General features: G+C 62.4%; 96 protein-coding genes and 4 pseudogenes (1 of these 100 cut by a window edge). 50 read left to right on the top strand and 50 right to left on the bottom strand.

What is annotated here, in order from left to right; all coding sequences use genetic code 11:
• From NIBR502773_RS26760 to NIBR502773_RS26750, 3 genes are all read right to left on the bottom strand, one after another.
• Positions 1 to 453 carry the beginning of a glycoside hydrolase family 68 protein gene (locus NIBR502773_RS26760; RefSeq protein ID WP_141157361.1) on the bottom strand. It extends 798 nt beyond the left edge of the window, so the window shows 453 of its 1,251 coding nt (coding positions 1-453); its start codon is at positions 451 to 453; its stop codon lies off the left edge, out of view.
• 251 nt (positions 454 to 704) lie between these two features.
• Positions 705 to 1,643, bottom strand: a complete 939-nt coding sequence (locus NIBR502773_RS26755) for a pectate lyase (protein ID WP_065926251.1) — start codon at positions 1,641 to 1,643, stop codon at positions 705 to 707.
• A gap of 238 nt (positions 1,644 to 1,881) precedes the next feature.
• Entirely contained in the window at positions 1,882 to 3,381 is a 1,500-nt protein-coding gene (locus NIBR502773_RS26750; RefSeq protein ID WP_027603551.1) for a CoA-acylating methylmalonate-semialdehyde dehydrogenase, read from the bottom strand.
• A gap of 108 nt (positions 3,382 to 3,489) precedes the next feature.
• Between NIBR502773_RS26750 and NIBR502773_RS26745 the strand changes: the two genes are divergently transcribed.
• From NIBR502773_RS26745 to NIBR502773_RS26700, 10 genes are all read left to right on the top strand, one after another.
• Complete coding sequence (locus NIBR502773_RS26745; protein ID WP_027603550.1) at positions 3,490 to 4,428, top strand: LysR family transcriptional regulator; 939 nt, start codon at positions 3,490 to 3,492, stop codon at positions 4,426 to 4,428.
• Between the two features lie 141 nt (positions 4,429 to 4,569).
• Positions 4,570 to 5,562 carry a transporter gene (locus NIBR502773_RS26740; protein WP_141157360.1) on the top strand — a complete coding sequence of 331 codons (993 nt, stop codon included), beginning with the start codon at positions 4,570 to 4,572 and terminating at the stop codon, positions 5,560 to 5,562.
• Between the two features lie 39 nt (positions 5,563 to 5,601).
• Positions 5,602 to 6,798 carry an MFS transporter gene (locus NIBR502773_RS26735; protein WP_027603548.1) on the top strand — a complete coding sequence of 399 codons (1,197 nt, stop codon included), beginning with the start codon at positions 5,602 to 5,604 and terminating at the stop codon, positions 6,796 to 6,798.
• A gap of 25 nt (positions 6,799 to 6,823) precedes the next feature.
• A complete protein-coding gene (locus NIBR502773_RS26730) occupies positions 6,824 to 8,269 on the top strand; it encodes a carotenoid oxygenase family protein (protein ID WP_115489036.1) in 1,446 nt (481 codons plus the stop codon).
• A gap of 191 nt (positions 8,270 to 8,460) precedes the next feature.
• The gene (locus NIBR502773_RS26725; protein WP_027603546.1) at positions 8,461 to 9,312 is read left to right on the top strand and encodes a fumarylacetoacetate hydrolase family protein; all 852 of its coding nucleotides are present in this window, start codon (positions 8,461 to 8,463) and stop codon (positions 9,310 to 9,312) included.
• A 3-nt stretch (positions 9,313 to 9,315) separates the two neighbouring features.
• Entirely contained in the window at positions 9,316 to 10,143 is an 828-nt protein-coding gene (locus NIBR502773_RS26720; RefSeq protein WP_098479825.1) for an IclR family transcriptional regulator, read from the top strand.
• A gap of 21 nt (positions 10,144 to 10,164) precedes the next feature.
• Entirely contained in the window at positions 10,165 to 11,826 is a 1,662-nt protein-coding gene (locus NIBR502773_RS26715; protein ID WP_027603544.1) for a bifunctional 3-(3-hydroxy-phenyl)propionate/3-hydroxycinnamic acid hydroxylase, read from the top strand.
• Positions 11,823 to 12,671, top strand: a complete 849-nt coding sequence (locus NIBR502773_RS26710) for a VOC family protein (protein ID WP_141157359.1) — start codon at positions 11,823 to 11,825, stop codon at positions 12,669 to 12,671. The genes NIBR502773_RS26715 and NIBR502773_RS26710 overlap by 4 nt, the downstream gene beginning before the upstream one ends.
• Before the next feature lie 49 nt (positions 12,672 to 12,720).
• Positions 12,721 to 14,199 (top strand): aldehyde dehydrogenase family protein, encoded by a 1,479-nt coding sequence (locus NIBR502773_RS26705; RefSeq protein WP_027603542.1) that lies wholly within the window; start codon positions 12,721 to 12,723, stop codon positions 14,197 to 14,199.
• A gap of 58 nt (positions 14,200 to 14,257) precedes the next feature.
• On the top strand, positions 14,258 to 15,238 hold the full coding sequence (locus NIBR502773_RS26700) for a helix-turn-helix domain-containing protein (RefSeq protein ID WP_141157358.1): 981 nt from the start codon (positions 14,258 to 14,260) through the stop codon (positions 15,236 to 15,238).
• 16 nt (positions 15,239 to 15,254) lie between these two features.
• Here NIBR502773_RS26700 and NIBR502773_RS26695 read toward each other — a convergent pair whose 3' ends face one another.
• A complete protein-coding gene (locus tag NIBR502773_RS26695) occupies positions 15,255 to 15,878 on the bottom strand; it encodes a TetR/AcrR family transcriptional regulator (RefSeq protein WP_027603540.1) in 624 nt (207 codons plus the stop codon).
• Positions 15,879 to 16,028: 150 nt separating this feature from the next.
• On the opposite strand from NIBR502773_RS26695, the gene NIBR502773_RS26690 reads away from it, so the two are divergent.
• The 6 genes from NIBR502773_RS26690 (at position 16,029) to NIBR502773_RS26665 (ending at position 24,678) form a co-directional block, all read left to right on the top strand.
• Positions 16,029 to 17,240 (top strand): efflux RND transporter periplasmic adaptor subunit, encoded by a 1,212-nt coding sequence (locus tag NIBR502773_RS26690; protein WP_092359146.1) that lies wholly within the window; start codon positions 16,029 to 16,031, stop codon positions 17,238 to 17,240.
• Between the two features lie 18 nt (positions 17,241 to 17,258).
• Positions 17,259 to 20,420: an efflux RND transporter permease subunit gene (locus tag NIBR502773_RS26685; RefSeq protein WP_115489039.1), complete on the top strand. Its 3,162-nt coding sequence runs from the start codon at positions 17,259 to 17,261 to the stop codon at positions 20,418 to 20,420.
• Between the two features lies 1 nt (position 20,421).
• Positions 20,422 to 21,873, top strand: a complete 1,452-nt coding sequence (locus NIBR502773_RS26680) for an efflux transporter outer membrane subunit (protein ID WP_141157357.1) — start codon at positions 20,422 to 20,424, stop codon at positions 21,871 to 21,873.
• 113 nt (positions 21,874 to 21,986) lie between these two features.
• On the top strand, positions 21,987 to 22,922 hold the full coding sequence (locus NIBR502773_RS26675) for an ornithine cyclodeaminase family protein (protein ID WP_141157356.1): 936 nt from the start codon (positions 21,987 to 21,989) through the stop codon (positions 22,920 to 22,922).
• A complete protein-coding gene (locus NIBR502773_RS26670; protein ID WP_141157355.1) occupies positions 22,919 to 24,052 on the top strand; it encodes an FAD-binding oxidoreductase in 1,134 nt (377 codons plus the stop codon). Before NIBR502773_RS26675 ends, NIBR502773_RS26670 begins: the two co-directional genes overlap by 4 nt.
• Positions 24,052 to 24,678, top strand: coding sequence for a transcriptional regulator (locus NIBR502773_RS26665; protein ID WP_027603534.1), 627 nt, complete (start codon positions 24,052 to 24,054; stop codon positions 24,676 to 24,678). The genes NIBR502773_RS26670 and NIBR502773_RS26665 overlap by 1 nt, the downstream gene beginning before the upstream one ends.
• A 184-nt stretch (positions 24,679 to 24,862) precedes the next feature.
• On the opposite strand, the gene NIBR502773_RS26660 is transcribed toward NIBR502773_RS26665, so the two are convergent.
• The 3 genes from NIBR502773_RS26660 to NIBR502773_RS26650 all read right to left on the bottom strand — a co-directional run bounded on the left by NIBR502773_RS26660 (position 24,863) and on the right by NIBR502773_RS26650 (position 30,453).
• Positions 24,863 to 26,962 (bottom strand): Ig-like domain-containing protein, encoded by a 2,100-nt coding sequence (locus NIBR502773_RS26660; protein ID WP_141157354.1) that lies wholly within the window; start codon positions 26,960 to 26,962, stop codon positions 24,863 to 24,865.
• Entirely contained in the window at positions 26,923 to 29,439 is a 2,517-nt protein-coding gene (locus tag NIBR502773_RS26655; protein WP_141157353.1) for a hypothetical protein, read from the bottom strand. The genes NIBR502773_RS26660 and NIBR502773_RS26655 overlap by 40 nt, the downstream gene beginning before the upstream one ends.
• A 237-nt stretch (positions 29,440 to 29,676) precedes the next feature.
• Positions 29,677 to 30,453, bottom strand: a complete 777-nt coding sequence (locus NIBR502773_RS26650) for an ABC transporter substrate-binding protein (RefSeq protein ID WP_141157352.1) — start codon at positions 30,451 to 30,453, stop codon at positions 29,677 to 29,679.
• Positions 30,454 to 30,716: 263 nt separating this feature from the next.
• Here NIBR502773_RS26650 and NIBR502773_RS26645 point away from each other — a divergent pair, with 263 nt between their 5' ends.
• Positions 30,717 to 32,399, top strand: coding sequence for an AMP-binding protein (locus NIBR502773_RS26645; protein WP_141157351.1), 1,683 nt, complete (start codon positions 30,717 to 30,719; stop codon positions 32,397 to 32,399).
• Between the two features lie 54 nt (positions 32,400 to 32,453).
• Here the strand turns inward: NIBR502773_RS26645 and NIBR502773_RS26640 are convergent, their stop codons facing one another.
• On the bottom strand, positions 32,454 to 33,728 hold the full coding sequence (locus NIBR502773_RS26640) for a glucarate dehydratase family protein (RefSeq protein WP_027603531.1): 1,275 nt from the start codon (positions 33,726 to 33,728) through the stop codon (positions 32,454 to 32,456).
• Positions 33,725 to 35,092, bottom strand: coding sequence for an MFS transporter (locus NIBR502773_RS26635; RefSeq protein ID WP_141157350.1), 1,368 nt, complete (start codon positions 35,090 to 35,092; stop codon positions 33,725 to 33,727). Before NIBR502773_RS26635 ends, NIBR502773_RS26640 begins: the two co-directional genes overlap by 4 nt.
• Positions 35,093 to 35,198: 106 nt before the next feature.
• On the opposite strand from NIBR502773_RS26635, the gene NIBR502773_RS26630 reads away from it, so the two are divergent.
• Positions 35,199 to 36,101 (top strand): LysR family transcriptional regulator, encoded by a 903-nt coding sequence (locus NIBR502773_RS26630; RefSeq protein ID WP_027603529.1) that lies wholly within the window; start codon positions 35,199 to 35,201, stop codon positions 36,099 to 36,101.
• 152 nt (positions 36,102 to 36,253) lie between these two features.
• On the opposite strand, the gene NIBR502773_RS26625 is transcribed toward NIBR502773_RS26630, so the two are convergent.
• On the bottom strand, positions 36,254 to 38,161 hold the full coding sequence (locus NIBR502773_RS26625; RefSeq protein WP_373682399.1) for a methyl-accepting chemotaxis protein: 1,908 nt from the start codon (positions 38,159 to 38,161) through the stop codon (positions 36,254 to 36,256).
• 411 nt (positions 38,162 to 38,572) lie between these two features.
• Here NIBR502773_RS26625 and NIBR502773_RS26620 point away from each other — a divergent pair, with 411 nt between their 5' ends.
• The 4 genes from NIBR502773_RS26620 to NIBR502773_RS26605 all read left to right on the top strand — a co-directional run bounded on the left by NIBR502773_RS26620 (position 38,573) and on the right by NIBR502773_RS26605 (position 43,197).
• Entirely contained in the window at positions 38,573 to 39,031 is a 459-nt protein-coding gene (locus NIBR502773_RS26620) for a (2Fe-2S)-binding protein (protein WP_092488307.1), read from the top strand.
• A complete protein-coding gene (locus NIBR502773_RS26615; RefSeq protein WP_141157348.1) occupies positions 39,031 to 41,262 on the top strand; it encodes a molybdopterin cofactor-binding domain-containing protein in 2,232 nt (743 codons plus the stop codon). Before NIBR502773_RS26620 ends, NIBR502773_RS26615 begins: the two co-directional genes overlap by 1 nt.
• Before the next feature lie 16 nt (positions 41,263 to 41,278).
• Positions 41,279 to 42,619, top strand: coding sequence for a cytochrome c (locus NIBR502773_RS26610; RefSeq protein ID WP_141157347.1), 1,341 nt, complete (start codon positions 41,279 to 41,281; stop codon positions 42,617 to 42,619).
• 326 nt (positions 42,620 to 42,945) lie between these two features.
• Positions 42,946 to 43,197, top strand: a complete 252-nt coding sequence (locus NIBR502773_RS26605) for a hypothetical protein (protein ID WP_141157346.1) — start codon at positions 42,946 to 42,948, stop codon at positions 43,195 to 43,197.
• Positions 43,198 to 43,271: 74 nt separating this feature from the next.
• Here the strand turns inward: NIBR502773_RS26605 and NIBR502773_RS26600 are convergent, their stop codons facing one another.
• The 6 genes and pseudogenes from NIBR502773_RS26600 to pstS all read right to left on the bottom strand — a co-directional run bounded on the left by NIBR502773_RS26600 (position 43,272) and on the right by pstS (position 48,450).
• Positions 43,272 to 43,823: a hypothetical protein gene (locus NIBR502773_RS26600; RefSeq protein WP_373682398.1), complete on the bottom strand. Its 552-nt coding sequence runs from the start codon at positions 43,821 to 43,823 to the stop codon at positions 43,272 to 43,274.
• A 56-nt stretch (positions 43,824 to 43,879) separates the two neighbouring features.
• On the bottom strand, positions 43,880 to 44,578 hold the full coding sequence (locus tag NIBR502773_RS26595; protein WP_065947980.1) for a hypothetical protein: 699 nt from the start codon (positions 44,576 to 44,578) through the stop codon (positions 43,880 to 43,882).
• Positions 44,579 to 44,633: 55 nt separating this feature from the next.
• Entirely contained in the window at positions 44,634 to 45,395 is a 762-nt protein-coding gene (pstB, locus tag NIBR502773_RS26590; RefSeq protein WP_010210300.1) for a phosphate ABC transporter ATP-binding protein PstB, read from the bottom strand.
• A gap of 76 nt (positions 45,396 to 45,471) precedes the next feature.
• A pseudogene (gene pstA, locus NIBR502773_RS26585) lies at positions 45,472 to 46,382 on the bottom strand (phosphate ABC transporter permease PstA).
• Positions 46,382 to 47,347 carry a phosphate ABC transporter permease subunit PstC gene (gene pstC / locus NIBR502773_RS26580; RefSeq protein ID WP_027603517.1) on the bottom strand — a complete coding sequence of 322 codons (966 nt, stop codon included), beginning with the start codon at positions 47,345 to 47,347 and terminating at the stop codon, positions 46,382 to 46,384. Before pstC ends, pstA begins: the two are co-directional and overlap by 1 nt.
• Before the next feature lie 74 nt (positions 47,348 to 47,421).
• Entirely contained in the window at positions 47,422 to 48,450 is a 1,029-nt protein-coding gene (gene pstS, locus NIBR502773_RS26575; protein ID WP_027603516.1) for a phosphate ABC transporter substrate-binding protein PstS, read from the bottom strand.
• Positions 48,451 to 48,638: 188 nt separating this feature from the next.
• On the opposite strand from pstS, the gene ppk2 reads away from it, so the two are divergent.
• Complete coding sequence (gene ppk2 / locus NIBR502773_RS26570; protein ID WP_141157343.1) at positions 48,639 to 49,556, top strand: polyphosphate kinase 2; 918 nt, start codon at positions 48,639 to 48,641, stop codon at positions 49,554 to 49,556.
• Positions 49,557 to 50,829: 1,273 nt separating this feature from the next.
• On the opposite strand, the gene NIBR502773_RS26565 is transcribed toward ppk2, so the two are convergent.
• The 10 genes from NIBR502773_RS26565 to NIBR502773_RS26520 form a co-directional block, all read right to left on the bottom strand.
• Entirely contained in the window at positions 50,830 to 52,629 is a 1,800-nt protein-coding gene (locus NIBR502773_RS26565) for a glycosyl hydrolase family 28 protein (protein ID WP_141157342.1), read from the bottom strand.
• A 41-nt stretch (positions 52,630 to 52,670) separates the two neighbouring features.
• Positions 52,671 to 53,039, bottom strand: a complete 369-nt coding sequence (locus tag NIBR502773_RS26560) for a 5-carboxymethyl-2-hydroxymuconate Delta-isomerase (protein ID WP_092488313.1) — start codon at positions 53,037 to 53,039, stop codon at positions 52,671 to 52,673.
• A 61-nt stretch (positions 53,040 to 53,100) separates the two neighbouring features.
• Complete coding sequence (gene kdgD, locus NIBR502773_RS26555) at positions 53,101 to 54,012, bottom strand: 5-dehydro-4-deoxyglucarate dehydratase (RefSeq protein WP_141157341.1); 912 nt, start codon at positions 54,010 to 54,012, stop codon at positions 53,101 to 53,103.
• Positions 54,013 to 54,209: 197 nt separating this feature from the next.
• Complete coding sequence (locus NIBR502773_RS26550) at positions 54,210 to 54,986, bottom strand: ABC transporter ATP-binding protein (RefSeq protein WP_141157340.1); 777 nt, start codon at positions 54,984 to 54,986, stop codon at positions 54,210 to 54,212.
• Between the two features lie 11 nt (positions 54,987 to 54,997).
• Positions 54,998 to 55,837: an ABC transporter ATP-binding protein gene (locus NIBR502773_RS26545; RefSeq protein WP_065923972.1), complete on the bottom strand. Its 840-nt coding sequence runs from the start codon at positions 55,835 to 55,837 to the stop codon at positions 54,998 to 55,000.
• Positions 55,838 to 55,851: 14 nt separating this feature from the next.
• Positions 55,852 to 56,769 (bottom strand): ABC transporter permease, encoded by a 918-nt coding sequence (locus NIBR502773_RS26540; protein WP_027603510.1) that lies wholly within the window; start codon positions 56,767 to 56,769, stop codon positions 55,852 to 55,854.
• Positions 56,770 to 56,811: 42 nt separating this feature from the next.
• Positions 56,812 to 58,422 carry an ABC transporter substrate-binding protein gene (locus NIBR502773_RS26535; RefSeq protein WP_141157339.1) on the bottom strand — a complete coding sequence of 537 codons (1,611 nt, stop codon included), beginning with the start codon at positions 58,420 to 58,422 and terminating at the stop codon, positions 56,812 to 56,814.
• A gap of 45 nt (positions 58,423 to 58,467) precedes the next feature.
• On the bottom strand, positions 58,468 to 59,505 hold the full coding sequence (locus tag NIBR502773_RS26530) for an ABC transporter permease (protein WP_065923970.1): 1,038 nt from the start codon (positions 59,503 to 59,505) through the stop codon (positions 58,468 to 58,470).
• A 20-nt stretch (positions 59,506 to 59,525) separates the two neighbouring features.
• Positions 59,526 to 61,136 carry an ABC transporter substrate-binding protein gene (locus NIBR502773_RS26525; protein ID WP_141157338.1) on the bottom strand — a complete coding sequence of 537 codons (1,611 nt, stop codon included), beginning with the start codon at positions 61,134 to 61,136 and terminating at the stop codon, positions 59,526 to 59,528.
• Positions 61,137 to 61,208: 72 nt separating this feature from the next.
• Entirely contained in the window at positions 61,209 to 62,363 is a 1,155-nt protein-coding gene (locus tag NIBR502773_RS26520) for a mandelate racemase family protein (protein ID WP_065923968.1), read from the bottom strand.
• A 359-nt stretch (positions 62,364 to 62,722) separates the two neighbouring features.
• On the opposite strand from NIBR502773_RS26520, the gene NIBR502773_RS26515 reads away from it, so the two are divergent.
• Positions 62,723 to 63,448: an oligogalacturonate-specific porin KdgM family protein gene (locus tag NIBR502773_RS26515; protein WP_065939666.1), complete on the top strand. Its 726-nt coding sequence runs from the start codon at positions 62,723 to 62,725 to the stop codon at positions 63,446 to 63,448.
• A gap of 81 nt (positions 63,449 to 63,529) precedes the next feature.
• A pseudogene (locus NIBR502773_RS26510) lies at positions 63,530 to 64,362 on the top strand (NAD-dependent epimerase/dehydratase family protein).
• Here NIBR502773_RS26510 and NIBR502773_RS26505 read toward each other — a convergent pair.
• Complete coding sequence (locus NIBR502773_RS26505) at positions 64,302 to 65,081, bottom strand: FadR/GntR family transcriptional regulator (RefSeq protein WP_065939665.1); 780 nt, start codon at positions 65,079 to 65,081, stop codon at positions 64,302 to 64,304. The pseudogene NIBR502773_RS26510 and the gene NIBR502773_RS26505 sit on opposite strands and share 61 nt — an antisense overlap.
• Before the next feature lie 220 nt (positions 65,082 to 65,301).
• Here NIBR502773_RS26505 and NIBR502773_RS26500 point away from each other — a divergent pair, with 220 nt between their 5' ends.
• Positions 65,302 to 66,165: a sensor domain-containing diguanylate cyclase gene (locus NIBR502773_RS26500; protein WP_141157880.1), complete on the top strand. Its 864-nt coding sequence runs from the start codon at positions 65,302 to 65,304 to the stop codon at positions 66,163 to 66,165.
• 62 nt (positions 66,166 to 66,227) lie between these two features.
• Here NIBR502773_RS26500 and NIBR502773_RS26495 read toward each other — a convergent pair whose 3' ends face one another.
• From NIBR502773_RS26495 to hpaA, 6 genes are all read right to left on the bottom strand, one after another.
• Positions 66,228 to 67,676 carry an amidase gene (locus NIBR502773_RS26495; RefSeq protein WP_141157337.1) on the bottom strand — a complete coding sequence of 483 codons (1,449 nt, stop codon included), beginning with the start codon at positions 67,674 to 67,676 and terminating at the stop codon, positions 66,228 to 66,230.
• A gap of 16 nt (positions 67,677 to 67,692) precedes the next feature.
• Positions 67,693 to 68,925 (bottom strand): MFS transporter, encoded by a 1,233-nt coding sequence (locus tag NIBR502773_RS26490; RefSeq protein WP_141157336.1) that lies wholly within the window; start codon positions 68,923 to 68,925, stop codon positions 67,693 to 67,695.
• A 10-nt stretch (positions 68,926 to 68,935) separates the two neighbouring features.
• Positions 68,936 to 69,868: a transporter gene (locus NIBR502773_RS26485; RefSeq protein WP_168209013.1), complete on the bottom strand. Its 933-nt coding sequence runs from the start codon at positions 69,866 to 69,868 to the stop codon at positions 68,936 to 68,938.
• 68 nt (positions 69,869 to 69,936) lie between these two features.
• Positions 69,937 to 70,917, bottom strand: coding sequence for a helix-turn-helix domain-containing protein (locus tag NIBR502773_RS26480; RefSeq protein WP_065939661.1), 981 nt, complete (start codon positions 70,915 to 70,917; stop codon positions 69,937 to 69,939).
• A gap of 167 nt (positions 70,918 to 71,084) precedes the next feature.
• Entirely contained in the window at positions 71,085 to 71,507 is a 423-nt protein-coding gene (gene hpaR, locus NIBR502773_RS26475) for a homoprotocatechuate degradation operon regulator HpaR (RefSeq protein ID WP_027603497.1), read from the bottom strand.
• Between the two features lie 172 nt (positions 71,508 to 71,679).
• Positions 71,680 to 72,585, bottom strand: coding sequence for a 4-hydroxyphenylacetate catabolism regulatory protein HpaA (gene hpaA, locus NIBR502773_RS26470; protein WP_027603496.1), 906 nt, complete (start codon positions 72,583 to 72,585; stop codon positions 71,680 to 71,682).
• 161 nt (positions 72,586 to 72,746) lie between these two features.
• On the opposite strand from hpaA, the gene NIBR502773_RS26465 reads away from it, so the two are divergent.
• Genes NIBR502773_RS26465 through hpaI form a run of 8 tightly spaced genes read left to right on the top strand, consistent with a single transcriptional unit; the run spans position 72,747 to position 79,982 of the window.
• Positions 72,747 to 73,415, top strand: coding sequence for a fumarylacetoacetate hydrolase family protein (locus NIBR502773_RS26465; RefSeq protein WP_141157335.1), 669 nt, complete (start codon positions 72,747 to 72,749; stop codon positions 73,413 to 73,415).
• On the top strand, positions 73,412 to 74,182 hold the full coding sequence (locus NIBR502773_RS26460; RefSeq protein ID WP_065947990.1) for a fumarylacetoacetate hydrolase family protein: 771 nt from the start codon (positions 73,412 to 73,414) through the stop codon (positions 74,180 to 74,182). Before NIBR502773_RS26465 ends, NIBR502773_RS26460 begins: the two co-directional genes overlap by 4 nt.
• Before the next feature lie 5 nt (positions 74,183 to 74,187).
• A complete protein-coding gene (gene hpaE / locus NIBR502773_RS26455; RefSeq protein ID WP_141157334.1) occupies positions 74,188 to 75,648 on the top strand; it encodes a 5-carboxymethyl-2-hydroxymuconate semialdehyde dehydrogenase in 1,461 nt (486 codons plus the stop codon).
• A gap of 49 nt (positions 75,649 to 75,697) precedes the next feature.
• Positions 75,698 to 76,555 carry a 3,4-dihydroxyphenylacetate 2,3-dioxygenase gene (gene hpaD / locus NIBR502773_RS26450; RefSeq protein ID WP_141157333.1) on the top strand — a complete coding sequence of 286 codons (858 nt, stop codon included), beginning with the start codon at positions 75,698 to 75,700 and terminating at the stop codon, positions 76,553 to 76,555.
• A 45-nt stretch (positions 76,556 to 76,600) separates the two neighbouring features.
• The gene (locus NIBR502773_RS26445) at positions 76,601 to 76,993 is read left to right on the top strand and encodes a 5-carboxymethyl-2-hydroxymuconate isomerase (protein ID WP_141157332.1); all 393 of its coding nucleotides are present in this window, start codon (positions 76,601 to 76,603) and stop codon (positions 76,991 to 76,993) included.
• Between the two features lie 51 nt (positions 76,994 to 77,044).
• Positions 77,045 to 78,349: an MFS transporter gene (locus NIBR502773_RS26440; RefSeq protein ID WP_141157331.1), complete on the top strand. Its 1,305-nt coding sequence runs from the start codon at positions 77,045 to 77,047 to the stop codon at positions 78,347 to 78,349.
• A 12-nt stretch (positions 78,350 to 78,361) separates the two neighbouring features.
• The gene (hpaH, locus tag NIBR502773_RS26435) at positions 78,362 to 79,165 is read left to right on the top strand and encodes a 2-oxo-hept-4-ene-1,7-dioate hydratase (protein WP_141157330.1); all 804 of its coding nucleotides are present in this window, start codon (positions 78,362 to 78,364) and stop codon (positions 79,163 to 79,165) included.
• Positions 79,166 to 79,178: 13 nt separating this feature from the next.
• The gene (gene hpaI, locus NIBR502773_RS26430; RefSeq protein ID WP_141157329.1) at positions 79,179 to 79,982 is read left to right on the top strand and encodes a 4-hydroxy-2-oxoheptanedioate aldolase; all 804 of its coding nucleotides are present in this window, start codon (positions 79,179 to 79,181) and stop codon (positions 79,980 to 79,982) included.
• Positions 79,983 to 80,023: 41 nt separating this feature from the next.
• Here the strand turns inward: hpaI and hpaR (NIBR502773_RS26425) are convergent, their stop codons facing one another.
• Positions 80,024 to 80,446, bottom strand: coding sequence for a homoprotocatechuate degradation operon regulator HpaR (hpaR, locus tag NIBR502773_RS26425; RefSeq protein WP_027603487.1), 423 nt, complete (start codon positions 80,444 to 80,446; stop codon positions 80,024 to 80,026).
• A 239-nt stretch (positions 80,447 to 80,685) separates the two neighbouring features.
• Here hpaR (NIBR502773_RS26425) and NIBR502773_RS26420 point away from each other — a divergent pair, with 239 nt between their 5' ends.
• The 6 genes from NIBR502773_RS26420 (at position 80,686) to NIBR502773_RS26395 (ending at position 85,561) form a co-directional block, all read left to right on the top strand.
• Positions 80,686 to 81,984 (top strand): FAD-binding oxidoreductase, encoded by a 1,299-nt coding sequence (locus tag NIBR502773_RS26420; RefSeq protein WP_027603486.1) that lies wholly within the window; start codon positions 80,686 to 80,688, stop codon positions 81,982 to 81,984.
• Positions 81,985 to 82,015: 31 nt separating this feature from the next.
• Positions 82,016 to 82,381 carry a cupin domain-containing protein gene (locus tag NIBR502773_RS26415; protein WP_141157328.1) on the top strand — a complete coding sequence of 122 codons (366 nt, stop codon included), beginning with the start codon at positions 82,016 to 82,018 and terminating at the stop codon, positions 82,379 to 82,381.
• A 57-nt stretch (positions 82,382 to 82,438) separates the two neighbouring features.
• A complete protein-coding gene (locus tag NIBR502773_RS26410; RefSeq protein WP_092488332.1) occupies positions 82,439 to 83,098 on the top strand; it encodes a LuxR C-terminal-related transcriptional regulator in 660 nt (219 codons plus the stop codon).
• An 85-nt stretch (positions 83,099 to 83,183) separates the two neighbouring features.
• The gene (locus NIBR502773_RS26405; protein ID WP_065923951.1) at positions 83,184 to 84,005 is read left to right on the top strand and encodes a molybdenum cofactor biosynthesis F family protein; all 822 of its coding nucleotides are present in this window, start codon (positions 83,184 to 83,186) and stop codon (positions 84,003 to 84,005) included.
• On the top strand, positions 83,998 to 84,798 hold the full coding sequence (locus tag NIBR502773_RS26400) for an SDR family NAD(P)-dependent oxidoreductase (RefSeq protein WP_141157327.1): 801 nt from the start codon (positions 83,998 to 84,000) through the stop codon (positions 84,796 to 84,798). Before NIBR502773_RS26405 ends, NIBR502773_RS26400 begins: the two co-directional genes overlap by 8 nt.
• On the top strand, positions 84,791 to 85,561 hold the full coding sequence (locus tag NIBR502773_RS26395) for an SDR family oxidoreductase (protein WP_141157326.1): 771 nt from the start codon (positions 84,791 to 84,793) through the stop codon (positions 85,559 to 85,561). The genes NIBR502773_RS26400 and NIBR502773_RS26395 overlap by 8 nt, the downstream gene beginning before the upstream one ends.
• A 23-nt stretch (positions 85,562 to 85,584) precedes the next feature.
• On the opposite strand, the gene NIBR502773_RS26390 is transcribed toward NIBR502773_RS26395, so the two are convergent.
• The 4 genes from NIBR502773_RS26390 to NIBR502773_RS26375 all read right to left on the bottom strand — a co-directional run bounded on the left by NIBR502773_RS26390 (position 85,585) and on the right by NIBR502773_RS26375 (position 89,373).
• Positions 85,585 to 86,214 carry a TetR/AcrR family transcriptional regulator gene (locus tag NIBR502773_RS26390; protein WP_141157325.1) on the bottom strand — a complete coding sequence of 210 codons (630 nt, stop codon included), beginning with the start codon at positions 86,212 to 86,214 and terminating at the stop codon, positions 85,585 to 85,587.
• A gap of 15 nt (positions 86,215 to 86,229) precedes the next feature.
• Positions 86,230 to 87,192, bottom strand: coding sequence for a transcriptional regulator FeaR (gene feaR / locus NIBR502773_RS26385; RefSeq protein ID WP_065939648.1), 963 nt, complete (start codon positions 87,190 to 87,192; stop codon positions 86,230 to 86,232).
• A gap of 116 nt (positions 87,193 to 87,308) precedes the next feature.
• On the bottom strand, positions 87,309 to 87,929 hold the full coding sequence (locus NIBR502773_RS26380; RefSeq protein ID WP_141157324.1) for a DUF3156 family protein: 621 nt from the start codon (positions 87,927 to 87,929) through the stop codon (positions 87,309 to 87,311).
• Positions 87,874 to 89,373 (bottom strand): APC family permease, encoded by a 1,500-nt coding sequence (locus NIBR502773_RS26375; RefSeq protein WP_141157323.1) that lies wholly within the window; start codon positions 89,371 to 89,373, stop codon positions 87,874 to 87,876. Before NIBR502773_RS26375 ends, NIBR502773_RS26380 begins: the two co-directional genes overlap by 56 nt.
• A 291-nt stretch (positions 89,374 to 89,664) precedes the next feature.
• Here NIBR502773_RS26375 and NIBR502773_RS26370 point away from each other — a divergent pair, with 291 nt between their 5' ends.
• Positions 89,665 to 90,993: a hypothetical protein gene (locus NIBR502773_RS26370; RefSeq protein ID WP_141157322.1), complete on the top strand. Its 1,329-nt coding sequence runs from the start codon at positions 89,665 to 89,667 to the stop codon at positions 90,991 to 90,993.
• A gap of 46 nt (positions 90,994 to 91,039) precedes the next feature.
• On the opposite strand, the pseudogene NIBR502773_RS31445 reads toward NIBR502773_RS26370, so the two are convergent.
• Positions 91,040 to 91,327 (bottom strand): annotated as a pseudogene (locus tag NIBR502773_RS31445) (methyl-accepting chemotaxis protein); the annotation flags it as partial.
• Between the two features lie 9 nt (positions 91,328 to 91,336).
• Positions 91,337 to 91,579 (bottom strand): annotated as a pseudogene (locus tag NIBR502773_RS31440) (PAS domain-containing protein); the annotation flags it as partial.
• 683 nt (positions 91,580 to 92,262) lie between these two features.
• Between NIBR502773_RS31440 and NIBR502773_RS26360 the strand changes: the two are divergent.
• From NIBR502773_RS26360 to NIBR502773_RS26345, 4 genes are all read left to right on the top strand, one after another.
• Entirely contained in the window at positions 92,263 to 93,240 is a 978-nt protein-coding gene (locus NIBR502773_RS26360; RefSeq protein WP_141157321.1) for a helix-turn-helix transcriptional regulator, read from the top strand.
• Positions 93,241 to 93,372: 132 nt separating this feature from the next.
• Positions 93,373 to 94,254 (top strand): transporter, encoded by an 882-nt coding sequence (locus NIBR502773_RS26355; RefSeq protein ID WP_115488024.1) that lies wholly within the window; start codon positions 93,373 to 93,375, stop codon positions 94,252 to 94,254.
• Positions 94,255 to 94,276: 22 nt separating this feature from the next.
• Entirely contained in the window at positions 94,277 to 95,440 is a 1,164-nt protein-coding gene (locus tag NIBR502773_RS26350; protein WP_115488023.1) for a nitrate/nitrite transporter, read from the top strand.
• 34 nt (positions 95,441 to 95,474) lie between these two features.
• Positions 95,475 to 96,581, top strand: a complete 1,107-nt coding sequence (locus tag NIBR502773_RS26345; RefSeq protein ID WP_141157320.1) for a class II histone deacetylase — start codon at positions 95,475 to 95,477, stop codon at positions 96,579 to 96,581.
• Between the two features lie 50 nt (positions 96,582 to 96,631).
• Here NIBR502773_RS26345 and NIBR502773_RS26340 read toward each other — a convergent pair whose 3' ends face one another.
• Positions 96,632 to 97,564 (bottom strand): p-hydroxyphenylacetate 3-hydroxylase reductase component, encoded by a 933-nt coding sequence (locus tag NIBR502773_RS26340; RefSeq protein WP_141157319.1) that lies wholly within the window; start codon positions 97,562 to 97,564, stop codon positions 96,632 to 96,634.
• Between the two features lie 56 nt (positions 97,565 to 97,620).
• Positions 97,621 to 98,790: a p-hydroxyphenylacetate 3-hydroxylase oxygenase component gene (locus tag NIBR502773_RS26335; protein ID WP_141157318.1), complete on the bottom strand. Its 1,170-nt coding sequence runs from the start codon at positions 98,788 to 98,790 to the stop codon at positions 97,621 to 97,623.
• Between the two features lie 263 nt (positions 98,791 to 99,053).
• Here NIBR502773_RS26335 and NIBR502773_RS26330 point away from each other — a divergent pair, with 263 nt between their 5' ends.
• From NIBR502773_RS26330 to NIBR502773_RS26320, 3 genes are all read left to right on the top strand, one after another.
• Complete coding sequence (locus NIBR502773_RS26330; RefSeq protein WP_141157317.1) at positions 99,054 to 100,541, top strand: aldehyde dehydrogenase family protein; 1,488 nt, start codon at positions 99,054 to 99,056, stop codon at positions 100,539 to 100,541.
• Between the two features lie 137 nt (positions 100,542 to 100,678).
• Complete coding sequence (locus NIBR502773_RS26325; RefSeq protein WP_027603468.1) at positions 100,679 to 101,740, top strand: aromatic ring-hydroxylating dioxygenase subunit alpha; 1,062 nt, start codon at positions 100,679 to 100,681, stop codon at positions 101,738 to 101,740.
• 29 nt (positions 101,741 to 101,769) lie between these two features.
• Positions 101,770 to 102,720: a PDR/VanB family oxidoreductase gene (locus NIBR502773_RS26320; protein WP_141157316.1), complete on the top strand. Its 951-nt coding sequence runs from the start codon at positions 101,770 to 101,772 to the stop codon at positions 102,718 to 102,720.
• A 6-nt stretch (positions 102,721 to 102,726) separates the two neighbouring features.
• Here NIBR502773_RS26320 and NIBR502773_RS26315 read toward each other — a convergent pair whose 3' ends face one another.
• The 6 genes from NIBR502773_RS26315 to NIBR502773_RS26290 form a co-directional block, all read right to left on the bottom strand.
• Positions 102,727 to 103,440 (bottom strand): GntR family transcriptional regulator, encoded by a 714-nt coding sequence (locus NIBR502773_RS26315; protein ID WP_065939635.1) that lies wholly within the window; start codon positions 103,438 to 103,440, stop codon positions 102,727 to 102,729.
• Positions 103,441 to 103,507: 67 nt separating this feature from the next.
• Positions 103,508 to 105,250 carry an acyl-CoA dehydrogenase gene (locus NIBR502773_RS26310; protein ID WP_141157315.1) on the bottom strand — a complete coding sequence of 581 codons (1,743 nt, stop codon included), beginning with the start codon at positions 105,248 to 105,250 and terminating at the stop codon, positions 103,508 to 103,510.
• A 35-nt stretch (positions 105,251 to 105,285) separates the two neighbouring features.
• Positions 105,286 to 106,527, bottom strand: a complete 1,242-nt coding sequence (locus tag NIBR502773_RS26305; RefSeq protein ID WP_141157314.1) for a thiolase family protein — start codon at positions 106,525 to 106,527, stop codon at positions 105,286 to 105,288.
• The gene (locus NIBR502773_RS26300) at positions 106,524 to 108,398 is read right to left on the bottom strand and encodes a feruloyl-CoA synthase (RefSeq protein WP_141157313.1); all 1,875 of its coding nucleotides are present in this window, start codon (positions 108,396 to 108,398) and stop codon (positions 106,524 to 106,526) included. The genes NIBR502773_RS26305 and NIBR502773_RS26300 overlap by 4 nt, the downstream gene beginning before the upstream one ends.
• A gap of 62 nt (positions 108,399 to 108,460) precedes the next feature.
• Positions 108,461 to 109,909, bottom strand: a complete 1,449-nt coding sequence (locus NIBR502773_RS26295) for an aldehyde dehydrogenase (protein ID WP_115488014.1) — start codon at positions 109,907 to 109,909, stop codon at positions 108,461 to 108,463.
• A gap of 76 nt (positions 109,910 to 109,985) precedes the next feature.
• Positions 109,986 to 110,816 carry a p-hydroxycinnamoyl CoA hydratase/lyase gene (locus NIBR502773_RS26290; RefSeq protein WP_010567568.1) on the bottom strand — a complete coding sequence of 277 codons (831 nt, stop codon included), beginning with the start codon at positions 110,814 to 110,816 and terminating at the stop codon, positions 109,986 to 109,988.
• A gap of 213 nt (positions 110,817 to 111,029) precedes the next feature.
• On the opposite strand from NIBR502773_RS26290, the gene NIBR502773_RS26285 reads away from it, so the two are divergent.
• Positions 111,030 to 111,518: a MarR family winged helix-turn-helix transcriptional regulator gene (locus NIBR502773_RS26285; RefSeq protein WP_115488013.1), complete on the top strand. Its 489-nt coding sequence runs from the start codon at positions 111,030 to 111,032 to the stop codon at positions 111,516 to 111,518.
• 5 nt (positions 111,519 to 111,523) lie between these two features.
• Here NIBR502773_RS26285 and NIBR502773_RS26280 read toward each other — a convergent pair whose 3' ends face one another.
• On the bottom strand, positions 111,524 to 112,849 hold the full coding sequence (locus NIBR502773_RS26280; protein ID WP_177414156.1) for an OprD family porin: 1,326 nt from the start codon (positions 112,847 to 112,849) through the stop codon (positions 111,524 to 111,526).
• 308 nt (positions 112,850 to 113,157) lie between these two features.
• Here NIBR502773_RS26280 and mhpT point away from each other — a divergent pair, with 308 nt between their 5' ends.
• Positions 113,158 to 114,366: a 3-(3-hydroxy-phenyl)propionate transporter MhpT gene (gene mhpT / locus NIBR502773_RS26275; protein ID WP_115488011.1), complete on the top strand. Its 1,209-nt coding sequence runs from the start codon at positions 113,158 to 113,160 to the stop codon at positions 114,364 to 114,366.
• On the opposite strand, the gene NIBR502773_RS26270 is transcribed toward mhpT, so the two are convergent.
• Positions 114,344 to 115,291 carry a transporter gene (locus NIBR502773_RS26270; RefSeq protein WP_065939628.1) on the bottom strand — a complete coding sequence of 316 codons (948 nt, stop codon included), beginning with the start codon at positions 115,289 to 115,291 and terminating at the stop codon, positions 114,344 to 114,346. The genes mhpT and NIBR502773_RS26270 overlap by 23 nt on opposite strands.
• Positions 115,292 to 115,343 lie beyond the last annotated feature (52 nt).

Raw genomic sequence — 115,343 nt, 5'->3', positions numbered from 1 at the left:
GACACAGGTGTAGTACAGGTCGATATCGCCGTTGTTGTTCAGCAGGATCGGCGTACCCGCCCATTCACGGGTGGTCGGCGAAACCCCTTCGGCCATGACACGGCCGCCGAAGATCCAGTCCTTGCCGGTACGCGAATACCAGTAGCAGATCCGCGCATGACCATGGCGGTCTTCCCAATCGCGCTTGATGTCGTAACGGCCATCGGTATTGATGAATTGTGGATCATGGGGGCGACGGTCGGCGGTCAGGGTGAAGATCACCGACCAGCCATCCACCGATACCACCGTGCCATCCAGTTCACGCAAGGGCATGGTGTCCCAGATAAAGACCGTGTCACTCATGACAGGAAAGTCAGGACTCACTAACGGCTGTGTCGTCGTCGGGTCATTTTCATTAACTTTCAGCGCATCGGCCCGTGTCCAGCGAGTGGGTGTGTGATTCGCATGTTTCATGATGATGTCCTTTTGCTGACGCTTAAGTGACAAGCGAAGATTAAATAGCACTTGGCAGCCAGCAACTTAATACTGACTGAAAGAGCAAGATATAGTTGACTCTGCAAGTGCGCCCCAAGGTTTAACATGGGCACTTGCTTATCGCAACATGAAGAATTATTTAGATTACAAAGGCCATCACTGTATTTATATCCTTGATATAAATACAGTGGCACTTGCAATAAATGACAGCTCAGTAAAAAGTTAGCTACTCAACTACCGAATACCAGCGCCGCAGCCTGGGCGCCGGCATTCTTCTGGGTGAAGTCCTTGGCTTGCGCCGCCGTCTTCAAGGTATAGGCGTAGTTGGAACTGGCCGTCCATTGTGCTTTGGGCGACTTCTGGTTGGTGATCGGCGGCACACTGTTTATATCAGTGAACGTCCCGGTGCCTTTGTCATCCAACATGCCTTTATTCTGGCTGCCTTCACCAAAGTAGTTGCTTTCAGACAGGATATTGGCGTTCTGCGCCAGGGTAAAACCGAGGTGGAAGTTATTGATGTAGTTGTTGTACACATGGAAGTAACCGTACCGCATCAAGCCGGGTGCGCGCACTTCCATATTGTCGAAGCGGTTATGACACAGCGTCAGGCGCGGATAACCGTTGAACTCTGCCTTATTATCATCCGCCGGGTGACCGAAGATCAGCCCGTACTTGTGGCTGCCAAAGAAGCAGTTGCTGATGGTGGCATAATCGGCTTTTTCACCGATATACAGCAGTTTATCTTCACTGCCGTCAGTGGTGGACCAGCTGTGCCCGACAAACGAGCAATGGTCAATCCAATACTTGCTGCCGTAGTTCAAGTAGACCTGAATATCGTCATTGGCCTTAATGCTCGCCGAATGCTTGAAGATAATATTCTGCAGAATAATGTTCTGCGACTGCGCGGTTGCACGCAGGTGAATATTCTCCAACGTGCGGTTCTGGAACGAACCGATCAGGGTCTTGTTGGCGCCCAAGTTGACTTTGGTCAGGCTCGACGCCGAGATATTACTGTTGATCACCAATACCCGAGGCGTGGTGTCGCCGATATTGGCCTTGAGTTGATCCAGGGTAGTAATGCTGACCACAGGGCCGGACCAGCCACCGGTGACTTTTGCCGCGAGGGCGAAACCGGTCAAGCCGGTGAGTTTGCTTTCTGGATAGGACATGAGTTCCCTCTCTATCAATAAAAACGGCTCGGTATAACGAGCCTGCGCATTAAGTTAATCCATTAACTTGCACACAGTGTTTGGCGTGGCTGATGTTGCCATCCTGGTTGATCAGCGCTTAAACACTGTGTTTATGTACAGTATTCGTCATTCGGCTGGCCGTCAACCCTCAAGTGAAAAACAACCAAAAGTGGGAGGGGGCCTGCCCCCTCCCACCTTTGCCCTGCGGTGCCAAGCGTTATTTGGACACCGGCATCGCAAACTCCGCGCCCTGCTCGATGCTCTCCGACCAGCGCTGCATGATCGATTTCTGCTTGGTGTAGAAGCGCACACCCTCAGTGCCGTAGGCATGCATGTCGCCGAACAGGCTCTTCTTCCAGCCACCAAACCCGTGCCAGGCCATCGGCACCGGGATCGGCACGTTGATGCCGACCATGCCTACTTCGATACGCCGGGCAAATTCGCGGGCAATGTTGCCGTCGCGGGTAAAGCAGCTGACGCCGTTGCCGAATTCGTGGTCGTTGACCAGCTTCACCGCCTCGGCGAAGTCATTCACGCGCACGCAGGCCAGTACCGGGCCGAAAATTTCTTCGCGGTAGATGCTCATCTCCTGGGTCACGTGGTCGAACAGGGTCGCGCCGAGCCAGAAACCGTTTTCCAGGCCAGCCTCGGTGGGTACATAGTCACGCCCGTCGAGCAGCAATTGCGCGCCGGCCTGCACGCCTTGTTCGATGTAGCCGCTGATGCGCTCCAGTGCGGCGCGGGACACAATCGGGCCCATCTCGGCCTTGAGGTCGCGGCCGTCGGTGATGCGCAGGTGCCTGGCGCGTTCGGTCAGGGCGGCGATGACTTTGTCACCGACATCGCCGACCAGCACCGCGACGGAGATGGCCATGCAGCGTTCGCCGGCACTGCCGTAGGCGGCGCCCATCAAGGCATCGACGGTTTTTTCGATATCCGCGTCGGGCATCACCACCATATGGTTCTTCGCGCCGCCCAAGCCTTGCACACGCTTGCCGTTGCGCGCACCAGTTTCGTAGATGTACTGGGCAATCGGCGTGGAGCCTACGAAGCTCACAGCCTTGACGTCCGGATGCGCGATCAGCGCGTCCACCGATTCCTTGTCGCCCTGCACCACGTTGAACACGCCTTTGGGCAGGCCGGCTTCACGCAGCAGTTCGGCCATGAACAGCGAAGCACTTGGATCGGTCGGGCTTGGCTTGAGGATGAAGGTGTTGCCCGCCGCAATGGCGATCGGGTACATCCACATCGGCACCATCACCGGGAAGTTGAACGGCGTGACGCCGGCCACGACCCCCAGCGGCTGGCGCATCGTCCAGTTGTCCATGCCACGGGAAACCTGGTCGGAGTGTTCACCCTTGAGCAGGTTGGGGATGCCGCAGGCGAATTCGAGGATATCGATGCCACGGTCGACTTCGCCCTGGGCGTCGGTGAAGACCTTGCCGTGTTCGGCGACGATGATGCGCGCCAGGTCGTCCTTGCGCTCACGCAGCAGGTGCAGGTATTCGAACAGCACGCGGGCACGGCGGATGGGCGGGGTGTCGGCCCAACCGGCAAAAGCGGCCTGTGCAGCGGCGACGGCTTCGGACACGGTCTGGCTGCTGGCCAGGGCAACGCGGCCGGTGATTTCGCCGGTGGCCGGGTTGTAGACGTCCTGATAGCGATCATCGCGGCTGACGCGCTGGTCGTTGATGTAGTGCTCGATGGTTGTAGTCATGGCAGTCGATCCAGGTGGGTTGCGTTGGGACACACGATAGGCTTTCGGTTTGTTCCAAACCAGAGCAGAATCAAGAACTGATTGTCCTCACAGGCGAACAATAAACCCATGGAAAAATCCGAGATCGAAGGGCTGTGGACCCACATTCACTGGCTCTCAGTGCTGGAGGAACACGGCACCTACACCGCCGCCGCCGCGCGCCTGGGGGTGAGTAAATCCGCAGTCAGCCAGCGCATTTCCGACCTCGAGAAAGCCACCGGCACACGACTGGTGACCCGCACCACGCGCAGCGTGCGCTTGACCGATGCCGGGTTGTCGCTGACCCGTGAAGTGCGCGGTGCCTATGAGCAAATCGCGCGCAGCTTCTCGTCGGTGCGCGATTCCGCCGGGGAGATTCGTGGCCTGGTGCGCTTGACCGCCCCCGTGGCATTTGCCCGGCAACAGCTGGTGCCGCACTTGGCGGAGTTCCTGCAGCAGTACCCGCAGGTGCGTATCCAGCTGGATGTGTCGGATGCCCTGAGTTCGCTGGCGGCCGAAGGCTACGACCTCGCTGTGCGCCACGGCTTCCAGGTGCCGGAAACCCATGTGGCCTGGAAGCTGTGCGACACCGGTTCGGTGCTGGTCGCCAGCCGCGATTACCTGCAACGCCACGGCGAACCCCGCGAACCCGGCGACCTGTCGGCGCACAACTGCCTGTTCTACCCGCGCGGCACCGACCAGCCCGCCTGGACCTTCGAGCGTGGCAGCAAAAAGGTCGAACGCCTCACCGTGCCCATCGCCGGCAGCTTCGCCACCAACAACAGCGAAGCCCTGCGTGATTCGGCGCTCAACCACTTGGGCATCGCCCTGCTCCCGGACTTCAGCGCCCACGCTGCGCTGGCCAGCGGCAAGCTGGTACAGGTGCTCAAGGGCTGGACACTCAAGGGCGCGTTTGCCGATGAGATCTACCTGATTCGGCCATATTCGCCCCATGTGCCGAAGTCGGTGAGTGCGTTGGTGGGGTATTTGAAGGGCAAGTTGTCGGGTGGGTTTCGCTACGAGGGTTGACAGCGCCGGCGTTAAAACGAGCCCCGTGGCGCTATCAGTCAACTCTGGCGGTACCGCGCAAGTACGCCGACGGGGTTTGGCTTAGGGTGATTGTGCGAGGGAGTTCCCTCTGCTCACAATTCCAATAATAGAGCCACGTCAATGAGCCCACTCAAATACTTGCCAGCGTGCCTGGTGCTCAGCTTCGCCTCGTCAATTGTATTCGCCGCCGATGGGCCGCCAGCGCCCTCGGTGACCGAGCCCAGTGGCATCAACCTCGGCGGCACCAGTTTCTACGATGGTTTTGCCGGGCCGCCCGGCCTGTCCCATCTCACCTACTTGAAGTTCAGCACCGCCAGCAGTCTCAGGACCAACAGCGGCAAGGCCAACGGCGTCTTCGACAATCCCAAAATCAACGTGATCACGCTGATCAACCAGCTCAGCTACTACTCGCCCGACACCATTGGCGGCGGCGCGCACCTGGGCTGGAGCTTGCTGGTACCCGTCGTGTCACTGGATGCCACCTTTGGCAGTAATGGACCGGCGCTGCAAGACAACGCCACGGGGCTTGGCGATGTCACCGTCGGGCCGCAGATCCAATTCGATCCTATCGTCGATGCGCACGGGCGCCCGGTGTTCGTGCAGCGGGTGGCCTTTGACACGATCCTGCCGACCGGTAAATACGACAAACACAAAGACCTCAACCCAGGGTCGAACTATTACTCCCTGAACCCCTACTGGGCCGCAACCTGGATGCCGGCACCGCGCTGGGAAGTCAGTTGGCGCCTGCATTACCTGTACAACTTCAAGAACCGCGACCCGGCCAGCAGTTCGCAGGATTCCTTCGAGGGCAAACCGGTGAGCGACAGCCGCGCCGGGCAGTCGGCCTGGGCCAACTTCACGGCGTCCTATGAAGTCATCCCCAACGTGTCGGTGGGGATCAACGGCTATTACTTCCGGCAGATCACCGACGACCAGATCAACGGCGACCGGCTGAGCGACTCGCGGGAAAAAGTGCTGGGCATAGGCCCCGGCATGTTCTGGAAAATCAGTGAAGGCCAAGGCTTCTGGCTCAACACTTACAAGGAAACCGGTGTCGAGAACCGCTCCCGGCAGGACTATGCCGTGCAGGTTCGTTACGCCCACACCTTCTGACCGACAAGCGCTCGCTCACCCTATAGAGGTACTGCATTCATGAATGCATCCGCTGGCATCGACAGCAAAACATCCCTGGCGGCTATTTGCCTGATGATGGTCACGTCCCTTGGCACCTTGCAGATTCAACCAATTCTGGGCGGGGCTTTTATCGATCAGCTCGGTATCCCGCTCAATGCCATCGGTAGGATTTTCGCAGGCGAACTGATTGCCATGGCGCTCACCTGCGGGGTGTTTGCCCTGTTGATGACCCGCGTCAATCGCCGCTGGGTGGCGCAGCTCGCCTTGCTGGTGCTGGTCTGCGCCAATCTGGCGAGTACCCGGTTCCACAGCGAAACATCGCTGCTGCTGTGCCGCATCGTCTCTGGCGCCAGCGGCGGCGCGGTGATGGCGGTAGTGTATGCCTCGGCGGCACTGCGCACAGCCAAGGACGCGACGTTCGCGGTGATCAATATCGGCAATCTGTTCTGGGGCATGTTGCTGGTGACCTCGATGCCAGCGGTGCTCATGGCCTTTGGCGTCAATGGCGCGTTTTACCTGCTGGCCGGCGCCAGTGCCTTGGCCCTGCTCGGCTGCGGGCGCGTGCCTGCGCAGTACACCCCCGCCGACGGTGCGCCGGCGCGGCTGGCCCAGCCGTTCGGCCTGACGTCACTCTTGTTGATCGGGCTGTTTGCGCTGTTGTTTTTTGGCCATTCTGCGCTGTGGGTGTATCAGGAACGCATCGGCAAAAGTATCGGCCTGGAGCCCCAGCAGATCGGCGCCATCCTGGGTGGCAGTATTCTTGCCGGGGCACTCGGTGCTGCGCTGGCGGGCCTTATCGGGCGACGCCTGGGGCTGCTGTTTCCGCAGTTGCTGGGGTTCGGCACGGCGGTGATGGCCACGCTGATCATGGTCTACGGCGACAGCCCCATGGCGTTCGCCACCACGGCATGCCTGATCCATATGGTCTGGTTCTTCAGCCTTCCCTACCTGCTCTCGATGGCGGCCGAGTTGGACGCAAGCGGCCGACTCGCAGGCCTGGGCAATGCTGCGATCTTCGTGGGCCAGGGCCTCGGCCCGTTTGGCGCGGCCCTGGTCGTCGGTGACGGACACTTCCGTGCGGTCGGCTGGCTGGCGGCCTCGGCGTATATCGTCGCCCTGGTCATATCCTGCTGGATGGTTGCCCGTTTTCGCCGCGCGTCCGGCCCTTCAACACCCGACGCGCCTGCGCTGCCCGCCGGCCTGCTCGATAAATAAATACTGCGCACATGAGGTCGTAGCCATGAGTACCCGATTCCCGCAAACCCCTGAATTTTCCGGGGCGCTGTATAGCCCCAGTCGTGTCGAAGCCGAGGTGCTGGACCTTGAGGTCGAAGGCACCCTTCCCGCGTCCATCCTAGGCGTCTTCTATCAGGTGGCCCCCGACCCGCAATACCCGCCCATGCTGGGCAGCGATATGTTTTTCAACGGTGACGGGATAGTCAGCGGTTTCTATTTTGCTGACAGCAAGGTGTCCCTGCGGCGACGCTACGTGCAGACCGATCGCTTGCTCGCGCAGCGCCGTGAAGGCCGCTCCCTCAATGGCGTCTATCGAAACGCGTACACCAATGACCCACTGGCGGCCAAAAACAACACCACCGCCAATACGTCGGTGATCCCTCACAACGGCAGGCTGCTCGCACTCAAGGAGGACGCCCTGCCCTGGGCCATGGACCTGCAAACCCTGGAAACCCTGGGCGAATGGGATTTTGCCGGGCAAATCAAGTCGGCGACCTTTACCGCCCACCCCAAGATCGACCCCGTCACCGGCAACCTGCTGGCCTTCAGTTATGAAGCCAAAGGTGACGGCACGCCGGATATGGCGTATTTCGAACTCTCACCCGACGGCAATCTGCTCAAAGAGATCTGGTTCCAGGCACCTTATGCGGCGATGGTGCATGACTTTGCGGTCACCGAGCACTACGTCGTGTTCCCACTGATTCCGCTGACCGTCGATGTAGAACGCATGAAAAACGGCGGGCCGCATTTTCAGTGGCAACCTGATCTGCCGCAGTTGTTTGCCGTGCTGCCGCGCAATGGCAACGCGCAGGCTATCCGCTGGTTCAAAGGACCCAAGGACAGCTTTCAAGGCCACACCCTCAATGCCTTCGATCAAGACGGCAAAGTGTACGTGGACATGCCGGTTACTGGCGGCAACGTGTTTTATTTCTTCCCCCAGGCGGGCGGTGCAGTGCCCGCCCCCGAGGACCTGCCTTCGAGCCTGATGCGCTGGACGTTTGATCTGAACGACGCGCGGGATGACGTCGAGCCGCAACCGTTGACCGACTACATGTGCGAGTTTCCCCGCTGCGATGAGCGCTATCTGGGTCGCCCGTACGAACACGGCTTTGTGCTCGCTTTTGATCCGACACTGCCCTACAACCCCGCAAACGGACCCATGCCCTTTCAGTTTTTCAACCAGTTGGCCCATCTGAACCTCAAGACGGGCAGCACCGACGCCTGGTTCCCAGGGGACAACAGTTGCTTCCAGGAGCCCATATTCATCCCTCGTTCCGCGGATGCCGAAGAGGCCGACGGTTACGTGGTCGCACTGCTGAATGTGCTGGACCAGGCGCGCAGCGAACTGGTGATCCTGGATTCGCGAGACATGGCCAGCGGGCCCATTGCGCGGATCAAGGTTCCGTTACGGATGCGCATGTCCCTGCACGGCTGCTGGGCACAGGGATAACCCTGGGCTAGACCCGACCGCCAGCACACCGAATGGCCTGCTCCCGAAGGCAGGCACGCGGCTGCGCGAAGGCAAAAAATATACATTTATCCTGCAATTTGGGATTTAAGAAAAATCCCGCTTTACAGGATTTTTAAGCGCGAATAGAGTGAAATTCTGTCCACGCTTCCCTCGCCAACAAGGACTATCGAATGAAACTTGCAAGCTTCACCGTTGAAGGCCGTCCCACCTATGGCATCGTCGAAGGCGACCAGGTGGCTGATCTGGAATCGATGAAAAATACCCTCGGCGCGGATCTCAAGCAGGCGCTTGCCCTCGGCCGCCTGGGGTCGGTGAGCGATGAGCAGGTGTCGAGCCTGCCGCGCCGGGCACTGGCCGGCGTGACGCTGCTGCCGGTCATTCCAAACCCCGGCAAGGTGCTGTGCATCGGCATCAACTACGCGACCCACGTGCGCGAAACCGGGCGTGACATGCCGGTTTACCCAATGATTTTCACGCGATTTGCCGACAGCCAGACCGCTCACCTGCAACCCATCGTGCGGCCGACGGTCTCGCACAAGCTGGATTTCGAGGGCGAACTCGCCATCATCATTGGCAAGACCGCGCGCCACATCCGCAAAGCCGACGCCCTCGATTACGTCGCCGGCTACGCCTGCTACAACGATGGCAGCGTGCGCGATTGGCAAAAGCACACCCTTCAATTCGTCCCCGGCAAGAACTTCCCGAGCACCGGCGGGTTTGGCCCGTGGCTGGTCACCCGTGACGAAATCAGCGACCCGCAGAACCTCGAATTGACCACCCGGCTCAACGGCGAGGTCATGCAGCACACGTCCACGCGCGACATGATCTTCGACGTCGGCGCACTGATCGAATACTGCTCCACCTTTACCGAACTCGCCCCCGGTGACGTGATTGTCAGCGGCACCACCGGCGGGGTTGGAGCCTTCCGCGAGCCGCCGGTGTGGATGCAGCCCGGTGATGTGGTGGAAGTGGAGATCTCACGCATCGGCACCCTGCGTAACACCATCGTCGACGAGCAATAAACCATGACCCTGATCGATGAATCATCCCAATCACCAGAGCGCGACACCAAGGGTTCCAGCCTGGAGCGCATGCTGCGCGTGCTGGATCTGTTTACCGAGGCGCAGCCGATCTGGGCGGTCGACGACATGGTCAGCGCGCTGGGGTTTACCCGCTCCACCGCCTACCGCTACGTGCGTGAACTGGCCGAGACCAATCTGTTGTTCCAGGTCGAGGCCGGGCGCTATGCACTGGGAGCCAGGATCATTACCTGGGACCGTCAACTGCGGCTCAGCGACCCGCTGGTACGCGCCGCTCAGCAGCTGGAGGCCAACCTGCCAGGCTGGAGTGAGCAACAAGTCTGGCTGATCTGCCGGTTGTTCAAGGACCAAGTGGTGTGTGTTCACCAGTGCGGTGAATTGGCCAGCACCGTCAGCTATTCCCGTGGTTCGCCACGGCCGTTGTTCATGGGCGCGACCTCAAAAGCCATCCTTGCGCACATGAACGCCCGCCAGCACAGCCAGCTGTTTCTCGAGCACCCTGACGAGGTGCGCGCCAGCAACCTGGGCACCACCTGGGAAGACTTCCGCCGCTCGCTGCAACGCTTGCGGCGCCAGGGCTATGTGGCCAGTGCAGGCGAAGTCGACCCCGGCGTGTACGGCCTGGCCGCACCGATATTCGACGGCGACGGCAAGGTGGTGGGCAGCCTCAGTTGCGTGCGCCCGGCAGCCGAGCGGCACAAGGCGCTGGAGCAGGAACAAGGTGAGCAGATGGTCGCGCTGGCCCACACGCTCTCGCGGCACATGCTCGCGCTGACCCACAGCGCCAACCCATCCTCCAAGCCATTGGACTGATGCAGTCGTAGGGGAACAACAATGACAACCCTGAACAGTATCAATACCCGTGTCCTGATCGTCGGTGCCGGCCCTACCGGGCTGACCCTGGCCAACCTGCTGGGCCAGGCCGGCGTGGATGCCTGGATTATCGACAGCAAACCGGGCACCGTCACCGAGCCTCGCGCGGTCTCGATCGATGATGAGTCGTTGCGCACCATGCAGGCCATGGGCTTGAGCCAGGCGGTGCTGGCGGACGTGGTGGCCGGCTATGGCGTGCATTACTTTACGCGCCCTGGCGGGCGGTGCTTCGGCAAGGTCGAACCCAGCGGCAAGCTATACGGTTTTCCCAAGCGCAATGCGTTCCGCCAACCGCTGTTCGAAAGCACGTTGAGGGCCGGCCTGCAGCGTTTCGCTTGCCTGACTGCACGCTTCAGCCACGAACTGCTGGAGTTCACCCAGGACGAGCACGGCGTGCGCGCGCTGGTCGTGGACGCCAACAAGGAACTGCTGGAAGTGCAGGCCGACTACCTGATCGCCTGTGATGGTGGGCGCAGCCCGGTGCGTAAACAGCTTGGGATCAATATGGTCGGCTCCAGCTTCGCCTCGCGCTGGCTGGTGGTGGACACCGATCAGGACGATGACCCGTTCTGGCAAACCCGCGTGTACTGCGATGCGCGCCGCCCGATCGTCGAGGTCCCCGGCCCGCATCGCACGCGGCGCTTCGAGTTCATGCTCAAGGACGGCGAAAGCGACGCGCAGATGCTCAGCCAAGCGCGATTGCAAGCTTTGCTACGCCCGTTCAAGGGCGATGCACCGCTCTCCATCGTGCGTAAAACCGTGTACACCTTTCACGCCCGCATCGCCGAACGCTGGCAAGTCAACCGTGTGTTGCTCGCCGGTGACGCGGCACACCTCACGCCGCCCTATGCCGGACAAGGCATGAACAGCGGCGTGCGCGATGCCCATAACCTGGCCTGGAAACTGATCGGCGTACTGACCGGGAAAATGGCCCCGGCCGTTTTACTCACCTACGAAAGCGAGCGCCGCGATCACGCGTGGGCATTGATCAAGCTCGCGCTGAACCTCGGGGTGGTGATGGCGCCCGCTACCGTGCTGCGGGCGCGATTGATCAGTGGTGCATTCTCGCTGATCGGGCGGGTACCGCCGCTGCGTGACTACTTCCTGCAGATGCGCTTCAAGCCAAAACCACGGCTGCGCCAAGGCCTGGTGCTCACCGCCGGTGCCGCGGGCGGCGTGCGCAGCGGGCAGATGTTCCCCCAGCCCAGCCTCACCGACAGCCAGGGCACTGAACGTCTGCTCGACGATTACATCGGTGCAGGTTTCGCCCTGGTCCAATACGGAGACCCTCATCGCGAACGCCTGGATCAATTGCAACACCCGCTCTGGGCGCACTTGGAGGTGAAGCGGATTCTGATCCTGCCAGGTTCCGTCAGCAAGCCGCCTGCCCTGCCGGGCTGCACGGTATTGCACGATCACGCCGGGGCGCTCGAGGCATTGCTCGGCGCCAGCGCCAGCTTCTTCCTGCTGCGGCCTGATCGCTACATCGCCGCGATTTTCCACAGTGCCACCGAGACAATCACTGCCGAGGCCTTGCAGTCCTTGCTGGGTGCCGTGCCCGCGGGCGATCGCACGCCCCGACCGTCCATCACAACGCCCGTTACGCTCGAGAGGTGCGTATGAACACATTGCAAACGTCCACCCCGGCTCGCCTGTGCTACTTGCACCTGGCGAGCAAAGACCCGCAACGGCAGATCGACTTCTATCAACGCATGATGGACATGCAGGGCCAGCCTCAAGCCGACGGCCACTGGCTACTCAGGGGACCTAATCGCGCCATGCTGCTCTCCCCGGCCGAGCACAGCGGCCTGCTGGCGGCGGCGTATGACCTGGCATGCCCAGAGAAACTCGCCATGCTGTACCGCCGCCTGCGCGAGCGCAACTGCACCACCGAAGACATCAGCTCGCCACTGCTCGCCCCGGGCGCCTTTGCAATACGCGATCCTCAAGGTCGCCAGACGATTTTTGGCGTATCCCAGGCACACACCCATGCCACCCCACCCGGCATGCCCGGCCGCCTGCAGCATGTGGTGTTCCAGACCACCGAGCTGGAAGCGATAATTGAGTTCTACGTCAACACCGTTGGCTTCACGGTGTCCGACAGCGTGGTCGACCAACAGAGCGGCCTGTTGATGGTGTGCTTCCTGCGTTCGGACGATGAGCACCATTCGCTGGCGTTCTTCCGCGGCTCGAAAAACGAGTGGGATCATCACTGTTACGAAACCAATGAATGGAATGACATTCGAGACTGGGGTGATCGCTTTGCCAAGGAGCGCATCAGCATTTTCTTTGGCCCCGGTCGTCATGGGCCGGGCGACAACCTGTTCTTCATGGTGGTGGATGCCGATCGCAACCGGCTGGAGTTCTCGGCGGAGCTGCAAATCACCGAAGCGAGCGACCCTCCTGGCACTTGGCCGCAAGAAGAACACACCCTCAATTCCTGGGGCCGCGCGTGGATCAGAACCTGAGCCCGTCTCGCTCTGAAACCACGTGCCCCACTGACCCAAAGGTAAAACCATGACTGCCCAACGCCCAACCCCTTACGCCCTCAATGGCGACCAGTTCATCGACGGCACCTGGCACACCGGTCGTTCCTCAGCACGGCTGGACGATCGCAATCCTTTCAATGGCGAGACATTGCTCGAAATGCCCCTGGCCAGCGTTGCCGACCTCGACGCGGCCTACGCAGCAGCACAACGCGCGCAAACCCCGTGGGCGCAGTTGCATCCAACCACACGGGGCGCCCAGCTGGAAAAGCTCGCTCACGTCATCCAGCAACGCCGCGAAGAGATCATCGACTGGCTGATTCGCGAGTCCGGCAGTACCCGTATCAAGGCGACCATGGAGTGGCAATTCACCCTGAACCTGGTGCGTGAATGCATTGCGCTGCCCATGCAGGTGGAGGGGCGCATCCTGAGCAGCTACAAGCCCGGCGAACAAAGCTTCGTGTTCCGTGAGCCGCTCGGGGTGATTGGGGTCATCAGCCCCTGGAACTTCCCCCTGTACTTGAGCATGCGTTCGGTGGTTCCGGCGTTGGCACTGGGCAATACGGTGGTCCTTAAACCGGCCAGCGACACGGCCGTGACCGGCGGCCTGCTGATTGCGCACCTGTTCGAAGAAGCGGGTTTTCCCGAGGGCACGCTCAATGTAGTGGTCGGCGCCGGCTCGGAAATCGGCGATGCCTTTGTGGGGCACCCCGTTCCCAGCCTGATCTCATTTACCGGGTCTACCGATGTCGGGCGCAATGTCGGGCGCATCGCCACCGGCGGCCAGCACATCAAGCGGGTCGCCCTGGAGCTTGGCGGCAACGCGCCGCTGGTGGTGCTCGATGATGCGGATATCGACCTTGCCGCGCATGCAGCAGTGGTCGGACGCTTCCTGCATCAGGGCCAGATCTGCATGAGCGTCAATCGGGTGATTGTGGACCGTTCGCTCTACGCCGACTTCAGCGCGTTGGTGGTGGAGCGCGTGCGCAACTTGAAAACCGGCAACCCTAACCTCGCCGATACAGTGATTGGCCCGGTGATCAACCGCAGCCAGTTGGACGGCCTGCTGCGCAAGGTCAATGCCGCCGACAGCGCGAGCCTGAAGAAACTGCACGGTGGCCCGGCGTCCGGGCTGGTGCTGCCGCCCCATGTATACGGGGATGTCCCTTTCGACCACGAACTGGCGCACGATGAAACCTTCGGGCCCTTGCTGCCAATATTGATCGCCGACAATGAGGCACATGCCCTGACCCTGGCCAACGCCAGCGAATATGGGCTGTCCAGCGCCGTGTTCAGTAAAGATATGGCCCGCGCGCTGAATTTTTCCCGTGGCATCGTGGCTGGGATGACGCACATTAACGACATCACTGTGGACGACCAGCCCAATGCCCCGTTCGGCGGCGAAAAGAACTCCGGGCTGGGACGCTTCAACGGTCACTATGCCCTGGATGAATTCACCCGTGCGCACTGGGTGACCTGGCAAGCCGGGAGCCACCACTACCCCTTCTAGGAAACAGGGTGGGCCCACCCGGTGTGGCCCACCCCATAACAATAAAAAGAGGCGAACCATGAGCAATCTAGCCTGCGTTTCTACCGATCAAGTGATGCGCTCCGACCGCCTGATGAAGTGGAAGGAGTTTATGAGTGATAACCTCGGCCGCACGCCGGAGTACATCAAGCGCCTCGAGTCCACCTACATCGAACCTTTGCACGATGCCGATTTCCAGGGCCGCCTGGAATACGGCGATCTTGGAAAACTGCGTTTTTGCCGCATGACCGCCAGCGCGCACCGCTATTCCCGTCACCTGAGCAAAGCAGTCGAGGCACCCGATACGTCACGCATGTTGATTCTGCAAACCGCCGGCGTCAGTCATTTCCAGCAAGGCAAGCACAGCAACGCCTTGGCGCCCGACGAGTTGCTGGTGGTTGACTGCGCCCAACCATTCAACGTCAGCAGCCCACAAGGCTGTGAGCACTTCATCCTGTTGTTCAACGAAGGCGCCGGGCAGGCACTGGACGCTGACGACCCGCATATCAGCGCACGCAACGGGCTTGGGCGGATGTTGATGCACCTTATCGTTGACGCCTACAGCCAATATCCGCTGCTGAACAGCCAGTCGGCGGCGCTGATCGGCGACAGTATCGTCGGGCTTTTGAACAATGCGCTGGGCAACAAGCAGGAGGAGAAGAAGCTCGAACACGACTTCCGTCACTACAAGCAGAACCGCCTCAAGCGCTATATCGAACTTCACCTGGCCGACCGCGACCTGAGCATCGAGCGCATCGCGTTTGCCGAACACTGCTCCGTGCGTAGTCTGCATCGGGCATTCCAGGACGAATTCGGTTGCAGTGTCAGCGAGTACATCTGGCAACGCCGCGTGGCGCGCTGCGCGCAAGACCTACGCAACCGTGACCTCAGCCATCGCTCGCTCACCGACATTGCTTACGCCTGGGGCTATGGCAGCAGCGCTCACTTCAGTCGCCATTTCAAGGCAGCATTCGGCATGCCGCCCAGGCTCTACCGTGAAACGGCCAGCGCCGCCCAATGAGCCAGGCCGCGTTTCCCTAGGGGACAACGCTGTGAGGCCCGAGCGCATAGCCCGCCAGAAAGGTATCCAGCGCACGACTTACCGCTGCTCGTATATGGGCGGTCGAAGGCTTGCGGTTGACGCCCAACAGACAAGGAGTGACGGTCTCCGAATCCAACAGTGCCATCAGGTGGCAGGCTGCGACCTCCGGGTCGCACGGCCTGAGCTGGCCCGCCTCGATCCGGCGCGTCAGGAAACTGGCCACTTCGCGCATGCCTTTTTTCGGGCCCCGCTCGTAGAACCGCAAGCCGATGTCACTGCGACCCGACTGCGCGATGATCGCGCGGCGTGCCTGAATGGAAGCTTCCAGGCACAACACGGCCAGGGTGCGCTCGCCGAACTGCTGCAATGCATGCCGCAAGTCATCATGGTCCTTCTGCAACGCTTCGAAGATGGGCTCCAGGAAACGCTTGGCCATGCCATGCATGACCTCGACAAACAACTCCTCCTTACTGCTGAAGTACCCGTACAACGTCCCCTTTGATCCGCCCACTCGCGTGGCGATCTGCGTCATGGACGCACCATCAAAGCCGAACTCCAGAAAAACCTGCGCTGCAGCCTCGACGATGGACTCGCGTTTGGCTTCAGTCTTGACTCGCATAACCCTTGCTCCACTGCTTCCACAAACGCCCGGATGATACCCCAGGGGCGTTCATCCCGGTTGACGGCGCAAATTTACCTCAATACATTACCGTACGGTACGGTATTTAAATAACTAATCCGCTTCCTCCTTCCCGCCCTGGAGAATGCCTTGCGCCCGCCCCTGACTTACTTCTTAAGCTTCTTCGCAGCCTGTACTGCTGCTTGCTTTCTCACCGCCTGCGGCAAGCCGCCGGGTGGTCCTCCACCTGCACAGGGCAAACCGACCGTGGGGGTGATCACCGTGCAACCCCGGCATCTGGCGCTGACGACACAACTCCCCGGCCGCACCTCAGCGTACCTGGTCGCGCAGGTACGCCCGCAAGTTGCCGGGATCATCAAGACTCGCCTGTTCAAGGAAGGCAGCGATGTCACTGCAGGCCAGGCGCTGTATCAAATCGACCCGGCCACCTACAAGGCCACCCACGACAGCAATCTAGCAGCGCTCGCCAAAGCGCAAGCAACCCTCAAGACTGCGCGGCTCAAGGCCGAACGCTATAAGCAATTGCTGGCCATCCAGGCGGTCAGCCAACAGGACTACGATGACGCAAGCGCCTCCCTCGGCGAGGACGAAGCCCAGGTAGCATCAGCCAAGGCTGACGTTGAAAGCAGCCGTATCAATCTGTCTTACGCCCGTGTGGATTCACCGATCTCCGGGCGCATCGGCAAGTCGAGCGTCACCCCCGGCACACTGGTTACCGCCAGCCAGACCACGGAACTGGCGACGGTCCAACAGCTGGATCCCCTGTACGTCGACCTCTCCCAATCCAGCACCGCGCTGCTGCAACTCAAACACGCGATGGCCCGAGGCGAACTGCAAAAGAGCGGCGCCAACTCGGCCAAGGTGCAATTGCTGCTTGAAGATGGCAGCGCTTATCCGCACGAGGGCACCCTGGAATTCTCGGATGTCACCGTGGACCAGAACACCGGCACGATCACCTTGCGGGCGGTATTTCCCAACCCCGACGGCGACCTGCTGCCCGGCATGTATGTGCGCGCGATACTGCAGGAGGCCGTCAAGGAAAACGCCCTGTTGGTGCCCCAGCAAGCGGTCTCCAGGGATGGTGCGGGCAAGCCGTTCGCCTATGTCGTCGACAGCGAAAAAAAACTGCAGCGTCGACCACTACAGACCGAGCGGGCAGTAGGCGATCAGTGGTTGGTGCAGGCCGGACTTGAGCCGGGGGACCAGCTTGTAGTCGACGGCCAGCAAAACGCCGCGCCGGGCCTGGAGGTGAATGTCACACCGTGGGTAACCAAACCGACTGACGACGCCTCCCACGTTGCCCCCCCTGCGCCAGCCATCAAGGCCACCGCGTCAAACTGACCTGCGAGAGAGCTACTCATGGCACGTTTTTTTATTGATCGCCCGGTGTTCGCATGGGTGCTGGCTATTCTCGTGATGCTGGCCGGCATCCTTTCGATCCTCACGCTGCCGATCGCGCAGTACCCGGATATCGCGCCTCCCGCCGTGGCAATTACTGCCACCTATCCCGGCGCGTCGGCCAAGACACTGGAAAACACGGTCACCCAGATCATCGAGCAGAAGATGAAGGGGCTGGACCGGTTGAGCTACATGTCATCCACCAGTGAGTCCTCCGGTTCGGCCACCATCACACTCACGTTCGAGAACGGCACCAACCCCGATACCGCGCAGGTGCAGGTTCAGAACAAGCTCGCGCTGGCAACACCGCTGTTGCCGCAAGAGGTGCAGAACCAGGGCCTGACGGTGACAAAGTCAGCGACGAACTTCCTCAATGTCCTGGCGTTTACTTCCGAGGACGGCAGCATGAGCGGCTCCGACCTCTCGGACTACGTGGCCGCCAACGTGCAGGATGCGATCAGTCGGGTTGAAGGGGTGGGCGACACCACGCTGTTTGGCTCACAGTACGCCATGCGCATCTGGCTCAACCCCGACCAGTTGGCCAACTTCAGCCTTACGCCAACCGATGTGAAAACCGCGATCCAGGCGCAGAACGTCCAGGTCTCCGCCGGGCAGTTGGGCGCCCTCCCCGCTACCAGCAACCAGCAGATCAACGCGACGATCACCTCGCAGACCCGCCTGAGAACGGCGAAAGAATTCGAAGACATCCTGCTGCGCACCCAGACTGATGGCTCTCAGGTGCGCCTGCGTGACGTTGCGCGCATAGAACTGGGCAGTGAAAGCTACACCAGTGCCGGACGTTACAACGCCAAACCCGCTGCGGGCCTGGCTATCAAGCTCGCCGCGGGTGCCAACGCCCTGGACACCGTCAAGGCGATAGACGCCCGGGTGGCAGAGCTTGAGCAATTCTTCCCGCCCGGCATGGCCGTGCAAAAGCCCTATGACACCACGCCCTTCGTGCGTATTTCGATCGAGGAGGTCGTACGCACCCTGGTTGAAGCCGTGGCACTGGTTTTCCTGGTGATGTACCTGTTCCTGCAAAACTTCAGGGCCACGCTGATTCCGACGATAGCTGTACCTGTGGTGCTGCTCGGCACCTTCGGCGTGCTCGCGACGTTCGGTTTCACGATCAATACGCTGACCATGTTTGCCATGGTACTGGCCATCGGTTTGCTGGTGGACGATGCCATTGTCGTGGTGGAAAACGTCGAACGGATCATGGCCCAGGAAGGGCTATCGCCGAAGGAGGCCACTCGCAAGTCAATGGGCCAGATCACCGGAGCCTTGGTGGGCGTCGCCCTGGTGCTGGCCGCCGTATTTGTGCCGATGGCGTTTTTCAGTGGTTCCAGCGGCGTGATCTACCGACAGTTTTCCATCACCATCGTCTCGGCCATGACGCTGTCGGTACTGGTAGCGCTGGTGCTCACACCCGCCCTGTGCGCAACGTTACTCAAACCCATTGAGCAAGGCCATGGCGCTGCTACCACCGGTTTCTTCGGCTGGTTCAACCGTTCGTTTGACCGAGGCAACCTTGGCTACCAAGGCATCGTGCGCCACATCGTGGGCAAGGGTTGGCGGTACATGCTGGTGTACGCCGTGGTGCTGGGCGCGGTGGTCTTCGGCTTCATGAAGTTGCCGGTCGGCTTCCTGCCCGATGAAGACCAGGGCACCCTGTTCGTACTGGTGCAATTGCCACCCGGTGCGACAGGCGCGCGTACCGATGAAGTCATTCACCAGGTCGAGCAACACTTCCTGGTCGATCAGAAAGATGCGGTCTCCGGCGTGTTCACAGTGTCCGGCTTCAGCTTTGCCGGCAGTGGCCAGAACACCGGCCTGGCGTTCGTCAAACTCAGGCCCTGGGATGAGCGCAAGGGTGACGCGCTCAGTGTGTCTGGTGTGTCCAGCAAAGCCATGGCTTACTTTTCGACGCTCAGGGACGCACGGGTATTTGCGTTCGCCCCGCCGGCCGTGGCGGAGTTGGGCAATGCCACCGGCTTCGACCTGATGCTGCAAGACCGCGCCAACCTTGGCCACGCAGCCTTGATGAGTGCGCGTAACCAACTGCTCGCCGAGCTCGCAAAAGACAAGCGCCTGGTGGCGGTGCGGCCCAACGGCCAGGAAGACGCGCCTGAACTGCAGCTCGAGATTGACCCGGACAAGGCCCAGGCACTGGGTGTGTCGATCGCCGATATCAATGACAATTTCTCGGCTGCCTGGGGCAGCAGTTACGTCAATGACTTCATCGACAAGGGCAGGGTCAAAAAGGTCATGCTGCAGGCGGATGCCACCTACCGCATGCTCCCCGATGACATCAATCGCTGGTACATCCGCAACAGTGACAGCGGCATGGTGCCCTTCTCTGCCTTTTCAAAGGCGGTGTGGGCCTCGGGGTCGCCACGGCTTGAACGCTATAACGGCGTCCCGTCCGTAGAGATATTGGGCATGGCCATGCCTGGAGCCGCGTCCAGCGGCGAAGCACTGGCGATCGTGCAAGACGCCGTTGCCAAGTTGCCGACCGGCATCGGCTACGAATGGACTGGCCTGTCGCGCCAGGAAAAAGCCTCGACCGGCCAGACCGGCTTGCTGTACAGCCTGTCGATCCTGTTCGTGTTCCTGTGCCTGGCCGCACTGTATGAGAGCTGGGCGATTCCATTGTCAGTGGTGCTGGTGGTACCGCTGGGGGTGCTGGGGGCCCTGGTCGGCGCAATCCTGACGTGGAAAATGAACGACGTGTACTTCCAGGTCGGGATATTGACCACCATTGGCCTCGCCTCGAAAAACGCCATCCTGATCGTGGAGTTCGCCAAAGACCTCTACGCCGGTGGTCAGAGCCTGGTGGATTCAGCACTCGAAGCCGCGCGCATGCGCTTGCGTCCGGTACTCATGACGTCCCTGGCATTCATTCTTGGCGTGTTACCGATGGTATTGGGCAGCGGCGCGGGGGCCGGTGCACAGCACGCGTTGGGCAGCGCAGTGATCGGCGGCATGCTCTCCGGCACGCTCCTGGCGATTGTCTTTGTTCCACTGTTTTTTGTACTGGTGATGCGCCTGTTCAAACCAAAAACCGTTGCGCCGACATCCACGCAATCCCCTGCCCAACCAGCCCCAGCACAAGGTCTCTGATATGCAACGGTTTACACGTTCTGTACTGGTAGTGGGGGCTCTGTTGAGCGGTTGCAGCCTGATACCGGCCTACCAGCCTCCACCCTCGCCCGTCCCGGCGACGTTCCCCGAAGACCAGGGCGTAGTGCCCACCGTGCCGGTCGCTGACCTGGGCTGGCGCGATGTGTTCACCGACCCGCCCCTGCAAAAAGTCATCGAGCTGGCCCTGGCCAACAACCGCGATCTGAGGGTGGCGGTGCTCAATATCGAAAAGGCCCGCGCCACCTACCGCGTTCAAGACGCGGCGTTATTTTCCAGCGTCGATGCCAGCGGCAGCTCCAGCGCCAGCCGCACACCGGCCGATCAATCCCAGACGGGCCAGGCCATGGTCACGCACAGCTACAGCGCGACGCTGGGCTTCAGTGCCTACGAACTGGACCTGTTTGGTCGCTTGCGCAGCCTCAGCGCGCAGGCACTCGAGCAATACTTCTCCACGGCTGAGAATCGCCGAAGCACTCAAATCAGCCTGATCGCGGAAGTCGCCACGGACTACCTCACACTGGCGTCCGACCAGGACCGACTCAAGCTGGCGCACGATACGCTCACCAGCCAGCAAGACAGCTACGCACTCGACCAGCGCATGTTCGACCTGGGTTCATCTTCCGCCCTCACCCTGAGCCAGGCACAGACCAGCGTCGAAACGGCACGCGTCGATGTGGAAAAATATACCGCTCAAGTCGCCGAGGACCTGAACGCATTGCGCCTGGTAGTCGGTGCCGATCTGCCAGCCGCGCTGCTGCCCAAGACCCTGCCCGAACGCTCGACAGCCGAAGCGAGCCCTTTGGCCAACATCCCGCCCGGCTTGACCTCGGACCTTCTGCAACGCCGCCCCGACATACTCAAGGCCGAGCGCGACCTGAAGGCCGCCAATGCCTACATCGGCGCCGCCCGTGCGGCGTTTTACCCAAGCATTACCCTCACGGCTTCGGCGGGGACTTCAAGCGCGAGTTTGTCGAACATGTTCAAAGGCGGTTCGGGAACCTGGAGTTTCGCGCCGCAACTCTCGCTGCCGATCTTCGATGGCGGTACCAACCAAGCCAACCTGGCCAGCGCCACAGCGGATCGAGACATCTATGTAGCGGACTACGAGAAGGCGATTCAAACGGCGTTTCGCGAAGTCAGCGATGCGCTCGCGCAACGCGGCACACTGGGGCGCCAGCTTGATGCACAGCAAGCGCTGGTAGATGCGACCGCCAGAAGCTATCGGCTGTCACAGGCACGCTTCAGTCAGGGGATCGACAGTTACCTCACGGTATTGGACTCGCAACGTTCGCTCTACACCGCGCAACAGGACCTGATCGGCACGCAGTTGTCGCGCCTGACAAACCTGGTGACCTTCTACAAAGTGCTTGGAGGAGGATGGGTCGAAACTCGCGGGGCCGTGGTCGCCAAGGTGAGCTCAGTGACAAACTGACCACCGTTGCTTCTAACGGAGGGGAGAAGGTCTGCAGATTTTTTGCGCCCAGTGGTTGCCCAATAAAACTAAAAGTCCATAATGGACAAATTAGTTTAATTTGGAAGTTCTCCATGTCCAGCCCCCCTTTTGTCATCAACCAGGCCCAGGCCTGCGAATTGCTCGCCCAAGTCGATGTACCGCAGATCCTGCGCGCGCTGTTCCGCGCCCTGGCCGCCGGGCATGCGGTGCAACCGGCGCAGCAGTTAGTGGAGTTCCCCCACGGCGCGGGCGACTTCATCAATTACATGGGCGTGCTGGCTGCAGAGGGGGTGTACGGGGTCAAGACCTCGCCGTATATCGTGCGCGAGCAAGGGCCGCTGGTAACGGCCTGGACGCTGTTGATGTCGATGCAAACCGGCGAGCCCCTGTTGCTGTGCGATGCCGCCGAGTTGACCACCGCGCGCACCGCAGCGACCACTGCGCTGGCGGTGGAGGCGTTGGCCCCGCAGGCGGCACAGCGCCTGGCGATCATCGGCAGCGGCAAGGTGGCCCAGGCGCATCTGCACTACGTGAAAAACCTGCGGGACTGGCAGAACATCAGTGTGTTTTCGCCCAGCCTGGCCACTGCCAATACCGACGCCATCAAACGCCTGGATCCACGCTTGAGCGTCGCCGACAGCTGCGATGCGGCGGTGGCCGACGCCGATGTGATCCTGCTGTGCACCTCATCGGCCGGCCCGGTGATCGACCCGTCGCGCTTGAGCAAGCCGGCGCTGATCACCTCGATCAGCACCAACGCCCCGCGTGCCCATGAAGTGCCGCCCCAGAGCCTCAACGCCATGCAGGTGTTCTGCGACTATCGCCAGACCACCCCCGGCTCGGCCGGCGAGATGCTGATTGCCGCTGAACAGCACGGCTGGGACAAGAACGCGATCGTCGGCGACCTGCCCGAACTGCTCAGTGAGCAGGTACAGCGCCCGCCCTATGACCGCCACGTATTTTTCCGTTCCATCGGCCTGGGCCTGGAAGACATCGCCCTGGCCAATGCCCTCTGGAGACTGTTATGAGCCATGCCGACTTCATCATCATCGGCGGCGGCATTGCCGGCGCGTCCACGGGTTTCTGGTTGTCGCCCCATGCCAAGGTGCTGGTACTGGAGCGTGAATCCCACCCGGCCTATCACTCCACCGGACGCTCGGCCGCGCTCTACACGGCGGCGTATGGCACCCCGCAGGTGCGCGCGTTGACCCAGGCCAGCCGCGCGTTTTTCGATAACCCGCCGCCAGGTTTCTGCGAGCACCCGCTGCTGACGCCACGCGGCGAAATGACCGTGGACTTCAACGGTGACGCCGCCGAATTGCAGGCCCAGTACCTGAGTGCCAAGGCCACGGTGCCGCAGGTCGAACGGCTTACGGCGGATGAAGCCTGCGCGCGGCTGCCGATCCTGCGCCGGGAAAAAGTCCATGGCGCGCTGTATGACCCGACCGCCAGCGACATCGACACCGACGCCCTGCACCAGGGCTATCTGCGCGGTATCCGGCGCAATCAGGGCGAAGTGCGCACCGACAGCCATGTACTGGGCTTGAGCCGTGACAGCGCGGGACTCTGGCACGTAAACACCCAGGACGGGACCTACAACGCGCCCATCATCATCAACGCCGCCGGCGCCTGGGCCGATCATATCGGCGGGCTGGCGGGCGCCGCGTCCATCGGCCTGCAACCCAAGCGGCGCTCGGCGTTTATCTTCGCCGGCCCCGAAGGCGTGGACAGCCATGCCTGGCCGATGCTGGTGGCCCTCGACGAAGCCTTCTACATGAAGCCCGACGCCGGCATGTTCCTCGGCTCGCCGGCGAATGCCGATCCGGTGGAGCCCCAGGATGTACAGCCCGAAGAGCTGGACATCGCCATGGGCATCTACCAGATCGAAGAAGCCACCACCTTGAACATCCGCCGCCCGACGCGCACCTGGGCCGGCCTGCGCAGCTTTGTGCATGATGGTGATTTGCTCAGCGGCTTCGACCCGCAGGTGCCCGGCCTGTTCTGGGTGGCGGCGCAAGGCGGTTATGGGATCCAGACCTCCCCTGCCATGGGCCAGGCCAGTGCGGCGCTGGTGCGCGGTGAAGCGTTGCCGGAGGCACTGACACGGTTCGGCCTCGACGCTGGTATGCTCTCCCTCGCCCGCCTGGAGCCCCATTGATGAACAGCGCCGAACACGAAAAAGTCCTGCAGAATTTCCGTGCGATTGCCGATGCAATCGCCACGTTGTTCTTCCCCCATGCCGAAGTGGTGCTGCATGACCTGCGCACGCAAAAAGTCGATTACATCGCCAATAACCTGTCCAAACGAGGCATTGGCGACGACTCGGCGCTGGAGGACATGCTCAGCGCCGACGTCAGCGACGTGAATATCGGCCCCTACGAAAAGCTCAATTGGGACGGCCAGAAAATCCGCAGCCTGAGCACCGTGCTGCATGACCACACAGGGCGTCGGCTGGCGGTGCTGTGCATCAACCTGAATATCTCACTGTTCGAAAACGCCAAGGCCGCGCTGGACCTGTTCCTGTCGCCGAGCAAGCTGATCCCGCAACCGGACTCGCTGTTTCGCGATGACTGGCAGGAGCGTATCAACACGTTCCTGCATGCCTGGATGCGCGAGCGCCAGCTGAGCCTGAACCTGCTCACCCGTGACCACAAGCGCGAGCTGGTGCTGGCCCTGCATGCAGAGGGGGCGTTCAAGGGCAAGAGCGCCTCGAACTATGTGGCCAATGTGCTGGGCATGGGGCGGGCTACGGTCTACAAGCATTTGAAGGAGCTCAAGGGCTGATCGAACACCGCTGATCAAATGTGGAAAGGGCGGTGCAGCGATTCGACTTGCCCTGATGCCAGTCAGTTAAGAAGTAGAAAGGGTAAAAAGTAACCTGTGGCGAGGGCGCTTGCTCCCTCGCCACAGATAAAGTGCTCGACTTTAACTGACGGGTATTCCCACGCGGAGCGTGGGAATGATCATATTATGAAGACTGTAAGCACCAAGCCCACCGAACCGTGCCTTGTGTCGCACATCCGACATCGTTCCATGCCCGGCGCCATAGAGCCCTGTTCGGCTCATTGCAGCCTGTCTCCAGGCACAACCAATACTCGCCATCTGTCGGAATGGGCCAAGTCGTTACCGGACCGTAGGCTTTCACCATTTCATCAATCCCACCGTAAAAACTCATTGCCCTGCCCCCTGGCAGCGAGTTACGCCACGCAATAGCTTGGGCGTAATTCACACCGCTCGAGTACTCACGCAAGTAATACACATTGCTGACGGTAACGTTATACGACACGGTGCTGCCTGCCTGATCCCTCACATCAATTGTCGTACTGCCATTGGCAACCCCTCTCACTTTCCCTGCCGCCGTTACCGAGGCGACAGCAGAGTTGCGTGAACTGTAGGTATAAGGTGGACGGCCGCCGGTGGCCGCGCGAGTTTGGTTATTACCTGCATAATCCCCGGCAGGTTGTCCCCAGAACGCAATGATCGCAAATCCGTTCAAGTTCATTGTGGTTGGATCAATTCTCAAGGGCGGATAGTTCACTAACGTGTAAGTCGTCGTCGGGAAAGTAATCACATCGCCAGGGCTCACGCTGCCATTGAGCGTCACCTGGCTCCTCACATGGATCTGCTGGTTATTGGGCACGGACTCCAGCCAACTGCGCACCACCGTTTTATTCGTCAACCCGTACGCCGCTTCGGTATCCGTGATCTCCACGCCATTGAGCACATACAGGTCGGCGACTCCCGCACTACTGCAGATAATCCACACCCGTTGCCTGCCAGCAATAAAAGGCCATCTCCCCAGGGCTGCCCATGCATTGCCGGCAAACGTGTTCAGGTCCAGCGTCCCGCCGTTAGGTATGTTATGAATGACCGCCCGAGGCAGGTTCGCCGCGGGGATCGGCGTCACCGTCACCGTTACCGTTCCGGAAGGCTTGGTCTCACTGCCACGGGTCACTTCATACCTGAGCGTAAATATTCGGTTGCCGTTACCGATATTGGCAGCGATGGCGCTCGCCGGAATCGGGAAATCAACGCTGCCGCTCGTGCTGCCGTCCTTGGCTGGGAGGATGGGAGAACCTGCGGCGCCGTTGCCGAGCATGATGACTCTGATGCTATCGCTGGTGAGCATACCGGTGTAGCTCACCCGGACCGTGCCCCCATTCAAGGCGCTCAATGGGGCCAGGGTTACCGAGGCTCCACTGCCTGAAGCCTGGAGCAGCACGGGCAGGCGCAGGTCTCCGAGTGCCGAGCGCACGATGTAGGTGGACGTGGGGAATTCCTGGGCGGTGGCCTCGACAGCGCTGCCGTCAAAACTCACGTTGCACGTGACAGTGATCTGCCGGTTATCCGGCAATGCCGCCAGCCAACTGCGCAGTACCGCCTTGTTCACCAGGCCGTTCGCCGCTTCCGACGAAGTGATCGCCACCCCGTCAAGCACCGGCAAATCATCTACGCCGACGCTGCTGCACCTCAACCACACCCGTTGTCCCTGAGCACTCAACCGCCACTTGGCCAACGACGCCGTCGCGTTGCCAGTAAAGGTATTGAGGTCGAGTGTGCCGTTATGGGCGATGCCGTTGATCAGCGGTCTGGGCAAGTCCGACTCGCGCAGGGTTTGAACGGTCAGGGTCTGGACAAAGGAATCTACCTCGTCACCGTTAATAACGGCGATATAGCGCAAGGTGATTGTTTTACCCACGCTGTCGGCCAGGATCTTCTGGCTGATGGCGAAGTCGACGCGACCGCCATCCAGGCCATCCTTGGCGGCAATAGTGGCCATGCTGCCGTCGGGGTAGATCCACTGCAAATGAATGCGGTGCGTGCCATTCATCCCGTCGTAAGCCACCGTCACCGAAGCGGTGTTCTCGTAATCCAGCGGGTAAATACTCAGGGTCGGGGCAACCCGGTTGGCGAACGCCGGGGCCGGTAACGTCGAGGGAATGGCCTGCACGATATGCTCGCGTACGCCAAACAGCACCGCCTGATCCAGGCTGAAACTTTCAGACAGGGTGACCCAGAAGCGGATGGTCAGCCGCGAGCCGTCCCTGAGCCGGCGCAGTTTATCCACCGGCGCAGGGGGGAGATGCCGTTGACGACACCGGTCTCGGTCACCAGATTGGCCGTGTAGGTGTTCTCGATAAACGACGTGCCATCGTCAAACGTGCCCTCGTAGGTCATCCACATGCGCTGGTTGGCCGCGATGAAACTCCACACCGAAATACGCGTACGCGTCGCGTCGGTGAGCAGGGACAGTTGCAGTACCATGCTGTCGCCGATCCCGTCGAGGGTCGGTGTGGGCAACCCGGTCAGCGGCAGCAATTCCAGGCTCAGGACATCCGAGTCATAGGGAATGGCACCGCGGAAAAAATGGTACTGCACGCTGATGCGGTTGCCATCTTCACGAATACCTTTGGCGATAACCTCCCTTGGAATGGGCACGCTCACCTCGTGGGTGGTGGGGTTGCCCTGCACTTCCGTGGCGTAGCTGCCATGGCCGTCCGGGCTGAGCCAGTCGATAAAGATCCGATCGGTGGCGTGCATCGGCCGGAATTTCACCACCACGGTGGCCCCCGACAAGGCCGCCAACGGGTCGAGGCGATCCGGAAAGCGTTGGGCTTCGGCGACTTCCGGACGGTCCAGGACCACCCCCACGCCAACGCTGAGGTTCAGCACCTCCGAGCGCAGGATCTGCCGTGGCGGCCCCTTGCGTTCCAGGCTGTAACTGATGCGCAGGCTGCCGTTGAGGTTGAAGTCCAGGATGGTACGGGTCACCGGGAACGTCAGTGGCACGCCTTCGGTCGCCGCATTGACCAGGATGGTGCCATTGGCCGAGCCGCCCAGGGCCGAGCCGATGCAGCTCCAATGGTATACGTCGCCCTCTCGGGCACCGAGATAGGGCAAGGTCAGCAGTACGGTGGGGCCGACGATGTGGGCGGGGTTGATGTTGTTGCCTTCGGTGCCTTGCAGTTGTGGCGGCGGCAGTTCAGCGACACGTTCACCCACCTGGGCCCCCACCTCCACCGATTTGCGTGTGTTTTTACCGTCGGTGACCACGTAGTAAAAATAGATGATGCCCCGGCCGTTGAACCGTTGCAGATCCGCCTTGCTCACATGGCGACTGCCACCCTGGGGCCCCGCCAGTTGGGACTCGACGTAGGTTTCGCCACCGCCGCCGGGGACCCGGTGTTCGATGTACAGGGTCTCGAGCCAGTCCGGGTTATGAGGCTCATAGAACGGCAGGGTGACGTCGATATCGTGGTCGGGGTCAATCAGGCCCAACTCGATCGGGTTGATCGTCACCCCAGGCATCGACACCGGCGTGCCGATCACGGTGACGGTGATGCTGCCGGACTGGCCGACGAAGTCGCCGTCGGCGTCTTTAATCACGAACGAAACCCGGAAGGAACCGCCGACTATTTGCTTGATGATGTCGCCATCAACGGGAACCTCGGTCACGTATACGTTGGTCGCGTTCCTGAAGGGAACGGCAAACTCCCGGGTCGAGCCATCCGCCAGCGTGGCATACAGCGTGACGAACACCTGGTGGGGCGGATTGGGTGCGGGCAACTGGCGGCCCGTGAAACACGAGACTTTAAATACCGCATCGCCCTGGGTATCGATGTCGACCTGCTTGAGGTCGACATCGTCCACCAGGAACACCGGGGCTTCAATCAGGCTGGGGTCCAGCTCGCTGACCAGGAAGTAAGACTTGGAATACTGGTACTTTTCCCCGGAGAAGTTCTCCACCACGTCCTGTACCCGAAAGCGCAGGGTCAGGGTGCCCAACAGCCCGCCCTGGAGGATGATCGCCTCACTGACGAAAATCCGGATCGGCCCGCTGCCCGCCGCCTCGGCCGGGCTGACGATATGCGTGACGATGACGCCATCCCAAGACAACTCGATGCGGTCGTTCTGGCGGATATGTTCATACCGCTCAATCAGGCACCACACGCCAGCACCGGCAATCAATCGGTCGATCGTCGAACCTTCGGGCAGGCCCTCGACCGTCATGACCAGGCCGGTGTGCCAGGCGCTGCCCGGGTCGACGTCGGTGCCGCCGGGGCGAGTGGTCTTGATCAGGAGGGTTTGCAGCGGCGAGGTGCTCTCCTGGAAGGTACCTGCCCGCAATACCCGGCCGTACATCGGCACTTCGCCTTCAGGCACATGCTCCTCTGGCACAAATAGATCGTAACGGGGCAGATCGTCGAGGACGATGTCTGCGGCCACGGCATTGAGCAGGTCATCGAGGTAGAGCGCGTAATAGTCGTACTCCGACCAGAGGCGCCACTTTTCAAAGATGAAATGCGCATAAGGACGCACATGACGAATACCCAGGCCGATGGGGGCGTTTTCAGGGTACAGGGAGGCGTGCAGTGAAATTGACGGGTAGGCGGAATACGGCTCGTCGAGGTTTTCGACCCGCTGGGGGCCTGTCGTCTGCACCGCGGCAGGCGTAAAGGGAACAAGCTCTTGGGAGGGCACCGGGGTTGGGGTGTCATCCATCGAATGACACTCGCAGGCTGGATCAACGGGTCGGTCGGACATGAAAGAGACTCCTTGCTAGAGGGTGTGCGCGAATAAAAGGGCGCGTTCAGGCAAGGAAAATCAGACACCCGGTGGGGAGGGGCGTCTAGCTGTCAGAATTGACAGTGGCGACGAGTGGTTGCCGGGGTTGACCTGCAAGAGCCTGCACACTTGAGCGCGTGCAGGCAGCGTCGGCAGGTGTAACTGACCCACCGCCATCGGGGTGCCCCCCTCCCATATTGTGCCCGCGCAGGATGCTCAATCGCCGTAGATGTCGGCCTTGAAGTACTGCTGTGAAATCTTCTGGTATTCCCCACTGGCACGAATGCCGTCGATGGCGCTGTTCAGTTCGCTGACCAGCGCGGTATTGCCCTTGCGCACCGCGATCCCGGCGCCCTCGCCCACGTATTTCGGGTCCTTGAGTTCCGGTCCGACAAACCCGTAGCCCTTGCCCCGAGGCATCTGCAAAAAGTCATTCAAGGGAATGGTGTCGGCAAAGATTGCATCCAGCCGGCCTGCCGCCAGGTCCATGTAGATCTCTTCGTTATTGCTGTAGCGCTTGACGTTGATGCCCTTGGGTTCGAACACTTCGGTGGCGTAACGGTCGGTGGTGGTGGCGCGCTGCACACCCACGGTCTTGCCCTTGAGGCTGGCGTACTGGTCGTCCACCACGGCACCGTCCTTCATCACCAGGCGCGAAGAGGTGAAGTAGTACTTGTGGGAGAAATCCACCGACTTCCTGCGATCTTCATTGATGGTCATGGACGACAAGGCCATGTCGATTTTCTTCACCTTGAGGGAAGGAATCAGGCCGTCGAATTCACCTTCGACCCACACACACTTGACCTTCATCTGCGCACACAGCGCATTGCCGATGTCGTAGTCGAAGCCGACGATCTTGCCCTCTTCGGTCTTGGACGCAAATGGTGGGTAAGCCGCTTCGATGCCGATGCGCAGGGTTTTCTCGGCGGCCAGCAGCTGGCTGGAGGCGATCAGGCCCAAGGCCAGGGCGGTGATGAGAGGGAGTTTCTTCATGGTCGTGTCTCGCGAGTTGTTATTGGTTTTGGCAAGCGTGAAGAAAAAGCTGGAGCAGGTATTTTGTACTTATAATTCCATACTGGACTTTTACGTACAACCCGTCAATCACTCCTCGCCAGCCCTTATCGCCCATGACTTTTTTGCACAACGCTCCGGTGTTTTTGAGCGTTTTGCTCTTATTTATGCGTGCCTATACTCGGTCCAGCCTCTCGGTGCACCCGAGGGGCCAGTCCCCACAACAATAATTAAGGACACCGACCATGACCCAGTCCTTCCTGGCTGCCCGGGATTTCCTGCTCGCGCACCGCACCGACTACGCCACCGCCGCCCGGGATTTTCGTTGGCCACAGCTGAGCGAATTCAATTGGGCCCTGGACTACTTCGATGCCATGGCCGAGGGCAATGCCGCCGACGCGCTGTGGATCGTCGAAGAGGACGGCAGCGAGCAGCGCTACAGCTTCCAGCAACTGGCCGCGCGTTCCAACCAGGTGGCCAACCACCTGCGCGCCCTCGGCGTGAAGCGTGGCGAACGCGTGCTGCTGATGCTCGGCAACGATGTGGCGCTGTGGGAAACCATGCTGGCGGCCTTCAAGCTCGGCGCCGTGGTGATCCCCGCCACTGCCCTGCTCAACCCGGTTGACCTGCACGACCGCATCGAGCGGGGCCAGGTCCGCCACTTGGTGGTGGGCGCGGCGCATGTCGGCAAGTTCGAGGGCCTGGGCGAGGGTTGCAGCCGCGTCTGTGTGGGGGCGGCGCCTACTGGCTGGGTCGCGCACAGCGCCGCCTTCGAATACCCCGAGCGGTTCGAGATCGAGGGCCGTACCTTGGCCACGGACCCGATGCTGCTGTATTTCACCTCCGGTACCACCTCAAAACCGAAGATGGTGCTGCACAGCCACCAAAGCTACCCGGTCGGCCACCTGTCGACCATGTACTGGATCGGCCTGCAACCCGGCGACCTGCACCTGAACATCTCCTCGCCGGGCTGGGCCAAGCATGCCTGGAGCTGCCTGTTCGCACCGTGGAATGCCGGCGCCTGCATTTTTATCCATAACGTCGCGCGGTTCAGTGCCCAGGCATTGCTCGGCGCGCTGGAGAAGTACAGGGTAACCAGCCTGTGCGCCCCGCCCACGGTGTGGCGCATGCTGATCCAGGAAGACCTGGCCAGCTACAAATCGCGCCTGAACCTGCGCGAACTGGTGGGCGCCGGTGAACCGCTGAACCCGGAGATCATCGAGCAGATCCAACAGGCCTGGGGCCTGCCCCTGCGCGACGGCTTCGGCCAGTCGGAAACCACCGCCCTGGTCGGCAACACGCCGGGCCAGTTGCTCAAGCCAGGCTCCATGGGCCGCCCGTTGCCGGGCTACCAAGTGGCTCTGCTGGACGCCGACGGCGTGCCGGGCAACGAGGGTGAAGTCGCCCTGCCCCTGGATATACGCCCACTGGGCCTGATGCTCGGCTACGAAGACAGCCCGGAGAAAACCGCCGAGGTGATGCGCGACGGTTACTACCGCACCGGCGACACCGCGCAGATCGACGCCGACGGCTACATCACCTTCGTGGGGCGCGCCGACGACGTGTTCAAGGCCTCCGACTACCGGATCAGCCCCTTCGAGCTGGAAAGCGCACTGATCGAACACCCGGCGGTGATGGAAGTGGCCGTGGTGCCCAGCCCCGATCCGTTGCGCCTGGCGGTGCCCAAGGCGTTCCTGATCCTGGCCCATGACGCCCCGGGCAGTGCCGAGCTGGCACGCCACATCCTTGAGTTCGCCCGCGAGCACCTGGCGCCCTACAAGCGGGTGCGGCGGATCGAGTTTGTCAGCGAATTGCCCAAGACCATTTCCGGCAAAATCCGCCGGGTGGAGTTGCGGCAGATGGAGGTGGTGCGACGCCAGAGTGATACACGGGGTGAACAGGAGCACTTCGAAGAAGATTTCAGCTGAAAAAAAGCCCGGCGGCCGCTAAAGGTTCCACCGGGCAAAACGAAGCGACCAGCTTCAGAAACGCGGTTTGACGGTCTTCCAATCCGGTTGATAGCGCTGCATCTGCTTCACGTCGTCGCGCTGGCGAATACCGCAGCTGAGGTATTGGTCATGCAGCTTGCCCAGTTGATCAGGGTCCAGTTCCAGGCCCAGCCCCGGTGCGCGGGTGATCTTCACGCAGCCGTCGACGATCGGCAGTTTGCCGCCCTTGATCACTTCTTCGTCCGGTTCTTGCCAGGGGTAGTGGGTATCGCAGGCGTAGTCGAGATTGGGCACCGACGCGGCCACGTGGGCCATGGCCATCAGGCTGATGCCCAGGTGTGAGTTGGAGTGCATCGATACGCCCAGGCCAAAGGTCTGGCACATCTTCGCCAATACCTGGGTGTCGCGCAGGCCGCCCCAGTAATGATGGTCGGCGAGCACGATCTGCACGCTGTCCAGGGCCACGCTGCGGCGGAACTCGTCAAAATCGGTGACCACCATGTTGGTCGCCAGGGGCAGGCCGGTGCGTGTGTGCAGCTCGGCCATGCCTTCCAGGCCGGGGGTCGGGTCTTCGTAATACTGCAGGTCATCGCCGAGCAGTTCGGCCATGCGAATCGAGGTTTCCAGGGACCAGTTGCCATTCGGGTCAATGCGCAGCGGCACGCCGGGAAAGGCCTTTTTCAAGGCCTTGATGCACGCCACTTCATGCTCAGGGTCCAGCGCACCGGCCTTGAGCTTGATGCTTTTGAAGCCATAGGTGTCGATCATCCGCCGCGCCTGGGCGACGATCTGTACTTCGTTGAGGGCTTCGCCCCAACTGTCGGGTTTATAGGGCGAGTCGATGTGTTCGGCATACTTGAAGAACAGGTAGGCGCTGAACGGGATCCGGTCGCGGATCGCGCCGCCCAGCAGGTCCACCAGCGGCACATTCAATGAGTGCGCCTGCAGGTCGAGAAACGCCACCTCGAACGCCGAATAGGCATTGCTCACTGCCTTGCTCGCATGGGAACCGGGGGCCAGTTCGGCGCCGGCAATGCTCGCGGGTTTATGCGCCGCCACGGTGGCCTGCACGATGGCGCGCAGTTGGTTAAGGTTGAACGGATCGAGGCCGATCAGTTGGTCCTTGACCTGTTGCTGGATCGCCAGCGCCGGGGCATCACCGTAGCTCTCGCCAAGGCCGATGTAGCCGGTGTCGCTCTCGATTTCGATGATCGAGCGCAGCGCGAAGGCTTCGTGGATACCGCTGGCGTTGAGCAGCGGCGGATCGCGAAACGCGATGGGGGTGACGGTGACGCGGACGATTTTCAAGAGGCGGCTCCCTGTGGGCCTGGACGCAAGGCGTGATGATGAGTAGTCGGTTTGGAGGTGGGGGGCACACCGGGCCGTGGTGCGGTGCGCGCAAAGAACACCACCACCGCGGCCACCAGCGAGGTCGCGGCCAGGCCGTACAGCCCGCCTTCAATCGAACCGGTGGTCTGCTCCAGCAGGCCGAAGGTGGTGGGTGCAACAAAACCGCCGAGGTTGCCGACCGAATTGATCAAGGCAATCACCGCCGCGGCGATGCGCGCATCCAGGTAACCCTGGGGGATCGGCCAGAACAGCGCCGAGGCGGCCTTGAAGCCAATCGCGGCAAAACAGATGGCGACAAACGCAAACACCGGCCCGCCGGTGGTGGACATGAACATGCCGACGGCGGCGATCACCAGCATCAGCGCCACCCACGCCTGCTGGTGTTTCCACTTGCTCGCCAGGGCGGCGAAACCGTACATGGCGACGATGGAAATCAACCACGGGATCGAGTTGAACAACCCCACCTGGAAGTCGCCCAGGTTGCCCATTTTCTTGATCATGCTCGGCAGCCAGAACGTGGCGCCGTAGATGGTCAGGGCGATGGAAAAGTAGATAAAGCAGAACAGCGCGATCTGTTTGTCGGCCAGCAGCTTGAACATCGACGGCCGCACGCTCCGGGTGGCTTCGCGGGCCGTTTGCTCAAGCGCGATGGCCGTCACCAGCGCGTGTTTTTCTTCGTCGCTGAGCCACTTGGCCTGATGGGGATGAGATTGCAACCAGAACCATACAAACCCGCACAACAGGATGGAGGCAAAGCCCTCGATCAGGAACATCCACTGCCAGCCATGCAGGCTCAAGCCGCTGACGTTGAGCAACGCCCCCGACACCGGCCCGGAAATCACCGAGGCGATGGCCGAACCGCTGAGGAAAATCGCCATCGCCTTGCCGCGCTCGGCGGCCGGCAACCATTGGGTGAAGTAGTAGATGATGCCGGGGAAAAAACCGGCTTCGGCCGCGCCGAGCACGAAGCGCAGGATATAGAAACTGGTTTCGCCTTTGACAAAGGCCATGGCCATCGCGGCCGCGCCCCAGGTGAACATGATGCGCGTCAACCAGGCCCGTGCGCCGTAGCGCTGCAGCAACAGGTTGGACGGTACTTCGAAGGTGGCGTAACCGATGAAGAACAGCCCGGCGCCCAAACCATAGGCGGCGGCGCCAATGCCCAGGTCGGTCTCCATATGGCTGCGCACAAAGCCGATATTGACCCGGTCGATGTAATTGACGATGAACATCACCACGAACAACGGCAGTACATGGCGCTTGACCTTGGCGGCTGCGCGGGCGAGCACGCTCGGGTCGGGCGGATTCTGGACGGTATCCAAGGGCAACTCCCACTCATTGTTTTTTTAGGGACGCCCCGATGATGGACGCCGGGGATTGTTCCCGTCTAATCTAACTTGGCATTCGATTGATACCTGGATTAGATCAATGTTCGAACTGACGCAACTGCGCTGCTTCACCACCGTGGCCACCGAGCTGAATTTTCGCCGCGCCGCCGAACGCCTGAACATGACCCAGCCGCCCCTCAGCCGGCAGATCCAATTGCTCGAACATCACCTGGGCGTGGAGCTGTTTACCCGCACCACCCGCAGCGTGGCCCTCACCGCCGCCGGGCGCGCATTTTTCATCGAAGCCCAGAACCTGCTGGAGCGCGCCCAGCAGGCGGCCGTGACCGCACGGCGCTTTGCCGAGGGCGATATCGGCACGGTGAATATCAGCTTCGTCGGCAGCGCGGTGTATGAGTTTTTGCCCAGGGTGATTGCCGAGGCACGGCTCAAGCAGCCCCAGGTCAGGATCGACCTCTCGGAGATGAACACCTACCAGCAATACGAAGCCCTGCGTGCGCGGCGCATCGACCTGGGCATCGTCCGCGCGCCCCTGCTGGAACCCGGTTATGCCACCGAATGCCTGGTGCGCGAGCCCTTTGTGCTGGCGGTGCCGAGCAGCCATCGACTGGCCAGCGCCGACAGCGTCAGCGTCCACGACCTCGATGCCCAGCCGTTCCTGATGTACGCCCATGCGGCCTACCCGCCATTCAACGAACTGCTCACCGGCCTGCTGCGCTCGGCCCGTGTCGCCCCCGAATATGTGCAGTGGCTGGGCTCGTCCCTGACCATCCTGGCCTTGGTCAACGCCGGCATGGGCTTGGCGCTGGTACCGCGTTGCGCCAGCAGTGTGGTGTTCAAGAACGTGGTGTTTCGCGATATCGACCTGGGCGAAGGCGCACAGAGTGAACTGCACCTGATCTGGCGCGAGAACAATGACAACCCGGCATTTGCGATGTTGCTGGAGGGGATTCGCAGTGCGGTGCGTGACGGGTGGGCGGACTGACTGCAGGAGCAGGCTTGGACGACATCAAGGCCTTGCTGCAATCCATCCATCGCCACCAAACAACTGTGGCAGGGGGCTTGCTCCCGATAGGAGAGTGTCAGTCACTGTAGAGGTCGACTGACCCACCGCCATCGGAGCAGGCCGCCCTCGCCTCACGCCACCTTGAACCGATTGACCAGCCGCTGCTGGTGCTCGGCCAGGCGCGCCAGTTCCTGGCTGGTGATTGCGGTTTGCTCAGCGCCGGCACTGACCTGGATGACCAGGTCGTTGATCTCGTTGACGTTACGGTTGATGTCTTCTGAAACCGCACTCTGCTCTTCGGCCGCCGAAGCAATCTGCAGGTTGCGATCACTGATACTGGCCACGCCTTCGGCGATCTCCAACAACAATTCACCCGCACGTTCGACCTTGCGCGCGCCGTCCTGGGCCTTGCCCAGAGTCTCCTGCATGGACGAGCTCGCCCGATCCGAACCACTTTGCAGGTTGCTGATCATCTGCTGAATGTTCCCGGTGGACTCCTGGGTCTTCTGCGCAAGTACCCGCACCTCGGACGCCACCACGGCAAATCCGCGCCCATGATCCCCCGCCCGCGCCGCTTCGATGGCCGCGTTCAAGGCCAGCAGGTTGGTTTGCTCGGCAATGCCGCGAATGACGTCGAGCACGGAGGAAATCCCATCGCTTTCCTGCTTGAGTTCGCCAATGATCAGCGCGGTGTCCTCGGCCTGCCCCGAGAGCTGGCGGATCAGGGTGATGGTGCCTTCGATCTCGGCACGTCCTTGGGTGGTGCTGGTATTGACCCGCTGCGACAGTTGCGCCGCATCGTTGGTGCTGTGCGCCACCTCGCGCACGGTGGCGCTCATCTGGTTGATCGCCGTGGCCACCAGTTCAGTGCTTTGGCGCTGTTGCTCGACGCTCTGGCTGGTCTGCATCGTCACCGTGGAAGACTCCTCCGCCGCCGTTGCAACCTGTGCGGTGGCGTTGCCGATTTCCTGCACCACGCCACTGATCTCTTGCGCCATGCGGTTGAGGTTGCGCGAGATCTGACCGAATTCATCCTTGCTCTCATAAGTCGCCCGCGCACTGAGATCGCGCTGTGCCAGGTCATTGAGCACGCGGTTGAGGTCGCGCACCGCCGAATCGATCATGCGGATGATCAGCCAGGACAACACCGCCACCGCCAGCAGGGACACGATCACTGCGCCAACCGTCAGCCACAGGGCGCGGCGGGCGTCATCCCGCTCGTGCATCGCCAGGCTGCTGACACTTTGGCCCAGGGCTTCCTCCACTTGGCTCATCAGGTCAATGCGTTGGGTAGAGGTTTCAAACCAGGCTTCGGGTTTGATCCCCAGCGCCTGCCCCATCGGCACCTCAAACGCCAGGCGCTGCAACTTGGCGACTTCGACGGCGGCCGGTTGCTGCATTTGCGTATCGAACTGCGCCAGCGAGGCCGCGGGTGCTTTGCGTCGGAACGCATCGTAGTAGGCGCCGAACTCGCCCAGGTTGCGGCTGAAGCGCGACAACAGCGCTTCATCGAAATGCCCCTGGGCGAAGACCAGGCCCAGCACCACGCGCTCACGCCCGGCCCGCTCTTTCATTTCGATAAATTGATTCAAGGCCCCCAGGGCGTAGACGATGGTCGCGTTGTTGACGCTCGCTTCCAGGGAATGGGTATAACCGGTCAGCACTTGAATGATCTCGGTATACCGTGCGCCGGATTCGGTGCTGTCGATGCTCAGTTTATCGACCTGCCCACGCATCGCCGGCAACTGGTCCAGGGCCCGCAGAACGTTGTCCAGGTTCGCACCACCGGAAGTGGACAAACCGCGCACCACCTCGACGGCCGCGCTGGAGTCCCTGCGCATCTGCACCATCCGATCGCCCATGGACTTGCCGCCACTGCCGAGGAACACGCCACTGGCACCGCGCTCGCGCTGCAAGGTGGTAATCAATTGGCTCAACTTCTGCGCAGTGGCACTGGCCATCACCGTGGTGTTCATGTCACGCAGCGTTTTGTAGTTGTCCACCACAAACACGCCGGCCAGGGTCAGGAACCCGAGCATGGGCAGCAGCAGAATCAACAACAGTTTCAGACGCAGCGGAGCGTTCTTAAGCATTTCCCTAAAGCCTCATGTCCGTAGATCAGACTGGCGCCTGTCACGCCAAGATAGTGGCGCCATAATATCACCCATGAAAACGGCGCTACCGCTCTCGGACGGCCATCTTGAGCCAATAGGGGGTTGTACTGACCCAGATCAATAAACCCTCACAAACCAATCGGCTGCCGGCCCCTGTGTTGATCGAGCACCTTGCTTGACTGACTCAATCCTCTCGAATACTTGCCTGATCCTCCGAATGTTCGGTTTTTTCATAGATGGCCCTTGTGCCCTGATCTAGAGTTCGACAATGGGCGCCCATCGCCTTTCTTATAAGAAACACGCTATCCCGACCGATGATCAGCAGGTGAGCCAGCCATGGAATTACGCATCAACCAAAAGACCTATCAGGTCGACGCCGACGCCGACACGCCGCTGCTGTGGGTGATCCGCGATGACCTCGGGCTGACCGGCACCAAGTACGGCTGTGGCCTGGCCCAATGCGGCGCCTGCTCGGTGCTGGTGGACGGCAATGTCGTGCGCTCGTGCGTCACGCCGGTGGCCGGGGTGGTCGGGCGTGAGATCACCACCATCGAGGCCATCGAAGCCGATGCAGTCGGCAAGCGGGTGGTCAGTGCCTGGGTCGAACATCAGGTGGCGCAATGCGGTTACTGCCAGTCCGGGCAGGTGGTGGCAGCCACCGCGTTGCTCAAGCACACCCCCGCGCCGACCACTGCGCAAATCGACGCGGCCATGGTCAACCTGTGCCGCTGCGGCACCTACAACGCCATCCATGCCGCCATGCATGACCTGGCCGCCGGGAAGGAGAGCGCCTGATGAACACGCCATCCGTCATCCCCGGCCTCACCCTGGGCGAGCCGATCAACCTGTCGCGTCGACGCTTCCTCGCCAGCACGGCGGTGGGTGCACTGGTCATCGGTTTCGGCCTGCCGCTGGGCTCGGCCCGAGTGCAGGCCGCTGCCGCCGCAGAACGCGGCACTCAGGTACCGGCGTTCCTGGAGATTCGCCCGGACGGTACGGTGCGCCTGCTCAGCCCCTTTATGGAGGGCGGCCAAGGCACCCACACCGCCATGGCGCAGATCGTCGGCGAAGAGCTGGATGCCGACCCCGCCACCTTTATCGTCGAAGCCGCGCCACCCGGTGAGGCCTATGTGGTGATGGAGAACGGCATGCGCATCACCGGCGGCAGCATGTCGGTGCGCATGAGCTACCCGGTCATGCGCCGCCTGGGCGCCCTCGCCCGCGCCATGCTGTTGCAGGCCGGCGCCGAGCAGCTTGGTGTGCCGGTGGCCCAACTGACCACCCAACCCGGCCGCGTGGTGCACGCCGCCTCCGGCCGTTCCCTGGGCTACGGCGAGTTGGCCGGCCGTGCCCTGGACATGCCGGTGCCCGACCCGGCCGGCATCACCCTGCGCGACCCGAGCCAGTTCCGCTGGATCGGCAAACCGGTCAAACGCCTGGATGCCTACGACAAATCCACCGGCAAGGCGCAGTACAGCATCGACATCAAGGTCGACGGTATGCTCCACGCCGCCGTACAACATGCGCCGCGCCTGGGCATGACCGTGGGCAGCCTTCGTAACCAATCCCAGGTCGAAGCCATGAAAGGCGTGCACTCAGTGCATGTGCTGCCCGGTGCGGTAGCCGTGGTGGCCGAACGCTGGTGGCACGCCAAGCGTGCGGTGGAGGCGATCCAGGTCGACTGGCAGGAACCGGCGGCCGACTCAAAGGTGCGCGGCATGCCCGCTGATTTTTCCAGCGACGACTTTCGCGATTTCCTCGCGGCCCAGCAAGGCCCGGCCCGTGACGACGAGAACGAAGGCGATGTGGCCGGCGCGTTGAAAAACGCCAAGACCCAGGTCGAAGCCACCTACCACAACCAGTACCTCAACCATGGGCAACTGGAGCCACCGTCAGCCCTGGCGCGCTTCAACCCCGACGGTTCGTTGGAGATCTGGCTGCCCAACCAGGCGCCCGATCTGTTCCGCGCCGACATCGCCAAGCGCGCCGGGCTCGACCCCGCGCAGGTGACCCTGCACTCGCCGCTGCTGGGCGGTTTTTTCGGCCGGCACTTCCTGTATGACTCGGCCAGCCCCTACCCCCAGGCGATTGCATTGGCCAAGGCGGTGGGCCGTCCGGTCAAGCTGATCTGGAGCCGTGAGGAAGAGTTCTTGCGCGACGTGTTGCGCCCGGTGGCGGTGGTCAAGTTCCGCGCCGCGCTGGACGCCGACGGCCTGCCGGTGGCGATCGAAGCGGTGAGCGCCACCGAAGGCCCTACCGAGGCCATCGCCGGCAAGCAGGGCGAAAAACTCGACCCCACCGCCCTTGAAGGGTTGTCGGGCAAGAGCTACGCCATCCCCAACAAACGCATCGCGCAGATCTACGTCAAGGGCCCGGCCATGCTCGGCTACTGGCGTTCGGTGGGCAATTCGCTGAATGACTTCTTCTACGAAGCGTTCCTTGATGAGCTGGCGGACAAAGGCGGCCGCGATCCCTATGAGCTGCGCCTGCATCTGCTGCGCGACAACCCACGGCTGACCACCTTGCTCAAGGCCGTGGGCGAGTTGTCCGGTGGCTGGAAACGGGGCCCCTACACTGCCGAAGACGGCACTCGGCGCGCCCGTGGCGTGGCCATGGCTTCGCCGTTCGGCTCCCACGCGGCGGTGATCGCCGAAGTGTCGCTTGAAAACGGCCAGGTCAAGGTGCACCACATCTGGGAAGCCATCGACCCCGGCAGCATCGTCAACCCGGCGATTGTGCAAGCCCAGGTCAATGGCGCGGTGGCCTTGGGCTTATCGCAGACATTGCTGGAGGAAGCGGTGTACGTGGACGGTAAGCCACGGGCACGCAACTACGACCTTTACCCGATCCTGCCGCCCTCACGGATGGCGCAGGTGCACGTGAAGATCGTCGAGAGTGGCGAGAAGATGGGCGGCATCGGTGAGCCTCCGCTCCCCGCTGTGGCGCCAGCCGTGGTCAATGCGGTAGCGCAGTTGACCGGCCAGCGTGTTCGCAGCCTGCCATTAAGCCGACACACCTTCAGCTAACCGAGCGAGACCGCCCATGAACAACCGTCGATTCGCAAGAACCGCAGGCTGGCTGGTGCTGCCCTGCCTGGTCGCCGCCGGCCTGCTGGCCTGGTATGTCACCCGCCAGCCCGCCACACCGTTTGAGCAGGAACAGGCCGCCAGCGTCGACCCGGCACAGGTCAGTCGCGGCGAGTATGTCGCCCGCCTCAGTGACTGCGTCGCCTGCCACAGCCTGCCGGGCAAGGCGCCCTTCGCCGGGGGCCTGGAAATGGCCACGCCGCTGGGCGCCATTCACGCCACCAACATCACCCCGGACCGCACCCACGGCATCGGCACCTACAGCCTCGCCGACTTCGACCGTGCAGTGCGCCACGGCGTGGCACCGGGCGGCCGCCGGCTCTACCCGGCGATGCCCTACCCGTCTTACGCCAAGCTCAGCGACGACGATATCCGCGCGATGTATGCGTTCTTCATGCAAAGCGTACAACCGGCCAACGAGCCCAACATCCCCAGCGATATTCCCTGGCCGCTCAATCTGCGCTGGCCCATCGCCTTGTGGAACGGCCTCTTCGCGCCGACCGCCACTTACGCGGCCAAACCCAACCAGGACGCGCTATGGAACCGTGGCGCCTACATCGTCCAAGGCCCTGGCCACTGCGGCAGCTGCCACACGCCGCGCGGCCTGGCATTCAACGAAAAAGCCCTGGACGAATCCGGCAAGCCGTTCCTCGCCGGCGCCCTGCTCGACGGCTGGTACGCTCCGAGCCTGCGCCAGGACCCCAACACCGGCCTGGGGCGCTGGAGCGAGCCGCAGATCGTGCAATTCCTCAAGACCGGGCGCAACGCCCATGCGGTGGTCTACGGTTCGATGACCGAAGCCTTCAACAACTCCACGCAATTCATGGCCGACGACGACCTGGCCGCCATCGCCCGTTACCTCAAGTCACTGCCCGGCGACCCACAGCGTGACGGCACGCCCTGGCAGTACGTAGCCGCCGATACACGCCAGGACGTCCCCGGCGCCCACACCTACGCAACCCGCTGCGCCTCCTGCCATGGCCTTGACGGCAAGGGCCAGCCCGAATGGATGCCACCCCTGGCCGGCGCCACCTCGGCATTGGCCAGGGAAAGCGCCTCGGCGATCAACATCACCCTCAACGGCTCACAGCGGGTAGTCGCCGCCGGCGTACCGGACGCCTACCGCATGCCGGCGTTTCGTGAGCAACTGTCCGATGAGGAAATCGCCCAGGTGCTGACCTACGTGCGCAGCACCTGGGGCAACCACGGGGAGGCGGTCGACGCCAAGGCAGTCGGCAAGCTGCGCGGGCATACCGACCCGGCCAGCAGCAGTCCGATTATTTTGCATATGCGTTAAAAGGGTGCACTGAGGCCTACCCCAACTCCCGCTTGAGTTGTTCAAGGTCCAATGCCCTATCCCTTCGGCAAGAGTGGTTGAAGATGCATTTTCCGTTGCCAACCCCTAACGGACTCAGCGCTCGGCAACTGTTACGGGGGCGCGGAAATAGTGAGGCAGTGCCCCCCGAACTAATTTGAACGAACCCCCACGTTTATCCATCAACATTGAAGGACCTATCAGACACGAGAACGGCTCGTGTCGCTCCTACGCGAGCTACGAACCCGGCGGCCTCGACCAGGCCCCTGCTCTCTTCGCTCGCACATGACGACCTTGGGGTGAAGGCCATGGCAGCGAATATGCGTGACGCGTCGAAACAAGCCGGCTGGGAAATTGAGCTGGCCACAAACACCGAACTCTTCTACGAGGCCGACCGCCTGGAAACACAGGCCTACGCCATCATAGGCAGCAGCCTGGCCGACGCCGGTGACTGGCTGCGCTTTACCGAAGCAAAACAGATAGCCGATGCAAAGCGCACCGAGGCGTATCAGGACCTGATGCGGATTCGGCGCGGCATGGAGGCTGCGCGCTCCGACTGAGGCCGCTCGGGGCGCTGCGGCAAGACAAAAAAAAACCACTCGTTCGAGTGGCTTTTCTGGACTTTCACAGCGCCTCAGGAAGAAAAAACCTCCGCGCGCTGCCGTGTTGTCTTTTTGTACCGGAGCGGCTGCTGCCAGGCCAACTGCGCCTGAACCTGCGCGACCGCATCCAACACCCGCTGCGCCCAGTTTTCGTCTTGAGGGTCCACCACTACCACGCGAAAACCGTGGTCATGGCCTTCACTGCGCACGCCTTCGGAGTCATCCACATGCAGGTCGATGTCGAAGGCCGGGGGGAATTTCGAGGGTGCGTTCAACAGCCCGCGTGCCGTCAGGGCATGGTTGTGCAGCACGCTGTTGACCACGCCGTCGACGCGGATGCCGTAGAGCATCAGCCAGCGGCGGATATACGACGGCGTGCGACCGGACGAGGTGTAGACCCAGATGCTGCAGCCCTGGCGACGTAGCTCGCGGGTCAGGGAGCGCGTGCCGATCCGCAAGGGCTCACCCAGCCAACGGTGCACGCAGGCCGGCAGCCGGCTCGGCTCGACGTCGCAGTGGTGCAGCTGACAGGCCAGGGTGTCGTCGATATCGAAGGAAATACGGACGCGCGGGCGCTGCTGCATCGGCAGGAGGCGCTGGAGGACCCGCCCTGCCCTGGCGAATAGGGGAGAACCACTCATCAATGGCCTCCTTGAAAAACGGGCTGGCGCGGGTCCTTGAGAAAAAACTTGTGCGGATCCGGCGCCTGTTCTTCCAGGAAGGCGGCGTATTTTTTCTTGATCTTGGGCAATTCGTACAACGCCTTGACTCCATGTTTGGCTGAGTTGCGGATCACCGACGAAGGGTTGAAGTAGCCCTCGGCGTTCTCCAGCGTCAGCACGAACGGCGGCAGGCCTGCACGCATCAGCAAATAGCTGACGATCAGCGAACCGCTGCGGTTGTTGCCTTCAATGAACAGCTGCGGCTTGCTGAGGATGCGTACATACACCCCGGCGGCGCGCTTCCAGACTGATTCACTGCGATACGCGCAGTACCAGTTGTACAAGTCCTTGATGCCACCTTCGACATTGTTGAAGAAGTGTTCTTCGGTCGCCGCCAGGTGGTGGGCGTATTCCAGGCGCCGTGCCGGGTCGCTGCCACAGAGCACGGTGGCGTTGATCTCCAGCATCAGGTCCAGCTGCTGCAGGTCGAACAGGTCGACGCCCCGCGCGACATAGTCGTCAATCAGCGCGTAGCCTTCAAGCACGTTGTGCAGCACTTCGTCGGTCAACGGGTCGCGCGGCTCGGTAAAGTCCCGGCTGAGCTCGGCAAAGCGCTGTTGCACCTCACGCAGTGCGCGTTCAATCGCGGGCAAATCAAGGCGTCGTGTTGCAGGCATCGGCATTCCCATAAGCAGTTGAAAATACGGGAGCATCCCAGCTCCCGCAGGGGCATCAGCTGAACTTGCCGCTGATGTAGTCCCCGGTCATTTGTTCACGCGGGTTCTCGAAGATCTGCGCCGTCGGGCCCATCTCCACCAGGTAGCCGGTGCGCGTGCCCTGGGAAATATCCACCGAGAAAAACGCCGTGGTGTCGGCCACACGGATCGCCTGCTGCATGTTGTGGGTCACCAGGGCGATGGTGTAGTCCTTCTTCAACTCGACCATCAATTCCTCGACGCGACGGGTGGCGATCGGGTCCAGCGCCGAGCACGGCTCGTCGAGCAACAGCACTTCCGGCTCGGTGGCGATGGCGCGGGCGATGCACAGGCGTTGCTGCTGGCCACCGGACAGCGACAGGCCGCTGACCTTGAGCTTGTCCTTGACCTCATCCCACAGCGCGGCGCCTTGCAGGGCGTGCTTGACGCGGTCGCCCAGGTCGCCTTTGTAGCGGTTCAGGCGCAGGCCGAAGGCGACGTTGTCGAAGATGCTCATCGAGAACGGGTTCGGCTGCTGGAACACCATGCCGATGTAGCGGCGCACGACCACCGGGTCCACGCCCTTGCCGTAGACGTCCTGGCCGAGGAAGTGCACATGGCCCTCGAAACGGAAGCCCTTGACCAGGTCGTTCATGCGGTTGAGGCTACGCAGCACGGTACTTTTACCGCAGCCGGAAGGGCCGATGAAGCCGGTGATCTTGTTCTTTTCGATCGGCACATGGCTGTCACGCACGGCCATGAAGTTGCCGTAGAAGATCTTGTCCAGCTTGCAGTCCATGACCACAGGCGCCTGGGTGACAAACGGAGCGGCTATTTGCGCAGTTGATACGTTCAAGATTCAGATGCTCCCGTTTTCAATACTTTGGCTTGCCGAAGATACGGCTCACGATATTCACGACCAGCACGATCATTACCAGTACCAGCGACGCCGCCCATGCGAGTTCAAGCTGGTTGTCGAAGGGCATGCCGGAGAAGTTGTAGATCAGCACGGCCAGGGAAGCCGTCGGGTTCATTACCGCCAGGCTGCCGTCGTGGTAGATCCAGTAGTTGCTGAACAGCGCGGTAAACAACAGCGGCGCGGTTTCGCCGGCGGCGCGGGCCACGGCGAGCATCACGCCGGTGAGGATTGCCGGCAGGCCGGTGGGCAGGACGATTTTCCAGATCACCTGGGAGCGGGTGCAACCCATGCCGTAGGCGGCGTCCTTCATGATCTTGGGCACCATGCGCATCGACTCTTCAGCCGTCAGCACCACGATCGGCAGCATCAGCACCGCCAGTGCCACGCCACCAGCCGGGGCCGAGTAGGTGCCGGTGGTCATCACCACCAGGGCGTAGGCAAACACACCGGCCAGAATCGACGGCAGGCCGGTGAGCATCTTCGCGGCAAAACGTGCGGCGTTCGCCAGCTTGCTGTCCGGGCCCAGTTCGGCGAGGAAGATTGCCGCCATGATGCCGACCGGCACGGCGATGGCGGCGGCAATGCCGACCATCACGAAGGTACCGGCCATCGCGTTGCCGAAACCGCCGCCGGTCTCGAAACCGGTGGGTGGCAGCTCGGTGAACACTTCAAGGCTCAGGCGCGCGCCGCCGCGGGTGATGAGCATGTAGAGCACGGAAATCAGCGGTACGCTGGCCAGCAGCGCGCCCGCCCAGACCAGGGTGGTCAACACCAGGCTGCGCAAGGCACGGCCTTCGAACCGGCGCTGGAGGCTGGGCATTGCGCCTGCGGGGACGTCAGGTCGGTTGCAGCAGTGAGGTCAGTCATCACTTATTACCCCGTTGGGCGTACATCATGATCATGGAGCCGAAGATGTTGACGATCAGCGTGATCAACATCAGCACCAGTGCGGCGTACATCAATACTTCGATCTCGTTCGGCCCGGCTTCGGGGAAGTTCAGCGCCAGCAAGGCTGCCAGGGTGTTGGCCGGGGCGAACAGCGACAGCGAGATGTTGTTGGCGTTGCCCACCAGCATGGCCAGGGCCATGGTTTCACCGAGTGCGCGGCCCAGGCCCAAGACCAGGGAACCGAAGATGCCGGTGGCGGCGGACGGTACCATCACCTTGAGAATCGCTTCCCAGTGGGTGGTCCCCATGCCGTAGGCGGCTTGCTTGGTTTTCATCGGCACGGCGGTGAGCGCATCCTGCGACACGGCGGCGATGGTCGGCAAAATCATGATGGCCAGTACCAGCGCCGCCGGGAGCAACCCCGGCCCGCTCAGGGACGTGCCGAAAAAGGGGATCCAGCCAAGTTCAGTGTTCAACCATGCGGTCAACGGCCGGATCGCCGGGATGACCACGTAAATGCCCCAGAGGCCGTAAACGACGCTGGGGATGGCCGCGAGCAGTTCGACGATGGTACGAAACACCGCCGCCAGCTTCGCCGGCAAAAAATCCTGGGTGAGGAAAATCGCCATGCTGACGCCGAAAACACCTGCGATCAGCAACGCGATAAAGGCACTGTAGAGCGTGCCCCAGATGGCCGGCAGAATGCCGTACTTGCCTTGGTTGACATCCCAGACGCTGCCCAGCAGCACGTCAAACCCGTGCTTTTCCATGCCTGGAAGGGCCTTGCGCCCGACTTCGAACACCAGGGCAAACACCAACGCCAGCACCAGAACCACGCCTATTCGTGCAAGCGCACGGAAGGTGCGATCAACCAGGAAATCCTTCGCAGAAGGTGGCTGGCAGGCAGAATCCGGGTTACCCGGTACGACAAACGGTGTGTTCATTGGCTGATTCCGGAACAGGGGGGTAACCCTCCCGGCCGGGCTGACAGCGCCCGCCGAGAGAGGCCTCACAAGCGTTACTGAATGTTGGCGGACGCTTTACGAACCTGATCGACCACCGACTTCGGCAGCGGGATATAGCCCATCGAATCGGCGATTTTCTGCCCTTCGGTCAGGCTGTACTCGACCATTTCACGCATGGCCTTGGCCTTGGCCGGGTTGCCGTTGTCCTTGCGGAAGATCATCCAGGTGTAAGACGTGATCGGGTAGGACTTGGCGCCGTCCGGGTCCGGCAGCCAGGCCACCAGGCTTTCCGGCATTTTCACCGCGGCCAGGGCTTCGGCACCGCTTTCGGCGTTAGGTACGACGTACTTGCCGGCCTTGTTCTGCAGCTGGGCAAAGTCAACCTTGGCCAGCTTGGCGAAGCCGTATTCGATGTAGCCAATCGCGCCTGGGGTCTGGCGTACGGTGGCGGTCACACCATCGTTCTTAGGCGACTTGATGAATTTGTCGCTGGCTGGCCAGTTGACGGTGTTGCCTTCACCCAAGTCCTTCTGGAACTGCGGGTTGATGGCCGCCAAGTGCTTGGTGAATACGGCCGTGGTGCCGCTGGAGTCTGCACGCACGACTACGGTGATCGGCATGTCCGGCAGTTTCAGGCCAGGGTTGGCGGCGACGATCTGCGGATCGTTCCACTTGGTGATCTTGCCCAGGAAGATGTTGGAGTACACATCCCGTGGCAACTTCAGCTCTTTAGGATTGCCCGGCAGGTTGAACGCCAGCACGATTTCGCCTGCGGTCATCGGCAGCAACTGCACGCCTTCGGCGACCTTGGCGATGTCTTCGTCCTTCATGGCCGAGTCACTGGCGGCGAAGTCCACGGTTTTGTTCAGGAAGTCCTGTACACCCGCGCCACTGCCTTTGGACTGGTAGTCAACCGTGACGCCTTCGGTCTTCTTGCTGAAATCCTTGAACCAGGTGAGGTAGATCGGCGCTGGAAAACTGGCGCCAGAACCTGTCAGACGGACGTTCTCGGCAGCAAATACCGAGGTGGCACTTAGAGAAACCGCAACGGCGAGTGCAGCTGACTTCATCAGACGTTTCATTCAGGGAAATCCTTGTGATTACGGGCTCCCGGAACTTTGCAGCAGCTTTGTTACGCTTTTATGAAAATTGGGTGGCAAACCGCTATTTCGTCCCGTCTTTCCGCCACAGCCACGTTTTTCGATGTAATTGGTTGGTAACAAAATGCGACTAAGACTTTGCCATCTCCCCCACGACGAGAGTGCCTCCCATGTCTGCAGTAGACGACGCCTTGATCCAGCGCATCCACCGAGAGCTGCTGGATCACAGTGACGAAGAGCTGGAACTGGAATTGTCCGAAGACGGGCACGACCTCAACGCGCTGTTCGACGAGCACGTCGAGGAAAGCCCCGAGAAGGCCGCGCGCAGGATTTACTTCAGCGAACTGTTCCGCCTGCAAGGTGAACTGGTGAAGCTGCAAAGCTGGGTGGTCAAGACCGGCGCGAAGGTGGTGATCCTGTTCGAGGGGCGCGATGCCGCCGGCAAAGGCGGTGTGATCAAGCGCATTACCCAGCGCCTCAACCCGCGGGTCTGCCGCGTCGCCGCCCTGCCCGCCCCCAACGACCGCGAACAGACGCAGTGGTACTTCCAGCGTTATGTCTCGCACCTGCCGGCCGCGGGTGAAATCGTGCTGTTCGACCGCAGCTGGTACAACCGCGCCGGCGTCGAACAAGTCATGGGCTTTTGCAACGAAGACCAGTACGAAGAGTTCTTCCGCACCGTGCCGGAGTTCGAACGCATGCTCGTGCGCTCCGGCATCCAGTTGATCAAATACTGGTTCTCCATTTCCGACCAGGAACAGCACCTGCGCTTTCTCAGCCGCATTCACGATCCGCTCAAACAGTGGAAACTCAGCCCCATGGACCTGGAGTCGCGCCGGCGCTGGGAGGCGTACACCAAGGCCAAGGAAGTCATGCTCGAGCGCACCCACATCGCCGAAGCGCCATGGTGGGTGGTGCAGGCCGACGACAAAAAGAAAGCCCGCCTCAATTGCATCCACCACCTGCTCGGGCAGATGCCTTATGAGGAAGTGGAACTGCCGGTGATCGAGCTGCCGCAGCGGGTCCGCCAGGAGGACTACTCGCGCAGCCCGACGCCAGCGGAAATCATCGTGCCGCAGGTCTATTAACGCAGGACGCAATAGATTCCCCAGGGGTAGTTAAGAGCGAACACCGTACCTGTGGTGAGCGGGCTTGCCCCGCGCTGGGCTGCACAGCAGCCCCAATAAGAACGCCGCAGTGTGCCAGACAGTTCCGGGGCTGTGTTTTGGGGCTGCTGCGCAGCCCAGCGCGGGGCAAGCCCGCTCACTACGAGGGTCCATTCGCCATAACGTTTGCGCTTACGGTGCCGACTCCACATCCTTGAACACCAGCCCTTGGCTATCATCGTGCCGCAGGTCTATTAACGCAGGACGCAATAGATTCCCCAAGGGTAGTTAAGAGCGAACACCGTACTTGTGGTGAGCGGGCTTGCCCCGCGCTGGGCTGCGTAGCAGCCCCAATAAGAACGCCGCAGTGTGCCAGACAGTTCCGGGGCTGTGTTTTGGGGCTGCTGCGCAGCCCAGCGCGGGGCAAGCCCGCTCACTACAAGGGTCCATTCGCCATAACGTTTGCGCTTACGGTGCCGGCTCCACATCCTTGAACACCAGCCCTTGGCTATCATCGTGCCGCAGGTCTATTAACGCAGGACGCAATAGATTCCCCAGGGGTAGTTAAGAGCGAACACCGTACCTGTGGTGAGCGGGCTTGCCCCGCGCTGGGCTGCGTAGCAGCCCCAATAAGAACGCCGCAGTGTGCCAGACAGTTCCGGGCTGTGTTTTGGGGCTGCTGCGCAGCCCAGCGCGGGGCAAGCCCGCTCACTACAAGGGTCCATTCGCCATAACGTTTGCGCTTACGGTGCCGGCTCCACATCCTTGAACACCAGCCCTTGGCTATCATCGTGCCGCAGGTCTATTAACGCAGGACGCAATAGATTCCCCAGGGGTAGTTAAGAGCGAACACCGTACCTGTGGTGAGCGGGCTTGCCCCGCGCTGGGCTGCGTAGCAGCCCCAATAAGAACGCCGCAGTGTGCCAGACAGTTCCGGGCTGTGTTTTGGGGCTGCTGCGCAGCCCAGCGCGGGGCAAGCCCGCTCACTACAAGGGTCCATTCGCCATAACGTTTGCGCTTACGGTGCCGGCTCCACATCCTGGAACACCAGCCCTTGGCTATCACCCAGGGGTAGTTAAGAGCGAACACCGTAACTGTGGTGAGCGGGCTTGCCCCGCGCTGGGCTGCGTAGCAGCCCCAATAAGAACGCTGCAGTGTGCCAGACAGTTCCGGGGCTGTGTTTTGGGGCTGCTGCGCAGCCCAGCGCGGGGCAAGCCCGCTCACTACAAGGGTCCATTCGCCATAACGTTTGCGCTTACGGTGCCGGCTCCACATCCTTGAACACCAGCCCTTGGCTATCGCTGACTTGCCATGGGTTGGCAGCGCCGGTCTGGCTGAAGACCACGTGGTCGAAGCGTGAGTCTTTCAGTCCATCGATACGCGCCTTGGCCGCGCCGCGAAAGCGCACGCGCTCGAACACCAGGCCCTGATGGTAGGCGTTGTGCGCTGCATCACCCTTGACCTCGATCGCCGCCCCCTGGGCATTCTCGACGCTCACGTCGCTCACCCGGATGTCCTTGAACTGCCCCGCGATGGTTGAGCGCTGATAGTCGAGCTTGGCGTTGGGGTCGTTGTAGTCGAGGGTAAAAATGAACGCTTGCTTGACGGTGTTGCGGATCGCCGAGTCGCGGAATGTGACGTTGCGCGCGCCGCCGCCCATGAAGTTGGTGCTTTTCATACGCAGCCCGGCATCGGTGCCGTCCGACACGTTGTCTTCGGCCAGGATGTTCTGGATCCAGGCGCCGGTGTGGCTGCCGGCGACCACCATGCCATGGCCCTTGCGGAAGTAGTTGTTGAAGATCCACGCGTCTTCCTGCGGCGGCTGGTGCACGGCGTCGGCACCGGTGCCGGCCGCAAAATTCACGCAGTCATCGCCGGTGTCGAAGAAGTTGTTGAACACCATCGCGCCCTTGCTGTTGGCGAACTCGATGCCGTCGCCGTTGTTGGCGTCGTAGGTCGTGTGGGTGGTGTTGGCCAGCACCACGTTTTCGGTCTCCAGGTTCATGATGCCGTGGAACGCCGGGTTCACCACGGTGAAGCCGCCGTAGAAGACGTTCTTCACATTGCGCATGGTAATCAGCGAGGAGCGCATCTGCCCGTAGGCGTCCTTGACGTTCATGCCGCGCGCCACGGCCTGTTCCACCTGCGCCTTGGCGAGGATGCCGTCCCGGGCATAGCGGGTATTGTCGCTGGGCAGGTAGAACGGCAGTGCCTGGCCACGCTCGTCGACGACATCGGCGTTGCGCTTCCAGCCATTGCCGTCGAGGGTGCCCTTGCCGACGATGCGGATGTTTTCGAATGACTGATGCTGGCGTGGATCACGGGGCAACGCGTTGATCAGCGAGGCCGGGCGCACGGTGGTGGAATACGGGTACTGGATGTAGCCGGCCAGCGGGTAATCTTCGGCGCGCTCGGAGCCGAGCAGGGTCGCGCCTTCGGCGATCTCCAGGGTCATGTTGCTCTTGAGGTAGAGCGCGCCGCTTTTGTAGGTGCCTTCAGGCAGCAAGACTTTGCAACCGACGGTGCAGGCATCGATGGCGTTCTGGATCGCCTGGGTATCGAGGTGACTGCCGTCGCCTTTGGCGCCGTATTTTTTCACGTCAAATACCGCCGCAACCGGGGTGGTGCGTTGCAGCACCGGGGCGCTGTCGGCGGACTCCTTGCCGTTGCCGTCCACCGAACGCACGGTGAAACGGTACGCCGTGTCGGGCTTCAGGTCTTGGGCGGTGAAGCTGTGAATGCCGATGCGATGGTGGAAGTTGGCGGTGTCTTGCCGATAAAACTGGTCGATATAGGGTTTGGCCGGTGACACCTGGTCATTATTGGCATTGGCGCTGCCCAGCAGCGTGCCGTTGGCGTAGACCCGGTAATCCTTGATGCCGGCATGCTCGGCAGGTTTTTCCCATACCAGGATGATTTGCCGGTCATCGAAGGCCAGCGTCGGTACCTGCAGGTTTGACGGGGCTTGCAGCGCCCATGACAGCGGGCTGCATCCAACGGCCATCAGGGCCAGTGCGCAACTCACCGAGATGTTTTTCGAGGGTTGATACGGCATGTTGTTCTCCTTGTTTTTGCCGGTGTTCACACCGAGGGGCGCTACCTCTGCCGCCCGGATTCTTCGAGGTATTGGCTGCGATTGACGAAGGTCTCGCGGGGCATTTCGCGTACGTCCATGGACAGCGCATCGACCTGCGGCAGCAGTTCAATCAGGGCACCCAGCGTCGCCGAAGCCAGGCTGCGTTGCTGTTCGGCAGTGCGCCCGGCGAACAGGTACAGGGCGACGTGCACGAAGTCATCTTGAGTACTGCCACAACGGTAATGGGTGAAGCCGTTGAGCCGCACCTTGATGTCGCCGGGCTTGAATACGCCGAAGCTGTCGAGGGCATCGTGTACGGTGGCCAGCAGGGTGTGTTCGCCGATGCGCTGGGCCAAGGCCGCCGGGCAATCGATGATGCAGTGGGGCATGGTCAAACCTCAGGTTGATGAAAGGACAGCGGCGCCACACAGGGCGCCGCAGACTGACAGCTTACTGGGCGCCCAACGCCCTGATCAGCACGTCCAACTGCTCCACTTCTTCAGGCAGCAAGTCGGTCAACGGCGCGCGCACCGGGCCGGCGTCGTGGCCGACCAGGCGTGCACCGGCCTTGACGATACTCACGCCATAGCCTTCGCAGCGGTTGCGGATCGCCAGGTACGGCAGGAAGAAATCATCGATCAAGCGGCCCACGGTGGCGTGGTCGTCGGCGGCCACGGCACGGTAGAAATCCATCGCGGTTTTCGGGATGAAGTTGAACACCGCCGAGGAATACACCGGCACGCCCAGGGCCTTGTAGGCCGCGGCATAGACTTCGGCGGTCGGCAGCCCGCCGAGGTAGGTCAGGCGATCGCCGAGGCGACGACGGATCGACACCATGGATTCGACTTCACCGATGCCGTCCTTGAAACCGATCAGGTTCGGGCAGCGCTCGGCCAGTTGCTCGAGGCTGTCGGCATTGAGACGGCACAGGTTGCGGTTGTACACCACCACGCCGAAATCCACCGAATTGCACACCTGCTCAACGTGGGCCACCAGGCCTTTCTGGCTGGCTTCGGTGAGGTAGTGAGGCATCAGCAGAATACCGGCGGCACCGAGGCGCTCGGCCTCCTGGGCGTAAGCGATGGCCTGACGAGTCGGGCCCCCTGCCCCGGCGAGGATAGGCACCTGGCCTTTGCAGGTGTCCACGGCAGTCTTGATGATCTGCGTGTATTCCTTGGCTTCCAGGGAGAAGAATTCCCCGGTGCCCCCGGCTGCGAACAACGCGCTGGCGCCGTAGGGGGCCAGCCATTCCAGGCGGCGGGCATAGGTGTCGGCACGGAAGTCACCGGCCTCGTCAAAGTCGGTAACCGGGAACGAGAGCAAGCCGGAAGACAGGACTGTTTTTAGTTCTTGTGGCGTCATGTTCGCAAACCTCAAATCAAAAAATAAAGGGATACCTTAAGAGGTACGTCATCGTACAACTACAAATGATTGTTAGCTAGTCCTAAGTGCCTTTGTTCGCACCTTTAGATTTAATTCAATAAAAACAGCACATTAATCGCATTTCATAGTAATTAGCGTATTACCAATCAAGCATAGTCATACGACGACTAAAGAAATCAACCGACCCGCCGTCGTTCAGACTCCTGGCTGAAGTCACGGCTGGCCTGCACCAGCATGCGCGTGTAGTCGTGCACGGCCTGGTCCTGGCTCAAGGCCTGGCAGTCGAGCAATTCGACGATCCGGCCGTGCTGCATCACCGCCACCCGGTCGCACAAGTGAGTGACCACCCCCAGGTCATGGGTGACCAGCAGATAGGTGAGTTTCTCGCGCTGGCGCAGGTCCGCCAGCAAGTTGAGGATCTCGGCCTGGACCGACACATCCAGGGCCGAGGTCGGTTCATCCAGCAACAGCACGCGGGGCTCAAGGATCAACGCGCGCGCAATCGCCACCCGTTGGCGCTGCCCACCGGACAACTGATGGGGATAGCGAAAGCGGAAGCTGTCGTTGAGGCCGACCTTGAGCAGGATCTCCTTGATCCGGTCGTCCTTGTCCCCTACCCCGTGAATAATCAGCGGTTCGCGCAGGGCGGTGTCGATGGTGTGCCTGGGGTGCAGGGAGCCGTAGGGGTCCTGGAAGACCATCTGCACTTTGCGAAAGTGCTCCTTGGGAATCTTGTGCTGCAACGGCGCGCCGGCGATGCTCAGCTCGCCATTCCAATGCCGGTATTGCCCGGCCAGGCAGCGCAGCACGGTGGTCTTGCCCGAGCCGGACTCCCCCACCAGGCCGAACGATTCGCCGTCGGCGACACTCAGGCTCACATCGTGCAGCACCTGGTTGATGGCAGCGCCGGTGCCGAAACTCAGGTTCAAGGCGTGCGCTTGGATCATGGGCATGGTCAGGTTCCTTATTGAGTCAGCCAGAGTGGATCGCGCTTGAGCACCGGCAGGTGCACGCGACGGTTATCCATGCTCGGCAGCGCGGCCAGCAGGCCACGGGTGTAGGGATGCTCGGCGTATTGCAGGTCGCAGGCAGCCAGGGATTCGACCACGCGCCCGGCGTACATCACCAGCACGCGGTCACAGTAGTTGCGCACCAGGTTGAGGTCGTGACTGACAAAAATCAGCCCCATCTGCTGCTGGTCGACCAGTTCTTCCAGCACGTTGAGCACTTGCTGGCGCACCGAGACATCCAGCGCCGACGTAGGCTCATCGGCAATGATCACTTCCGGGCGGGTGATCACCATCATCGCGATCATGATGCGCTGGCCCATACCGCCGGACACCTCGTGGGGGTACAGGTTGTAGACCCGCTTCGGATCGCGGATATGCACCTGCTCGAGCATCTGCATGACTCGCTCGCGCGCATCACTGCGACTGGCCTTGTGGTGGGCCAGGTAGGCTTCGGCAATCTGGTCGCCCACCTTGACCACCGGGTTCAGCGAGTACTTGGGGTCTTGCATGATCATCGAGATGCGCTGGCCGCGAATCTTCTGCATCGCCTTTTCACTGGCCGAGAGCAGGTCGACCTCGCCAAACGCCATGGCCTTGGCGGTGATTCTGGCGCTGGGCGGATGCAGCTTGAGCAGGCTGCGCCCGACGGTGGACTTGCCTGAGCCGGACTCACCGACAATCGCCAGTTTCTCCCGACCCAAGGTAAAGGACACATCGCGCACGGCGTGGGTTTCTTTCTGGCCACTGACGAAGCGCACATTCAGCCCTTCGACATTCAGCTTGATGGCAGACATAAGGTGTTCTCCGATTATTCGCTGCGCGGATCAAGGATGTCCCGCAGGCCATCGCCCAACAGGTTGAAGGCCAGGCTGACCAACATGATCGCCGCCCCGGGAACCGCCACCAGCCACCAGCACTCGAGCATGTAGCGGCGCCCGGTGGAAATCATCGCACCCCACTCCGGCAACGGCGCCTGGGCACCCAGGCCGAGGAAGCCCAACGCGGCGGCGGTGAGGATGATCCCGGCCATGTTCATGGTCAGGCGGATGATCACCGAGGACAGGCACATCGGCACGATATGGCGCAGGATAATCCGCGCCGGCGACGCGCCTTGCAGTTCCACGGCGACGACAAAGTCGGCGTTGCGCAGGGACAGGGTTTCAGCCCGCGCGAGCCGCGCAATCGGTGGCCATGAGGTCAGGGCAATCGCCACCACCGCATGCTCCAGGCCAGGGCCCAGGGCGGCGATAAAGGCCAGCGCCAGGACCAGGCTGGGAAAGGAAATAAAGATATCGGTCAGGCGCATGAACACGGTGTCGACCGCCCCGCCGAAGTAGCCCGAGACGGTGCCGATAAACAGCCCGATGGGACCGACGATCACGGTTACCAGGGCAATGATGTACAGCGTGATCCGCGAGCCATAGACCAGCCGACTGAAAATATCCCGACCGTATTCGTCGGTGCCGAACCAGTGCGCCGAACCCGGCGCCTGCAAGGCTGTGGCAAGGTTTTGCGCGACCGGGTCATGGGTGGCGATCCATGGCGCAAAGGCCGCGACCACCACCAATAGCAACGCAACCAGCAGGCCCGCCAGGGTCATGGGGTTGCGCAACAGGTGACGCAGCACCCGCAGGCCGCTCTTGCAGAAGGCATCGAAGCTGGAGCCCGGCGAGCGATCCACCGGCCGCTTCGCCGCCGTGTCGATGGAAGACAGATTGGCATTCATAAGCATCTTCTCTGTGTGAATTCTGAAGGGCCGCAGCCCCACTCAACGCTGCTTGTAGACACCCAGGTAGCGGGTGGCCTCGGCATCGTCACCACTGAAACCCTTGACGTCGGCCGCGCTGACCACGGTGTCGGTCATCTGCGAGATCATCAGGATCGGCCCCACCTGCTGGTCATAGAGCGTCTGCGCCTGGTGATACAGGCTGACCCGCTGTGCCGAATCGCGCGTCACGCCCGCCTGGTCGATCAGGCTGTTGAGCTGCGGATTGAAGAATGAAGCGCGCCAGCCCTGGAAGTTCGGCAAGCCGGCGTCATCGCTGTTGTCGGGGTTGTAGGCGAAGGTGCGCAGGCTGAAATACGGATGGGGATAGCGCTCGGCGCCACGAGCCACGATGATCTCGAAATTGCGCGCGCGCATGGCGCCGTAGACCTGGTTGCCGGTGCCGGTGACGATGCTGGCCTTGATCCCGCCTTCGGCCAGGGTCGCTTGCAGGCGCGCGGCGATGTCAATGAACGGCGGCTCCGACAATGTACGAATGGTGGTGTTGAAACCGTCGGGGTAACCCGCCTCGGCCAGCAGCTTTTTCGCCTTGGCCACGTCCATGTGATAACCCGGATCCGGCAAGCGCGCTTCCAGCCCCAACTGCATCGGCTGCTGATTGAGCTTGCCGTAATACGGCATCACCTGTTCATCCAGACCCTTGTAGTCGATCAGGTTGCGCACGGCTTCACGCACCTGAGTCTTGGCAAACTCGGGTTGCTTCATGCTCATCGCCACGTAGTACATGGTGCCGCGCGGCAATGACTGCACCTGGATCTTGTCCGAGCCGTCGATGGCGCGAATGTCCGGTGCCGCCATGCCGTAGGCCAGGTCGAGGTCGCCGCGTTCGAGCATCAGGCGCAAGGATTGGGATTCGGTCATATGCCGCACCACCACGCGCTTGAGCTTGGCCGCGCCGCCCCAGTAGCCGTCGAAACGGGTCAGCAGCAGCGAATCGTTGGCGCTCCACTTGGTCAGCACGAAGGGGCCACTGCCGGCCTCGTTGGTCACCAGCCAGCCGGCGCCGAGGTCGCCGTTTTTCTCATGGGCCAGGGCCGTCTTGCGGTCCACTACCACAGCGCTCGGCGAGATCGCCAGGGAGTCCACCAGCAGCAGCGGGTCCATGGTCTGCGGCAGGTCGATGACCAGGGTGTGGGCGTCCGTGGCGCGGATCAGCGATTGGATATTCTCGACGCTGTAGCCGTAGGCCTTCCAGGTGGTGGCCAGGCCGAAATTGAGCTTCATCACCCGGTACAGCGACCACGCCACGTCCTCGGCGGTCAGCGGGTTGCCCGAATGGAATTTCACATCCTGGCGCAGGTGAAAGGTCACCTGCTTGCCGTCTTCGCTGATGTCCCAGCGTTCGGCCAATTGCGGCAGGTGTTTTTCCGGGTTGCCCCGGTCGCGCTTGATCAGCGTGTCGTAGAGGTTGGCGTTGACGCCGGAGGCATCCAGGCCAGGCGCATTGGCCGGGTCGATGGAGAACAGGTTGACCATGCTCATGCCGACGATCAATTGATCGGCGGGGGTCTTGGCGCTGGCCGTTGTCATCGGCCCAAGGGCGAGCATCGCCGTTAACAGGCCAAGGTGCAGTGTTGAAAATACCGTCTTCATGCAAAATTCCTTCTTTTTATAGTTTTATCGGTACGGCGCAGTGCGTTAACGGGTACGGGGGTCGAACACCTTGTACAAGGCGTCGCTGATCAGGTTGAGCGCAACGAAAATCAAGCCGATCACCAACACGCAGCCCATCACCGCGTTCATGTCGCCGAGCATCAGGCTGCTGGTCAGGTACTGGCCGAACCCCGGCCAGGCAAACACGGTTTCGATCAGCACCGCGCCCTCCAGCAACGAGCCGTAGGCCAGCGCAACCACCGTCAGCAACTGCACGAGGATGTTGCGAAACGCATGCCCCCACACCACCTGGCGACGGGAAAGACCCTTGACCCGCGCGGTGATGATGTACTCCTGGGACAGCTGCTCGAGCATGAAGCTGCGGGTCATGCGGCTGATATACGCCACCGAGTTCAGACCCAGGATCAGCGCCGGCAACACGATGTGGCGCAGGGCGCTGGCAAAGGCCTCCCAGTCACGTGCCAGGGTCGAGTCGATCAGCAGCAGGCCGGTGACCTCGGGCACCATGCCGTCATAGGCCAGGTCGATGCGCCCCGCTCCACCGGCCCAGCCGAGCCAGGCGTAGAACACCAGCAACCCCATCATGCCCAGCCAGAAAATCGGCGTGGAGTAGCCGAACAAGGTGATCACCCGCGCCACGTGATCGCCGAGCCGCCCCTGGTTGCTGGCGGCACAGACGCCCAGGGGCAAACCGATCAGCACGCCGAACAGGATCGCCAGGGTGGCCAGTTCGATCGTCGCGGGGAATACCCGCAGGATGTCGTCCAGTACCGGGTGGCCGGTCAACAGCGCATTGCCGAAGTCACCGTGGAGCAGGTCATTGAGGTAAAGACCGAATTGGGTCCAGATCGGCTTGTCCAGGCCCATCGACCGGTACACCTGATCGTAGGTGGAACTGTCGGCATCCGGCCCGACGACCGCCAGCACGGGGTCGAGCGGCATGACCCGGCCGATGATGAACGTCAGGGCCAGCAGGCCGAGCAAGGTCACCAGCACCGTACCCGCACGCCGGGCCGTGTTGGACGCGCGAGCGCCCATGACAGAGGCAGTCATAACAAACATAGTGAGCTCCTGATAATCGGTCAGCGCTTCTTGTAGACGTCTTTGTAGCGCGTGGTCGCGGCGGTATGGCCCTGGAAGTCGGCCACGTCTTCGTACACCACCACGGTGTCGGTCATTTGCGAGACCGGCAAAATGGCCCCGACCTGCCGGTCGACCTGCTCCTGAATGTCGCGGTACTGGGCCAGTTGCTTGCCTGTGTCAGGCTCGACTTCCGCGCGCTCGATCAGCTGGTTCAGCTCAGGGCTGTAGAAGGATGTGCGCCAGCCCTGGAAATTGGTGAGCTTGGCCTCATCGCGGTTATCCGGGTTGTACACCAGCGTACGCAGGCTGGAGTGCGGATGCCGTTCCGCCCCGCCACCGCCGCGGCCGACGATGATGTCGAAGCTGCGCTCACGCATTGCGCCGTAGATCTGGTTGCCCGTGCCGGTGATGATGCTGGCGTCGATACCGGCCTGGGCCAGGGTCGACTGCAGGTTGGAGGCAATGTTGATAAACGGCGGTTCGGCGAGCACGCGAATGGTGGTCTTGAAACCGTTCGGGTAACCGGCCTCGGCCAGCCAGGCCTTGGCCTGCTCGACGTTGAGCGTGTAGCCGGGATCCGGCAGGCGCGCGGCCAGGCCCAGGGGCAGCGGCCGTTGGTTGATCACGCCGTAATGGGGCATGACGGTCTGGTTGATGCCCTGGTAATCGATCAGCGCACGCACGGCCTTGCGCACGCGCGCGTCGGCGAACATCGGCTGCTTCACACTCAGGGCGACGTAGTACAGGGTGCCGCGCTGCAAGGTCTGGGTGCGGACCTTGGCGCTTTTCTGCAGGGCTTCGATGTCCGGCGCAGACATGCCTTTGGCGATGTCCAGGTCGCCGCGCTCGATCATCAGGCGCAACGACTGCGACTCGGTCATGTTGCGCATGACGATGCGCTTGAGCTTGGCCGGGCCGCCCCAGTACCCGTCGAAACGGCTCATCAGGATCACGTCGTTGGCGCGCCAGTCATTGAGCACGAACGCACCGCTGCCGGCGGCGTGAGTCACCAGCCAGGCGGCGCCCATGTCGTTGTTCTTCTGGTGTTCGAGGACTTTCTTGCGATCGAGGACAAAGGCGCTCGGCGAGGTCGCCAGGGTGTTGAGCACCAGCAGCGGGTCGGTGGGCCGGGGCAGCTCGATCACAAAGGTCGAGGCATCCGTGGCACGCATGTAGCGCTCGACGTTCTCGGCGGTAAAGCCGTAGGCCTTCCAGGTGGAGGCCAGTGCGAGGTTGAGCTTGAGCACGCGCTGCAACGACCAGGCAACGTCTTCGGCACTCAGGTCATTGCCGGACTGGAACTTCACGCCGGTGCGCAGCTTGAAGGTCAGGGTCTTGCGGTCATCACTGACCTGCCAGCGCTCGGCCAGCGCCGGCACCAGGCGATCCGGCTGGGCAACGTCCTGCACCAGCAACATGTCATAGAGATTGGCGTTGATCTCCGACACGTCCAGGCCGGTGGCCGCCGCCGGGTCAAGGGACAGCAGGTTGATCATGCTCATGCCGACAATCAACTGATCAGCCGGCGTTTTGGCAAAGCTTGCAGGTACAGCGGTAACGGCCAGGGCGGCGACGAATACCCGCGCCCACAGCGAAGGGAAAATGCTCATAACAAGAGTGCCTTTTTTATATTTATAGGGCTCTTGATCAGCCCGACGGATGCCGGGCTGACCCTGTACACGTCAGAAGCTTTTAAGCGTATTGGTCTCGATGAAGTTGAAATCGATGTCTTCACCCAGGCCCGGCAAGTCGGACAGGTGCACAAAACCGTCGCTGTCCATCGGGTCTACCAGACGCTTGAGGTAGGCCGGTACTTCGTCGTAATCCAGGTACGGGTGCAACAGGCCACGCTCATACCAGGTGCAGTTCTTGATCGCGCCGACCACGGCAAGGTTGGCCGCACCGTTGCCATGAATCTCGCAATCCATGCCGAAGGATTCAGCCAGGTGCGCAACCTTCAGGCACGGCGCAATGCCGCCGACGCCCGCCACACCGGCGCGCAAGATATCGCACACATCGTGCTTGACCCAACTGGCGCGGCTCAGGTGTTTGCCGGACAGGGTTTCCGGGCCCAGCACCGGAATGTCCAATTGCCCCGCCAGCCAGGCATAGGACTCGGCGGACTCTTCCATCATCGGCTCTTCGAACCAGGCGAAGTCGAGCTTCTCCAGCTCACGCCCGATGTACAGCGCTTCGGTGCGGCTGTACCAGTGATAACCGTCGAGCATCAGGGCGATGTCCGGGCCAACCGCTTCGCGTACCGCCGCACAAGCCTGGACGTCGATGCGCGGGCTCGGGGCGAAGGACACCGGCGGCATCCAGGTGTGCAGCTTGATAGCCTTGTAGCCGCGCTGCACCAGGGTCTCGGCAAAACGCCCGTAGTCTTCCGGGGTCGCCAGGCCTCCGGGCAGTTCGTCGCCACACATGGTGGAGCCGTAGGCCGGCACCTTGTCGCGGAAACCGCCAATCAACTTGTGCACCGGCACACCCAGTTTGCGCCCGGCCCAATCCCACAGGGCCTGCTCCACCAGCGCCAGGGCGCGGTCGGTCAACTGGCTGGCACTGCCGCGCTGCCAGTGCGCGAGGTCGTGCCAGATCTTTTCGCGATCGAAAGCGTTCTGCCCCACCAGCACTTTGCGCACGAAACCATCCAGTACATACGGGCGGATCAGTTCAGGGGCGCCGAAGGCATAACCCTCCTGGCCGTCTTCGGTCTGGATGCGCAGCAAAGCCATCTGCGCCTGGGTGACATCACCGGGGTGCGCATGGCCGGCACTGTCCACTGCGCGGCGGGTCGGGTAGGAAAACACCTGGACGTTGACTGCTGTGATTCTCATGGACGTCGTAAGCCTTCTTATTGGATTTGTGACGGGAGTGTCGTCTGTTGCGACCGATCATAGGTCATCGTACAACACTTGAAAAGACCCAATAACCCGCCCCTCTCCTGCATGTATTTTCAGTAAATCCCGACAAAACCCTTATTTTTAAAGACAACCAAGGAATAACCTGGATTGCTTTAAAGCCCTATTCACTGGGCACATATATTTCAAGATGTTTCAAAACCACCGATAACCCGTAGACGAGTCATCTTGTCGTACGATAACGTATATCTGCACCTTAGATGAGAGCCATACGCAACAACCCACTGCCGTAGCAACCGTCAAACGACCCTAACAAAAACAAAAAAGAAGACCGTATGAACACCACCCTACGCACGCTCGTTACTGCCCTGACCCTCGGCCTGCCGCTGTATGTCAGCGCTGACTCTGCCAGCATCAACTACCGCCACCAGTTCACCGAGGAGGACAGCGCCCACGCTGACCGAATCAAGCTCAACTACCGCCTGGACAGTGGCCTGGGATTTGAAGCGGAAATGAAATACCGCACCGCCGGCGACCGTGAAGACGTCGCCTACGACAACATGGTCAACAACGGGCACGAGTTCACCGTGAGCTACAACTACAAACTCAGCGCGCAATCGACGTTGACCCCGGCGTTCCAGATGGACAGCTCGAAAGACTCGACCACCTACAAGTTCGGCCTCAAGTACAACTACAAGATCAACGACGCCTTCTACGCCGCCACGCGCTATCGCCTGGACGCCAAGAAGCTGGACCGCGACCAGGTCGACGAGGACTTGCCCGACCACATCAAGGATGACCAGACCACCCATCGTTTCGAGGGCTGGCTCGGCTACACGCCGGCCAGTAAGTGGGCGTACGAATATCAGTTCATCTACTTCAAGACTGACTACATCCGCTACGACAACAAGAAAAGCGATTACGAACAGAACCTGATCGTCAAATACAAGCTCACCAAGGAATGGGCCCCGTTCATGGAGATTGGTGATGTGAAGGTCAACGCCACGTCCGAAGACCGCCAGGCGCGGTGGCGCCTGGGCATCCAGTACAACTTCATGTAAAGCCCCCACGACTTGCCTGGCGAGTGCGCATCGCTCGACAGGCAAGCCACCTGCATCCAGCGTTCAATGGAAGACCTGACCATGACCACACCCCCCAAACCCTTCACGCGCATCTTGCTCACCGGCGCCGCCGGCGGCCTGGGGCAAATCCTGCGGAACACCTTGCAGGCCCATGCCGACATCGTCCGCGCTTCGGACATCAGCCCCATGGCCCCAGCCGTGGTGAGCGTGACGAAGTGATCACCTGCAACCTGGCCGACAAGGCTGCCGTTGCGGCGTTGGTCACCGGCGTCGACGCCATCGTTCACCTGGGCGGGATTTCCGTGGAGCGGCCATTCGAGGAGATTCTCGACGCCAATATTCGCGGCACATTCCACATTTATGAGGCGGCGCGACAGCAGGGGGTCAAGCGGATTGTGTTTGCCAGCTCCAACCACGTCACCGGCTTCTATCCCCAGGACGTTGAACTGGACGTGCACTCACCACGCCGTCCGGATGGCTACTACGCGCTCTCCAAGGCCTACGGCGAAGACCTGGCGGCGTTCTACTTTCACCGCTATGGGATTGAAACCGTGAGCTTGCGCATCGGCTCGTCGTTCCCCGAGCCGCGCAACCGGCGGATGCTGTCGACCTGGCTGAGTTACGCCGACCTGGACCATCTGGTGGCGCGCGCCCTGCTGGCCAAGGATGTGGGACACAGTGTGGTGTATGGCGTCTCGGCCAATCGGGATCGCTGGTGGAGCACCCGGCACACCGAGCACCTGGGCTTTGCGCCCAAGGACAGTTCGGAAGCGTTTCGCGCCAAGGTCGAGCAGCAATCGCCAGCGCCGGCCGATGAACCGGGCAGCCGGCTTCAGGGCGGCGCGTTCACCGCGGCCGGGCCGTTCGACAACTCGGCGGCGGCAGCTTCATAGGCCCGGCGCATGCGCTCGCGGCTGTTGGACAGGTGCAGGCGCATCGCCGCCCGAGCCGCATCGGCGTCACGGCGCAGGATGGCTTTGTAGATGTCCTCATGCTCACGACTCAAGCGCTCCAGGAAGGGCTCCTTGTTATCGTTGGCCAGGCGTTTGGAGTGCAGGCGTGTACGCGGCAGGATGTTGAGCCCCAGGTGCAACATGATGTCGGTGAAATAGCGATTGCCCGTGGCCAGCGCGATCTGCTGATGGAACTGAAAGTCTGCCGACACCGCGTAGTCGGCACTCACCGCCCGTGAGTTGAGCGCATCCAGCGAGTCGCGCATCACCTGCAATTGCTCGTCGGTCCGCCCCACGCACGCCAGGCCGGCAGCCTCCACCTCCAGGCTGATGCGCAATTCCAGCACGGCCAGCACATCCTGCAAGGTCACGATGCTGTCCGGGTCGATGCGAAACCCGCTGGGGCTCGGGATATCCTTCACAAAGGTGCCGACGCCGTGCCGGGTTTCCACCAGGCCCGAGGCCTGCAGGCGCGAAATGGCCTCGCGCACCACCGTGCGGCTCACCCCATGTTCGGCCATCACTTCGGATTCGGTGGGCAGCTTGGTGGCACGCGGCAGCTCACCGGAACAGATGCGCCGGGAAAGCTCGGTGACCAGTTCTTCGGCCAGGCTGCGGTGCCGGCGGCGAACGGTGGGCTGGACGTTCGGGTTGTCCATCAAGAACGGGTATCTCGGTTGGCGGAGGAACGCGCATCATAGCGCATTCGGTTGTACGACAACCCTCCCTGTGGCTCCCAGCGCCACCCCCTAAGCGAAAAGCCTCTGCCAAGCCGCTCTCAGCGGCTGCCGAGCGGACTAAAAATGTGCAGGATTGCTCGACGCCCCTGCTCATGATCGGGCTATGATCGACCGATATGAACCGGACGCCCGATACCCCATGCCCGTTGACCTGCAAGCGCTGTACCCGAAACTGATCCACCTGATGCTGGATACGGTATTTGTCGTCGACGGCGACAGCCAGATTGTCTTCGTCAGCGATGGCTGCGAGGCCCTGCTCGGCTACCGGGCCGACGAACTGGTCGGCACCCTGATCACCCACTACATGCACCCGGAAGACCTGGCGCGCACCCGAGCCTCGATTGTGCGGGTCATGAATGGCCACTCCCATGTCGACTTTCGCAACCGCTATCTACGCAAGGATGGCAGTGTGGTGCACATCCTGTGGGCGGCCTTCTGGTCCAAAGAGGTGGGCGCGCGCATCGGCGTCGCACGGGACGTGACGGCGCTCACCCAGGCCGAAGAAGAACTGCGCTTCCTTGCCCACCATGATCCGCTGACGGGCCTGACCAACCGCTCACTGTTCAATGATCGGCTGGACCAGGCCCTGCACAGTGCCCAGTCCCACAACCGCGGCCTGGCATTGCTGTTCCTGGACATCAATGACTTCAAGGGCATCAACGATGTGCATGGCCATGCCATGGGCGATCGCGTGCTGTGTGCGATTGCCCGACGCCTGGAACGCTGCGTACTCGACAGCGACCTGGTGGCGCGGATGGGCGGTGATGAGTTCACGGTGCTGTTGACCGACATCCCGTCGCGGGAGGCTATTTCTGTCAGGGTGGTGCAGATACTCGCGGCCATGGCCGAGCCGCTGGGGCCCGAGTTTGGTGGGATGAAGATGCCGTCCTGCAGCATCGGCGTGGCGGTTTATCCCCAGGACGGAGAGGATGCCGACACCCTGCTCAGCCATGCGGACGGTGATATGTACCGGATAAAAAGGCAGCGATTCGCGGCTGAGTGACCAGAAGGCGTTTTGCATCAGGCAGGTCGTTCCACCCGCCCGATGCAGAAGCGCTCAGAGGCTCACAACCGACAGGCATTGACCGGCGGAACCCGGCCGCGCCAGGGCTGGGCCCGCTCCAGTTGCCCCGCAAGGGCCAGCAGGGTACTTTCTTCGCCAAAGCGAGCGGCGAAGTGGGCGCCCATCGGCAGGCCGGCAGCGCTCCAGTGCAACGGCACCGACATTGCCGGTTGCCCGCTGGCATTGAACAGCGCCGTGAATGGCGAGTAGCTGTGGAAGCGTTCGATCAGTTCCTCCAGGCTCAAGCGGTCGTCTTGCAGGTCCAGCTCCCCGATCGGCACCGGCTCGCGGGCCAGGGTCGGCGTGAGGATCAGGTCGTAATCCTGCATGAACACCGCCAACTGCCGGCCCAAGGCATGAATCCATTCCACGGCACCGGCGTACTGCGCACCGCTGACAGCCCCTTTGCAGCGCAAGATAATGCGGGTGCGGGCTTCCAGCTCCTCGGGCTGCACGGCGGAACCGCGCATCTGCCCCAACACATCGACATAGTGACGCGTGCTTGCACCGATGATGGTGAAGACCTGATCGAGAAACGCCGGCAGCGCCACCGGCAAGCTGACCGGTTCAACGCGGTGGCCCAGGGATTCGCACAACCTGGCGGCCTGGCGTACGGCTTGCACACTTTCGCCGGAGGTCGGCCAAGGCCCGAGCTGCTCGACCAGGGCGATCCGCAGCGGCCGAGGGTCCTGCTGCAGCGCGGTGACATAGGGCTGCGCCTGCAGCGGCGCTGCATAAGGTGCGCCCAGGTCGATCCCGGCCGTGGCATCCAGCAGCGCAGCGCTGTCACGTACCGACAAGGTAATCGCATGGGGGCTGCCCATGCCGGCCCAGCCCTCGCCGATCATCGGCCCGGAAGGCAACAGCCCACGGCTGGGCTTGAGGCCGAACACCCCACAGCAGGACGCCGGCACACGCAAGGAACCGCCGCCATCGTTGCCATGGGCAAACGGTACGACGCGCGCCGCCACCAAGGCTGCCGCGCCGCCGCTGGAACCGCCGGCACTGTGGCCGATATTCCAGGGGTTACGCGTGGCGCCAAAGCGGTTGGACTCGGTGGAATACGAGGTGCCGAATTCGGGTGAGGTGCTGGTACCGACAATCACGCACCCGGCACGGCGGATACGGCTTACGTGTTCGGCTTCAACGTCAGCGCGAGCGCCTCCCAACGCCTGCGAGCCATTGGTCATCGCCGCGCCGTTGACCGGCGAAAACAGGTCCTTGATCAAGGTCGGTACCCCGGCAAACACACCGTGACCGGGGCGCGACGCGCGTACCGACTGGCGGGCCGAATCGTAAAGCCGCTCGGCCACCGCATTCAGCTGCGGTTCGACCCGTTCGATACGCTCGATCACCGCTTCCAGCAGCTCGCCGGGCTGCACCTCACCGCGCCTGACCCATTCGGCCAAACCGGTGGCGTCTTCGCTGTCCAGCAGGTTGTGGATGTCCATGCTTATCTCCTCTTGATTACGAATGACTTGATCCGAATGCCTGGGTCAACGCTTTGCGCCGTGCTTGCAGGCCTGCCAGTGCCCAGGCCAGGGCCGAGGCAAAACTGGCGCAGGCCAGCCACAGGATTGAACGACGCACGTCACCCGAGTAAACGCTGAGCACGGCCACCACCAGCGGGCTGACAAATTGACCGAAATACAGAAACGCCGTGAACCCACCCAAGCCGCGCCCGCGGGTTTTCGCGCTCAGGGCATTCATCACCGGCGCCATCGCGTTGGGCACCAGCAGCCCGGCGCCCAGGCCATGGATCAGCACGGCCACCAGCACCATGCTGTAGCTCGGTGCGCGCATCAGCAGCCACAACCCCAAGCCCAGCAGGCTCAGCAACAGCGCATTGCAACCGGGGATACCGATGCGCCGGCGCAGCAGCGGCCAGGCTAACGAACCGCCCAGGGTCGCCAGCAGACTGCCTCCCGCCGAGAGCCCGATCATCGTGCTTGAAGTAACGCCGAGGCTGACGAGTAAAACCGGCGCCTGGATCGGCACGATAAAACTCAGCACCATCCCACTGAGGATCAGCAGATAACCGAGCACCAACGGCAGCACGGCCACCCTGCCCTGTTCAGCCACCTCGACGGGCTGGCGGGCGGCTGCGGGTTCCCACAGCACCTTGATCATCATCGGCACCAACAGCAGTGGCAGCAGGTACAGCAGGAATGGCAGGCGCCAGGAGTGTTCGCCCAACGCGCCGCCCACGACATAGAACAGCGAGCCGACCAAACCGATGGTGACCACTTGCCGATTGATGTAGCGCAGCCGTTCCTCGCCGTGCCAATAGTCGGCAATCAGCGTCGCGCAACAGGTCATCACCGCCGCCTCCGCCGCGCCGAACAGCAGGCGTACACCGACGATGGCGGGCAAGTTATCCAGCAGCGCCGGGATGGCCCCGAGCACGGCATACAACAGCGTGGCGATCACCAGCAACGCCTTGCGCCCGACCCGGTCGGCCAACCAGCCGGCCAGGGGCGCGCACAGCGCAATCGCAAGTGCCGGCCCGGTGACCGCCAAGGGCACCAGCAGGTCGGCGCGCGGTTCCAGCGCACCGAACTCGGCGCCCAGCTTGGGCAGGATCGGCGCGACCATGGCCGCGCCCATGATGGTCAGGCTGCTGCCCAGCATCAGCACCAGCCCTTCACGGCGCCCGGTGGCTTGCCGCGGCGAGGGGGAATCGGAATGTGATGAGTTCATGGCCAGCCCCTTAGAAACTTTGAGAAATGCGCAGTGCCACGGTGTAACCCTCGGCACGGTTGCGGGCATCGGTTTCCTTGTAGGCGTGCAGCCAAATGGGCGGCAGACCGGGCTTGAAGTAACTCACGGCCGGCCCGACAGCCAGCACCCGCGCCCGGTTGCCCGATTGCAGCCCCGGCGCGTCGTCATCGCTGAACTGACGGTAGTAGTAACCGCCCAGGCCCAGGGTCCACGGCCCTACATGCTGGCCCACGGCAAATTCGTGGCGGTATTCGACACCGTTCTTGTAGTCGGTCGCGGGGTTGCGAGTATTGACGTCCACCTCAAAGCTTGAGGAAACCTCGAAGCCACTGTCGGTGATGTAGGTGGCGTTGACGATCGGCGAGAACGTCCAGTGATTGAGCCCTGGGGAAATCAAACGATTCTTGTCGTAGTCACCGGTGGGCGCCTGGATCTGCAGTTGCGTGTTGATAAACAGGTTCGGCGACAGATTCCATTGCAGGATCACCGGCAGAAACTGCATGTCGGCCATTCGAAACGGATCGGCCTCCAGGCTCAGCGGGCCGGCCGGGGTCGGTACCTTGACGGAAGCGTCCATCTTGAAGAACGGTACCACCACGCCGAAACCATAGTTGGCGCCCAGCACCGTGTGATCGGTCATGCGCATGTAGGCGACGCCGATGGACAACACATCCAGTGAGAAGTGGTTGTCGACGGAGCGACCGTTACGGTCCTTCTGCACATTGGCCGAGTAAAACGCCGTGCGCAGCCCTACGGTCCCGAACGGCGTGGCCGGCGGCATCATCCCCGCGCCGAAATCGTAAACGCCGACAGCGGTGGTCGGCGCACCGTTCTCGGTGGCCTGGACACTGGCGCAGCAACCCAGCAGCCCCAGGGTGAACAGCGTCATGCGTGTGGCGCTTGCATTATTGTGGTGAATCATCGAATGCCCCTCCCATCAAGTGGTGTGGGCCATCCTAGTAACGCGCAGAGTGCGGCGGTTATCCGTTTTCAGCAGAGTTGCGTGCGACGCAGGGTCTGGGAAGGGCTTTCGCCGAACATGGTGCGGTAATCGCTTGCGAACCGGCTCAAATGCCAGAAGCCCCAGCGCGCTGCGACTTCCTGTACGCCGTGGGCTTGGGTGCTGGTTCGCAGTTCGCGGCGCACCGCATTGAGGCGCAGTGCCCGCAGATAGGCCACCGGGTTGATGCCCAGGGTCTCCTGAAAACAGTACTGGAGTTTGCGCCGGCTGGCGCCGATGTGGTTGCACAGGTCGAGGATCGACAGCGGCTCGTCGAGGTGACTCAACGCATATTCGCGGGCGCGATCGACCATCCTTTTGCGCGCCGTGGGGTTGAGGGGTGGCGCCTGGTCCGGGGCGATCAACTCCAGCATATGCAGCATCACCGCATCGCGGATGCCGCGGCGGATCGAGTCATGCCCGAGCACGGCATCACAGCCCGCCAGCTCGTCGAACAACGCCGCGAGGTCACGTTGCACGGATGAATCACCCAAACGGTAACACCTGGGAAGATCGGTAATTCGAAACTGAATGCCCTGGCACTCCAGCACATGTTCCAGGGCGTGCTCTTCGATGGCCACGCCGAGCAGGTCCAGGTGCTGTGGAGTGTGCAGCTCGGGCAGGTTTTCACCGTGGGCCACCAACAGGCTGGGCTCGTGGATCGGATGCCCCGAGCAATACACCGGGCCGTCGGCACTCAAGGGAATGCTGAAGGTGATCGCACCTTTCCAGGCCACACCACTCTTGACCATGGCCTGATTAGAGCGGTCGCGCACCAGTTGCATCCAGTCCGAGCGGAACTCCAGCAACTCACCGGCAAAGGAGCCGGGTGACAACTGATCGTAGCGAACCTGCCAGCCGCCCATGTTACGAGCGTGCTCGTCGATGTCGCTGGTCAGGAAACGCTGGAGGGGTAAAGCCGGTGGAAGCACCACCGAGGCCGCAGGCATCTGCACATTATTATTGTTCATTGACCTAACCTTTTTCAGTTGCAAGGCTTACAGGTCGTATCGCACGCAAGTTCCATTCCGAACCCGGGGCAGCGCGTGCATGTGTGCCGAAAATGGATAGTGAGGATGTGCGCACGCGATGCCAGCCTCGGGCAAACACGTTCACCTGTTAATGATTTTTTTCACCTTCAAGGCTTGATGTTTTTCAGCTCATTGAGCAAGTCCAGCAGCTGCTGCATTTTCTCCGCGCCAAACTGCGCTTCGATTTTCTGGTAGTTGCTTTCCATGCCCTCGCTCATGGAGACGAAACACTGCTGGCCGCGCTCGGTGAGGCCCACGAACACCCGGCGCTGATCCTGGCTGGACTTCTGCCGGCGCACCAGGCCGTCGCGCTCCAGGCGCGTCAACACTCCGGTCATGCTCGGTTTCAGGATGCAGGCCTGCTGGGCGAGTTGATGGCTTTCGAGTTCGCCCTGCTGGCGCAGGATCCGAATGACCCGCCACTGTTGCTCGGTCAGTGCATGCTTGTTCAGCGCCGGGCGGAAGAACGCCATTGCGGCTTCACGGGCTTGCAGCAGGGTCAGGGTCAGCGAAGGTCTGGGGTTGGCCATATCGGCACCAATTGGATGGGCGAGTCGGCAGCTTAGTGTCGCCGGCCAACCGCTGCAAGCGGCCTGGGGCTGTGAAAAGTACAATCGGTTCGGCGTAAAAGCCATTCTGTTGCACCGCGGCGATGCTCATGATGATCCGCACAAGATCAACAAGACCTCCCTTATGCCTGGCTCAACGCAATCCCGATTGGCGCTGGCGGTACTCCCCCGGAGTGAGCTGGGCGTAACGCTGGAAAAAACGACTGAAATAGGCCGGGTCCTTGAACCCCAGCTGATAGCAGATCTCGTTGGCCGAGCTGCCGGTAAACAGCAGCAGGCGCTTGGCTTCCTGCATCAGGCGCTCCAGGATCAGGCGCTTGGACGGCAGGTCAGCAATACGCCGGCACACGTCATTGAGCCGCGCCTCTGTCACGCCGATGCCCTGGGCATAGCGCGACAACGGCCAGTGTTGCTGGTAGTGCGCTTCGATCAGCTCGTTGAAGCGGTGGAAGATTTTCAAGTCTTCGTGACGGGCGGGCGTGGCTTTCAACGAGTTCGAACACAGCCGCAACAGGCTGATCATGATCAACCGCGTCAGGCTGTCCAGGGCTGCGCTGCGCCCGGAACGCTGGGCTTTTACCTCTTCGCGCAGTTCCTCGAACAGATAATCCAGGCGGCGGATATCGCCCGCGTATTGCGGCGCCAACTGCGTCAGTGCGACACACGCGGCCGGCAATTGCACACCGGCCGGCGCCAGGCTGGCGTCGGCTTCGATCAGTTGCCACACCAGTTGCTGACGCACCGTCAGCACATGCCCGTCACTGTCGGCCTCGGTCACAAACGAGTGCGGCACCGTGGGTGGCGTGAGGAAGAACATCGGCCCGGACTCGACGTATTGCTGGTCGTCCAGGTACACGCGCACGGTGCCGCTTTTTACGTAGTGAACCTGGAAGAACCGGTCATGCCGGTGAACGGGCATGTTGCGCCCGAAGAAATCCGCCAGGTTGGCCAGCTTGTCGTAATGGACTTCGGCGTCGCTGTAGCGCTGGTCGTACACCTGGCCAATGTTGATGTTCGGGATGGGTTGACGGTCGCTCATCGCACGCTACTCGTTTTTATTGTGATTGCCCTGATGCTGCGGTGCTCACCCTGCAAGCACCCCGTGGACAGTCTACACCCTTGACGATAGTTAACATCTTAATTATAACTGTTAACACATTAACTAAATGCAAGGCCGCCATGGCCCTGCCAGGAGAACCCATGAGCCGTGCCTTGCATGACATCGCGACCGGCACCCTTTTCGGTGTCGCGCTGAACTACCAGGGGTTGCTCAAGCAGCGCCTCGCCGAATTCGAACAGCCGCCGTACCAGAAACCGCCGGTCAAGCCGGTGCTGTTCATCAAGACGCCCAACACCCGCAACCAGCACGGCGCCGAGGTGGTGCATCCCGGCCAGGGCGAACGCCTGCAACCTGGGCCGGCATTAGGGGTGGTGATGGGCAAGAGCGCCAGTCGCGTCAGCGCGGCCGAAGCCCTCGACTACGTGGCCGGCTACACCCTGGTCAATGAGTTCAGCCTGCCGGAAGACAGCTACTACCGCCCCGCCGTCAAAGCCAAATGCCGCGATGGGTTCTGCGCCATCGGGCCCGAGCTGATCCCCACCGCACAGGTCTCGAACCCGCACAATCTCGCGATCACGCTGTACGTCAACGGCGAGGTTCGCCAGCACAACACCACGGCCAACTTCGTGCGCAATATTCAATTGCTGATCGCCGAGATCAGCGAATTCATGACCCTGCACGCAGGCGATGTGCTGATCACCGGCACGCCCGAAGGCCGGGTGGATGTACAGCCCGGCGACACCGTGGAGGTCGAGATCAGCGGCCTCGGCCGCCTGGTCAACCACATCAAGGCAGAGGAGCTCCCATGAAACACGCCCGTATTCGCTTTGAAGGTGAAGTCCATTCGGTACAGGTCGAAGCTGAAAACGCCGTGCGCCTGGCTGACGGCCGCCTGCTGGCCGAAGACCAGGTGCAATGGCTGCCACCGGCCACCGGCAGCATGTTCGCCCTGGGCCTGAACTACGCCGACCACGCCGCCGAACTGGCGTTCAAGCCGCCGACCGAACCCCTGGCGTTTATCAAATCCGTGGGCACCTACACCGGCCACAACCAGGTGACCTGGCGCCCGGATAACGTCGCCTATATGCACTACGAGTGCGAGCTGGTGGCCGTCATCGGCAAGCCGGCGCGCAACGTCAAGCGCGAAGACGCCCTGGATTACCTGGCGGGCTACACGGTGTGCAACGACTACGCGATTCGCGACTACCTGGAAAACTACTACCGGCCCAACCTGCGCGTGAAGAACCGCGACGCCACCACCCCCGTCGGCCCATGGATCGTCGATGTGGCCGATGTGCCGGACCCGAGCAACCTGAAACTGCGCACCTGGATCAACGGCGAGTTGCGCCAGGAAGGCAGCACCCAGGACATGATTTTCGACATTCCCTACCTGATCGAATACCTGTCCAGCTTCATGACCCTGCAACCCGGCGACATGATCGCCACCGGCACTCCCGAAGGCCTGGCCGACGTCGTGCCGGGCGATGAAGTGATTGTGGAAGTCGAAGGCGTAGGCCGCCTGGTTAACCGAATTGTCAGCGAAGCGGCGTTCTTCAGCGCCCGTAAAGAGGCTTGAGCAGCATGATCAAACATTGGATCAACGGCCGTGAGGTCGAAAGCAAAGACGTGTTCGTCAACTACAACCCGGCCACCGGCGAAGCCATCGGTGAAGTCGCCAGCGGCGGCGCCGAGGAAGTCGCGCAAGCCGTGGCGGCGGCCAAGGAAGCCTTCCCGAAATGGGCCGGCACCCCGGCCAAGGAACGGGCGCGCTTGATGCGCAAGCTGGGTGAACTGATCGAACAGAACGTGCCGCACCTGGCCGAACTGGAAACCCTCGACACCGGCCTGCCGATTCACCAGACCAAAAACGTATTGATTCCTCGCGCCTCGCACAACTTCGATTTTTTCGCCGAAGTCTGCACGCGTATGGACGGCCACAGCTACCCGGTCGATGACCAGATGCTCAACTACACCCTGTATCAGCCGGTGGGTGTCTGCGCGCTGGTGTCGCCGTGGAACGTGCCGTTCATGACCGCCACCTGGAAAACCGCGCCGTGCCTGGCCCTGGGCAATACCGCGGTGCTGAAAATGTCCGAGCTGTCGCCGCTGACCGCCAACGAACTGGGGCGCCTGGCGGTGGAAGCCGGAATTCCAAAAGGCGTGCTCAATGTCATCCAGGGTTACGGCGCCACCGCCGGCGATGCCCTGGTGCGTCACCCCGATGTCCGCGCGATTTCCTTCACTGGCGGCACTGCCACCGGCAAGAAAATCATGCAGACCGCCGGGCTGAAAAAGTACTCCATGGAACTGGGCGGCAAGTCGCCGGTGCTGATCTTCGAAGATGCCGACCTGGAACGCGCCCTCGACGCTGCGTTGTTCACCATCTTCTCGTTGAACGGTGAGCGCTGCACCGCCGGCAGCCGGATCTTTATCCAGGAAAGCGTGTACCCGCAGTTCGTCGCCGAGTTCGCCGCGCGCGCCAAGCGCTTGATCGTCGGCGACCCGCAGGACCCGAAAACCCAGGTCGGCTCGATGATCACCCAGGCCCACTACGACAAGGTCACCGGCTACATCAAGATCGGTATGGAAGAAGGCGCCACCCTCCTCGCCGGTGGCCTGGAGCGCCCGGCCAACCTGGCGGCGCATCTGAGCAAAGGCCAGTTCATCCAGCCCACGGTGTTCGCTGACGTGAACAACTCCATGCGTATCGCCCAGGAAGAGATCTTCGGTCCGGTGGTGTGCCTGATTCCGTTCAAGGACGAAGCCGAAGCCTTGCAACTGGCTAACGATACCGAATACGGCCTGGCGTCTTACATCTGGACCCAGGACATCGGCAAGGCGCATCGTCTGGCCTATGGCATCGAAGCGGGCATGGTGTTCATCAACAGCCAGAACGTGCGCGACCTGCGCCAACCGTTCGGCGGCGTGAAGGGCTCCGGCACCGGCCGTGAAGGCGGCCAGTACAGCTTCGAAGTGTTCGCCGAGATCAAGAACGTGTGTATCTCGATGGGCAGCCATCACATTCCACGCTGGGGCGTCTGAGCAACACCAGTCCCCCGACGACAACAACAACAATTTCAGGAGCATCATCATGGGCGAAGTCGTCCTGGCGGCGAAAATCTGCCACGTACCCTCGATGTATTTGTCGGAGCTGCCTGGCAAGCACCACGGCTGCCGCGAAGCGGCGATTGCCGGGCACAAGGAAATCGGTCGGCGCGCCCGCGAGCTGGGCGCCGATACCGCCGTGGTGTTCGACGTGCACTGGCTGGTCAACAGCGCCTATCACGTCAACGGCGGCGAGCACTTCAAGGGCATCTACACCAGTAACGAACTGCCGCACTTCATCAAGAACATGGCCTACGAATACCCCGGCTGCCCGGAGCTGGGCGAGCTGATCGCCGCCGAGGCCAACGCCGCCGACGTGCGCACCCTGGCCCACAACATCCCGAGCCTGGAGCTGGAGTACGGCACCCTGGTGCCGATGCGCTACATGCACATGGGCGTACCGGACGAGCAGACCTTCAACGTCGTTTCGATTGCCGCCTGGTGTGCCTGGCATCGCCTGCAAGACAGCTTCACCTTCGGCGCCGCCGTGCGCCGGGCCATCGAGAAGAGCGACCGTAAAGTCGTGGTGCTGGCCTCGGGGTCGCTGTCGCACCGTTTCTCCGACGACCGCAATGCCGAAGCCAATATCCATAACTGGACCCGTGAATTCGACAAACAGGTCGACCTGCATGTGGTGGAACTGTGGCGCCAGGGCCGCTGGAAAGAGTTCTGCGCCATGCTCCCGGACTACGCCGAGCATTGCTTTGGCGAAGGCAAGATGCACGACACCGCCATGCTTCTCGGTTTGCTCGGCGGGCCGGACTACGACAAGCCGGCCGAGATCATCACCGAACCCTTCGGCAGCTCGGGCACCGGGCAGATCAACGCCATTTTCCCTGTTTGACCGCATGGCCGCGCGGCATCCCCGCGCAGCCTGAAGGAGCCGTTCATGCCCCACTTCATCGCTGAATACACCGACAACATCGAACAGCAAGCCGACCTGCCGGGCCTGTTTGAAAAAGTCCACGCCAGCCTGGGCGCCAGCGGCGTGTTTCCCCTGGGCGGCATCCGCAGTCGTGGCGTGCGCCTGGACACCTGGCGCATGGCCGACGGCAAGCATGACTACGCCTTCGTGCACATGACGTTGAAGGTCGGCCATGGCCGCGACCTGGCGACACGGCAGCACGTCGCCGAGCGCCTGTTCGAGGTCATCACCGAGCACTTCGCCGCGCTTCAGGCCCAGCGCCTGCTGGCCTTGTCGTTTGAAATGCTCGAACTGCACGAGCAGCTCAACTTCAAGCAGAACAACGTGCATGCGTTCCTCAAGGCGCAGGTCGGCTAAAGCACCCTGCCCGTTCACACCCTCGGCCTCTCAGACAAAAAGTATAAGACCATGAGCACAGCCCATACCGCCGCCCCCCTCGGCCAGGTCGCACGCGACCGTACCCACAGCACCATTACCTGGCGGCTGATGCCGCTGTTGCTGGTCTGCTACCTCTTCGCCCACCTCGACCGCATCAACATCGGCTTCGCCAAGATGCAGATGAGCGCAGATTTGAACTTCAGCGACACGGTCTATGGCTTCGGCGCCGGCCTGTTCTTCGTGGCCTACGCGCTCTTCGGCGTCCCCAGCAACATGGCCCTGGACCGTGTCGGCCCAAGGCGGTGGATTGCCACGCTGATGGTGGTGTGGGGCGTGCTGTCGACCTGCATGTTCCTGATCGACAGCGCCATGGGCTTCTATGTGCTGCGCTTTTTGCTGGGGGTGGCCGAGGCCGGTTTCTTCCCGGGCATCCTGGTGTTTCTGAACCGCTGGTACCCGGCCGGGCGTCGCGCGCAAGTCACCGCCTTGTTTGCCATCGCGGTGCCGATGGCCGGGGTGATCGGCGGCCCGCTGTCCGGCGGCATCCTTGAACACTTCCACGACCTGGGCGGCCTGCGCGGCTGGCAATGGATGTTCGTCATCGAAGGCGCCCCCGTGATTCTGCTCGGGCTGGTGGTGCTCAAGTGCCTGCCGGACAGCTTCGAGACGGTCAAGTGGCTGGCGCCGGAGCAGAAGCAACACCTGCGCGAGCAACTGCACCGGGAAGAACACCGCAAATCCATCACCTCGTTTTCCGCCATTCTCAGCAACCCACAGGTGTGGCTGCTGGTGGCGGTGTACTTCGCGGTGATGCTGGCGGTCAACACCCTGGCGTTCTGGATGCCGACGCTGATCCACGGCGCCGGCATCGGCAGCGACGGCAAGGTCGGCCTGCTGAGTGCGGTGCCGTACCTCGCCGGGTGTTTTTTCATGATCGGCTGCGGGCGTTCGTCCGACCGCCAGCGTGAACGCCGCTGGCACCTGTGCGTGCCCTTGCTGATGTCGGCCGTGGGCATTGCCATCGCCGGGCTCGCCCCCGCCAACCCGGCCGTGGTGCTGGGCGGCCTGATCGTCGCCGGCATGGGCGCCAGCGCGGCGTTGCCGATGTTCTGGCAACTGCCTCCCGCGTTCCTCTCCAATAACACCCAGGCCGCGGGGATCGCCCTGATCAGCTCGTTCGGCAGCATCGCGTCATTCTTCGCGCCCTACCTGATCGGCTGGATGCGCGACACCACCCAGAGCGCCAGCCTGGCCCTGTACGTCCTGGCGCTGCTGATTGCTCTTGGCGGCCTCCTGGTGCTGCGCACCCGGGCGGCCATCGTCAACTTTCAATAAGAGACTCTTGCCATGCTTGATCAATCGCTCATTTTGCAAGCCGCCGCGCGCCTCGACCAGGCAGAACGTTCACGCGAACAGGTGCGTCAGTTTTCCCTCGATCACCCGGCGATCACCCTCGAAGACGCCTACGCCATCCAGCGCGCCTGGGTGGAACAGAAAATCAGGGACGGGCGCAAGCTGGTCGGCCACAAGATCGGCCTGACCTCCCGGGCCATGCAGGTCTCGTCCAACATCACCGAGCCGGATTTCGGTGCGCTGCTGGACGACATGTTCTTCGATGAAGGTACCGACATCCCCTTCGAGCGCTTTATCGTGCCGCGCGTTGAGGTGGAGCTGGCATTTATCCTGGGCAAACCGCTGAAAGGCCCGAACGTGACGGTGTTCGACGTACTCGACGCCACCGAATGGGTGATCCCTGCACTGGAGATCATCGATGCACGCATCCAGCAGGTCGACCCGCACACCAAGGCGACCCGCAAGGTGTTCGACACCATCTCCGACAACGCAGCCAACGCCGGCGTGGTCATGGGCGGGCGGGCCGTGTGGCCCACCGAGATCGACTTGCGCAAGGTGCCGGCGGTGCTTTACCGCAATGGTGTGATCGAAGAGTCCGGCGTCTCCGCCGCCGTACTCAATCACCCGGCCAAGGGCGTGGCCTGGCTCGCGAATAAACTGGCCGCCTATGACGTCACCCTGCAACCCGGGCAAATCATCCTCGGTGGCTCCTTCACCCGCCCGGTGGCGGCCAACCCTGGCGATACCTTCCATGTCGACTACGACATGCTGGGGTCGATTGCCTGCCGATTCGTTTAACGGGAGAGTGCTCATGGACATGCCTGTCAACACCTTCAAACATCGCCTGCGCAGCGGTGAAACCCAGATCGGCCTGTGGCTGGGCCTGGCCGATGCCTATTGCGCGGAACTGGCCGCCAACGCCGGTTTCGATTGGCTGCTGATCGACGGCGAACATGCGCCCAACGACCTGCGCGGCCTGCTCGGCCAGCTCCAGGCCGTGGCGCCCTACCCCAGCCAGCCGGTGATTCGCCCGGTGATCGGCGACACCGCGTTGATCAAGCAAGTGCTCGACATTGGCGTACAGACCTTGCTGGTGCCCATGGTGGAGAGCGCAGAACAGGCGCGTACGCTGGTAAACGCCATCCACTATCCGCCCAAGGGCGTGCGCGGCGTCGGCAGTGCGCTGGCCAGGGCTTCACGCTGGAACAGCATTGCCGGTTACCTCGACCACGCCGATGAGCAGATGTGCCTGCTGGTGCAGATCGAAAACCGCGAGGGCCTGGCCAACCTGGAGGCGATTGCGGCGGTGGAAGGCGTCGACGGGGTGTTTATCGGGCCGGCGGACCTGAGCGCGTCGATGGGCCATCGCGGCAACCCCGGCCACCCCGAGGTGCAGGCCGCCATCGAAGACGCCATCGCGCGCATCCGCAACGCCGGCAAAGCCGCCGGCATTCTCAGCGCCGACCAGGCACTGGCGCGGCGCTACATCGAACTGGGCGCGGCGTTCGTGGCGGTGGGCGTCGACACCACGGTGCTGATGCGCGGGCTGCAAAGCCTGGCGGCGGCCTTCAAGGATTCACCGGCGCCTGCCAGCGCGGCCGGCGGCGTCTACTGACGCAGCCTCGCTTGCGCTCGGCAGCTGTGGGGCTAGCTTAACTAGCGCTTGAGGGTTTTCAGTTCGTTGAGCAAGGTCAGCAAGGTCTGCAACTTCTCTTCGCCAAACCCCGCCTGCAAGCGCTGGTAATTGGCTTCCATGCTCTGGCTCATGGAGTCGAAACAGGCTTGGCCCTTCTCGGCCAGCCGCACCAGCACGCGGCGTTGGTCCTGTTGCGCCTTGCGCCGCTCAACCATGCCTGCCGCTTCCATGCGCACCAGCACTCCGGTCATGCTCGGCTTGAGGATGCACGCCAGCTCGGCCAGGCGATTGATCTCAAGCTCCTCATGCTGGCTGAGGATCCGAATGACCCGCCATTGCTGCTCGGTCAGTCCGTGTTGATTGAGCGAAGGGCGAAAAAACCCCATGGCGGCTTCACGCGCATGGAGCAAAGTGAGGGTCAGGGATTGGCGCGGTTTGGACATGGATGGCGGCGTCGCAATTGGTTAACAGATTAACAACATTCTAGCATTGGCGATTGTTACCCGTGTGCGGCTTTACCGCGCGGCCGGATTCAAGGTTGATGATTGGCAGCCACGGTCAAGAGCGGCGGCACACAGAATCAAGACACCTACCGCGCGGAAGGCACCTAATACACCCCAACAGGCACAGAGCTTCGTGTCGGCTCTGCAGTGAGTTTCCCTTCACTTTTCCAGGCTGCGCCATGATCAATATCGAAACGCCGACCTACTACTCGGCAACCAAGAAATACAACCTCAGCTTCCCCACCCTCGAACAGGACGTGGAAGCCGATGTGGTGGTGATTGGCGGCGGTTTCTCCGGCATCAACACCGCACTGGAACTGGCCGAAAAAGGCATCACCAACATTGTGGTGCTCGAAGCGCGCTACCTGGGTTTCGGCGGCACGGGTCGCAATGGTGGGCAGATCATGGCGGGGATCGGCCATGACCTGGAGAAAATCAAGAACCAGGTCGGCGACGAAGGCCTGCGCCAGATCTTTGAAATCAGCGAGCTGGGCGCCGGCATCATCAAGGATCGCATCGCCAAGTACGCGATCGACGCCGACTTCTGCCACGGCTACGGCTACATGGGCTTCAACGCCCGCCAGGAAAAAACCCTGCGCGCCTGGGAGAAGGACTTCAAGTCGATCAACACCAAGGACGAAATCCGCTTTATGGCCGGCTCCGAGGTCAAGCAGATCATCGGTTCCGACGCCTATACCAGCGCGCTGCTGCACATGGGCGGCGGGCACGTGCACTCGCTGAACCTGCTGCTGGGCGAAGCCAAGGCCCTGGCCGGCCACGGTGTGCGCATCTTTGAGCACAGCCCGGCCCTGGAAGTCAGTTATGGCGAACGCATTACCGTGCGCACCGGCCGAGGCTCGGTCAAGGCCTCCAAGTTGCTGTGGGCCTGCGACAGCTTTCTCAACAAGCTGGAACCGGAACTGCACAAGACCACGGTCAATACCTACGCCTTCCAGTTGATGACCGAACCCCTATCCGACGAGCTGATCAACCGCATCAGCCCGATACGCGGCGCCTACAGCGATATCCGCCCGGTGATCGACTACTACCGGGTCACCAACGAAAACCGCTTGCTGTTCGGTGCCGCCACGCCTTTTGTCGAACACATCCCGCTGGACCTCAAGGCCTGGAACCGCAACCTGATGCTGAAGATTTTCCCCTACCTCAAGGACGTGAAGATCGACCTGGCGTGGGGCGGGCCGATGGCGACCGGGGCTAACCTGTTCCCGCAGATCGGCACGCTCAGCGGGCGTCCGAATGCCTTTTATGTGCAGGGCTACGCCGGCTTCGGGGTCACGCCCAGCCACATCATCTGCAAGGTCCTGGCCGAAGGCATGAGCGAAGGCTCGTCGCGCTACGACCTGATCAGCGCGGTCAAGCATGCGCAGATCCTGGGCAAGGACCATATCCGCCCGCTGCTGCTCACGGCCGGCAAAAGCCTTCACCAACTTTCGGGCTACTTCAACGGTCGCCGTTGAGCCCCACTGTTTCATTCACAGGAGAACTGCCATGCCCGTTACCACCCTGAAGAAAGACATCCAATTATCCGACCTCGATGCCTGGGGCACCGTTGCCGACCTCGGCTCCGAGATCCTCGAAGGTGAAGTCAAAGCCTTTGGCAAAATGACCTTCGGCGCCCCGACCGACGCCGTCAGCAGCGCCTATTTCGGCACCACCCAAGGCAAGTTCCGCATGGTCTACCCGTTCGCCGAACAAGCCACGGTGGTCACCGGCGAAGTGGTGCTGACCGACGAAAGTACTGGCCAGAGTACCCGCTACAAAGCCGGCGACAGCTGGTTCGTGACCCAGGGCACACCGGTGCTGTGGGAAGTGGTGAGCGAGAGTTTTGTGAAGCACTATTTCGCGGTAGTCTGATCGCTCCCCTCTGCCGGCTTCGGCCGGCAGCGTTTGTTCCGGCGCAGGTGACTGACCATGCACGCCATCCCCGCTCAGGAAGTCGCCGGCCATTGCCTGCAGGCTTTCACTCAACTGGTGCCCGCCAGCCAGGCAGCGTTCTATTGTGTCGACCGCCAGTTGCAGGCCCGTGATTTCAGGCTGCAAGGCATGAGCGGTGAGATGCACCGCGACTACCTCGACAACTACCGCCAATTCGACCCGTTGCAACCGCGCAATTGCCTGTCCAGCGGGCTGGCGGTGGTGCCGCTGGGGTTCGCCATGGCCCGCCAGCCCCTGCGTGACAGCCGCCGCTATCAAGACTTCCTGCAACGCTATGGTGTGGTCGATGTGGTGGAGATCGTCGCCCATCGCGCCGACCAGCCCCAGGCGGCCATCTCCTTGCTGCGCACGGCGGAGCAAGGGGTGTTTACCCCCGACCAACTGGCTCAGCTCAATGCCTTGCAGGCGTTGCTGCAAATGGCCGTGGCCAATATGCAGCCCTGCGACGATGCATTGGCCGGGCTCACGCCCAAAGAGCGCGAGATTGCCTGGTTATTACGCCAGGGCGCGAGCAACAAGCAACTGGCCCTGGAGCTGGATGTCGGCCTGCCGACCATCAAGACCCACCTGATCCACCTGTTCCGCAAGATGGGTGTCAGCAGCCGTACCGAACTGGTCGCCGCGCTGTTTCTGTAAGCCGCCTCAACCCTTTGGTTGATAGGCGCGCCAGGTTGCCAACCGCATGATCCGGGGTGTCCATTCCCTCAACCGGAGCCATGCAATGACCACTTCATCCGACTGGATCACCGTAGGCGCCCTCGCCGACGGGTTTGCCCCCGACGCGTTTATCCTGCCCAACCTTGCCGACCTCAACGGCAAGGCCTTCACCCTGCACTTCGCCAACGGCTGGCAGATCGAGCATCGCTTCGACACCGAGCAGTTGCACTGGCACGCCGCCGATGGTCACTCCAGCGGTTCGGCCGCCTACCGCGCCACCTCGGTCCGCCCGGGCCTGTACCTGGTCGACTTCATCAAGCATGAAGCCGGCCAGGCTTGGTCCATCAGCCTGGTGCTGGACACCACCACGTCGTCGTTCACCGCCGTGATCGGGCGCATGCCGGACCGCGAACAAACCGAGCAAGGCCTCTACAGCCGCGCCCTGGCCGGCAAGGCCCTGACCTCGGTGGACGTGGACTTCCTGCACGGCAGCCTGGATCAACCCTGGCAGCCGGGCCAATGCCCCCACGCGCCCACCCAGGAACTGACCGGCCTGCGCAACCTGTATCGCTACAGCCCCAGCGAAGTCTACGAGCACATCTACCTGAACGATCAGTTCTATGCCTGGCAATGCCTCAAGGGCGTGGAGCAAGGCCTGTGCGATACCGACCGCTGCCACTACTACAAGATCGCCGATCAGCTGTACCTGTTCGTCTGGCGCGAAAAAATCATCCCGACCCTCGGCCTGGTGCTGATCGACCTGCAACAGCACCGCAGCGACGGCAAGATCTTCGGCTATGCCGGCGCGTCGTTCGATGAGCTGTCGAACTTTCCGGTCAGCTCCTACTGCCAAGTGCTCAACCGCACGGAGTATCCCGATGCCTGATCCACGCACCGTTGTCATCACCGGTGCCGGCACGGGCATCGGGGCCGCCTGCGCGCGCTTATACGCCGCCGAAGGCGCCAACCTGGTGCTCATCGGCCGTCGCCGCGAGCCGCTGGAACAAGTTGCACAGGACACCGGCGGCCTGGTGCTGGTCGGCGATGCGGCCTGCCCGGCCACCTGGGAGGGTTTCGTTGCGCAGATCGGTGAGCGCTACGGCCGCCTCGATGTGCTGCTGGCCTGCGCCGGCGGGCATGGCGTGGGCAGCGCCACCCAGACCAGCCCACACACCTGGGAGGCGGCCTTGCGCAGCAACCTGGACAGCGCGTTCTACAGCGCTCGCGCCTGCCTGCCGCTGCTGATCGAAAGCGCCGGCAATATCGTGCTGCTCGGTTCCATCGCCTCGCTGGCCGCCGGACCCGAAGTATGCGGCTACACCACCGCCAAGCATGCGCTGCTCGGGCTCAATCGCTCCCTGGCGCGGGATTACGGCCCACGCGGTGTGCGGGTGAACGCGGTGTGTCCCGGCTGGGTTACCACGCCCATGGCCGACGAGGAAATGCAGCCGCTGATGAGCTTCCACGGCGACACCCTGCCGCAAGCCTATGCCCGCGTATGCGCCGACGTGCCGTTGCGGCGCCCCGCCAGCGCCGAGGAAATCGCCAAGGTATGCCGCTTCCTGGCCAGCCCGGATGCCGCGATCATCACCGGCGCCAGCGTGGTCGCCGATGGCGGTTCGAGCATTGTCGATGTGCCCACGCTGGCTTACGTCCATATGGAGCGTGCACATGCCTGAAGACTTGGATTTCAGCGGCAAGACCGTGCTGGTCACCGGCGGCGCCCAGGGTATCGGCCAGGCCATCGTCGAGGCGTTCGCCTGGCGTGGCGCCCGCGTCATGATCGCCGACCTGCGCCTGGCACAAGCCCAGGCATTGGCCGAGGGCTTGAGTGCGCGCGGCTGCCAGGTCGAGGCCATCGCGCTGGACCTGGCCGAGGCGACGGCGGTGTTCGAAGGGATCAAGGGCATAGAGCTGGCCTGGGGTCGCCTGGATATCCTGGTGCACAACGCCGGCTACTTTCCGTTGACAGCGTTCGCGCAGATCACTCCGGCCATGCTTGAACGCACGCTGGCGGTGAATCTCTCAGCCCTGTTCTGGCTGACCCAGGCCGCCCTGCCGATGTTTCAACGCCAGGGCGGTGGCTGCGTGCTGGTCACCTCATCGGTCACCGGGCCACGGGTCGCCTATGCGGGGCTCAGCCACTACGCGGCGTCCAAGGCCGGGGTCAACGGTTTTATCCGCAATGCCGCGCTGGAGCTGGCGACTTACCAGGTGCGCGTCAACGGCGTCGAGCCAGGGATGATTGCCACGCCGGCCATGGATAACCTGGGCGACAGCCAGGTCAATGCCGACATCGCCAGCCGCGTGCCCCTGGGACGCCTCGGTGCCGCTCAGGATATTGCCGGGGCCATGCTGTTCCTGGCCTCCGACCTGGCGACCTACATCACCGGGCAGACCATCGTGGTGGACGGCGGCTCGACGTTGCCTGAGGTGAAATGACCTCTGTCGGGATGTAAACCGGATCAAATCTGGGAGGGGCGGTGTATCCGTTGAATAGCGCTCGCCCCTTCAAGCAGCGACAGTGAATCACTGAACACCCGCGACAACGCCGCAAGCCGTTTGACATAACCCTGGGGCGTCGAATAGATCAGCTCCACATGCAGGCTGTCGACGATACCCAGGTAAGCGTCACAAAACACCTCGAGCGCCTCGGGTCGTACCATCCGGTACCGCCCTTGCGCGGCACGCTGGAAATCCTCGCGAATGCTCGCCAGGTAGCCCTCAAATCCTGTCGTAATCACGCTGCGAATATCCGCCGGCGGAAAGTAGGCCGTGCGCAACAGGAAGCGCAGGTGCGCCGACCCTGCATAGCGCCCGCGCAACCGCTCAAGGTGCAATTGCCCAGGCACGCCGGGGTGCCCGGCCTCTTCCTTGAAGCACTGCGCGATGTACTGGTGTTCATGGGCCAGGGCAATCTCGAAGACCGTCTGAAACAGCGCGTCCTTGCTGACAAAGTGCGCGTACAGCGAGGCCTTGCGCATGCCCGCCCCGACCGCGATTTCGTTCAGCGATGAAGCGTCGTAGCCATAAGCGGCAAAGTGTTCAACCGCGACTGCGCAAATGTTATGGGCCGACAGGGTGAGCGGTTTCATTGATCCATCGATACCCTACGCCGCACCGACCGCTTGCTGCAGATGAGTGGAACGAAAATCCTTGGGCGACAGTTCGAATTGCTTCTTGAACGAGCGGCTGAAGTGCGCGGAATCGGTGAAGCCCCACTTGTAGGCAATCGAGGTGATCGACTCGCTCTTGAGAAACGGGTTGGTCAGATCGTCCGCGCTGCGTTTGAGCCGCGCACGCTGGATGTAGCGGCAGACGCTGTCGTCCTGCTCTTCAAACAAGCGGTACAAATGCCGCACCGAGATGTTCAGGCGGCTGGCCAGGCCCACCGGGCTCAGGCCGGGTTGGGTCAGGGACTCGTCGATGACTTTCTGCACATAACTGCGCAGGTTACTGCCGTGCAAGGATGTGGCGCTGTCGCCTGGAGCGTCATGCAGTTCAAAGGCTGAACCGAGCAGGGAAACAAACGCCGCTTGCAGCGCCTCGGCCTCTTCAATCGAATCCTGACCCTCCAGGCCCTCGCGGCACAGCTGGTCCATCAACACGTGGAGCATGCGCCCGCAGGCCTTGCTCGAAGAGATCTTGCCGAAGGTCTTAGAGGCGCTGCCCAGCTGCTTGCACACTTCATTGCGCGAGAGTGACAGCGAGGCATGTTCGATAAGACCAAAGGGGCTGATCTCGATCGAACCCGTGGAGTCCATCAGCAGCATATCGCCGGGGGCCAATTGAATGACCTGGCCGTTCTGGGTGATCTGGCAATAGCCACTGCGCTGGCTGACCAGGAAGCAATGCTGGTCCATATCGTGATCGGCATTGGGCCGCTCGCGTTTGATCAGGCCGGCGTTGGTGCGCAGGTTGGCCAGTGACAGGCCGCCCCGGGAGTGCTTGGACACCTCACCGATGAACAGTGAGCGGTTGAAGGCCAGTTCCGTGTCGAAATGGCCGCAGGCCGCTCGCAGATCCCGAGTCCAGGTTTCCAACCCATAGTGCGCAGACTGATAGGTGCTCATGGCATCTCCACAATGGTTTCTTGTTTTTGTCGGCCAATAGTTAACATGTTATCTATATAGGCGCAACAAGTCCGTGATACCGACTGTAGAAGCACTAATGATGCCAATTCCTCGACTCAGCGCGCGCCCAATACCCGCTGCAAACCCGCCAGCACCGTCAACAGCCCAGCACGTTGCGCGCCGCTCAAGGGGATGTAGCGCCGGAGCGCCGGCATGCGGTTGACCACCTCGCTGCCGCCCATGTGTTCAAGCCGTACGTGCCATTGCTGCCCGCTCAAATCGAGGTGCAGGCGCTTGAAGTCCAGCCCCATCAACGCTTGATGCAGGTCGGGGTCATCGTTCAAGGCCGCCTGGAGCCTGGCCAGCAAATCCGGCGCTCCCGCCCGTTGCCGACAGGCCAGCCCCGTGCGCCGGATCGACCCGCTGTGGTGCAGTTCAAAACGCGCGCTGCCCTGCTCTGAGGCAGGCACCGTGAACCTGAATTCGGTCATCACCAGGTGCATCAGCAATTGCGCTTCGGTGCGCTCGGCCACATCCACCTGAAGGCCGATGTCGTCCAGGCAAAACCTTGCCTGAGCAGGCCCCGTCGAGGTGAAACTCGCCAGCCCGAGGTTGCGCCGCACGTACTCAAGCGTGACCCCAGGCCGGTAACCGGACGGGGCCCGTTGGGCGCTGAACAGCTCAGACAGCTTTTGCAGCCTGCTCGAGATAAGGGTTGTGAGGGTTGCCAGGCTCATGGGAAAACTCCTTGGCCAGCACTTCTTCTACCGAAGCCGGCTTGAATGGATTGACCTTCTGTACCACCAGTGTCCAGAACAGCGCGTATGAAGCTGTGATCCCGAGCATCACCCCGAACGGCACATAAATGTCCGCAGGGTTCATGCCCGGCGGGGTAATGAACCACATGCCCAGCAAGATGCCGACGCTGGAAAGGATCTGTGGCAACGGGAAGAACGGCGAACGATAGGCCCGTGGCAGGTCCGGACGACGAATGCGCAGGATGACCACCGACAGCGTCACCAGCAGGTAAGAGAAACTCCACGCACACACCGCCGCCAGCACCAAGTGCATGATGTTGTCAGTGTTGCCGCCCAACCACAGGGCATACAGGCACGGAATCAGCATCGCCACCAGGATGCACAGCAGCGGCGTCTTGAAGCGCGGGTGCAAATAAGTGAAGACCTTGGGCAACGCGCCGTCCACCGCCATGCCGTAGAGAATCCTCGGCACGCCCGCCATCAACGTGTTGATGGTGGCGGCACCGGCGAACAGGAAACCGATCCCCAGCCACAACGGGCCAATATCGCCCATGACCTGCTGGGCAAAGCGTGGGATCGCCATGGGCGTGTCGAGCAGGTGCACGCCGGTGGCGGCATCCAGCACCACGTTTTCCACCTGGCGCTTCATCGCCGCGCCATAGATGAACATGCAGGTCGCCACGCTCAACAAGCCGAAAATCATGGCCTTGGGCATGACCTTGGCCGAATTGCGCAGGTCCGGGGCCAGCGGCGTGACGAACTCGCAACCGACGAACATGAACATGGCCATGCCCACCAGCGACAGAATGGTGACCAGGTCGGTACCCACCAGCGATACGCCGAACCAGCCCTCCAGCTGCACCGCCGGTGCGGCGATCAGGCCGAGCACGCCGAACACCATCAGGGTGGTCCACATGCCGAAAGTCAGGATGATCTCGGCCCTGCCGAAGGCGCTGACGCCAAAGGCATTGAGAATGCCGAACACCACGACAAACCCCACCCCCAGCAACCAGGAGCCACCGGCGGACTCCGCCAGGGTGTTGAGGTGCTCGAAGTTCACCAGGGCCATGACCCCGGACAGAATCGTCTCGGCCGTGCCGGCGAACACGTGCACGATCAGGTACGCCGACAGGGTGCCGGTGATCGCAAAGAAACGGCCCATGCCGCAATTGATGTAGTCGTAGACCGAGCCGGTGGTCGGCAGGATCGAGGCGGCCTCGGCGAAGGTGGTCGCCTGGGCGAGCATCATTACCACCGCAATCAGCATGGCCACCGCGAAGGCGCTGCCGCCGATACCGAAGCCCATGGTCGCGGTGAGAATCACCGGGCTGGCCATGATCAGGCCAATGGTGCTGGCCAGCGCGGTCGGAAACCCGACGCTGCCGCGTTTCAAATGCTGTGTGAGCCGGTCATTGATCGACATGGTGCGGATCCTCGAAAGCGGATTTCTGAGTGGATGCATCGAGCCGTTCAAGGAGCCGGCGATAAAGCCCTCCCCAGCCAGTCCCTGATCGAAACGGCATCGTGCGCAAAATCACTGTGCACTTCCCGAGCACCGAGCGTCTTGCCCATGTCTGCCGTGGCTTTTGTTGCTGCCTGCCAAGGCATACGGCTTGGCGGGCAGGATCAATTGCGTGGCACGCAGGTGAAAGACTTCCTCCGCCTGGGGTCATCTTAATGCGCCCTCGACTTAACCAAGCTGGGGACTATAACAATGGAGCACACCTTGAAAATACGCACGCAATCCTTGGCCGTCGGCCTGGGTATCGCGCTGTTGATCGGCCATTCACCGGCCCAGGCCTATGAGCTGTACGCCGACGAGGACACCCACCTGAATGCGGACTTCCTGGCGGTCTACGGCCTGTTCAACAGCCGTCACAACTACGACGGTACAGCGGGCGGCTCGACCTGGCGCGAGGGTTTCATCAAGTACGGGGTGAGCGGCGACCAGGGCCTGGCCGGGCACGGCACCGCGTATGGCGCGCTCAATTGGGTCAGCTCCGGCACCTGGGGCGACGGCGATGCGGCGGGCAACACCGATGGCAGCGAACGCACCACCAAAATCGAAGACGCCTACCTGGGATGGCGCTCGGCCGACCTGTTCCCGGCGCTGGGCAAGGACGGTGTGGATTTTTCCGTCGGGCGCCAGGTGGTGAAGATCGGCCGGGGTTTCCTGATCAACGACGACGGCCCCAACCTGGGCAAGGGCCCGGCTGACGGCGCGCTGAACCGTGGCGGCGCCTATTACCTGGCGGCACGCCACGCGTTCGACCGCACGGCGGTGCTGCGCCTGGGCGGGCAAGAGGGCCTGCACGGCTCGGTACTGTGGCTCAAGTCGGACAACCGCGCCCAGGCCGAAACCGAACTGGCGGCGGGCACCCTCGACTACACGGCCGCCGCCGGCACGCTGGGGCTTACCTGGGTCCACGGCATGAACGTCACCGACCAGTGGGCCAGCGACTTCCAGAAACAGCGCGAGGGCCTGGACACTTACAGCGTGCGCGGCGAAGGCAGCGCCGGTATCGACAACGCCAGCTTCGCCTTCGAATACGCCTGGCAAGACAAGGACGCGGGGCCGGAAAAAGCCTGGTACGCCGAGGCCGGCTACACCTTTGCCGATGTCGGTTGGTCGCCAAAAGTGACCTACCGCTACACCCGCTACTCGCAAAAATGGGACCCGCTGTTCACCGGGCTCAGCACCGGCTACGGCACCTGGTTCCAGGGTGAAGTCGCCTCCAACTATGCCGGCCCGTTCAACAGCAATACCGGCATCCATCACGTCGGTCTCAAGGCGACGCCCCTGGAGAACCTGACGGTCGGCGCGCTGTACTTCGACTTCAATACCCTGCGCAAACACGACGCGCTGAACCTCGATGCTCGGGAGCTGGACCTGTACGCCGAATGGGCGGTCAACAGCCACCTGATCATCAGCCCGCTGGTGGGCATCTACCAACCCAAGAAGGATGCCGACACCGGTGGTAACCAGGTGGGTGGCAACGGCACCAACCTCTACAGCCAGCTGACCGTGGCCGTGCCCTTCTGACCCCGTTTCAGGAGCTGCGCGACGCAGCTCCGTCCTAACGTTCGTGCTGGTGCAGCATCGTCTGGATCTGATGGGTCGCCTGACGGGTGTTTTCCGCCAGCTTGCGCACCTCATCGGCCACCACCGAGAACCCGCGCCCGACCTCGCCGGCCCTGGCCGCCTCAATGGCGGCGTTCAAGGCCAGCAGGTTGGTCTGGTCGGCAATGCCCTTGATCACACTCACCACCGTGGCGATCTGGCCGTAGGTGGCCTGATTGTGTGCGAGCAGCTGTTGATGGGTGGTCTTCGCCGACTGCTCATCGCTGATGTCACGCACCGCGCCGACCACCCGCATCAAACGCCCCTGCGCATCACGCAGCGCCCGCCCGCGCTCCCTGCACCAGATGTAGTCACGGGTCTTGTGGCGCATCCGGTATTCAAACACGTACTCACCGCTGCCCTGGGGCGCAAGGATTTCCCGGTCGAAGATCGCCATGATCTTCGGCAGGTCATCGGGGTGGGTGATGCTGACCTGCGCGTCCCAGCCGTCGGGCAGCTCATGGGGCGCGTAGCCCAGGAGCAGGCGGAACTGATTGAAAATCCGCATGCGGCTGGCGGGATCCTGCACGTCACCGTTGACCACGGTGATGTCCCAGCAGCCTTCGGTCATGGTGCAGAGCAGCAGCTCCCAGATCTGCGTCTCGTGCTGATGCGCAAGGGCGCGCTGCGCATGCTCGCGCAACTCGGCTTCCAGCGCCTGTTCACGCTGCCCGGCCTGCTCCAGTTGCCGGCGAAGCACGGCAAGTGCCTGTTCGCTGCGCGCCCCTTCGGCAGCCTGATCGCGGGCTGATTCCTCGAGCAACAGCAACTGCCGCGCAGCCTGCGCACGTTGTGTGGCGAGTTGCTCCAGGTCGGCCTGCACCGACGGATAAGCGTGCAGTGCCTGGGTTCCCAACACCTCCCCCGCCAGCAGTTGCTTGAGGACGGCGGCAAGGTCCTGCATCGGCTGTTTTTTCTTGAAGAACATCGGCCTGGCCCTTTCTGATCGAGTCGAAACCCCGGATCTGATCGCAAACCGAGCGTGATTGCTTGTACGAGCCTGCAAGGCCTTTGCGCGTGGCTGCCATCCAAAAAGCCCTGCGTCGAGCGCTATCGTGCATCTGTAGGATGGTGATCGGCTTTCAACCCGTCGATACTTGTCCCCAGGCCCTGCCCACGTCCAAACGACGTTCCGGCCCTTAATGACTTCGTGACGAAAACAATAAGAATGTCGCACAGAGGTACATACGAATGAGCCGTCATGATCATGGTCACGCCAGCCTGCTGGAGGCATTCAGCGCGATGACACTGGAGCTCCAACGCCTGGCGCAGGACAAAGACATAGAACACTTCCACGAAGCGGCGCTGAGCTGCATCCGCCAGTTGCTGCCCTTCGACAGCGCCTGGTGGGGCCGGGCTGCGCTGATTGACGGCCTGCCGGAAGAACACAGCTCGTACCTCTACAACCTGCCCCGCAGCTACCTGGCCGATTGGCAATCGATTCGCCATATCGATGTGACCATCGCCAGGGTCCACGACGTGCCGGGGCAGGCGGTCATCGTCGACATGCGCAATCCCGCCAACGGGCCCGGGCTCAACTGGCTCGGCACGTGCTACGCGATTGGTGAATTGCTGTGCGTGGTGTACATCGACCCGCAAACCCACCTCAGCGATCACCTCGCGCTCTACCGTGCGCCCGACGCCCCACGCTTTACCGAGCAGGACTGCCTGCTGCTGAACAACCTCATGCGGCATCTGGTGGCGGCGGTCTCGGCCAATCAGATTCGTACCCTGGTGGCCATGCGCGAAGCGCTGACCCACCCGCGCAATCTCGCGCTTGCCGTGTGCGACCAGCGCGGCACCCTGCACTGTGCGGAACGTGGCTTCGTCGACTTGCTGCTGAGCGAATGGCCGGACTGGACCGGCCCTTGCCTGCCGGTCGCGATGGACGCCGGGGGCTATGACGGCAAGCACCTGCAGGTCGAGGCCTCGACGGTCGGCGACCTGCTCCTGCTGGCTGCCCGCAGCCGTACGGTGCTGATGCAACTGAGCCCTCGGGAGAATGCGGTGGCCCAGGGTTTCGGCGAAGGCAAGACCTACAAGGAAGTCGCCCGCGACCTGGGCATGTCGCCCAATACAGTGCGCCATCACATCCGCGCCATCTACAGCAAACTCGGGGTCAAGGACAAAGCCCGAATCGCCCACCTGCTGCACGCCCCGCCTGATTGATCGGCACCACTGACCCGCGCTGACTTTTTCGCTGTCGTTTTGACGGCTACGGGACACCTTTGCGCTTTTTTTGTCCCCCCTGCCACCCACGGGCGAGCCGTTCGCCACACAACACCTCAAAGAAGAGATGCCATGCCCATGATCCACACCTTCACCCGCACCACCACACTGGCCCTGCTCGGCGGCCTGTCGAGCCTGCACGCCAGTGCGGCCGACCTCAACGCCCGGGACTTTTTCGGCGCCCCCTCGGGCACCAGCCTGGGCGTGCTGTACCTGCCGGCAAGCCGCGCCAGTGACTTCCACGGCCCGGCCGACAGCACCGGCAAGGCGGACCTGAAGGTCAACGCCGTGGCGTACCGCCAAGTGTTCTTCACCGACCTCTGCGGCACCCTCTGTACCCCACAGTTCATCGTGCCTTTCGCCGACATCAACGCCCGCCTGCCGGGTGCCGGCCAGCACAGCGCAGAAAGCGGTTTCGGTGATCCCCAGGTCGGCGGCACGGTGTTTTTCATCAACGACCCGGCCTCGCGCACCTACAGCGGCCTACTGACCCTGATCACCCTGCCTGTGGGCGAATACCACGGTAACAATCCCGATGTATCGCCCGGTGCCAATCGCTGGGGCACCACCTTTGTCTACAACTACACCCAGGGCATCGGCGAAAAATGGGTGCTGGAAGCCAACCTCGAAGCCCAACTCTATGGCAAGAACGACGACTACTTCGGCAGCGACCTGAAACAGGATCCGCTGTACCGCCTGCAAGCCTTTGCCTCCTACGACTTCACACCCAGCACCTACGGCGCACTGCGACTGATCCACGCCGATGGCGGCGAATTGCGGATCAATGACCAGCGCATCGACAACACCCACAAGCGCTACACCCAAGTGGGCTTCGAGGTTGGTCACTGGCTGGATAAACAGAACCAGTTGATGTTCGGCCTCTCGCAGAACGTCGCCACCGACAACGGCTATCACGGTACCGACGCGCTGCTGCGCCTGGTCCATGTGTTCTGAATCCCCTCATCGGAGCTTGCCCATGAACACCCAGACCCAACCGCTGACCGATGAACGCGCCCACGCCTCATCCCCATTGGCATTGCTGGCCGCCATTGTGCTGTTCGCTGCCATCACCCCGACCATTCTCATGACCGCACCGGCCGTGGCTGCGCAACTGGCGACGCAATGGCAATTGAGCCCGTCACAGATCGGGGACCTGTTCTCCACCGAACTCGGCGCCATGAGCCTGGCCACCCTGCCCGCACTGTGGTGGCTCAAGCGTGTCGACTGGCGCCGCGCCGCCTTGCTGGCCGGGTTGCTGTTCATCGTCGCCAACCTGCTTTCAATGCTGGCCCACGACTACCCGATACTCCTGGCACTGCGCTTTTGCAGCGCCCTGGCCGGTGGCTCGTTGATGATCATCTGCCTGTCCAGTGCGGCCTCCACGGCCAATCCCGGGCGTGTCTACGGGTTATGGGTGATGGGGCAACTGGTGGTCGGGGCGATCGGTCTGAGCATCCTGCCCCGGCTGTTCGAGCACTACGGGCTGTCAGCCTGCTACCTGATTCTCGCCGCCTTGATGACGCTCTTTCTGCCCCTGGCACGGCACTTTCCCCAGGGCAGCCCGGCGCCTGAAAAAGCCGCCGAGCGCATCGCCCTCGCCTCCTGGTGGAAAGCCGCACTGGGCATTCTGGGCCTGCTGAGTTTCTACGTCAGCCTGAGCGGTGTCTGGACCTTTATCGGTTCCATCAGCAGCCACGCCGGCCTCTCTGCCGAGGCCAGTGGCGAGATTCTGGCGCTCGCCACGGTGATGGGCATCGTCGGGGCCGGTTGTACCTCGCTGATCGGCGACCGTCTGCCACGCCTGTTGCTGTTACTGCTGGGGTACGCGTTGATGGCAGGCGCCGTGCTGTTGCTGCTGGGCCAGCCCGACATGCTGCGTTTTGCCTTGGCGGCGCTGCTTTTCAAGTTCACCTGGACCTTCATCCTGCCGCTGGTCCTGGCCTGCCTGGCCGACCTCGACCGCTCCGGAAAATTGATGAACACCTCCAACCTGGTGATCGGTGGCGGCCTGGCCATCGGCCCGACCGTGGCTGGCCGGATGATCGAAGCCAGCGGCGGCTTCCAATCACTGCTGATCGCAGGGGCGTGCGTCACCGTGCTGTCCCTGGTGTTGATGCTGAGCAGCCGCCCGAATGCCTGACGGGCCCTTTTACCCCAACGAAAATGGAAAGACGATGAGCCGAAAAAGTGCATTTTTCTTCGACGAACTCAGCCTCTGGCACAGCGCCGGGTTGCACGCCTTGACCTTACCGGTGGGCGGGTGGGTGCAGCCGCCTGCCGCCGCCGGCCACGCCGAGTCACCGGAAACCAAGCGTCGCTTGAAGAGCCTGCTGGACGTTTCCGGCCTGACCCGCCACTTACAGGTGCGCAGTGCCAACGCGGCCACCGATGAAGACCTGCTGCGGGTGCACACGCCCAACTACCTGCAACGCTTCAAGGCGATGAGCGATGCCGGGGGCGGCGAATTGGGGCCCCACGCGCCCATCGGGCCAGGCAGTTATGAAATAGCCAGGCTCTCCGTCGGGCTGGCCATGGCGGCAGTGGATGCGGTGCTGTGCGGCGAAGTCGACAATGCCTATTCTCTGTCACGCCCACCCGGCCACCACTGCCTCGCCGACAACGCCATGGGCTTCTGCTTCCTGGCCAACATCGCCATCGCCATCGAAGCCGCAAAAGCACGGCGTGGCCTGGGCAACGTCGCGGTGATCGACTGGGACGTGCACCATGGCAACGGCACCCAATCGATCTTCGAAGAGCGCGGCGACGTGCTGACGATTTCCCTGCATCAGGACGGCTGTTTCCCGGCAGGTTACAGCGGTGAAGCCGATCGCGGGCGCGGCCCGGGGCTGGGCGCGAATATCAATATCCCGCTGCCCCCCGGCAGCGGTCATGAGGCGTATCTGCACGCGATGGAGCGTATCGTGATTCCGGCGCTGGAGCGCTTCGAGCCGGAATTGATCATTGTTGCCTGCGGCTACGACGCCAACGCGGTCGACCCACTGGCGCGAATGCTGTTGCACAGTGACTCGTTCCGGCACATGACCCGTCTTGTACGCCAAGCAGCCGAACGCCTGTGCCAGGGCCGCCTGGTGCTGGTGCACGAAGGCGGCTACTCCGAAGCCTATGTACCGTTTTGCGGGCTGGCGACCATTGAGGAATTGGTGGGTGTGAGGACACAAGTCGGCGACCCGATGCTTGAGTTTGTGCAGTTGCAGCAACCGAACACGGCGCTGGCGGCGTTTCAGTTGCGCTTGATTGATGAGTTGGCCGAAGCCCGCTGAGCGTGACGCAAAAAAATCCGATGCCGTTGCCGGCATCGGATTTTGGCCAGTCAGCAGTGGCTGATCAGTCCCTTCAACACCGTCTTGAAGGTGTCGATCTGGTCCTGGCTGAACTCGGCGAACACCTTGTCCTGCTGTTCCCGTGCAATGGCCCAGAGGTCTTCGGTGTGTTCGATACCCGCCGCGGTCAGGCGCACGCCGTGTTCATCATCGTCGACCAGCCCCTTGCGCTTGAGGTTGGCCACGGCGTCGTCGATTTCCCGCACCGGCATCGCCACTTCACGCAGCAGGTCGCTGGTACTGAGGCGGGCATCATTCTCCAGCACCATCAGCATCCGCGCCTCGTTGGTGCGCAGGCCGGTGGACAGTTGTCGGGGCTGGTAGCTGGACTGGTAGGCGCGAACCGCCTGGGTCATCAGGTAATACAGGTTATGGTTCAGGCGCCCCTGGAAGTGGCTGCTCGGCGGTTGGCTTTCGTCGCGCCTGGTCATGCGCGTGTGGGGCAGGACCATGGAGTAGGCGCCCTGGTGGTAGAGCAGCGGCGAGCGCCCGAAATCGTCGAAGGCCACAACCTTGCCGATCATGATCCAGTGATCGCCGCCGTCCACCTGCTGGTATTTTTCACAGTGAAAACGTGCCGCACAATCGGCGAACACCGGCGCCCCGCCCTCCCCCGGTGCATAGGCGATCTCGGCGAAGCGGTCGTCCTTGGGCCGGGCAAAATTGTTCGAGAGGTCGATCTGGTCCGCCGCCAGCACGTTGACCGCGAAGTGGCTGGCCTCCTCGAACACCCCGTGGCTGCTGGAGCGTTTGTCGATGCTCCACAGCACCAGCGGTGGCTCCAGGGACACCGAGTTGAAGCTATTGGCGGTAACGCCCACCTTGCGGCCGGAGGCGTCGGCGGCGGTGACCACGGTCACGCCCGTGGCAAAGTTGCCCAGGGCCCGGCGAAAGGCGCGTGGGTCGAAGGTCGATTCAGACATGCAAGACTCCCGGGCTGCGTCAGGCGCAGCCCTGATTGTTGTTTTCAAAAGCAGCTTCAGATCATGCTCGGATCGGGCTCCAGGCCCATCAACTCGCGGCCAAGGATCTGTGCACAGACGTCGTAGTCGGTGTAGGCATGGGCGCCGGTCATGTGCGAGTCGCGGAACAGGCGCTGCATCTCGTTGTGCTCGAACCAGGCGTTGCCGCCGGCGGCTTCGAACAGACGGTCCACCGCCTGGATGCACATCTTGGTCGCGTAGGCCTGGTTGGTGCGCCAGAACGCCAGGGTCTGGCGGCTGGGGTAGCGCTGCTGCTCACTGTGTTCGGCGTGTTCGTCCCAGGTTTTCTCGAGGAAGGCGCGCGCGGCGGCCACCTGGTGCGTCGACTCGGCCAGGCGCATCAACGCCGGGGTCGCGGCACCGACTGCCGCGCCGGTGTAGGCGCGCACGCGGGTCCTGGTCTTTTCGCGGAACACCTCGAGCATCCGCTCGGCGACGCCCAGGCTGACGGTGGAAAAACCGCTGGCAAAATACGGCCGGTACGGTGAGTAGAAAATCCTGCTGTCGGGGTACAGCCCGAAGCCGGCGGACTTGCCTTCCATCATGTCCTTGGCTTTCTGGATGCGGTGTTCCGGCACCCAGGCCTTGTCGATGATCAAGGTCTTGGTGCCGCTGCCCTTCATGCCGGCGGCAAACCAGTCATCGCGGATCTGGTAGTCACTGCGCGGCAGCACCGCGAAGCAGTAATCCTGGGTGCCCTGGGGGTTGTTGCGGCGGAACCCCACGATCGCCCACTCGGCGTGATCACAGCCGCTGCTCCAGCCCATTTCCCCGCTGAACAGCACGCCGCCCTCGACTTCCTCGGTGCGCCCGAACGGCGCGATGCTGCTGCTGGCCGTGGCATCCGGGTCAGTGCCCCAGACCTCCTGCTGCAGTTGGGCCGAGAACAGTGCCAATTGATGGCTGTGGGTACACAACAGGCTCATGGCCCAGGCCGTGCTGGCGCAGGCCCCGGCGAGCAAGGCGATGCAGTCGGCAAACTGCGGCAGCGACAACTCCATGCCGCCGAACACTTTCGGCTGAAACACACGGTGCATGCCGATGCTCTTGAGCAGCGCAATATTCTCGGCGGGCACCTGGCGGTCCTGCTCGGCCACGAAGGCATTGGCGGCGATGGTCGGCAGGATGGACTTGAGGTCTTCAAGGAGCGGGTTTGGCTTTTTCATGGATGGCCCTGCTTATTATTGGATGTCCGGGCAGCGCCAGAAATCAAGGCGCGGCGCCGGATGCAGGGCCAGTATGGAGCGTGCCTTCCTGGCAGGACATGCACCTTCCAGAGTCAAGATTGTACTTTTCAAAGGCCCAGGCTGATCCGCCGTGTACAGGCGCTGGCAGCCACAGACATGCCACTGGGCAGCCACAGTCAAGCCCGTTCCGGCCACTGGGATTAACCTCGGGCTTTTCAATCTCTGCCACCAGGAAAAACCCCATGAGCGATATTCCACTGCTGCCCCAGGTTGAAGCCTTCCTCCGTCGAACCCATACGTTGTTCATTGACGGTGGCTACGTCGAGAGCCATTCCAGCCAGCGGTTGGAGGTGATCAACCCGGCCACCGGCCAGGTCATCGCCGATGTCGCCGACGCCGACCCGGCCGACATTGACGCGGCCGTGGCGTCGGCGAGCCGCGGCTTCAAGCAGTGGTCACAGGTCGCACCAGCGGTGCGCGGCAACGTGCTGTTCAAACTGGCCGACCTGCTGGAGCAACACCGCGAAGAACTGGCACAGATCGAAACCTGCCAGTCAGGCAAGATCATCCAGATTTCCCGCGCCTTCGAAGTCGACCAGGCCGCGCACTTCCTGCGTTACTACGCCGGCTGGGCCACCAAGATCAGCGGCCAGACCATCACCCCATCGTTGCCCTCCTTCGCCGGCGAGCGCTACACCGCGTTCACCCTGCGCGAGCCGGTCGGTGTGGTGGTCGGCATCGTGCCGTGGAATTTCTCGACCATGATCGCCATCTGGAAACTCGCCTCGGCGCTGGTGACCGGTTGCAGCATCATCATCAAGCCCAGCGAGTTCACGCCGCTGACCATCCTGCGCATCGCCGAACTGGCGATTGCCGCCGGCCTTCCCGCCGGTGCGCTGAACGTCTTGACCGGCGGCGGCAGCGTCGGCAAAGGCCTGATCGAACACCCCGGCACCGACAAGGTGTCGTTCACCGGCTCCGTGCCGACCGGGATTGCGGTGGGCCAGAGTGCCATGGGCGCCGGGCTGACCCGCGCCACCCTTGAACTGGGCGGCAAGAACTCGGCCGGGTTCCTGCCCGATGTGGACCTGGACAAGGCCGTCAACGGCATCATCGAAGCAGGCTTTTTGCACTCCGGGCAAATCTGCGCCGCCGCCGAACGCTTCTTTGTGCATCGTTCGCAGATCGAAACGGTGATGGGCAAACTGGCCCAGCGCCTGAGCACGCTGAACATCGGCTCGCCTATGGACGAGCGCACCGAATTCGGCCCGGTCACCAACCGCCAGCACCAGCTCAAACTCGGCGAGTTCTTCGCCAAGGCCCGCGCCGAAAACAACCGCATCATTCACGGTGGCAACCTGATCGACCGTCCGGGCTGTTACGTCGAACCGACGATCATCCTCGCCAACGGCCTCAATGACACCCTGCTCAACGAAGAGACCTTCGGCCCCATTGCCACGTTCTTGCCGTACGACAGCGAAGAAGAACTGCTGGCCTTGATGAACAACACCCCCTACGGCTTGAGCGCCAGCCTGTGGACCAACGACCTCAGCAAAGCCCTGCGCATGGTGCCCGCCATCGAGGCCGGCACGGTGTGGGTGAACATGCACACGATGCTGGACCCGGCGGTGCCGTTTGGCGGCAACAAGTCCTCGGGGATAGGCCGGGAGTTCGGCAGCGCCTTCATCGAGGACTACACCGAGTTGAAGTCGGTGATGATTCGCTACTGAATCCAATCATTGGATCCATTGATATGTAATCGTTCGATAATCGCCCAATAAAACAGCCGAACCAGATTGACTCTCCATCAGGCCAGCCATTTAATGGATCCATTAAATAAAAACAATCCGCCGCCTGGAGAGTCATCATGTACCCCAAGAACACCTGGTATGTCGCCTGTACCCCCGATGAAATCGCACACAAGCCCCTGGGTCGACAGATCTGCGGCGAAAAGATGGTGTTTTATCGTGGCCAGGAAGGCGCCGTGGTGGCGGTCGAGGACTTCTGCCCCCATCGCGGCGCGCCGCTTTCACTAGGGTATGTCGAGAACGGCAACCTGGTCTGCGGCTACCACGGCCTGGTCATGGGCGGCGACGGCAAGACCGTGGAAATGCCCGGCCAGCGGGTACGTGGTTTTCCCTGCAACAAGACCTTTGCCGCCGTTGAACGCTACGGCTTCATCTGGGTATGGCCCGGCGATCAGGCCCAGGCCGACCCGGCGCTGATCCACCACCTGGAATGGGCCGTGAGTGACCAGTGGGCCTATGGCGGCGGGCTGTTCGATATCCAGTGCGACTACCGCCTGATGATCGACAACCTGATGGACCTGACCCACGAAACCTACGTGCACGCCTCCAGCATCGGCCAGAAGGAAATCGACGAAGCGCCGCCCGTGACCACGGTAGACGGCGATGAAGTCGTCACCGCCCGGCACATGGAAAACATCATGGCCCCGCCATTCTGGCGCATGGCCCTGCGCGGCAATAACCTCGCCGATGACGTGCCGGTGGACCGCTGGCAGATCTGCCGCTTCACCCCGCCCAGCCATGTGCTGATCGAGGTCGGCGTGGCCCACGCCGGCAAAGGTGGCTATAACGCCGCCCCCGAACACAAGGCTGCGAGCATCGTGGTCGACTTCATCACCCCGCAAACCGAGACCTCGATCTGGTACTTCTGGGGCATGGCGCGCAACTTCAACCCCCACGACGAGGCACTGACCGCAAGCATTCGCGAGGGCCAGGGCAAGATTTTCAGCGAAGACCTGGAAATGCTCGAACGCCAGCAACAGAACCTGCTGGCCCATCCGCAGCGCAACCTGCTCAAGTTGAATATCGACGCGGGTGGCGTGCAATCGCGCAAGATCCTGGAGCGACTGATTGCCAAGGAACGCGCCCTCGAACCGCAACTGATCGCCACCACCACCGCCTGAACAGCGCGACAACTTTGCGAGGACTGAACATGATCGATGTGGTGGTGGTATCCCGTAACAACGAAGCCCAGGACATTTGCAGCTATGAACTGGCCAGTGTCGATGGCCAGCCGCTGCCGGCCTTCAGTGCCGGCGCGCATATTGACGTGCACTTGCCCGATGGGGTGATCCGGCAATATTCCCTGTGCAATCACCCCGAAGAACGTCATCGCTACCTGATCGGCGTGCTCAAGGACCCGGCCTCCCGGGGCGGCTCGCGCAGCCTGCATGAGCAGGTTCACGAGGGCGCCCGCCTGACCATCAGCGCACCGCGCAACCTGTTTCCCCTGGCCGACAACGCGCGTCGCAGCCTGCTGTTTGCCGGCGGCATCGGCATCACCCCGATCCTGTGCATGGCCGAGCGCCTGGCCCATGCGGGTGCCGACTTCGAGCTGCATTACTGCGCCCGCGCCCGTGAGCGTGCGGCGTTTGTGCAGCGGCTCGAGGCGTCGCCGTTTGCCGCGCGGGTGTTCCTGCATTTCGACGAGCAGCCCCACACCGCGCTGAACATCGCCGAAGTGCTGGCAGCGCCCGCCGATGACGTGCACCTGTATGTCTGCGGCCCCGGCGGGTTCATGCAGCATGTGCTCGACAGCGCACGCGCACAGGGCTGGCAGGAAGACTGCCTGCACCGCGAATACTTCAGCGCGGCACCGGTGGACAGCAGCCTCGACGGCGGCTTTTCGGTGAAGCTCGGCAGCAGCGGCCAGGTCTTCGAAATCCCCGCCGACAAGACCGTGGTCCAGGTCCTGGAAAGCCATGGCATCGAGATTGCCGTGTCCTGCGAACAAGGGATTTGCGGCACCTGCCTGACCCGTGTGCTGGAGGGCATACCGGAGCACCGCGACCTGTTCCTCACCGAACAGGAACAGGCCCTGAATGACCAGTTCACCCCCTGCTGCTCGCGCTCGAAAACCCCGCTGCTGGTACTCGATATCTGACAGGGTTCACGACGCCGGCAAAATCACCTTCATGCGCGCGGCGGCGGTGGCTGAGCTGAAGATCTCGGCATAGCGCAACGTCGCATTGGCGTGTTCGCGCATGATGGCTTCGGCCCGCGCGCCCTGGCGATTGACCAGGGCATCGAAAACCGAATGATGCTGCATGTGGGCGTAGTTGAAGCGTCGGTACTCGCGGGCCATGTCCTCGCGATCCACCGCCAGCGCGGTCACCGAGGCGAACGGCAGGTGATCATTGCGGGCCAGCGCGTCGGCGATCGCCGGGTTGTGGCTGCCTTCGACGATGACCTGGTGAAAGCGCATGTTCAGGTCGTGATAGACCTCAAGGTCATCCTCGGTCACGTAGCCCTTTTCGAACAGTTGATCGCCTTCCACCAGGCAGCGCTCCAGCGCCGCACGTGCCGCATCGGATAAACCAAGCTCGGCGGTCTGACGCGCTGCCAGGCCCTCAAGCACGCCGCGCACTTCGACGGCGCCGGCAATGTCGCTGGGGCTGACCGAACGCACCTGATAGCCGCGCCCGCCAAACGGCACCAGCAGTCCTTCCTGCTCAAGGGTACGAAAGGCCATGCGCACCGGCATGCGCGACACGCCGAACAGCTGCGCCGTGGGAATCTCCATCAGCCGCTCGCCCGCCGCCAACTCCCCGCTGGCAATCATCTTGCGCAGTGCAACCAGCACCAATTGACCGGGTTTACTCATCCAGGCAACTTCCAGAAAACGTGAGCCGCCATGGTACCGCAAGTAGTACCGCAAGCACCTGGCCGCGTCAGATGAACGCCAGCGCGGCCCGTGCCCCGTCTATGGCGCCCAGGTGCTGCGCCAGTCGCGAGGGCAGGTAATCGAAAAAGAACCCGGCGCTTTGCAGCTTGGCGGCGCGCAGCGGATCGTCTTCGCGCAGTGCCCTGGAGACCCGCGCGGCCCGCGCCCAGGCAAAGGCCAGCAACGCCACGCCACAGAGCTGGAGGAAATCCGGCGCCGCCCGATAGGGGTATTCACTGTCTTCGTGCGCGCGTTCACGAATGGCGCTCACCACACTGGCCAACGCGTCGCACAGGCTGGCCAACGCAGCGGAAAAGCCTGCGCACTCCTCATACTGTCTGCCCTGCCCGGCCTCGGCGCGCAATTCGGCCAGCAGCAGGCCAAAGGCTCGGCCGTCATCCCCCAGCACCTTGCGCAGCAACAGGTCATTGGCCTGGATCTCGTTACTGCCCTCGTAGATCATCGCGATGCGACTGTCCCGCAGGGTTTGCTCGATGGCGAACTCGGTGACGTAGCCGTAACCGCCGAACACCTGCAGCCCATGGCTGGCCTGGCGAAAGCCCTGTTCGGTGAAAAACGCCTTGATGATGGGCGTCAGCAACGGCGCCAACTGCGCCGCCGACGAGTCCTGGTCATGCTCGGCCTGATCAAGCAGGTGCGCCGCCCAATAGCCGATGGCGCGCATGCCCTCGCTGGTGGTGCGCAACTCCAGCAACACGCGGCGCATGGCCGGGTGATAACGGATCGGGTCTGCCGCCTGGGCCACCACCTCTTCCGGCCTTGACGGCGCACGCATCTGCAAGCGTTCGGCGGCGTACTGGCGAGCGTTCTGCCAGGCCGCCTCGACATGCCCCAGGCCTTGCAAGCCTACATGCAGGCGCGCCGAATTCATCATCACAAACATCGCCGCCAGGCCGCGATTGGGCTCGCCGACCAGCCAGCCCTGGGCGGCGTCGAATACCAGGGAGCAGGTGGCGCTGCCCTTGATGCCCATCTTGTGTTCGATGCCGTCGCAGTGCACGCCATTGGCCTGGCCATCGTCCAGCTGCTTGGGCACCAGGAACAGTGAAATGCCACGGCTGCCCGGCGGCGCATCGGGCAGGCGCGCCAGCACCAGGTGCAGGATATTCGCCGTGAGGTCATGCTCGCCGCCGGAGATAAACAGCTTGCTGCCGCTGAGGCGATAACTGCCATCCGCCTGGGGCTGCGCGCGACAACGCAGCAAGCCGACATCGCTGCCGGCCTGGGACTCGGTGAGGCACATGGTGGGCAAGGCCCGGCCACTGACGATGTCGGGCAGGTAGCGTGCCTGCAACCATGGAGCGGCGTGGGTCTTGAGGCACAGGTAGGCGCCGTGGGCGATCCCGGTGTACATGGCCCAGGCGTGGTTGCTGGCGTAAAGCATCTCTTGCAGCGCCGCATCGAGCAGTTGCGGCAAGCCCTGCCCGCCCTGCTCCTCGGCACACGCCAGCGCCGGCCAGCCCCCTTCGACATAAGCGCGATAGGCCTCGACAAAGCCGTCCGGGGTGCTGACCCGGCCCGCCTGCCAGCGGCAGCCCTGGCGATCACCGCTGCTATTCAACGGCGCCAGCACGCCCTGACTGAAGCGTGCCGCCTCCTCCAGCACCTGTAGCGCCAGCGGCAGGTCCAGGGCCGCGAATGCCGGGTGGCGCTGCCAGGTATCGGGCGCCTGCAACCAGTGTTCCAGGACAAATTGCATATCGCCCAGGGGCGCCTCATAGCTCCACATCGGAACACCTCATCGACAAAAAAGAATCGTGCGCTTCAAGCCCGGTAGGCAGGGTTCTCGATCAGCAACGCCATGCCCTGCCCGCCACCCACACACGCCGCGGCAATCCCGTAGCGCAGGTTGTGCTGGCGCAGTTGCCGGGCCAGGGTCATCACCAGGCGCAGGCCGGTGGCGGCCAACGGATGCCCCAGGGCAAGGGAGCCGCCCTCGACGTTGAGGCGGCTGCTGTCCAGCTCCAGTTCATGGGCCACGGCGAGTACCTGGGCGGCCTGGGCTTCGTTGATCTCGAAGCGGCCGATGTCGCCCAGGTTCAAGCCGCTGCGTTGCAGCAGCAGGCGGATCGCCGGTGCCGGGCCGATGCCCATGAACTCGGGGGCCACGCCGACCACCGCGCTGGCCAGCAGCCGCGCCAGGGCCGGACGCGTGCAGGCCGAGGCACGCCCCACCAAAGCCGCCGCCGCACCATCGACCACCGCGCAACTGTTGCCGGCGGTTTGCACGCCGCCTGGATGCACGGCGCGCAAGCGCGTCAGGGCCTCAAGGTCGGTAGGACGTGGGTGGCTGTCGGCGCTGACGGCACTCGCCCGACGCGCGAGGCTGATGCCCCTGGGCTGGTACCCCTCAAGCTCGAACACCTGGTTATCGACCGTGACGATTTCTTCCGCCCACGCGCCCTCACGTTGCGCCTGCAAGGCACGCTGGTGGCTGTCGCAGGCGTAGCGGTCCACGGCCTTGCGGCTCAGGCCATAGCGGCGCGCCAGGTTGTCGGCGGTGGCGATCATGTCCAGGCCGGGGGCCGGGTCGTACAGGGCCTCCCAGAGAAAATCCTTGAATTGCACCTCGCCGCCGAGGCGAAACCCATCCCGATGGGTGTAGGCGGCAATCGGGTTGCGCGACATGGATTCACTGGCCACGCACAGCGCCAGTTGCACCTCGTCGCGCAGTTGTTCAGCGGCCTGGCGCAGCAGCTCGAAACCGGTGGCGCAGATGCGCTGCACCCCCAGTGCCGGGACCGCTTGCGCCACCCCGCTGTACAAGCCGATATGCCGGGGCAGCAAGTAGGCATCGAAACTGGCCTGAGCCATGGAGCCGGCCAGCACGCTGTCCACCGCCAGGGGGTCGATGCCGGCCCGGGCCAGCACTTCGCGACCCACCTTGATTCCCAAATCGATAGGCGACACCTGGGACAGTGCGCCGCCAAGGTCGACCCACGGCGTGCGCACCGCCGCGAAAATCGCCGCATCGGCAAACGCCGAGTACTGCCCGGCGCTGTTCAAGGCTTGGGCCCGGCGCGCAGGATCGCAGGGTCTTCACCGCGATACAGCGCCTCGACCCTGGCCGCGCGCCATTGCAGCACGGCGCGCTGGTTGATCGAGCCTTTGTCGGTGATTTCCCCACGATCGATGGACGCAGGCTCGTCGAGCAGGGCAATCCATTCCAGGCGACTGGCATTGCCGGTGGCCTCGCGGTTGAGGCGCTGCAACCAGTCGGCGAACCACTGGCGTACCGGCGCGCTGGCCAGCACCTCGGCGTCGCTGGCGTCAGCGCTCAAACCGGCCAGCCGACGGCACTCGTGGAGCCGGGGGAATACCAGGGCGCCCAGGCATTCGCGGTCCGGCGCGGCAATCACCAGGTCCTGCACATAGGGCGCGCCGTCGAGCACCGCGCGATTGCGCAACGGGCCGACACTGACAAACACCCCGGAAGACAACTTGAAATCCTCGGCAATCCGCCCGTCGAACATCAGCCCCAATTGCGGCTGGTGCGGGTCGGCGAGCTTGATCGCGTCACCTGAACAGTAGAAACCCTGTTCGTCGAACACCTCGGCGGTTTGCTCCGGCGCCCGCCAGTACCCCGGCATGATGTGCGGCCCGCGAAAGCGCCCTTCGAACTTGCCGTCCAACGGCACCAGGCGCACCTCGCAGCCCGGCGCAGGCAAGCCGATATAGCCGGCCATGGACAACGGCCCGGTGGTGAAGGTGCAGGACGGCGCGGCTTCGGTCATGCCCAGCCCGGCCATCATGCGGATACGTTCACCGCAGTGCTGTTCGGCCACGCGGTCGAGGCGATCCCAGATACTTTGCGACAGGCCGGCGGCGGCGAAGAAGAACAGTTTCATGCGCGCAAAAAACCGTTCGCGCAACTCGGCGTCCTGTTCCAGGGCGTTGACCAGCTCTTCCCAGCCCTTGGGCACCGTCAGGTAGGCCGTGGGCGAGATGTCCTTGAGGTTGCGCAGGGTCTCGGCAAAGCCCTGGGCCGTGGGCTTGCCGTCGTCGAGGTAAAAGGTGCCGCCGTTGTAGAGCACGATGCCGACGTTATGGCTGCCGCCGAAGGTGTGGTTCCACGGCAGCCAGTCCACCAGCACCGGCGGTTCCTCACCGAACACCGGGAACGTCTGCAACAGCATTTGCTGGTTGGCACAGAGCATGCGCTGCGTAGTGATCACCGCCTTGGGCAACTTGGTCGAGCCCGAGGTGAACAGGAACTTGGCGATGCTGTCGGGGCCGGTGGCCTGGAACGCCGCGTCGGCCTCGGCGCCGCCCGGCGTTTGCAGCAGGCTGGCGAAGCTGGCCTGAGTGCGCCCAGGCACATGGCCGCGTACGCTGAGCAGCGGAGTTTCGGCCGGCAGGACGGCGTCGATGGCACGCTGGTAAGCGGCCCCATCGCTGACGAACACCAGGCCCGGTTGCAGCAGGTCGCACACATGCCGCAGCTTGGCGAAATCCTGGGACAACAACGAATACGCCGGCGACACCGGGCAATAGGGAATGCCGGCGTACATCGCGCCGAGGGCAATCTGCAAATGCTCGATGTCGTTGCCCGACAGCAAGGCCAGCGGCTTATCCGCCGACAACCCGTAACGCAACAGGCCCTGGGCAATCGCACGCACGCTGTCGAGCATCTCGCGGTAGCTGACCCGGCGCCAATCACCGCCGGCCTGGCGTGCGGCGATAAACGTCTGCTCGGGCCGCACCCGGGCCCAATGCACCAGACGATCGAGCAGGCGCGTCGGCAACTCGGCCAGGGGCTCCAGGGAGCGCATATGCAGCACGCCGTGTTCTTCAGTGACCGCCACCGCTGCGTGGCCGATGGAGACCTCGCGGTATCGCGGTGCGGGCTGGGGTTGCGGTCTGAATTCGGAACTCACAAGGGTGTCCTCCAGCAAGGCGGATCAACGCCGCCTTGTTATTGTTGTGTCGCGACGCCTGCTCAGATCGGGTAGTGCCGTGGCCCGTTCTGCAAGGTCACCCAGCGCAATTGCGTGAAGTGCTCGATCGAGGCCTTGCCGCCGAAGCTGCCGTAGCCGCTGGACTTGACCCCGCCAAACGGCATCTGCGCCTCGTCATGCACGGTCGGGCCGTTGATATGGCAAATGCCCGACTCGACCCGCTGCGCCAGGGCCAGTGCACGCCCGGTGTCACGGCTGAAGATCGCCGCCGAGAGGCCGAACTCGGAGTCGTTGGCCAGGCGCAACAAGGCTTCATCCCCGTCACCGCGCAGCAGCACCGCCACCGGGCCGAAAGATTCTTCGCGGTACAGGCGCATATGCTCGGTAACGCCATCGATCAGGGTCGGCTGCAGGATGCTGCCGTCCAGTTGGCCACCCACTACCAGCCGCGCGCCCTTGGCGAGGGCATCGTCGATCAGGGCCTTGATGCGCGTGCCGGCGCCGGCGTCCACCAGGGAACCCAGGACCGAATCCGCCGCCATGGGATCGCCCGCGCGCAGGGTCGCGACCTTGGCCGCGAGCTTGGCGGTGAAGGCATCGGCGACCTTGGCATCGACAATCAGGCGCTCGGTGGACATGCAAATCTGGCCCTGGTTGAAATAGGCGCCAAAGGCCGCCGCTGCCACCGCCGCGTCGAGGTCGGCGTCGTCGAGCACCAGCAACGGCGCCTTGCCGCCCAGTTCCAGCAAGGCCGGCTTGAGGTGACGCGCCGAGAGCTCGCCGACAATCCGCCCCACATGGGTCGAGCCGGTGAAGTTGACCCGGCGCACGGCCGGGTTGGCGATCAGCCGCTCGACAATCGCAGCGGCATCCGCCGGGGCATTGCTGATGACATTGACCACGCCATCGCCCAGGCCGGCATCCTGCAACACCTGGCCAATCAGGCGGTGCACCGCCGGGCTCAGCTCCGAGGCCTTGAGCACCACGGTATTGCCGCAGGCCAGCGGCATGGCGATGGCGCGGGTGGCGAGGATCACCGGGGCATTCCACGGCGCGATGCCCAGCACCACGCCGCAGGGCTGACGCAAGGCCATGGCGAAACTGCCGGGAACATCGGAGGGGATCACTTCACCGGTGATCTGGGTGGTCATCGACGCCGCTTCGCGCAGCATATTGGCCGCCAGGCGCACGTTGAAGCCATACCAGTTGGCCATGGCGCCGGTTTCGCCGGCGGCGGCGATAAATTCGGCGCTGCGCGCCTGCAATTGCTCGGCAGCCTTGAGCAAGCGGGTGCGGCGTTCGTTGGGCGCCAGCGCCGCCCACGCGGGGAACGCGGCGTGGGCCGCGGCGACGGCGGCGTCGGCATCTTCCAGGGTGGCGGCGGCCACCCGCGAGACCACTTCACCGGTCACCGGGTTGCGGCGCTCGAAGGTTCGACCGTCACGGGCGGGGCACGACTGGCCGCCGATCAACAGGGGCACGTCCAGCATGGTGATTCCTCTTTATTGTCTTTATCGGGAATACGTTCAAGCAGGGTACAACGGCGCGGCCAGGCGGCCGCGCCCTTCAGCGTTTATACGCCTGCAGGCCAGGCTTGATGCTCTTGTCGTCGAGGAACTGCTTCATGCCCTGCTCGCGACCGCCTTCGGTGTCGAGCAGGCGCGACTGATCGAGCTTGGCGTAGAGGTAATCCTCGTTCTGCTCCCAGGTCAATTCGCGGCAGCGCTTGAAGCCATGCTTGGCGGCACGCAGCACCACCGGGTTTTTCTCCAGCAGGTTGCGCGCCAGTTCAATGGTCACTTCGCGCAGTTGAGCCAGCGGCACGCTTTCGTTGACCAGGCCCATTTCGGCGGCTTTCTGCCCGCCAAAGGTCTTGCCGGTCATGATGTAGTACAGCGATTGGCGATGGCCCACGGTGTCGGCCATGGCCTTGCTCACCAGGTTGCCCGGCGGGATGCCCCAGTTGATTTCCGAAAGGCCGAAGGTCGCTTCGTCCGCACAGATCGCCAGGTCGCAGGCCACCAATGGGCTGAAACCACCGCCGAAGCACCAGCCATTGACCATGGCGATGGTCGGCTTGGCGTACATGCGCAGCAGTTTCCATTGCCATTGCGAGGCTTCGCGGCGGATTTTTTCCTGGAGGATTTCCGGGCCGGCGTCCACCTCGCGAAAGTATTCCTTGAGGTCCATGCCGGCGGTCCAGGCTTCGCCGGCACCGGTCAGCACCAGCACGCCGGCGGCAGGGTCCTGCTCGAGGGTTTCGAGGACGTCGATCATTTCCCGGTTCAGGGTCGGGCTCATGGCGTTGCGTTTTTCCGGACGATTGAGAATGACCCAGGCGATGCCTTCTTCGATCTCAACCTTGACGGTGGTCCAACGGCCTTCGTAATTGCTCATGGCGGTACGCTCTTGTTCTGGGTTTGAAGATGAGTCGAAATTAAACCGCAAATATAGTTATGTCAATTAACTATTAATCCGGATAACCAATATTTTTACGCGATGAAACCTGTGTTTTCCAGGCGTTGTGAAAAGCCGGCATAGCCATGGCGCGCCAACCCCGGCAAACTAGATAGCCTTCTTAACCTCCACCTTCTGAGGATTGCACTGCCAATGGCCAAGCCTTCCACCATCGCCGCCGCCAGCCAGGCCCTGTCCGACAACGACGAGGTACGGCCGCCGCTGGATTCAGCCCTGGACGATCTGATCGGCTACGCCATGCGCCGCGCCCAGCTCAAGCTGTTCCAGAACCTGATCGGCCGGCTGTCGGACCACGACCTGCGCCCCGCACAGTTCTCGGCCCTGGCAATCATCGAGCAGAACCCCGGGCTGATGCAGGCCGACCTGGCCCGCGCACTGGCCATCGAGCCGCCCCAGGTAGTGCCGTTGCTGAACAAGCTGGAAAGCCGCGCCCTCGCCGTGCGGGTGCGCTGCAAGCCGGACAAGCGCTCCTACGGGATCTTCCTCAGCAAGAGCGGCGAAACCCTGCTCAAGGAGCTCAAGGCGATCGCCGCCCAGAGTGACCTGGACGCCACGGCCGCCCTTGACGCCCAGGAACGCGAAGAGCTGCTGCGCCTGCTGAAGAAGGTCTACCAGGACTGAGCGGCCTACCAGAGCGCCACGGTGTAGAGCACCAGGAAACGGGTCTGGTTTTCATCGCGAAACGCCGCGCCGCTCGGGAAGTCATTGCGGTAGATCGACTTGCGCGCCATGAACCCGACGTTCTTCAGCGGGCCGTCCTGGATCACATAGCCCAACTCCATCTGGAACTCGCGCTCCTTGCGATCCTCGGCGTTGAAAGCCGCCAGTTCGATATTGTCGCCGCGCACATAGCGCAGCCGACTCTTGAGCCCCGGCACGCCCGCTGCGGCGAAGTCATAGTCATAGATGGCCTGCCAGGTGCGCTCCTTGGCGTTAAGAAAGTCCGAGCTCATGGTCAGCTCGCTCATGCCCATCAACTCGGTGCCGGAGATATAGGGTGTGGCCGTCTCCCCGCTTGAGTGCATATAGCCAAGGCTGACGCGATGGCCGCCCAGGCGGTAGCCGAACAGCGCCGAAAGGTTGCGGTTATCCACTTTGCCCGCCTTGGCACTGCCATCCTCGCGACTGAAAAAGCTGCGCAGGTCGCTGGTGAACACGCCATCACCCAACGGCAGGTTGTGCAGCAGCGCCAGGGTGTCCTGCTGGTAGAGGTCGGCGACCTGGGAGTGATAGACGCGCAGGCTGAGGTCTTTGTTGAGCTGATAGTCACCGCCCACATACGCCAGGTGCGACGTGGTGGCGGTGGCGTTGAACCGCCGGTTGGGCGAGGCGATGGTCATGGCCTGGTAGTCGGTGGAGTCGCGTTTGTTGATGCGGTCGATGTAGCCGGTGTTGAAGGTTAGGCCCTCGATGTCCTTGGAGCTCAAGGTAGTGCCGCGAAAGGTTTGCGGCAGCAGGCGCGACGGGCTGGCAAAGGCGAACGGCAGGAAGATCGACACATCGCCGGCCTTCACTGTCGTTTGCGCAAACCGCAGCTTGGCAGTCGGGGCCAGGCGCGAGTACTCATCGGCGGCGCGCTTGTCGCTGGCCGACACCGGCAGCAACTCGGTGCCGCTGCGGTCCGGCGACGAGTCGAGCTTGACCCCTATCAGCCCGCGCACATCCAGGCCGAAGCCCACGGGACCTGGGGTGTAGCCCGATTCCAGGTTGAGGATGAACGCCTGGGCCCATTCCCGCGCGGCGGTCTTCGCTCCGTCGTCCTTGTAGTCGCGGTCCAGGTAGTAATTGCGCAAGGTCAAGGTGCCGTGGCTGTCGTCGATAAAGCCCGCGGCCCATAGCGAAGTGGGCAACACGCTCAAGGCCAGGCATGCCATGAGCAGGCGTGGGGTATTGTTCGACACACAGGCGACGGGCGCCGCTGCAACGGCGTGCTCCATAGGGAGTTCTGGCATGTTCGATGTCCATTTTTTGTTGTTGTTTTTGGGGTGGCACACGCTCGGCCCGGTCGGCTTCGCGAGCCAAGAATGGAAACAGCCGGCGGTGCCCGTCAACCGCAACTGAGCGATAATCGAACATTAATAAAGCTATCTATTTTTTAGTTGCATATGGATCAACATCACAAGCCTATGAATTACATGAATTTATCCATGTTTTATGGGCGGATTAATCCAAGATTCATTTTTTAGTTATCTTTGTTATCTTAATCATCAGCAGCCACTCGCGCTCGTCACCACAACAAAAACAACAATGAGGTTTGCCCATGGACAGTCCATCGCGTCGTTCGACGCTGACTATTGCGTTGTGCTTTATCGTTGCGCTGATCGAAGGGTTCGATCTGCAGGCCGCCGGCACTGCCGCCGCCGGGTTACGTCAAACGTTCGCCCTGGATCCGAAGATGCTCGGCTGGGTGTTCAGCGTCGGCATCATCGGCCTGCTGCCGGGGGCATTCTTCGGCGGCTGGGTCGCCGACCGCATCGGGCGCAAGAAAATCCTGGTGGGTGCCGTGCTGCTATTCGGGCTGTTTTCCCTGAGCACCGCGTTTGTCGACAGCTACGCCAGCCTGTTGCTGGTGCGCTTTCTCACCGGCCTGGGCCTGGGCGCCGCGTTGCCCAACCTGATCGCGCTGTGCGCCGAAGCGGTGAGCGAACGCAACCGGGGCACGGCCATCAGCGTGATGTACTGCGGGGTGCCGCTGGGTGGCGCATTGGCCGCGGTGGTGGCGATGTTTTCCAGTGAGCACTGGCAGACCACCTTTATCATCGGTGGCCTGGCGCCGTTGCTCGCCGTACCGTTGATGATCCTGCTGCTGCCGGAGTCCAGCGCCTTTCGCCAACAGCGCGACACCACCCCTGGCGCCCGCCCCTCCACCGGCCAGGCGCTGTTCGGCGAAGGTCGCGCCCGCACCACGTTGGCGTTGTGGCTCAGCTATTTCTTCACCCTGACCGTGATGTACATGCTGCTTAACTGGCTGCCGTCGCTGTTGCTGGAGCAAGGTTTCAGCAAACCCCAGGCGGGCATGGTACAGATGCTCTTCAATATCGGCGGCGCCCTCGGCTCGCTGCTCGGCGGCGTGCTGCTGGACCGCTGCAATGCGGTCAAAGTGGTGCTGGGTGTGTATGCCGGGTTGCTGGCGGCGTTGGCCGGGGTCGGGTTGTCGGTGGGCATCGTGCCCATGGCCATTGCCGGTTTTGCCGCCGGCCTGTTCGTGATGGCCGCGCAGTTGGTGCTGTACGCATCGGCACCGCCCTCCTACCCGACCTCGGTACGCGCCACCGGTGTCGGTGCCGCGGTGGCCGTCGGCCGCCTGGGTTCGGTGGCCGGGCCGCTGGCGGCCGGGCAACTGCTCGCCGCGGGCGCCGGCACCGCCGGGGTACTGCTGGCGACCTCCCCCGGGGTGGTGATTGCCGCACTGACCATCATCAGCGTGATGGTGCGTACGGCGCCCACTAGAACTTATGCAGCCAATTGAGCACCAGTTTGTTGCCCTGCGTGCGGTTCTCCGCCTGCTGCTCGAAGTAGGCATTTACCGATAGCACGTCTTCCTTGCTGAACCCGTAGACCAGGCCTGGGCCGATGGCCCAGACCTTCTCCCGACGCCCGCTCACGGCGTGCCCATCGACCTGGGTGTCGGTGATTTGCTTCAACCAGTAGCCGTTAACCCCCACGCTCAGTTGCTGGCTCACGGCATATTGCAGGGTCAGGTTGGCATGCAACGCCTGCCCGGCCTGGGTATCGGAAACATCCCCGAAGCCTGCCTGCGGATCATCGTTCTTGCCATTCCACAGGTACATGAACCGCCCGCTCGTCGACCACGTCGGGCTGAACCAGTACGTCGCCGCGTAATACGGGTTGAATGACCAGAAGTTGCTGCCTGGGTTGATCGAGCGCTTGCGGTCATAGGCGCCCACCGGCACCGAGATATCGGCTTCAATACGTTGGGTCAACAGCGGGCTGCCATCGGCGCGGCTCAGGGTCGGCAGTTGCAGGAAGGGCCCCACAATCACATCACCAAAGCCGGCGCGAGAACTCAGGGCCGCATTGTTCAACCCGTCGTCGACATCCACATGGGCCAGGGAGGTGTTGATCAGGGTGAATCCGGGCATCGCGCCATTCGCCAAGGGTTGGCCGAGGTAGATGATCTGTGTGGTAGGCGCCACCACTTCCACGTCCTGGTTGGGCAGTGCCAGCTTGTGGCCGTTGGCATCATTGAAACGGCTGGCCCGGGAGTACGTCAGGTATTCCTCCAGGTACCAGCCCGGGCCGGCGGGTGCCGGTGAGCCGTCGTAGAAACTGGTGCTGCCCAGGTTGAGGCCGGGCAAGTCGTAAGCATGTGCAGTCGATGACAGTGCGATAAAGGTCCCGGCCGCAGCCGCCCGCAAGATAGGCTTGAGCATCTTGTATGTCCTGTATTTTTGTTGTTGTTCAAGACCCCCGGCACGGCGGATC

The sequence above is a fragment of the Pseudomonas sp. NIBRBAC000502773 genome, from assembly GCF_006517195.1.
GTDB classification, from domain to species: Bacteria; Pseudomonadota; Gammaproteobacteria; order Pseudomonadales; family Pseudomonadaceae; genus Aquipseudomonas; species Aquipseudomonas marginalis.
The sequence above is the reverse complement of the archived record's forward strand: the minus strand, read 5'-3'. Positions and strand labels throughout refer to the sequence as shown.

Bases quoted from the DNA above. Each gene is read 5' to 3' on its own strand.
- NIBR502773_RS26755 (WP_065926251.1), bottom strand. From the start codon at position 1,643: ATGTCCTATCCAGAAAGCAAACTCACCGGCTTGACCGGTTTCGCCCTC.
- NIBR502773_RS26750 (WP_027603551.1), bottom strand. From the start codon at position 3,381: ATGACTACAACCATCGAGCACTACATCAACGACCAGCGCGTCAGCCGC.
- NIBR502773_RS26745 (WP_027603550.1), top strand. From the start codon at position 3,490: ATGGAAAAATCCGAGATCGAAGGGCTGTGGACCCACATTCACTGGCTC.
- NIBR502773_RS26740 (WP_141157360.1), top strand. From the start codon at position 4,570: ATGAGCCCACTCAAATACTTGCCAGCGTGCCTGGTGCTCAGCTTCGCC.
- NIBR502773_RS26735 (WP_027603548.1), top strand. From the start codon at position 5,602: ATGAATGCATCCGCTGGCATCGACAGCAAAACATCCCTGGCGGCTATT.
- NIBR502773_RS26730 (WP_115489036.1), top strand. From the start codon at position 6,824: ATGAGTACCCGATTCCCGCAAACCCCTGAATTTTCCGGGGCGCTGTAT.
- NIBR502773_RS26725 (WP_027603546.1), top strand. From the start codon at position 8,461: ATGAAACTTGCAAGCTTCACCGTTGAAGGCCGTCCCACCTATGGCATC.
- NIBR502773_RS26720 (WP_098479825.1), top strand. From the start codon at position 9,316: ATGACCCTGATCGATGAATCATCCCAATCACCAGAGCGCGACACCAAG.
- NIBR502773_RS26715 (WP_027603544.1), top strand. From the start codon at position 10,165: ATGACAACCCTGAACAGTATCAATACCCGTGTCCTGATCGTCGGTGCC.
- NIBR502773_RS26710 (WP_141157359.1), top strand. From the start codon at position 11,823: ATGAACACATTGCAAACGTCCACCCCGGCTCGCCTGTGCTACTTGCAC.
- NIBR502773_RS26705 (WP_027603542.1), top strand. From the start codon at position 12,721: ATGACTGCCCAACGCCCAACCCCTTACGCCCTCAATGGCGACCAGTTC.
- NIBR502773_RS26700 (WP_141157358.1), top strand. From the start codon at position 14,258: ATGAGCAATCTAGCCTGCGTTTCTACCGATCAAGTGATGCGCTCCGAC.
- NIBR502773_RS26695 (WP_027603540.1), bottom strand. From the start codon at position 15,878: ATGCGAGTCAAGACTGAAGCCAAACGCGAGTCCATCGTCGAGGCTGCA.
- NIBR502773_RS26685 (WP_115489039.1), top strand. From the start codon at position 17,259: ATGGCACGTTTTTTTATTGATCGCCCGGTGTTCGCATGGGTGCTGGCT.
- NIBR502773_RS26680 (WP_141157357.1), top strand. From the start codon at position 20,422: ATGCAACGGTTTACACGTTCTGTACTGGTAGTGGGGGCTCTGTTGAGC.
- NIBR502773_RS26675 (WP_141157356.1), top strand. From the start codon at position 21,987: ATGTCCAGCCCCCCTTTTGTCATCAACCAGGCCCAGGCCTGCGAATTG.
- NIBR502773_RS26670 (WP_141157355.1), top strand. From the start codon at position 22,919: ATGAGCCATGCCGACTTCATCATCATCGGCGGCGGCATTGCCGGCGCG.
- NIBR502773_RS26665 (WP_027603534.1), top strand. From the start codon at position 24,052: ATGAACAGCGCCGAACACGAAAAAGTCCTGCAGAATTTCCGTGCGATT.
- NIBR502773_RS26655 (WP_141157353.1), bottom strand. From the start codon at position 29,439: ATGTCCGACCGACCCGTTGATCCAGCCTGCGAGTGTCATTCGATGGAT.
- NIBR502773_RS26650 (WP_141157352.1), bottom strand. From the start codon at position 30,453: ATGAAGAAACTCCCTCTCATCACCGCCCTGGCCTTGGGCCTGATCGCC.
- NIBR502773_RS26645 (WP_141157351.1), top strand. From the start codon at position 30,717: ATGACCCAGTCCTTCCTGGCTGCCCGGGATTTCCTGCTCGCGCACCGC.
- NIBR502773_RS26630 (WP_027603529.1), top strand. From the start codon at position 35,199: ATGTTCGAACTGACGCAACTGCGCTGCTTCACCACCGTGGCCACCGAG.
- NIBR502773_RS26625 (WP_373682399.1), bottom strand. From the start codon at position 38,161: ATGCTCGGGTTCCTGACCCTGGCCGGCGTGTTTGTGGTGGACAACTAC.
- NIBR502773_RS26620 (WP_092488307.1), top strand. From the start codon at position 38,573: ATGGAATTACGCATCAACCAAAAGACCTATCAGGTCGACGCCGACGCC.
- NIBR502773_RS26615 (WP_141157348.1), top strand. From the start codon at position 39,031: ATGAACACGCCATCCGTCATCCCCGGCCTCACCCTGGGCGAGCCGATC.
- NIBR502773_RS26610 (WP_141157347.1), top strand. From the start codon at position 41,279: ATGAACAACCGTCGATTCGCAAGAACCGCAGGCTGGCTGGTGCTGCCC.
- NIBR502773_RS26605 (WP_141157346.1), top strand. From the start codon at position 42,946: ATGGCAGCGAATATGCGTGACGCGTCGAAACAAGCCGGCTGGGAAATT.
- NIBR502773_RS26600 (WP_373682398.1), bottom strand. From the start codon at position 43,823: ATGCAGCAGCGCCCGCGCGTCCGTATTTCCTTCGATATCGACGACACC.
- NIBR502773_RS26595 (WP_065947980.1), bottom strand. From the start codon at position 44,578: ATGCCTGCAACACGACGCCTTGATTTGCCCGCGATTGAACGCGCACTG.
- pstB (WP_010210300.1), bottom strand. From the start codon at position 45,395: ATGGACTGCAAGCTGGACAAGATCTTCTACGGCAACTTCATGGCCGTG.
- pstC (WP_027603517.1), bottom strand. From the start codon at position 47,347: ATGAACACACCGTTTGTCGTACCGGGTAACCCGGATTCTGCCTGCCAG.
- pstS (WP_027603516.1), bottom strand. From the start codon at position 48,450: ATGAAACGTCTGATGAAGTCAGCTGCACTCGCCGTTGCGGTTTCTCTA.
- ppk2 (WP_141157343.1), top strand. From the start codon at position 48,639: ATGTCTGCAGTAGACGACGCCTTGATCCAGCGCATCCACCGAGAGCTG.
- NIBR502773_RS26565 (WP_141157342.1), bottom strand. From the start codon at position 52,629: ATGCCGTATCAACCCTCGAAAAACATCTCGGTGAGTTGCGCACTGGCC.
- NIBR502773_RS26560 (WP_092488313.1), bottom strand. From the start codon at position 53,039: ATGCCCCACTGCATCATCGATTGCCCGGCGGCCTTGGCCCAGCGCATC.
- kdgD (WP_141157341.1), bottom strand. From the start codon at position 54,012: ATGACGCCACAAGAACTAAAAACAGTCCTGTCTTCCGGCTTGCTCTCG.
- NIBR502773_RS26550 (WP_141157340.1), bottom strand. From the start codon at position 54,986: ATGCCCATGATCCAAGCGCACGCCTTGAACCTGAGTTTCGGCACCGGC.
- NIBR502773_RS26545 (WP_065923972.1), bottom strand. From the start codon at position 55,837: ATGTCTGCCATCAAGCTGAATGTCGAAGGGCTGAATGTGCGCTTCGTC.
- NIBR502773_RS26540 (WP_027603510.1), bottom strand. From the start codon at position 56,769: ATGAATGCCAATCTGTCTTCCATCGACACGGCGGCGAAGCGGCCGGTG.
- NIBR502773_RS26535 (WP_141157339.1), bottom strand. From the start codon at position 58,422: ATGAAGACGGTATTTTCAACACTGCACCTTGGCCTGTTAACGGCGATG.
- NIBR502773_RS26530 (WP_065923970.1), bottom strand. From the start codon at position 59,505: ATGTTTGTTATGACTGCCTCTGTCATGGGCGCTCGCGCGTCCAACACG.
- NIBR502773_RS26525 (WP_141157338.1), bottom strand. From the start codon at position 61,136: ATGAGCATTTTCCCTTCGCTGTGGGCGCGGGTATTCGTCGCCGCCCTG.
- NIBR502773_RS26520 (WP_065923968.1), bottom strand. From the start codon at position 62,363: ATGAGAATCACAGCAGTCAACGTCCAGGTGTTTTCCTACCCGACCCGC.
- NIBR502773_RS26515 (WP_065939666.1), top strand. From the start codon at position 62,723: ATGAACACCACCCTACGCACGCTCGTTACTGCCCTGACCCTCGGCCTG.
- NIBR502773_RS26505 (WP_065939665.1), bottom strand. From the start codon at position 65,081: ATGGACAACCCGAACGTCCAGCCCACCGTTCGCCGCCGGCACCGCAGC.
- NIBR502773_RS26500 (WP_141157880.1), top strand. From the start codon at position 65,302: ATGCCCGTTGACCTGCAAGCGCTGTACCCGAAACTGATCCACCTGATG.
- NIBR502773_RS26495 (WP_141157337.1), bottom strand. From the start codon at position 67,676: ATGGACATCCACAACCTGCTGGACAGCGAAGACGCCACCGGTTTGGCC.
- NIBR502773_RS26490 (WP_141157336.1), bottom strand. From the start codon at position 68,925: ATGAACTCATCACATTCCGATTCCCCCTCGCCGCGGCAAGCCACCGGG.
- NIBR502773_RS26485 (WP_168209013.1), bottom strand. From the start codon at position 69,868: ATGATTCACCACAATAATGCAAGCGCCACACGCATGACGCTGTTCACC.
- NIBR502773_RS26480 (WP_065939661.1), bottom strand. From the start codon at position 70,917: ATGAACAATAATAATGTGCAGATGCCTGCGGCCTCGGTGGTGCTTCCA.
- hpaR (WP_027603497.1), bottom strand. From the start codon at position 71,507: ATGGCCAACCCCAGACCTTCGCTGACCCTGACCCTGCTGCAAGCCCGT.
- hpaA (WP_027603496.1), bottom strand. From the start codon at position 72,585: ATGAGCGACCGTCAACCCATCCCGAACATCAACATTGGCCAGGTGTAC.
- NIBR502773_RS26465 (WP_141157335.1), top strand. From the start codon at position 72,747: ATGAGCCGTGCCTTGCATGACATCGCGACCGGCACCCTTTTCGGTGTC.
- NIBR502773_RS26460 (WP_065947990.1), top strand. From the start codon at position 73,412: ATGAAACACGCCCGTATTCGCTTTGAAGGTGAAGTCCATTCGGTACAG.
- hpaE (WP_141157334.1), top strand. From the start codon at position 74,188: ATGATCAAACATTGGATCAACGGCCGTGAGGTCGAAAGCAAAGACGTG.
- hpaD (WP_141157333.1), top strand. From the start codon at position 75,698: ATGGGCGAAGTCGTCCTGGCGGCGAAAATCTGCCACGTACCCTCGATG.
- NIBR502773_RS26445 (WP_141157332.1), top strand. From the start codon at position 76,601: ATGCCCCACTTCATCGCTGAATACACCGACAACATCGAACAGCAAGCC.
- NIBR502773_RS26440 (WP_141157331.1), top strand. From the start codon at position 77,045: ATGAGCACAGCCCATACCGCCGCCCCCCTCGGCCAGGTCGCACGCGAC.
- hpaH (WP_141157330.1), top strand. From the start codon at position 78,362: ATGCTTGATCAATCGCTCATTTTGCAAGCCGCCGCGCGCCTCGACCAG.
- hpaI (WP_141157329.1), top strand. From the start codon at position 79,179: ATGGACATGCCTGTCAACACCTTCAAACATCGCCTGCGCAGCGGTGAA.
- hpaR (WP_027603487.1), bottom strand. From the start codon at position 80,446: ATGTCCAAACCGCGCCAATCCCTGACCCTCACTTTGCTCCATGCGCGT.
- NIBR502773_RS26420 (WP_027603486.1), top strand. From the start codon at position 80,686: ATGATCAATATCGAAACGCCGACCTACTACTCGGCAACCAAGAAATAC.
- NIBR502773_RS26415 (WP_141157328.1), top strand. From the start codon at position 82,016: ATGCCCGTTACCACCCTGAAGAAAGACATCCAATTATCCGACCTCGAT.
- NIBR502773_RS26410 (WP_092488332.1), top strand. From the start codon at position 82,439: ATGCACGCCATCCCCGCTCAGGAAGTCGCCGGCCATTGCCTGCAGGCT.
- NIBR502773_RS26405 (WP_065923951.1), top strand. From the start codon at position 83,184: ATGACCACTTCATCCGACTGGATCACCGTAGGCGCCCTCGCCGACGGG.
- NIBR502773_RS26400 (WP_141157327.1), top strand. From the start codon at position 83,998: ATGCCTGATCCACGCACCGTTGTCATCACCGGTGCCGGCACGGGCATC.
- NIBR502773_RS26395 (WP_141157326.1), top strand. From the start codon at position 84,791: ATGCCTGAAGACTTGGATTTCAGCGGCAAGACCGTGCTGGTCACCGGC.
- NIBR502773_RS26390 (WP_141157325.1), bottom strand. From the start codon at position 86,214: ATGAAACCGCTCACCCTGTCGGCCCATAACATTTGCGCAGTCGCGGTT.
- feaR (WP_065939648.1), bottom strand. From the start codon at position 87,192: ATGAGCACCTATCAGTCTGCGCACTATGGGTTGGAAACCTGGACTCGG.
- NIBR502773_RS26380 (WP_141157324.1), bottom strand. From the start codon at position 87,929: ATGAGCCTGGCAACCCTCACAACCCTTATCTCGAGCAGGCTGCAAAAG.
- NIBR502773_RS26375 (WP_141157323.1), bottom strand. From the start codon at position 89,373: ATGTCGATCAATGACCGGCTCACACAGCATTTGAAACGCGGCAGCGTC.
- NIBR502773_RS26370 (WP_141157322.1), top strand. From the start codon at position 89,665: ATGGAGCACACCTTGAAAATACGCACGCAATCCTTGGCCGTCGGCCTG.
- NIBR502773_RS26360 (WP_141157321.1), top strand. From the start codon at position 92,263: ATGAGCCGTCATGATCATGGTCACGCCAGCCTGCTGGAGGCATTCAGC.
- NIBR502773_RS26355 (WP_115488024.1), top strand. From the start codon at position 93,373: ATGCCCATGATCCACACCTTCACCCGCACCACCACACTGGCCCTGCTC.
- NIBR502773_RS26350 (WP_115488023.1), top strand. From the start codon at position 94,277: ATGAACACCCAGACCCAACCGCTGACCGATGAACGCGCCCACGCCTCA.
- NIBR502773_RS26345 (WP_141157320.1), top strand. From the start codon at position 95,475: ATGAGCCGAAAAAGTGCATTTTTCTTCGACGAACTCAGCCTCTGGCAC.
- NIBR502773_RS26340 (WP_141157319.1), bottom strand. From the start codon at position 97,564: ATGTCTGAATCGACCTTCGACCCACGCGCCTTTCGCCGGGCCCTGGGC.
- NIBR502773_RS26335 (WP_141157318.1), bottom strand. From the start codon at position 98,790: ATGAAAAAGCCAAACCCGCTCCTTGAAGACCTCAAGTCCATCCTGCCG.
- NIBR502773_RS26330 (WP_141157317.1), top strand. From the start codon at position 99,054: ATGAGCGATATTCCACTGCTGCCCCAGGTTGAAGCCTTCCTCCGTCGA.
- NIBR502773_RS26325 (WP_027603468.1), top strand. From the start codon at position 100,679: ATGTACCCCAAGAACACCTGGTATGTCGCCTGTACCCCCGATGAAATC.
- NIBR502773_RS26320 (WP_141157316.1), top strand. From the start codon at position 101,770: ATGATCGATGTGGTGGTGGTATCCCGTAACAACGAAGCCCAGGACATT.
- NIBR502773_RS26315 (WP_065939635.1), bottom strand. From the start codon at position 103,440: ATGAGTAAACCCGGTCAATTGGTGCTGGTTGCACTGCGCAAGATGATT.
- NIBR502773_RS26310 (WP_141157315.1), bottom strand. From the start codon at position 105,250: ATGTGGAGCTATGAGGCGCCCCTGGGCGATATGCAATTTGTCCTGGAA.
- NIBR502773_RS26295 (WP_115488014.1), bottom strand. From the start codon at position 109,909: ATGCTGGACGTGCCCCTGTTGATCGGCGGCCAGTCGTGCCCCGCCCGT.
- NIBR502773_RS26290 (WP_010567568.1), bottom strand. From the start codon at position 110,816: ATGAGCAATTACGAAGGCCGTTGGACCACCGTCAAGGTTGAGATCGAA.
- NIBR502773_RS26285 (WP_115488013.1), top strand. From the start codon at position 111,030: ATGGCCAAGCCTTCCACCATCGCCGCCGCCAGCCAGGCCCTGTCCGAC.
- NIBR502773_RS26280 (WP_177414156.1), bottom strand. From the start codon at position 112,849: ATGCCAGAACTCCCTATGGAGCACGCCGTTGCAGCGGCGCCCGTCGCC.
- mhpT (WP_115488011.1), top strand. From the start codon at position 113,158: ATGGACAGTCCATCGCGTCGTTCGACGCTGACTATTGCGTTGTGCTTT.
- NIBR502773_RS26270 (WP_065939628.1), bottom strand. From the start codon at position 115,291: ATGCTCAAGCCTATCTTGCGGGCGGCTGCGGCCGGGACCTTTATCGCA.